Here is a 115,343-nt window from a genome sequence, read left to right on the forward strand (position 1 = left end):
GGTATTCCTGACACAACTACAAGCGCAGCTAAAACGCCTTTCAGAGCACTATGAAGTGAAAGTGGTCGCTTTACTTCGCTCTAAGCAAATGCTGTTTAGTGCTAGTGGTTTAAACACTGATATGTGGCAAGAGCAGTGGCAAAATGAAGCGCAAAACTACGAAAAAGAAGAGCTACTAACACGTATTAGTGAACTTGATTATGAGCACAAAGTGATCGTAGATATCACAGCTAGTGAAGCGTTTAGCCTCTTATACCCTGATTTTGTTGAGCTTAACTGCCATCTGATCAGTGCTAATAAATATGCTGGTACCGCAGCTAATAGTTGGTATCAAAACTTACGCACTAATTTAGCCGAGCGCAATTTATTATGGCGTTATAACACCAGCGTTGGTGCAGGTTTGCCTATCAACTTTGCACTTGCTGATCTGCAAAACAGTGGTGATAAAATTAACCGTATTGAAGGCGTTTTTTCGGGTACTCTGTCGTGGTTATGCAGCAGTTATGATGGCAGCGTGCCGTTTTCTGATTTAGTCCTACAAGCGCAGCAAATGGGTTATACAGAGCCTGATCCTCGTGAAGATTTATCGGGTCGAGATATGCAACGTAAGCTGCTTATTTTAGCACGTGATCTCGGTCTTGATTTAGAGCTTGATGATATCGCTTTAACTCCATTAATGCCTGAAGAGTTGGCTGCGGGTAGCTGGCAAGATTTCTTAGCAAATAAGCATTTACTTGATGAATTTATGACGGCAAAAGCTGAACAAGCACAAGTCGAAAATAAACTTGTTCGCTATACCGGTGCGATTACCATTACTAATGGTAAAGTGAAGGCTGAAGTTGGCCTAGTTAATGTCGCAAAAGACGATGTGCTGGCAAGCCTTAAGCCCGGTGACAATATCTTTGTTATTAACTCACAGTGGTATACCGATAACGCTTTGGTAATCCAAGGCCCTGGTGCAGGAAAAGAAGTGACTGCGGCAGGCGTTCATTCTGATTTGTATTGGTTGGTAAACAACCTAAAATAAACCTTGTTTATCGTGTAATAAAAAAACCGTCAAATGAAGTGACCCCCAATAGTTGGACATTCCAATTACTGGGGGTCTTTTTATTACACTCAATTAGCTAAAATAGCTCTTCTTCTGTTGAAAGATTTTCTTCGAATATATCCGTTGGCTGATCGAGTACATATTTTGTAGGTGCTGTGCCCTTAATAAAGTACTCAAAGCGGCTGGTATAATCATTTTTATGACTAAGCAAGCCCGTTGCTAAGTCAATACGAACAGACACCAGTCCTTCAGGTAACTCAATAGGTGCCTCAGGCATGCCATCGAGCGCGACACGCATAAAATCAACCCAAGCTGGTTGAGCCGTTTTAGCACCTGATTCTGCACCAGATATTTGTGATTTATCTAGATTATTATTGTAGGTTGAACGGCCGAGTGGGTTACCAGGGTTATCGAAGCCAACCCACACTGAGGTCATCACGTTACGGTTAAAGCCACTAAACCAAGTATCAACAGAGTCATTGGTTGTACCGGTTTTACCCGAAAGATCACGGCGCTCAAGTGCTTGAGCTCGCCAGCCAGTACCACTCCAGCCCGTTTTGTGGGTCCAACTACCGCCACCCCAAACTGCGCTATGCATCGCTTGTGAAATTAAGAAAGCATTTTGCTTTGAAATTATACGCGGTGCACAACGAGGCGCAGTATCCGATTGTACTGAATTTACTTGGTCACTGTCAGCTGTATAACTTGTAAATGATGTCGGCTCAGGCGTGTCACACGCAAGCTCTGGCTGTGTTTTAAATATCGTATTGCCAGAAGAGTCCTGTATTTCAGTAATAAAATACGGGGTGATAAGGTGTCCACCATTTGCAAAGCTACTCATCCCTCTTGCCAGTTCAAGCGGTGTGATTGAAGCACTACCTAATGCAAGGGATTCACTGCGATTAATATCGCTATTCAAAAAGCCAAATTTAAGTAGGTGGTCTGCGGTGCGTTGTAAGCCAACACCGCGTAGTAATCTTACAGAGATCACGTTTTTAGATTGTGCAAGGGCGCGGCGGATACGAATAGGACCGTTATACACAGCAGGGCTGTTTTTTGGACGCCATGCAACACCTTGACTTTTATCCCACTGATTTATTGGCGCATCATTTAAAATAGATGCCAATGTGTAGCCATTTTCTAGTGCCGCAGAATAGATAAACGGCTTAATATTTGAACCCACTTGACGTTTTGCTTGAACAGCACGGTTGTATTGACTTTGCTCAAAGCTGTAGCCCCCAACGATAGCCTTAATACGGCCATCTTGTGGGTCGAGCGATACGAGGGCACTTGATGCCTCTGGTATTTGGCTCAAAATGTAGCTGTCATCAGCGTTTTTACGAAGCCATATCTGTGCACCAGCTGTGAGGATTTCAGCAGCTGTTTTTGGCGGAAAGCTCTGTCTATAGCGGGTGATATATTTACGCGCCCACTTTAAGCCATCCCATTCAACCGTTACCTGTTCACCATTTTTAAGCAATACTTGAATTGATTGTTCTGCAACTTGTGTAACGACACCCGTTAATAGTGGACCAAACTCTTTGACGTCTTTTAGCTTTTCTAAAATCGCATCTTTATTAAGTGGACTTTCTGTTTCACTATCCCATAGTTGAGCTGTTGCACCTCGAAAGCCATGGCGCATATCATAGGCATGGAGGTTATTGACTAAAGCATCTTGTGCGGCTTGTTGTATCTCAGAGTCGATACTTGTAAATACCCTAAAGCCAGTATTGTAAGCGCGTTCATGACCAAAACGCGCGACCATTTCTGCACGTACCATTTCAGAAATATAGGGCGCGTATACATCAATTTCAGCGCCGTGAAACTTAGCTGTGATTGGTGCGCTGGTTGCTTCATCATACTGCGCTTGTGTAATGTATTTTTCTGTATACATACGACCAAGCACTACGTTTCGGCGTGCTTTAGCACGTACAGGGTTTCTGATAGGGTTTAAAGCAGAAGGGGCTTTTGGTAAGCCTGCAATCATCGCCATTTGCGCAAGGGTTAACTCGTTTAGGTCTTTGCCATAATAAACTTGAGCGGCGGCACCGATACCAAAAGCGCGATTTCCAAGCTCAATTTTATTTAAGTACAGCTCAAGAATTTCATCTTTACTAAGAATACTTTCAATATGCAGGGCGATAAAGATCTCTTTGACCTTACGAATATACGCTTTTTCTCGAGTTAAGAAAAAGTTACGAGCTAACTGCATAGTTATAGTGCTTGCGCCTTGTTTCTTTTCACCTGTGGAAATGAGTACAATGGCAGAACGAACAATACCAATAGGATCAATTCCTATATGTTCGTAAAAACGGTTGTCTTCAGTTGCTAAGATCGCATCAATGAGTGGTTGTGGTATTTGATCTATCGTGACGGGAATACGTCGTTTTTCACCAAATTGATTAATCAATAAGCCGTCCCGAGAAAAAACCTGCATAGGTGTCTGTAACTGAACGTCTTTTAATACCTGAACGCTAGGAATGTCAGGTTTAACGTAATAGTATAGACCGACTAATGTAATAAGGCCTAAAAACGAGCAGATGATAATAAATTGTAAAGTTCTCTTTAATAAAATCACTTATATTTTCCCTAAATAGACTCCCAATTAGAATCGGAGACTGCTAGTATATATTGATTAAAAAATGAATAATATTTTTTCAGACAAAAATTATAACTTGTTTATTATTAAAACAAAGGCCAAGTTGCAAACATGTTAAGTCAGCTATTTAAAAAGCCTTCATCTATGATGGTAGGGATCGACATTGGATCGCATTGTATCAAAGCGGTGTTGTTGCAGAAAACAGACGCAGGTTTGCGACTTGAGGCTTTAGCGATAGAACCTATGCCTAAAGGCGCAATATCTGAACGATCAATTCAAGATATTGAAGCAATTGGCAATGTGATTACTAAATTAAAAAAGAAACTACCCAAATCAGTTCAGTCCGCGGCCGTAGCCGTGTCTGGACAAACCGTGATCACGAAAGTCATTTTTATGGATGTATCATTAACTGATGCTGAATTAGAGTCACAAATAGCCATCGAAGCAGATAGCCTTATCCCTTACCCCCTTGATGAAGTGAATATTGATTTTGAAAAACTTTCAATCAATGAGGCTGATCCAAGCAAAGTGAATGTTTTACTTTCTGCTGCGCGAACTGAAAGTGTCGAGGCACGAGTGAGTGCGCTTGAAACAGCTAATCTGATAGCAAAAGTTGTTGATGTTGAAAGCTACGCATTGAGCCGCGCTATGGACATCTACTATCAGCAGCTACCAAGTGATGCTTTTAACAAGTGTGTAGCCGTCGTTGATATTGGCGCTGTCTTGATGTTGGTGAGTGTTGTTCAAGCCGGTGAAACGATATATACCCGTGACCAAGTATTTGGTGGCGACCAGTACACTAATAGTATAGTTGCCTATTATAATAAAAGCTTTGATGAAGCTGAAATTGGTAAAACAACCGGTGATTTACCCCCTAATTACACCTTTGAGGTACTTGCACCATTTCAAACATCGCTATTACAGCAAGTAAGGCGTGCAGTGCAAATGTTCTTAACAACCAGTGGTAAAGATCAGGTCGATTATATTGTTTTAACCGGTGGAACTGCCATGATAGACGGATTAGATCGTCTATTGATTGAAGAATTAGGGATCCATGCAGTGGTTGCAGAACCTTTTGCTAATATTGAGATAGCCCCAAAAATAGATCGTAACGTTTTACAACGTCATCGTACGCAATTTGCAATAGCGACAGGGTTAGCATTAAGGAGCTTTTCATCATGCCACATATAAATCTGCTACCTTGGCGTGAACAGCAACGAAAAGAGTCACAAAATAAATTCGTCACTATTTTGTTTGCTGTTGTGGTGATCTGCTTTTTGAGTATGTACATCCTGAGCTCTTTTTATAGCGGCCTGCGCGAAGGGCAAAATATTAAAAATGATTTTTTGAATACAGAAATAGCATTACTGAATCAACGTATTCGCGAAATTAACGAGTTGGATAAAAAGAAAGAAAGCTTACAACAACGTATGCGCTTAATCGAAGAGTTACAAAGCAGTCGTAACCTAGGTACGCAAATTATGGACGAAGTTGCGAAAATAGTGCCTGCGGGAGTGTACTTAACTAAATTAGAGCGCCGTGGTAATAGTATTCATGTTGTTGGTCGTAGCGAGTCAAATAACCGTTTATCAACCATGCTACGCCAAGTTCAAGGATCTTATTTACTTGAACGACCTATCATGCAAGGTATTGTTGCAGGTGAACAAACATCAAGACTACTGAGTGACTTTAATATGGAATTTTATGTTAAGCCATTTGATAAGATAGGCGAGGCGCGCAATGAACCTTGATATCAAATCGTTAACAGAAATAGATTGGAATGAAATAGAGCTCGAAAACATGGGCGATTGGCCTATCGCCGTTAAAGTTCTGTGTTGTAGCTTTGTTGCAGCTATTGTACTTTACTTTAGTTACAGCTTATTGGTGTCTGATGAAATAGCGAGTTATCAAGCCGCTGTTGAGAAAGAAACCCAATTGCGCACCACCTATAAGCAAAAGTACGCTATAGCGAGTAATTTAGAACTATATCGTCAACAAATGATTGATATGGAAGAAAAGTTCTCGCAGCTATTGAAGCGCTTACCGACCTCAAATGAAACCCCCGGATTACTCGATGACTTATCCTATGTGGGAACAACCAGCGGTCTTACATTCTTGAAAATTGGTTGGTTACCTGAAATAGAAAAAGAATTTTATACTGAGTTACCAATTAAAATAGAGGTTGTGGGTACTTATCATGAGTTTGGTGATTTTGTTGGTAAAGTCGCACAGCTTCCTCGTATTGTGAGCCTTCATGATTTTACAATTCAAACCTTAGGGAATGATGAGTTAACGTTTAGTGTTGTTGCTAAAACATACCGTTATGAAGGAGGAACTAAAAAGTGAAACAGTTCCCTTTAGTAATCATGATGAGTTTATTGCTCAGCGCATGTAACGATGATACCTCTGAGCAAAAAGAGTTTATTGATCAGGTTAAAGCAAGTACAACGCCGAAGGTCGAGCCGATTCCACAAATGGCAAATTTTGAGTATTTTGAATACAGTGCGGGTAAAATGCGCAGCCCCTTTGTGGCGCCTAAGCCTGAAATTATTCAAAATAATCTCGTGCAGGTAAAAAACTGCTTACATCCCGATCCTGACCGTGTTCGTCAGCCACTAGAAAAATACCCGCTTGATAACTTATCAATGAAAGGAACAATTGGCCGAAGTGGCCAAACATGGGCACTGATCAAAGCGGCTGATGAAACTCTTTATCGGGTTACTGTTGGTAATTATCTTGGTTTGTATCATGGCGAAATAAAAGAAGTGCATGACAATTATATACAATTATTAGAATTAATCCCTGATGGGGCTGGTTGTTGGAAAGAGCGTCTGACAAAACTAGAAATGTTAGAGGCAAATACAAATGGTGCAAGTTAATCGTATGAAAAGTAAAAACAAAATGCATAAAGCAACGACTTGGTTAAATGATATGCATAAATATATATTAGCTGCATTAGCGTTTTTTATGGCGCAAGCTGCTGTAGCCGCTCCACTATTATATGACATACGTTATAACCCATTAATGAAAGGCGAAACACAGTTACAACTCGTCTTTGATGAAGCACTCACCTTTGAGCCTAAAGTACAGGTGTATAACTCGCCAGCTCGTATTGAGATGCTATTCAGTGACGTAGGTGTTGATAACAATGTACGCGATGTGGCCGTTAACCAAGCGGGTATAAAGCATGTTACAAGCACAATGACTTCTGAAGGTCTAAAAGTGACGGTATCTTTAGAGCGTTTGAAAATTTATAAAACAACCGCTAAAGATAACATAGTCAGCTTGCACGTTTCGGACAATCCAATAACATCTGACGAAGCTGATCCTCTTTCTGCAAAAAACAATTATATCAATACAATTCAGTCGATAGATTTCCGCCGTGGTGAAAAGGGTGAAGGGCGTGTACTTGTATTTTTGCAAGATACACAAGCTGCTATTGATGTTCACGAAAGTGGTGGGAAAATTGTCGCGGAGTTTCACCACACAGATATTTTAGATGACCTTCTTTATCAATTAGATGTACTTGATTTTGGCACTGTGGTTAGCTCAATCGAAACCTTTAAAGAAGGTAATATGAGTCGTGTTGTCATTGAGCCCAATGCTGCGTTTAAATTTACTCACCAACAAATAGAAAATATTTTCACCCTCACTGTTGAGAAAGATGATTCACAGCGAGCTTACCTTGATGGTGGTATAGAGTATCAAGGTCGACCAATGACCTTAAATTTCCAAGATATTCCGGTTCGCGCCGTTTTGCAGATTATTGCTGGATATAATGAGTTTAACTTAGTGACCAGTGACTCTGTAACAGGAAACATTACATTACGCTTAGAAGGTGTGCCATGGGACCAAGCGCTAGATGTTGTGTTGAAAGTCAAAGGTCTAGACAAACGTATGGATGGCACTATTTTAATGGTTGCGCCATCTGAAGAACTTGCTGCCCGAGAAGCAAAAGAATTAAAAGCAAAACAACAAGTCGAAGACTTAGAGCCTCTATACAGCGAGTATATTCGCCTTAATTATGCAAAAGCCGAAGAGTTTGCAGACTTACTAAAAACCGACACCAATAGTATTATTTCTGCGCGCGGTAGTGTGTCGGTTGATAAACGTACTAACACACTGCTAATCAAAGATACCGCAAAGAGCATTGAAAGTGTTCGTCGTATGGTTGAAACCTTAGATATTCCGGTAAAACAAGTGGTGATTGAGTCACGTATGGTAACAGTACGAGACAATGTACAAGAGGACTTGGGCGTTCGTTGGGGCTTTAGTGATCAACAAGGGAGTGATGGGATTGCTGGCACATTACAAGGTGCAGAGACAATTTCGAATGGGGTTATTCCTAATTTGTCTGACCGACTCAATGTAAATTTACCAATATCAAACCCTGCGGGAAGCATTGGTATGCATGTAGCAAAACTTGCAAATGGCACCTTAATTGATTTGGAGCTGACAGCGCTTGAGGAAGAAAATAAAGGTGAAATTATTGCAAGTCCTCGTATTACAACAGCAAACCAGCAAAAAGCGCGCATAGAACAAGGTACTGAGATCCCTTATGTTGAAGCGGCATCAAGTGGTGCAACAACGGTGAGCTTTAAAAAAGCAGTATTAAGCTTAGAAGTAACACCGCACATCACGCCAGATAACAAAGTCATCTTAGATCTTGTGATTACACAAGATACACGTGGTGACACTGTTCAGACACCAACAGGACCTGCTGTAGCGATTGATACCCAACAGATTCAAACACAAGTGTTGGTTGAAAATGGACAGACGGTTGTGCTTGGCGGTATTTTCCAACAGCAAATCGTCAATTCAACAAAGAAAGTTCCCCTATTGGGTGATATTCCGTACTTAGGTGTTTTATTTAGAAGCACCAGTGAATTTAATGAAAAAAGAGAGTTGTTGATCTTCGTAACACCAAAAATTCAAATCGATTAGGTGATTTTTTCTTAATCAACGAGCAATTAACCTGTTTAATTGCTCGTTATATGGCTTTTTATGTTAATTGACTTGAAATACCCAATCAATTACTGAGATAATCCCCTCCTTAATTTTGGGGCCAGGTCGTTAGGCGGGGTTTTATTTCAAATTTTAGAGTTCGTTTGTACTAAAAAGATATGGCTGAGAAACGTAATATATTTCTAGTGGGCCCTATGGGGGCTGGCAAAAGCACAATTGGTCGTCACATTGCTGACCAATTACACCTTGAATTTTTCGATTCAGATCAAGAGATCGAGCGTCGTACTGGAGCAGATATTGCTTGGGTATTCGATCTTGAGGGTGAAGAGGGCTTTCGACTTCGTGAAGAAACTGTTATTTCAGACTTAACTGAGATGCAAGGTATCGTTCTTGCAACCGGTGGTGGTTCTGTGATCAGTAAAGAAGTACGTAATAAGCTTTCTGCTCGTGGTATTGTTGTATACCTTGAAACACCGATCGAAAAGCAAGTTGCACGCACGCAGCGCGACAAGCGTCGTCCATTATTGCAAACAGAAGAAGCACCGCGCGATGTATTAGAGCGCTTAGCTGAAGAACGCGAACCGCTATACAAAGAAGTCGCTGATTTTGTTGTCCGCACTGATGAACAAAGCGCAAAAGTTGTTGCTAATCAAATCATCGAGAAATTAGATTTTTAAAAACCAAGAATAAAAGGAAACTAGCGATGCTTGAATTAACTGTTAATTTGGACGAGCGAAGTTATCCTATTTATATTGGTCAATCTGCACTTCAATACGAAGGTCGACTCCGTGAACATATCGGTGATTGTCGACCTGTTATTATCACCAACGACACTATTGCACCTTTATATTTAGATGATGTAATGAGGTCGTTGGCTGATCTTAATCCGCTCTCTTTTATTATTCCTGATGGTGAACAATATAAGTCACTAGAGTGGTTTGAAAAGATTTCAGCATTTTTACTTGAGCATAACTGTGGCCGAGATACCTGCTTAATCGCTTTGGGTGGTGGTGTGGTTGGCGATTTAACAGGCTTTGTGGCTGCGTGTTATCAACGTGGCGTGCCGTTTATACAAGTACCAACAACTTTACTATCACAGGTCGATTCCTCGGTGGGTGGTAAAACAGCGGTAAATCATCCGTTAGGTAAGAACATGATTGGCGCTTTCTACCAGCCACAAGCGGTGTTCATTGATACTAAATCTTTGCATACGTTGCCTGAGCGTGAATTTGCAGCAGGTATGGCCGAAGTCATTAAGTACGGGCTGATCTACGATACAGAATTATTTGCTTACCTTGAGCAAAATATTGCCAACCTTAAATCACTCGATGAGCAAACATTACAACACGTGATTTACCGTTGCTGCGAAATAAAAGCGCTTATTGTTGCTGAAGATGAAAAAGAAGCGGGCTTGCGTGCATTATTGAACCTAGGTCATACGTTTGGTCATGCGATTGAAGCACAGATGGGTTATGGTAATTGGCTACACGGTGAAGCGGTTGCAGCTGGTATGGTATTGGCGGCAAGGCTAGCACACAAGCGTAATGATTTATCACAACAAGAGGTTGAACGTATTGAAGCGGTTATTGCTCAATACGATTTACCTGTGGAAGCGCCAGGTGATATGACTTGCGAGCAGTTTCTTGCTCATATGCGCAAAGACAAGAAAAATAAAAAAGGCACTATTCGTTTTATTCTTCCTACAAAATTTGGTCAATGTGCGCTGGTTAGTGATGTAACTGATCAGCAGGTTTGTGATTTACTTATACGCTGATGCAATCGCAAATATTGCCTAGCCGTGCTGCGCTAGTTGATCGAATCGCCCTGCAGTTTGAATATGGGCAAAACCTAATATGTTTATTAGGTCCTTCTGGTTTAGGGAAAAGTTATCTATTAGAAACTTTTATTACCGATAAGTACCTTGAGTTTAATAAAGCTTTTGTACAACTTAACGGTAAAATGACGGATCAGCAATTCGTTACTGATTTACTCGAACAGAATTTTCGCAACCCGCTTATCGATCACTCATTAACACTTTCAGAGAACTTTTATCAGCTCTATAAGCAGCAGCCATGTGGCGATTGTTTATGGGTTATCGATGGTGGTCGTCACTTATCAGAAGAGCTCGTTCAGCAGCTTGAACTTATCGCAAAGCAAAGCCCCAGTACCCTCTATATCCTAATTGCCTCGCAATCGGTAGGGCAGTTTACACAAGCCGTTGAAATTCATCTTGAAGCTCTCAATATAAGTGAGAGCAAACAATTGATGCGTTGGTTTTTTCCTAACTTGCCAGTTGAAGAAGATCCTGTTTTTCGCACTTTTGTTGAAGAAGCTAAGGGCAATCCGGCTCTTTTATTGGCTTGGCAGCCACAAGAACATACCGCTGATATTCGTGAACCAGAAAAAAGTTATAAATTACTCTACTTACTCTTATTACTGCTAACAACCATGTTGCTGATAATTGGCTTTTTATACAAGGCCGATATGACCGAGTGGTGGAAAGAACATTATCAACAAGATACAACAGCAAAGGTTGCCACTGCGCTACCAGCTGAAAAAATCATAGCACCAAGTGACAAAGCTCTTGAAAAAGCACCTATTGAAACCACTCAGCAACAAAGTAATGAGCAAGAACAACCCGTTGCTACGCTATCGCATGAAAATAACGTATCAGCAATTGTTGATAGTCTAGCTATTCCTGCACCTCAAGAAACGACTGAAAGTGATGATATCGCCACTGATTTAGTCGATGTATCTGCAGAGCAAGATAAGCTAACAGAGCCCACTGATGTCGCAACGTTAACAGGAAATGCCTGGTACTTAGCTGAACCTGATGGGCGCTTTGTTATTCAATTACTGGCAGTGACTAAACAAGAGATTACCGATAAGTTTATTACAGAAAATAACTTACAGGATACAGTTCATATATACCAAGCACTACGTAATGGTACACGTTGGTGGATTGTTACTTCCGGCAGTTATGAAACCTTAGGTGACGCAAAAAAGGCTGCTTTACAGCTTTCTGATAATGTGCGTAAAAATCAGCCTTTTTACAAAAAAATAAGTAAAATTAAGCAAGAAATCGCCTCACTAGATCAGTAAAATAAAACAGATTAGTGTAGAATCGCGCAACACTGAATTGAAGTTAAGAGCAGATGCAGCAAAAGACCAGAGCCTTCCTTAAGTGGGCAGGTGGAAAATACAGCTTAGTAGAAGATATTCATGCCCGTTTAAAAAAAGCGAGCGCGAGCGCTGATACCTTAGTTGAACCTTTTGTTGGTGCAGGTTCTGTTTTCTTAAATACAGATTTCAAGCATTACATTCTTAATGATATCAATGCAGACCTTATCAACCTATATACCGAACTAAAACGCACTCCGGATGAGTTTATTAGTGATGCGAAAAAACTATTCGTTGAATTAAATAATCATCCAGAAGCCTATTATGAGTACCGTGTTCAGTTTAATCAAAGTAATGATGTATATGAGCGTGCTATTTTATTCTTATACATGAACCGCCACGGCTACAATGGCTTATGTCGCTACAACCTCAAAGGCATTTTTAATGTGCCTTTTGGTAAATATAAGCGCCCATATTTTCCTGAAAAAGAAATGAACTTTTTTGCGCAAAAGGCACAGCAAGCAACCTTTACTTGCTTAGGTTATGACGAAGTATTTAAACTCATTCCTGAAAATGCGGTTGTTTATTGCGATCCACCTTATGTGCCTTTGAGTAAAACGGCCTCGTTTACCTCGTATGCGAAAGGGGGCTTTAATTTAGATGATCAAGCTAACCTTGCAAACCTGGCAGAGCAAACGGCATTTGAAAATAACACCCCTGTGCTTATCTCAAACCACGATACAGTGTGGACTCGGAAAATATACAGCCAAGCAGCACTTGATGAGATTCAGGTGAAACGCACAATTAGCCCAAAAGGTGGCTCGCGGAATAAGGTAAATGAGTTGATGGCTATGTATTTAGTACCAAAGAAACGGTGAAATAAATAGCCGCTACGAATAAGCTAAATAACACAAGAGCAATAGCAATGATCGTGCTTAATGAATGCTCTTTGAAATCGGCCTGACGTTTATTTTCTGATTGCACACCAAAAAAAGCAGCGAAAACACTTTGTAACGCGCTAAAAAACTTACTCATTGGGCTTAAAATTTTGAGCCTAAACTACTAACTTTCTTTGATTCTTCACTACTTGTTAGTAATTCTAGTAAATCTAAATAATGGAATTGTGCGCTGCGGCTATCGCCTGTAAGCCAAGAAAACCAACCTGTTTCTTGTTCGGCTTGCATACATTGATTCGCAGTTGAAGAAAGGCCTGTTGTGTTACATTGACAATTTGATGCAGTTAATAAAAAGTCATCATTCTCAGTTGAAAGCGAATGTGCAAAAGCAGCAACAGTCAGTGCGGACGCGATTAAGATCCCAGTTTTAAAAGCACGCATGGTAATAACCTTAGTTTATGTTATTTAGACAAGCATACCTAACAATTGCTCAAATAACAAACTTAATTAGTGCTGAATTTAAGGAAAAATTAATAAAATTAGTGTCTTGAGGTAAGCTTTATGTTTGGTTTTTGTGTGTCAAAACCTAACTATGCGAATAAATTAAATAATTTATTACTCATACTTAAGTTTAGTTAGCTTAATGGGCTCGTTCACAGTGTTTATTTACCTCACAAAGAGCGCGGTGTTTTAATCGGCTAGCTATTGGGTTACATTATGCGCTCTTCTTGCAGTCGCAAATTATGATGGAATTTCTCATGTTGGAAACATTACAAAAGTATTTAATAGCCCCGTCTATACTCTCGGCCGATTTTGCTCGCTTAGGTGAAGATGTTGATCGTGTACTCGCAAGTGGCGCTGATGTTGTACATTTTGATGTAATGGATAACCACTATGTGCCAAACCTAACTTTTGGCCCGATGATTTGTAAAGCACTGCGTGACTACGGCGTGACGGCACCGATTGATGTGCACCTCATGGTAAAACCAGTCGATCGTATTATCCCAGACTTTGCAGAAGCTGGCGCTTCAATTATTAGTTTTCACCCTGAAGCCAGTGAACATATTGATCGCACCTTGCAGCTCATAAAAGACAGTGGCTGCCAAGCTGGTTTGGTGTTCAACCCTGCAACCAGTCTTAGCTATCTTGAACATGTACTCGATAAAGTCGATGTGGTGTTATTAATGTCGGTTAACCCTGGCTTTGGTGGCCAAAGCTTTATTCCACATACTCTTGAGAAGCTTCGCCAAGCGCGTAAAATTATTGAGCAATCAGGCCGTAATATTCGTTTAGAAGTCGATGGTGGGGTTGGTGTTGATAACATTGCTGAAATTGCAAAAGCAGGCGCTGATATGTTTGTTTCAGGCTCTGCGATTTTCAATCAACCAGATTATAAAGCGGTAATCGATGCAATGCGTAACGAACTTGCGAAGGTTGATTCATGAAGTACGATGCAGCATTTTTTGATTTAGATGGCACCTTAGTCGACAGTGTTTATGATTTATACATAGCGATGAACCTGACTCTGACTGACCTAGCATTTCCGGTTGTTAGCCAAAAGTTGGTTGAAAGCTGGGTGGGAAATGGTATAGAAACGCTTGTAAAGCGTGGTTTGAGTGGCGATATGCAAGTCAGTGAACATTTAGATGAAGCCCTTGCTGAGCGCGCCATTAATTTGTTTTATCAGCATTACGACCAAGTTGTGGGTGACTATAGTGCGCTTTATCAGCATGTAGAAACGGGGCTTGCTGCGCTTGCTGGTATGCCTAAAGTGGTGATCACCAACAAAGCACGTCGTTTTACCGAGAAGTTACTTGATAAACTCTCACTGACCAGCCATTTTCAGCTGATTGTCTGTGGTGATGATATGGCAAAGAAGCCATCACCTGAGCCTTTACAGTTTGCATGTCAGAAACTTGATGTAAGCCCAGAAAAAGTAGTTATGATAGGCGATTCAAAAAGTGATATTTTGGCTGCCAAAGCGGCTAATATTGACGTTGTTGCGCTAGGCTACGGCTATAACCAAGGTGAAAACCTCGCTGATTTCAATCCAGAGTACCTCTGTGAGAATTTCTTAGATATAATACCTGTTCTTACCCAAAGGTAAGTGCATTTTAAATTCGTCTTTTTAAGTAAAAATATAAAGGAACATCATGAGTAAACCAGTAGTGTTAAGCGGCATTCAGCCAACCGGTGGTATGACAATAGGCAACTATGTTGGCGCTATTAACCAGTGGCTTAAGCTACAGGAAGACCACGAAAGTTTCTTTATGTTAGTAGATTTACACGCCATTACTGTACGTCAAGATCCTGAGCAACTACGCTCGCGCGTGCTTGACGGTATTGCGCTGTATGCAGCATGTGGTATCGACCCTGAGAAATCAGCACTATTTGTACAATCTCAAGTGCCAGAACATGCTCAGCTTAGCTGGGTATTAAATTGTTATGCGCAAATGGGTGAGCTTAACCGTATGACGCAGTTTAAAGATAAGTCGTCAAAGCATGCGAATAACGTAAATGTGGGCTTATTCTCTTACCCTGTGCTGCAAGCGGCTGATATCTTGTTATATCAGGCTGATCAAGTGCCAGTGGGTGAAGATCAAAAGCAACATCTTGAGTTAACACGGGATATCGCAACACGTTTCAATAACTTATACGGTGATGTTTTCAAACTACCTGAACCATACATCCCTGAGTTTGGTGCACGTGTAATGAGCTTGCAAGATCCACTGAAAAAAATGTCTAAGTCAGATGAAAATCCAAACGGTTACATCATGTTATTAGATGAGCCGAAGAAGATTGAAAAGAAACTGAAAAAAGCAGTAACCGATTCAGACGAGCAAGCGCGTATCTACTTTGACCGTGAAGAAAAACCAGGTGTATCTAACTTACTCACTTTATTATCAGTTGCAACTAAGCGCTCAATTGAAGACTTAGTACCTGAATATGAAGACAAAATGTATGGTCATCTGAAAAAAGACACAGCAGCAGCGGTTGTGAGTATGATTGAGCCAATCCAAGCGCGCTTTAAAGAAATTCGCGAAGATCAGTCACTACTTGATAGCATTATGAAATCAGGTGCTGAAAAGGCGAGTATCCGCGCTGAAAAAACATTAAAAGCTGTTTACGATGCGGTAGGTTTTATCCCTCGTCCGTAAGCTTTTCAACAAATTATTGAAATAAAAATACCGCTGAATAGCGGTATTTTTTTATTAAAAACTCAGCAAGATTAATACTGTAAACAAACAGATAAGTGCAGCAGCAGTTTTGTCTTTTTTTTCCATTTTTATTCCTCATCAGCGCTCAACTGTGTAATCACGTAGCCTTTACTTACCTGCCAAACGGCACTTTTTGCATTACAAATACTCGTTGTTAACAAGTAAGATACAGCAATTTTTGAGAGCAGTGATTGGGTTAGTTGTTTCATTCTTTTAGCCTGTTAATTGAGAAAAGCTTGCCCAATGTAATGGGCAAACAGGGCATTACTGGTTGAGTTTTAATTCAATTTTGTGGTCAATTTTTTGTTTATTTGCTCGGTTGAAACCTCGATAGATATCTTAAGATGTTGTTCTAATTCTTGAGTATCTTGGTTATTTAGTAAGAGGGTTGGCAGTGTAATAACAAGCGTGCTTACTGCGAGTATCGATATTATTTTTAAAGCAAAGTTGGTTGGTCGCCCGTTGATAAAAACTACTACAATAGCGAGGAAAGTTGCTAGAGTCGCTTACCTAGCTCTAGGCGATTTATATAGGTTTCAAAATGTTAATTAACGTAACTTCAATGGTTTAAATCTAATCTTTATAGGGAGAAATAAGCTTTTTAAATCATTTTATTTTTGTGGTTTTGCCTTTTGATGATAGTTTGAATACAGAAAATAGGAACTTGGAGGTTTTGATATGGGTTTTAAAGTAAAACATTATGCGGCTAAAACCGTGCCTGCGAATAGCTCATTAGAATGGGAGCTAATCTTAACTGAACTTATCATTGGTAGCCTTTGTGCTGCATTCGCAAAGATCGGCTATGATGCTGCTATGTTACTTATTTTTATACCCAACTTAGTAATCGCCTTAGTTTGCTTTGGCTTTATTGGGCTTTCGATATTTCATTTCATCAGAGAAAAACGCAGTAAGCCAAGTGAGTAGTATTGATTGCTGCGGTATTTTTTTGTCTGCTATTTAGTAACTGGCAAGATACCTGGTGAGTCACAAGCAATCACTTCAAAGCGGTAGCCATACTCCGCATTGTTATCTGGGGTTACTTGTACAATTTCGTAATCATTCAGTTCAACCGCTTTACTGTTTTCTGTTTTTACACAGCGGGAGTAACTATCCGCCTCAAAGCTGTAAGCAAACATAGCAATTAAGCGTTTACTGCGTTCAAAGTAGCCTTTAGTATCTAAAAACTGGCGTAGGTTTTCGGCTGTTTCGCCATCACCGTCAAGATTAATGTCAGGCTTTGGTGTGAGTGGTTTCTCTGAACTGTCTGGCAATTGTTGTTCTATTTTTTCACTGAGTTCTTCAACCGCTTTTTGTTGCTCTTCACCTGACTCTTTAGCAATGGCTTTACTATCTGCAAAGGTACTGACAATGTTGTCGAGTACTTCTTCAGGCGGCTGGTCGTCAATAAACGAAATCAGGTTGATCAATACCACTGACGCTAGTACGAAGCGTACTATGGCGGTTAATAGTGGCGAATAGCTTTGGCTTATAAACTTAATTCGCTCAGAGCCAAATGGTTTTATCAGTAATAAAGCAAAAATATAGAAAGGTAAAAAAAGTTGAAATAGTAATAGGGTCGCTAAGCTAATGCCCATCGCCCAAGGGGGTAAATATAAGAGAGTGGCAAAGTTATGTGTGTAGTTAAAGTGAGTTGATGAGACATGAGTTACATCGTTCACAATACCACTCGCACCTGCCAATACAAAGTTAGCGATACTGGCGTAGAAGATTAAAATCAACGCTTTGCCTGCAAGTGAATGCCAAAGCTGATTAAATTTGGGCCAAAATTCTATAACGAGAGCGATGATCGTAATGGTGGCACTTAACCAGCCCGATTGCAGAACAATCAGGCTGCTTAATGCTAACAGATAGAGCTTTTGTGCGGTACTTAAGTTAAACCAAATCGCTTGTATGCGCTCAACCAGCCTTGTTTTATGTGGCTGCCAGCTACGTTGCTGTTGTTGAAGCTGTTTATTCGCGCGCCATTTTGCAATTTTTAAATACCTACGCACGCATTATCCTTTTTATAACAGTGGTTTTAAGTATCTTCCTGTGTGTGAACGCTCACAATCAGCGACCTCTTCAGGTGTACCAGAAATTAAAATTTCACCGCCGCCTGAGCCACCTTCTGGACCTAAATCGACAATCCAGTCTGCGGTTTTAATCACATCAAGGTTATGCTCAATAACAACTATGGTATTACCGTGATCGCGTAAGCGGTGAAGTACTACTAATAATTGCTGAATATCAGCAAAGTGTAAACCCGTAGTTGGCTCATCAAGGATATATAAGGTTTTACCGGTATCGCGTTTTGACAGTTCACGAGCCAGTTTTACACGCTGCGCTTCACCACCTGAAAGAGTCGTTGCCGCTTGACCTAAGCGAATATACGATAAGCCGACATCCATTAAGGTTTGCAGTTTACGTGCAATAGCCGGAATTTTATCAAAGTAGTCACGGGCATCTTCTACGGTCATTTCGAGTACTTGGTGAATGTTTTTACCTTTGTACTGTACTTCGAGGGTTTCACGGTTGTAGCGCTGGCCTTTACATACATCACAAGGTACATATACATCAGGTAAAAAGTGCATTTCTACCTTGATCACACCATCGCCTTGGCACGCTTCACAACGACCACCTTTAACGTTAAAGCTAAAACGACCAACCTTATAGCCACGCGAGCGGGCTTCTTGAGTACCCGCAAATAGCTCACGAATACCAGTAAAAATGCCGGTGTAAGTTGCAGGGTTTGAGCGCGGAGTACGGCCAATCGGGCTTTGGTCAATATCAATCACTTTATCAAAATGATCTAGGCCCTTGATTGACTTGTACGGGGCCGCTTCGGCGGTCGTTGCGCCATTTAACTCGGTATGAGCCAGCTTAAATAAAGTGTCGTTGATAAGCGTTGATTTACCTGAGCCTGATACACCCGTGATACAGGTCATTAAGCCAAATGGAATACGTAAATCAACGTTCTTTAAGTTGTTACCTGTGGCACCAAATAACTCAAGCCATTTGTCGGTGGTTTGATGGCGAGCCGTTGGTACTTCGATTTTCTTTTCGCCAGAGAGGTACTGACCTGTGATTGAATCTTTACTCGCTAGAATATCGTCGTGGGTACCCTCGGCAATAACATGGCCACCATGAACACCCGCACCAGGACCAATATCGATAATATGGTCTGCAGCGCGAATGGCATCTTCGTCATGCTCAACCACAATCACTGTATTGCCTAAATCGCGCAAGTGAATAAGGGTTTTTAATAGGCGGTCGTTATCGCGCTGATGCAAACCAATGGATGGCTCATCCAATACGTACATTACACCAACAAGACCTGCACCGATTTGACTTGCTAAACGAATACGCTGCGCTTCACCGCCAGACAGGGTGTCGGCACTTCGCTCAAGCGATAAATAATTAAGGCCTACATTAATTAAAAAAGATAAACGGTCACGAATTTCTTTAAGGATTTTATCAGCAATTTGCGCGCGCTGGCCTGTTAGATTTAAACCATCAAAAAATGCCATGCTTTCACCAATACTCATTGTGGTGATTGCAGGTAGATTGGTTTGGCCTATAAATACATGGCGAGCTTCTTCGCGTAATCGAGAGCCATGACAGCTCGGGCACGCTTGGCTTGTTTGGTATTTTGCGAGCTCTTCACGCACTGAGTTTGACTCTGTTTCACGGTAGCGGCGATTCATATTATTTAAAACGCCTTCAAACTCATGGTTACGCGTAATTAAATCACCACGGTCGTTACGGTAATTAAAGGCGATTTTAGTTTTACCTGAACCTTCAAGAATCACCTTTTGCGCATCTTTACCAAGTTCTTGGAAAGGCACTTCTAGGTCAAACTTATAATGCTCTGCGACAGCTTGCAGCATTTGGAAGTAATAAAAGCTACGTTTGTCCCAACCTTTAATTGCACCACCCGATAGGCTTAGCTCAGGATTTTGCACAACACGGTTTGGATCAAAATACTGACGCACACCTAAACCATCACAGCTTTGACACGCACCCGCAGGGTTGTTAAACGAGAATAAACGCGGCTCAAGTTCACTCATTGCATAGCCACACGTTGGGCAGGCAAAATTAGCAGAAAACAGCATGTCTTCGCTGAGTGAATCGTCCATTGCCGCTACATGGGCAATACCAGCTGATAGCTCAAGGGCCGTTTCGAATGATTCAGCTAAACGCTGTTGTTGGCCATCTTTAACTTTAAAGCGGTCAACCACAACTTCAATCGTATGCTTTTTATGAAGCTCAAGGGTCGGTGGATCTGATAAGTCACAGACTTCGCCATCGATGCGTGCGCGAATAAAACCTTGGCTTGCGAGTTGCTCAAGCAGCTTAACATGCTCACCTTTTCGGTCTTTCACAACCGGTGCTAACAACATTAGCTTGCTCCCTTCTGGTAGGGCTAAAACTGTGTCGACCATTTGGCTGATCGTTTGTGCTGCAAGCGGTAAGTCGTGAGTAGGGCAGCGAGGCTCACCGACACGGGCAAATAATAAACGTAGGTAATCGTAAATCTCAGTGATTGTACCAACTGTTGAACGCGGGTTATGCGAGGTCGATTTTTGCTCGATAGAGATAGCTGGCGATAAACCTTCGATGTGATCGACATCGGGTTTTTCCATTAGCGATAAGAACTGTCTTGCATACGCTGACAGTGATTCAACATAACGACGTTGCCCTTCTGCATACAAAGTATCAAACGCTAAAGACGATTTCCCTGAACCAGATAGGCCAGTGATAACTATCAGCTTATCACGGGGAATGGTTAGGCTGATGTCTTTTAAGTTGTGCGTGCGGGCGCCTCGGACTTCAATGTTTTCCATGCTATCTCGTTTTATTACCTAATTATTTTTTCAGTATCTCATAATACGCGATAAGATTAATCCTTGATCAAAGAAAAAATCATCACTTACAGGTGATTATTTAGTTTTCGCTTGTGGTAGAATCCACGCTCACATTTTAATAGACAGCAAGATCAGTAATTCATGACAGCATCTTCACTCAACTCTCGAGAAAAACGCGCAGCCGTTTCGTTGGCGAGCGTATTTGCATTCCGTATGCTTGGCCTATTTATGCTGATGCCAGTATTGGCGATTTATGGTCAGCAATTAGAAGGGTTTTCGCCACTGTGGATTGGCTTTGCTATCGGTGCCTATGGTTTAACACAAGCCGTGCTGCAAATTCCGATGGGTTGGTTGTCTGATAAAATTGGTCGTAAAAAAGTGATTATTGGTGGCCTTTGTGTGTTTGCACTTGGCTCTGTTATTGCGGCAACCGCTGAGTCTGTGCAAATGGTGACACTAGGGCGTGCACTGCAAGGTATGGGTGCGATTGCCAGTGCCTTATTGGCGCTGGCTTCTGATTTAAGCCGTGATGAACAACGTCCGAAAGTTATGGCCGTGATTGGCATGTGCATTGGTATGAGCTTTGCTGTTGCTATGCTACTTGGGCCAATTGTTGCTGCCTCTTGGGGAGTTGCTGGAGTATTTTGGCTTACCGCAGGGCTTGCTATTTTAGGTATTTTTATTGTGTTATTTTTAGTGCCTAATGCGGTTAGTAAAGCCCCAAAAGGCGACACGCTCGCGACGCTTGATGACATTAAGCAACTGATTAAACACCCGCAATTAGCACGCCTTGATTTTGGTGTGATGTTGCTTCACCTGACATTAACCACCGTATTTGTCGCCTTACCAGGTCAGCTTATCAAAGATGGTTTAATTGCAGACCATCATTGGTATTTATACATCCCTGTGCTGTTTTTAGCGTTTTTCTTGATGGCTCCAATGATGATAGTGGCGATTCGAAAAGAAAAAGAGAAACAAGCCTTTATTGGCTCAATCGCGCTGCTTGTTTTAAGTATGCTCGCGATGTCGTTATGGGTTGATTCGGTGATTGGCATTGGTATTTGTATGCTGGTTTACTTTATTGCTTTTAACTTTTTAGAAGCAACCATGCCTGCACTTGTGTCGCGTATTGCCCCTGCAAATCAAAAAGGTTCTGCGATGGGGGTGTTCTCATCAACGCAGTTTTTTGGTGCCTTTTTAGGTGGTTTATTAGGGGGTTACGTTGCTCAAGTGTTAAGTGCGCAAGCAGTGTTTGCGGCGGCAGCACTTGTTGGGTTAATATGGCTTATCCTTGCTTGGAATATGCAAGTCCCACCAAGAAGTAAAATTATTAGCTTAATGACTGAATTAAGTTCAGAGCAGCAGGCACAAGTGCTTGCTTCTCGTCTAGTTGCTTTACCGGGCGTAATTGAAGCAACGGTTGTTTGTGATGAAAATCGCAGCTATTTAAAGATTAATGATAAAGAATTTGACCTAGACCAAGCACGTAAAGTGGCTGGTTTAATCTAACGTTTTATAGGAGAAGTTCCATGGCACGCGGTGTGAACAAAGTTATCTTGGTTGGTAATTTAGGCCAAGATCCAGAAGTACGTTATATGCCTAATGGCAATGGCGTAGCGAATATCAGCATTGCTACGACAGATAGCTGGAAAGATAAAAACACAGGGCAAATGCAAGAGCGTACTGAATGGCACCGTGTTGTGTTATTTGGCAAACTCGCTGAAGTAGCTGGTGAGTATCTTCGTAAAGGTTCACAAGTGTACATTGAAGGTCGTTTACAAACGCGTAAATGGACTGACCAATCAGGCCAAGAAAAATACACCACAGAGATCGTGGTAGACATGGGCGGCCAAATGCAAATGTTAGGTGGCCGTGGTGGCGATCAGCAAGGTGGTGGTTATCAAGGTGGCCAATCACAAGGCGGTTACCAAGGTGGCCAACAACAAGGTGGCGGCTACGGCGGTGGCTCACAACAAGCACAAAGCAATAATAGCTATGCGCCACAACAACAGTCTGCGCCAGCACAGCAGCAACAGCGCCCGCAACAGCAACCTGCACCACAACAACAAAGTAATAACCAGTATGGTGGCGGTTATGGTCAACAGCAGCAAAACAACGCGCCACAACAAGGCGGTGGCTTTGCGCCTAAACCTCAAAATGCACCACAAGGCGGCGCATCAAACCCGATGGAGCCACCAATCGATTTTGATGATGATATTCCGTTCTAATTCACACACATTGAGTGTTTGAGTTATTTAAACCCAGCCTAGTTGCTGGGTTTTTTATTGCTTTAAAATGGCTTTGTTATTTTGTGTAAGCATGCAGCTGTCGGTTACAAAATAATTATCATTAGCACTTTTTGCTAGGTGTTTAAAATTACATGACTTTTGACAGCGTTGGTCTTAGGATAATTCTGAAATTGCTTTTAATCGCTCTGTAGCCTTGTATTTATAGGGTTCTTGAACAACACTTTGTGTATGTTTGAGCAACAAAGCTGTGAAATGAGAAAAGATTTTACCGCACATATTAAGAAATCGGAGGCCATTTATATGGCGGCCGTTTTTTTGCTATTAGTTGTTTTTAATATTTTTTTAAGTGATGTACTACACGAAAAAGTACATAACTCAGGGACTGAGCTTGCCAAGCAAGTCTATGACTTAAGTCTCGATCCTGTTTCCTCACATGACATTATTGCAACTTTAGTTCAAAGCCAAGGGTTTGTGATGAATACGGCAGAGGTATCACCTAGTTTAGCTAAGTTTATTGATCTAGAGCAGGAAGTTTTTAGCTATAAAACGGTGAGCCTCCGGTTATTTCATTGGCCTTCTTGGTTAGTGGAAAGCCATTTGTTTTTGTTTCTAAATTTAATCTTGGTTGGAGCGTGTTATTGGGGGTTACGTCGCTGGCGAATGGCGCTTAAAACACCGATGCTGGAAGATACAAGGATTAAGAAGCAAGCTCAATTGAGTGAAGGTGAGCCAGAAAAGCCTCGTAAATCAATAACACCAAAGCTTTTGCCCCATCAAGATTTGAACATTCTGTATGGTGTTCCTACCAATTATAACCATTTATTTTCGTTATTTTTTTGGAAAACTCCTTTTCCTGAAAACTTGGATGTCGATAATTATTTTAAATTAGTGATTGCTAAAGGATTTGGTGAGCTGGTTAATCGCTCTGTTAAGTTGCTCCCTTCAGGGGGAATTGCAGTCACATTGAATAGCGTCCCTGCGACTGAGGTTGATAAATACACTAAGCGATTGCATCAAGTTATCTACCAAGCATGTCTTAATTATCGCAGTGACTTGTCCCGCAGTGATGTAAAAATCGGGGTATGTAATTACCGTACAGGCGCAGATCAAGCGGTTGTTTATCAATTGACTAAATCGGCTCTTGCGCTAGCAAAACAAAGTGCTTGGCAACATATTCATCGCTTGCCATTTGGGCACACGCAATCGAGTGTGCTCGCTGACAGCAAAGAACACTTATTTGAATATATAAAGAAAAAGCACTTTATGCTTTTTTTCCAACCGTTATTTGATTTGCAGACCGGCGATATCCTTCAGCATGAAGCGTTAATTCGCATTCGTCATAAAAGTCTCGGGCTTTTGGCTGCGCGTCATTTTATCCCGCAGATGAGCAGTAAAAAGGATGTACTTTTACTTGATCAAACGGTTGTTTTGCAGGTAAAAAAAATGCTGTTGAGTGAACGAGGGGCAATGGCTGTTAGCATCAACTTACATGCTCTGAATTGGTTTAACAAAGAGTTTTGGCAGTGGTTGAAAGATGAGATGCGAAGCTGTGATACGGTCAGTAAGCTGCAATTTGAATTAAATGAGGATGATTTTTTAAAGCAGCGCCATCGGTTAGCAGGGCAATTAGATTGTTTGGGAAAATTGTCGGCAGGTGTGGTGATTGATAATGTACGCAGCGCAGAGCATTTACCTCTTTACCGTGAACTTGCTAATTTTTGCGCCATAAAACTTGCGTTTGAGTTAATACACAATATTGATACTAACAAGCAACAGCAAAAGATCGTGAAGCAAATTATTGCAAAAGGGCATGAATTAAGTTGCCCTGTTTATGCCGTGGGTGTTGAGACACAAAATGAGTTAGCAACGCTGAAAAATTTAGGAGTGGTTGCTGCACAAGGGTTTTATTTTGCTGAACCACTGCAAAAGTTGGCGGATATTACCCCATATAGCTGACCGTCGCTAAATTAAGCCCCTGTACTTTAACCCATTTAGACCTTGTAACCCGCCTGTGTGGATGGCGGTTATTACACTTCCAGATGTAAAGTAACCTTGCTCAATTAACTGCCAAATAGCATACATCATTTTTCCACTATAAATAGGCTCAAGGGGAATGTTGTATTGGTGTGTAAAGGTTTGGCAAAAACGCCATAGCTCATCAGAAAACTTGCCATAACCGCCATCATGATAGTCACATAAAAGTTGCCAGTTGTGCTGTTCTTTTGCTTTTTTACTGAGTTGTTTTATTTCTTCGATTAAATAATCAGCTTGTTTAAGGACAGCAATACCTAAAAGGGTTGTTTGATTGCTCGTTCCTTCTATTAATCCTGCTAATGTGCCACCGCTACCAGTTGGGCAAATAATATAGTCACTGGGTGGTAAGCTTTGTGCCAATTCCATACAGCCTTTAATCGCAGCAAGGTTTGTTCCCCCTTCAGGCAAGATGTAAGCATTAGGAAACTGCTTTTGTAGTTCGTCTAAGTAATGGGGGTCATGACGCTGGCGGTAAGTAAGGCGATTGACCGGATGTAGCGTCATACCAAAGCGCTTTGCATTGTTTAGCGTCGGGTTAGCTTCATCAAGTAAGGGGCCACGGATAATACCATGAGTTTTGAAGGCAAATAGTTTTCCTGCGATTGCACTGGCATGGATATGATTTGAGAATGCGCCACCAAAGGTTAACAGCTCTGATTTACCCTGTTGCTGCATTATTTGTAAATTAAATTTAAGTTTTCGCCATTTATTGCCGCTTATTTTGGGGTGGATCAGGTCATCACGTTTGATAAATAACTGTAAGTTATGCGCTTCTAACAGAGGGTGGCAAATGGGTTGAATGGGTGACTCACAACTAATATTCACGATGCTACTTAGATAAAAAATGGGGCTCAATTATAGCAAAATCGTCATATAGATAGAAATTAGTCAATTAAACTAAAATGATTATGTTATTTACTGGCATCAACTAAGGTAATAGTTGTAAACTCAGATAATAATTGAACAAAGCTTGTGTTTTGCCTTGCAAGTACATAGCATAAGAGTTTAATTATAAAAAATAATAATGACCAAATAATTGCCGCTTTTTGGGAATGGAATATATGCGAATAGCTCCTTTATCTCTGTTAATTTCAGTTAGTTTGCTAGCAACGAGTGCATTTGCACAAGATACTGCTACGGTAACTGGGATTGAATCAGAGATCAGTAAAAAACAAGCCGAATACGATAACTCGACCGTAATCCTCGAAAAACACCTAAAAGAAGAAAGTCAGTTACAAAAACAACTCGAATTATTACGCGCACGCTCAACTGAGCTAGACAAAGAAAAAAACCAAGCGCTTGATGCAATGAACGAGATGTACCGTCGACTTATTGATGACCCAACATTAGATATCGGTAATGCGCAAGCACGTTATCAAAAAGCAGTGGTTGATCATAAACAGAACAAAGATGATATTTCGATGCAATTAGCGGCAATTGCTTCACACAGAAAAGATATCGAGCAAATTCGCGTAGCGAAACATACGCAACTAAACACATTAGAAAGCTTAAAAGAGCAGTTGGCTACAGCACGTGTCGAGCGTTTGCGCAATGAGTTTACTCGTGAAGGCACTTTAGAAGTTAATCACACAATTAACTGTAAGCGTACCGAAACACTTGCAGCGTGTGAGCAGCGCGGCCAACAAATGGGCTTACAAAAAGCCACTAAACGTTTTGTGGACCAAATTTTTGCTAATTTAACCGAAGAACGCCTTGTTGAACCAAAGCGTAATCTTGCTGGTGCACAAGTTAAAATTCTTAGCAGTCATGTTGTAAATAGTGCGTTTAGCGGCCAAGGCAATTACAACGTGAACTTAAGTGTAACAATGCGCGGTGACGTAAACAGTAGTCGCTTATGTAGCTTACTGAATTTGGATAATCGTTTTTGTGCTGATTATGGCACGCCGTTGGCTGGCAGCTATCAACCAAACTATACAACGACTTACTCCGATAGTCAGTTAACATTCAGTGACTCTCAGGATAATAGTAAGGTGGTATCGGTTTCTCGTATGAGTGAGGAGCCGGTAAGTGATTATTCTGTAAAAAAGCCAGTAAGGGTTGAACCATTACCTGATCTAAAAAAATCTAAAATGGTTGAATTAACGCTTCGTTCTAATGTCTATGATGATGAAGTATTTATAGATGGCGTCAGTTTTGGTTCTACTAAACTTACAACATCATTACCTGTTGGCTTTCATAATGTAGAAATTCGTAAGCGTGGCTACAAAAGCTATCAAGTTCGCCTAGAACTTAATAAGTCACAAACAATTCATGCCAAGCTAGTAAAAAAGCCTGAGCCAGTTGTTGCAGCTATTACAACCGCTGAGCAACCATCATCAGCACCAGCGGCAAGCATTGTGAATAAAACGAATACGGCGAGTCTCGTTGTCATTCCGGCAGGTAAATTTAAAATGGGCGATATCAACGGCAGTGGTCTTGCCAATGAGCGTCCAGTGGTAGAGAAAACCATTGCTAACTCCTTTGCGATGCAAAGTAAAGAAGTGAGCGTTGGTGAGTATGAACAGTTTGTTGCCAATACAGGTTATAAAACAGAAGCCGAGAAAAATCGTGGCTGTGCTTATTACCTAAATGGTGAACCGGTGTGGGAAGCAACCCTAAACTGGCGTAATCCAGGTTTTGATCAAGACAGTGATTTTCCGGCAGTGTGCTTAACCTACAACGATGCTAAAGCATATGCAGATTGGTTGTCGGGTCAAACTGGCCAGCTATTTCGTTTACCCAATGAGGTTGAATGGGAATACGCTGCACGTGCAGGTAAAGAAACTGAATACCCTTGGGGTAATGAAATTGGTAAAAACCTAGCGAATTGTGGTTGGTGTGGCAGTGAGTGGTCTAACAAAAGTGCTGCGCCAACAGGATCATTTTCTCCTAATGCATTTGGCCTATACGATACTGTAGGTAATGTATGGGAGTGGACAAATAAAAAATCGGAACAGTCTGATGTGGCTGTTCGTGGTGGGGCATGGAATTTCGCACCTAGCTTGGCTCGTGTATCTACGCGTTTAATTTTAGCGCCAGATTTTCGTGCAAACTATATTGGGTTTCGTCTAGTACGCGAACGATAAATTTAATAAGGAAGCAGTGGATGCTTCCTTTTTTAACAAATAAAGAAGGTAGCTGCGCTTTTTCATGGTGAGCATGATAGAGTGAAAGCAGCTAATATAAGAACGTATTTTCAAAGGTCATCCAGCCTCATGTTTAAAAAACTTCGTGGTATTTTTTCAAACGATCTATCGATCGACTTGGGTACAGCCAATACCCTAATCTATGTAAAAGAAGAAGGAATCGTATTAAACGAGCCTTCAGTTGTTGCTATTCGCCAAGAGCGCGCTGGTGGTCCTAAAAGCGTTGCCTCTGTGGGAACAGAAGCTAAGCAAATGCTTGGTCGTACTCCTGGAAATATTAAAGCGATTCGTCCAATGAAAGACGGTGTAATTGCCGATTTTTATGTGACCGAAAAAATGCTTCAGCACTTCATTAAACAAGTACATAACAACAACTTTATGCGTCCAAGCCCGCGTGTACTTATTTGTGTGCCATGCGGTGCAACACAAGTAGAAAAACGCGCCATTCGTGAGTCGGCAATGGGGGCAGGTGCTCGTGAAGTGTATTTAATTGAAGAACCAATGGCTGCGGCAATTGGAGCAGGTTTACCTGTATCTGAAGCAACAGGTTCAATGGTTGTTGATATCGGTGGTGGTACCACTGAAGTGGCTATTATTTCTTTGAATGGTGTGGTGTACTCATCATCTGTACGTATTGGTGGTGATAAGTTTGATGAGGCAATTATCAACTATGTGCGCCGTAACTTCGGTAGCTTAATTGGTGAAGCAACCGCTGAAAATATTAAGCATCAAATTGGCTCTGCATTTAAAACAGATGAACCTGTTGAGATTGAAGTACGAGGCCGTAACCTTGCCGAAGGTGTGCCGCGCTCATTCACGCTTAACTCACATGAAATCTTAGAAGCATTACAAGAACCACTGATGGGAATTGTAAGTGCTGTGATGGTTGCACTTGAGCAGTCTCCACCAGAGCTTGCATCAGATATTTCTGCACATGGCATGGTATTAACCGGCGGTGGTGCATTACTAAAAGATTTAGACCGCTTACTGATGGAAGAGACGGGTATTCCTGTTGTTGTTGCTGATGATCCTCTTACCTGTGTTGCACGTGGTGGCGGCAAGGCACTCGAAATGATTGATATGCACGGTGGTGACGTATTTAGTTACGACTAATGAAGTTAATGTTTGGTCGTACAATCTCTTTGCAACTGCGACTTTTTGTCGCAGTGCTTTTGAGTGTCGTTTTGATTGTGGGTGACCGCTATACACAAGGTGGTACAACTATTCGTACCAGCTTAAATACCCTTGTAAGCCCACTTATCTATCTTGCTAATCTGCCTTATGAACTATTTAGTATAGGTGCAAAAAACCTTCATACACGCGATCAACTTCTTACCGAAAATGAAGCACTTAAAAAGAAGCAGCTACTACAAAGCGAACAACTACAACAGCTAGCCTTTTTAAGTCGTGAAAATGATAAGTTACGTGCTTTATTAGGTTCATCGGCTAAGCAATCTAATCGGAAGATCATTGCGCAAGTATTGTCTGTTCATTCAAACCCATATAGTCACCAAGTTGTGATTAATCGTGGCACAACCGATGGCTTAAGTGAAGGCCAAGCTGTCATCGATGAAATGGGGGTTGTTGGGCAAATCACGCAAGTTGGATCGACAACTTCCCGCGTATTATTAATGACCGACACCACACACGCTACGCCAGTACGTATTTTACGTAACGATGTACGCACAGTGGTTGAAGGCATTGGTAAGATTAATGTCGTAAAGCTTTCACACGTGCCTCATAGCCTTGATGTACGCATAGGTGACATCTTAGTGACCTCTGGGTTAGGAGGAACTTTTCCTGAAGGTTACCCAGTGGCCGTTGTGACAGAAATCAATCGCGATGAAGGTCACCCATTCGCGCAAGTGTATGCTGAGCCTATTGCACAGTTGGACCGTATCCGCTTATTGGTTGTGCTGTGGCGTAACCAGCAGGAGAGCATAAGTAATGAATAGTCGCTATTCCTTGCTAATCGCAATTAGTATCTTCTTTGCACTGGTGATGGCATTGATGCCATTGCCTATTTCATTTGAACCTTATCGACCTGATTGGGTGTTAATGGTGTTGATGTACTGGTCGCTCGCTGTACCACATCGTCTTAATATCGGCACCGCTTGGGTGGTAGGGTTATTAATGGATTTGGCTTCGGGCTCGCCACTTGGCGTGAACTCATTAACTTACTCTGTGTGTATTTTTATCACGGCAAGTAACTTTCAAAAAATTAGAAACTTTTCTCTATGGCAGCAGAGCATATTAGTGGCTCTGTTTTTAACGCTTTACCACCTTATGCAATTTTGGCTTAATCATTTCTTGATGGGGGTCTATTTCAGCCCGCATTACTTATGGCCAGTGCTAACCGGCATGCTTTGTTGGTGGTGGATTTTCTTAATATTGCGTAAATACCGCCGTCATTTCAGGATTAGATAATGCAAACCGCAATTTATTTGGCGTCTGCATCACCGCGTCGAAAAGAGTTACTCAGCCAGCTTGGTATCGAGTTTTCTCAATTTAGCGTTGATGCAGATGAAAGCCAATTCCCGAACGAGTCTCCTCGTGATTATGTTGAGCGTTTAGCGAGACTCAAAGCACAATCCGGTGTCGCAATGGGTTACACAGACCGCCCTGTGCTTGGCAGCGATACCGTGGTAGTGATTGATGACACCGCACTTGGCAAACCGATTGATAAAGCTGACTTTATCGCAACAATGAAGCGCCTATCAGGGCGTACTCATCAAGTGATGACCGCCGTAGCTATTGCTGACAGCCAGCAAGTAAAAAGCTGTCTTGTTGTCACTGATGTGACTTTTAAACAATTAAGCGATGACGAAATCGATGCATATTGGCACTCACAAGAGCCACAGGATAAAGCCGGTGGTTATGGCATACAGGGTCTAGGCGGGCGATTTGTGAGTCATATTTCGGGTAGCTATTTTGCGGTTGTCGGCTTACCTTTATATGAGACAGAGCAGTTATTAAACGAATTTTTAAGAGGGTAACATGAGCACAGAATTACTGATCAACGTTACACCGAGTGAAAGCAGGGTTGCGCTTATTGAAAATGGCGTACTGCAAGAGATCCAATTAGAGCGAATTGGCAACCTTGGGATTGTTGGTAATATTTACCTCGGTAAAATTAGCCGTGTATTACCAGGCATGCAAGCCGCATTTGTAGATATTGGCTTAGACAAAGCGGCTTTTTTGCATGCGTCTGACATTGTTAACAGCGCCTCTATTGTTGAAGGTGTTGATGAGCAACCCATCAAGAAAGTACAAGATATTCGCGAGCTTGTTCGCCAAGGGCAGCACATCATGGTGCAGGTGGTCAAAGATCCTCTTGGTACAAAAGGGGCGCGTTTAACGACAGACATTACGATTCCATCTCGTTACTTAGTGTTTATGCCTGATGCGACACACGTAGGTGTAAGCCAGCGTATTGAAACCGAAGAAGAGCGTTTACGCTTGAAAAAAATTGTTGCTGAATACGGCGATGAAGATGGTAGTTTTATTGTTCGTACTGCTGCCGAAGGGGCAAGTGAAGCTGAACTTCGTCACGATGCTGAGTTTCTAAAAAAACTGTGGCAAAAAATTGTCACTAAGCGCAAAAAAGTAAGCAAAGAAAGTATTTTGCATGAAGACCTTACACTGGCGTTTCGAACTCTTCGTGATTATGTTGGCGAAGATATGGAGCGAATTCGTGTTGACTCTAAATTAACGTATCAAGAACTAAAAGAATTTACTGAAGAGTTTGTACCAATTCTATCCGGCGCGCTTGAATATTACCCTGGTGAGCGACCAATCTTCGACTTATTTGATGTTGAAACCGAAATTCAAAAAGCCCTGCATCGTAAAGTTGAGCTTAAATCGGGTGGTTATTTAATTATTGACCAAACTGAAGCGATGACCACCGTTGACGTAAATACCGGCGCGTTTGTAGGCCATCGTAATTTAGAAGAAACTATTTTTAATACTAATATTGAAGCAACATCAGCGATTGCCCGTCAGTTACGTTTACGCAACTTAGGCGGCATTATTATTATCGACTTTATCGATATGGTCAGCGACGAGCACAAACGCCGAGTGCTTCATTCACTTGAGTCAGCATTGGCAAAAGATCGCGCTAAAGCCAACATAAATGGCTTATCTGCACTAGGCTTAGTGGAGATGACTCGAAAGCGTACACGCGAGAGTTTAGAGCATATTTTATGTGATGTTTGCCCTGCGTGTTCTGGACGAGGCTCACAAAAAACGGTTGAAACAGTCTGCTACGAGATTCTGCGTGAAATTGTTCGTGTTAATCGCGCTTATGCTGCTGATAAATTTATGGTGTATGCTGCGCCATCGGTCTCTGAGGCACTTATCAATGATGAGTACCATAACCTTGCTGAACTTGAACTATTTATTGGCAAGCAAGTCAGTATTCAAACAGAGAGTTTATATAATCAAGAACAGTTTGATGTGGTAATGATGTAATGAACACAAAGACGGTCTGCTTTTATTGTATACGCAAGGTATGGCAAGTATTTGCTACTACCCTTGTGTTGCTGGCCGTTATTGTCTCTGTTTTAAAGTATACACTTCCCTATGCCAATGATTATAAAAGCAATATTGAAACGTTTTTATACGAGCAATTTGATGTCAACCTATCGATAGGTTCTATCTCTGCGAGCTGGCAAGGAAAGGGGCCTTTATTAGTTTTAGAAGATATCTCTTTTGAAGATAACCAAACATCGCCTATCGCTTTAAATATTGATAAGGCGAGCCTTGAAGTTAATCTTTGGGAATCACTTAAAACCCGTCAATTAAAGTCGAACTACTTTGTCATTAATGGTTTCCATGCCGATGTAGACTTACCTACAATGCTGGAATTAAGCAGTGAACAACAAAGTAATAGCTTTGAGCAAAAAGAACTTATCGAAAGCTTGTTTTTAGGGAAAACAGGTCACTTTGCTGTGCAAGATAGTAGCCTTAATTTTATGTTAGGTGATGGCAAAGCACGTAAACTCATTCTTGAAAACATTGTTTGGCAAAATACACCTGAGCAGCATCAAGGCGCTGGTTCATTAGCTTTACCTGGCATCTCCGTGGGGAGTTTTGATGCGCGAATGGCATTAAATGGTTCAACACTTGAAACCATGGCGGGTGATATATATGTAGAAGCAGCCAATGTAGATGTGTCTAAATGGCTTGCACAATTTATCAATACCGATAAACAGCAATTGCATTCAGATATGAACTTACAAACGTGGGTCAGCCTTGAAAAGGGTTTGATCAGTGATGTGAAAGTGCAATGGCAACCCAGCTTTGTAAATTGGCAACAAAACCAAGAGTCGCATCAAATCAACCTAAGTAAAGGCGGGTTCCACTTGTTTCCTTGGCAGCAAGGGTGGCGTCTGAAAAGTACCGGCCTGACCTTTGAAAGTGATTTAAAGCAATGGCCGACACTGCAATTTGAAGCCCAACTTGGTAAGCAAAATAAAATTTGGCTTAAGCAATTTGATTTTGCTTTATTAGCGAAACTGGCCCAATTAAGTAATTTTGAAGTGCTTACTCCATTTCTAGATCGCCAACCAAATGGGCAATTAAGCGATGCGTATGTTGAGTTTGGGCAAAATGAACAATGGCAACTCTGGTTTAAAGGTGATCAACTAAATTGGTTGTCACTAAACGGCATCCCTGGTGGTCAAGCAATTAGAGTAGATGGTTTCATTAACCAGTCAGCTGGTCGCATACAACTTCATGGAGAAAACAACCGCTTATTGACCAACGGCAGCTTTAGCCAAGATATTGCCTATAACCAACTCAATATTGAGCTCGATTTACATCATTACACCGACGGCTGGCGAATCAGTAGCGATAATTTATGGCTTGATAACGACGAGGTGACGTTTGCGGCAGAAATGATGTTAAGCCTAACAGATGAGCCTCGCTTAGATTTATATGCTGAAGCGTATGCACCTGATGCCACAGTAGCAGGGCATTACTTTCCTTTGCCTGTAATGAGTGAGAACTTAGTTAATTATTTAAATGGTGCCATCCAAGGTGGTGAAGTAAATAAAGCGCAAGTGCTCTTCTCAGGGCCTTTTGAAGGTTTTCCGTTTAGGGAGCAACAAGGTCAATTCGAAGTATTGGCGAACGTCAATAACGCACAATATCAATTTTCACCAAGTTGGCCTGCGGTTGAAGACGCTAACGTGACGCTGCATTTTGAAAATGAGCGCATGGATATCTACAGTAAGTCGGGCACGCTTGTTAATTTAGAGCTTGGCGACAGCGTACATGTCAGCATTGCTGATTTAATGAATGCCGAAATGCTTAAAGTTGCCATTAATAAACGCGCTCATGGCGAAAAGTTAACGCCTTTTTTTGCTGCGACGCCACTGGCAAAACCTTTAGCAGATGTTTTTGAAGTTGTGCAAGCTCAAGGAGAGGCGGCCGCAGAAATTGAGTTATTGGTTAACTTACGCTCAGGGCATGTTGATGCGATAGGTGAAGTAGAGCTTGCAAATATTCCAGTTTATCTTGCGCAGCCAGGTATAACCCTTAACCATATGACCGGCATTGTTAAATTTAATAATGACAAAATCGATTTAAATAATGCTAAAGCTGATTGGATGGGCATGCCGCTAACCGCTAACTTCAGTAGTGAGAATGTTGCTGATAATTATCGTGCAGAAATAGCGATAAAGCTTGCTCTTGAAGCTGAACCACTAATTGAACAAGCGCATGGTCTCTTAGCGGGCTATTTAACGGGTCAAAGTGATGTAGATATTAATGTGTTGCTTAACTTCTTGCCAAATGATTTTAACTACCGTGCGGACGTAGGTGGTAATTTGGTGGGGCTGAGTAGTCAATTACCTGCTCCCTATAATAAAAATAAGGAGCAAACATGGCCGCTTACGGCCGTTGTACAGGGTGACAGAATTTCAAACTTGATCACTGCAAACGTAAATGAGCAGGTTTTCTTTAATGCTATTTTAGATAATGGCGAACAAAAATTTAATAACGTACATTTAATTTTGGGTGAGCAAGACCTCGGCCTTAATCGTGACGGTTTTGCTGTATCAATTGATTTACCACAGACAGAACTTGCACCTTGGTTTGGTTTAATTGACCAAATTATTGCGCTCACAAAAGTAAAATCAGACTCACCAAGTGTGATGCCAGCGTTTAATAATGTAACAGGTAAATTTAATAAGCTTGCGTTACACAATATCGACTTTAATGATTTTGAATTTCGTTTAGCACCAAAGCAATCTGATTTAGAGTTGAAACTAAATGCCAAAGAGTTACGCGCCGATGCACTTATTCCAACCGGTGAAACGCGCAGGCCAATTCAAATTTTTACTGACTACTTACGTATTAATTTTAATGAAGCAGCGCCAGAGCAAAGCAAAGATGTTGGTGAACCAGAAGACTTAAGCTGGTTAACGCGCATTCCTGCTATCGAGTTTAACTGTGAAGATTGTAAAGTCGCAGATTATCAACTTGATAAAGTCAAAAGTAGTTTAGTCGGTGAGCAAGGCGCACTCTTATTTACCGAAGTGGTCATTGATAAAGGCGATCATGTACTTAGAGGTAAGGGGCAATTTGCCGAAGGCCAAACACGTTTTACTGGTAACTTACAAAGTGATGATATTGGTGAGTTATTTGATGAGTTTGATATAACAACCACCGTTAAGGACTCAGACGCTGATATTCAATTTGATTTAGCGTGGCAAGGTGCGCCGTATGACTTTGATGTACCAACCCTGATGGGAGAGCTAGATTGGCGCTTAGGTGAAGGCCACCTTGCTGAGATAAGTGATGGCGGTGCGCGAGTATTCTCATTGTTAAGTTTAGACTCCTTAGTGCGTAAGCTAAAACTGGATTTTAGAGATGTGTTTTCGAAGGGCTTTTTCTACAACAGTATGAAAGGGACTATGCAGCTCGATAAAGGCATTGCTTATACGCAAGATACCAAACTTGACGGTGTACCTGCTGACTTGACCATTAAAGGCCACACTAACCTAAATACCCTTGAGATAGACTATGATTTGGCAGTCGCACCCCAAGTGACTTCAAGTATTCCTGTTATAGTTGCATGGATGGTTAATCCTGTAAGTGGCTTAGCGGCACTTGCCATCGATAAGGTTATTCACTCTGCCCGGGTGATCTCAGAAATTAATTTTAAAGTCAGTGGCAGTATGAGCGATCCAGAGGTGACCGAAGTCGATCGTAAAAGTCGAGAAGTTACTTTACCACAAGCTGCACAGAGCCAACCGCAATCCTCCTCACGGTTAAAATTAAAAGACGCGGCATCATCTGCGAGTTTACAAACCAATGAAGGCTAATATGTCGGGTCAGGTTTTAGCATTACAAATGTGTTCTGGTATCAATGCAGAACAAAATATGGCGTCTTTGAGGCTGTCATTACAGCAGTTACCTAAAATGCGTCCTTTATTGGTATGCCTACCCGAAGCTTTTTTGATCTTTAGTAAAAGTAGCCAAGCGAGTTATCAATTAGGGCTTAAAATTGATGATTATAAAGCACAACTTGCAAAGCTGTGTAAGCAACATGATATTTGGTTAGCTGCTGGCACCGTGCCTGTTTCGCAAGATAATGGAAAATATTTAGCTGCCTCATTTTTATTTAATAGCCAAGGTAATGTAGTCGCGCAGTACAATAAAATTCACCTATTTGATGTCGATGTTGCGGACTCCACCCGGTGTTATCGTGAGTCAGATGCGACACAAGCGGGTAGCGATATTGTCGTGGTTGACTCACCCTTTGGTAAAATTGGTTTAGCAGTATGTTATGATCTGCGCTTTAGTGGCTTGTTTAGTGCTATGCAGCGACAGGGTGCTGAGCTAATTTTAGTTCCTAGTGCCTTTACTGTTGTTACCGGTGCAGCTCATTGGCATCACTTATTAGCTGCCAGAGCAATTGAAACACAGTCTTATGTAGTTGCAGCTGCGCAGTGGGGAGATCATGAAAATGGTCGGCAAACATATGGCCACAGCATTATAATTTCGCCATGGGGAGATACGCTCAGTGAGCTTCCAAGTGGCACAGGGTTTATCAGTCATACACTTGATTTAAACCGATTGAATAAGATACGCCAAGACATGCCTGTGCAGTCTCAGCAACGATTTAGAGAGCATTTATTATGAACACGGTTGAACAGCATTTATTACAAGACAGCCAGCTAACACGAGAAGAACTCGAAAAAACGCTCGCCTTTATTCACCAACATCAAGTGGACTACGCCGACTTGTATTTTCAATCAAGTCATCATGAATCGTGGGTACTTGAAGATGGCCTTGTGAAAGAAGGGTCATATAACGTTGAACGTGGGGTTGGTGTTCGTGCTGTCAGTGGTGAAAAAACAGGGTTTTCATACTCAGATGCAATCAACTTAGAAGCGTTAAATAAAGCGGCGACTGCTGCGCGTAGTATTGCAGATGCAGGTGAAAATAAAACAGTTCAAGTATTTAGTGATGTTGCTGCAAAACAACAATATGCACCGCATCAACCTATTCAAAGCATGAGTGATAGCGATAAAGTAAACTTACTACGTGAGCTTGAAAACTATATTCGTGAATTAGCGCCTGATGCAGAGCAAGTGATTAGCTCAATGTCGGCAGTGTATGAAGAAGTACTTATTGCCGCCAGCGATGGCACATTTGCAACCGATATTCGTCCGCTTATTCGTTTAAACTGCTCTGTATTACTTGAAAAGAACGGCCGCCGTGAACGCGGTGGTGCTGGTGGCGGCGCGCGTTTAGATTATGGTTATTTTAAAGAGTTAGTTGACGGTAAGCCTCGTTGGATGGGATACGCAGAAGAAGCGGTTCGCCAAGCAAAAGTAAACTTAGAAGCAATTGATGCCCCTGCAGGCAGTATGGAAGTTGTATTAGGTGCAGGTTGGCCTGGGGTATTACTTCATGAAGCCGTAGGACATGGCCTTGAAGGTGACTTTAACCGCAAAGGCGCATCAGCGTTTAGCGGCAAAGTAGGTGAAAAGGTAGCCTCTGAGCTGTGTACCGTAGTGGATGATGGCACCATTGCTGACCGCCGCGGTTCATTGAATGTAGATGACGAAGGGACTCCTGCTGCGTATAACGTACTTATTGAAAACGGTATTCTAAAAGGCTACATGCAAGATAAGCTCAATGCCCGTTTGATGGGTGTTAACCCTACAGGTAATGCGCGCCGCGAATCTTATGCTCACTTACCTATGCCGCGTATGACTAATACGTATATGTTAGGTGGCGAACATAGCCAAGCAGATATTATCAGTTCGGTGAAAAAAGGCATTTTTGCTCCGAACTTTGGTGGTGGCCAAGTAGATATTACTTCGGGTAAATTTGTGTTTAGCGCATCGGAAGCCTATTTAATTGAAAATGGTAAAATCACTCAACCAATTAAAGGGGCTACATTAATTGGTAACGGCCCTGAAGTGATGCAGCAAATCTCAATGGTGGGTAATGACCTTGCGCTCGACAAAGGTGTAGGAGTGTGTGGTAAAGACGGCCAAAGTGTACCAGTAGGCGTTGGTCAGCCAAGCCTTAAAATTGATAACTTAACTGTTGGTGGTACGGCATAAAAACTTAATTTAACGTGTGTTTACGCTAGTACGTAAACACACTGCAATCCCTTATTCTTGAGTTTCTATCAATAATCTTCCCTTTTTATAATTTGTGACCTAAAATAGGTACCTTGCTTATTTTATATCGGTTAGGTCACAGTGTTTCATCGGTTCATTTATTTATGTGTATTCTTATTGTTGCTATCTGGATGCAGCAGTTTGTCGCACGAAGAGTGTATGCAAGCTAGTTGGCAGGAATTGGGCTATGACCATGGTGTTCAGGGATATAGCTATGAACAGGGTAAAGACATTGTTTTTGCATGTAGAGAGTTTGGTATCACGCCTCAGTTAGAAGAGTACAAGAAAAGCTATCAACAAGGACTTGCTGTGTTTTGTGTACCAGAAAATGGCTTTACCCTCGGTATTCATGGGCAAGCCTACAATGGTGTATGCAATGATGAGCACTTTAGAAGAGCATGGGAAGAGGGGAATGATCGCTATCAAATTGAAGCAAGAAAAGCAGAAATAGATCAAAGAATAGACACCATAAATTGGCAGCTTCAATCTATTTCGAATGAATTGAGCAATAAAAATAACTCAAGCGAAAAACGTAAAGAGTTGAGATATCGACGGACACAGCTAGAAAGAGAGCGTAAAGATTTAAGAAGAGAAAGGTCACTTTTACCTTTACTCGACAAGCTTCCCTCATTTCATTTTAGATATGAGCTGTAATTAATTTAAGAGGATACTATGAAAAAAATATCAGTATTAATGGCTTTTTTGATGCTTGCCGGTTGTGCCTCAGAATCAAATTTGCAAGACCATGAGCAACGCGCTTTACTCGACCATCACTGTTTGGGCGGCGAAGTTGAAGCAAATTATAACTATACATTTTTTAGCACAGATGCTGATGAAATGAATAAAAGCACGGTAGACACAGTGTGTCACCCAGTGAAAACCCAATCTGAACTTGAAAAAGATATAAGAACAGGTGGTTATAATTGATCTATCAATAAAGCCTGCTGTAGCAGGCTTTACCTAGCCTATAAGTAAATAGTTTAAACAGTACTAAGCATCCAGATACCCGCCGCAATCATAAATAAGTTTTCGCTCAGAGAAATAAAACCGAGCGGCACATTACTATCTCCACCTACACAGGCACACTTGAGTTCTCGTTTATCAATGTATACAGCTTTAAACACAGATATAGCTCCAATGCTACCAATAAACAGCGAAAATGGCGCAACAGCTAAGGCGGGTAATTCAGCCACCATACCAATGGCAACATACGCCTCAATAAACGGGTAAATATAGGCATAGGGCACAACACGCATGGCGAGTAAATCATAAGTAATAAATGAATTTGAAAAACTGTATAGGTCTTGCAGTTTTTGAATCGCGAGCACAGCCATTGTCAGTGCAACAAATAGCATTATGTTCTGCATCGACAGTAAAGCGGTGCCACTAGTATAACTAAAACCACAACTCAGTAGCATGGTCACTGCGAAAATGGCTAACACGGGCGTGTAAGTTGTGCCTTGTTGCCCTGCTTCTGGCAGATTAAAAAAGTCGCGTAAATCATCGTAACCACCAATGCGTTTATCATTGATAAAGGTTTGCGGTGTGGTTTTTACATCATGCTGCTGTTTAAATTTATCGGTTTGCTCACGGTTTGTTAAATGACGGTCATCAACATCGTAGCCGTTACGCTCTAGTAAATCTTTTGATTTTAAACCGAATGGGCAAATATGCTCATCGGTCACCATGCGATATAAAATTGCAGACTTAGACACAGTGCCTCCTTGTAAAAAATGCCTTGTTTACTGCGTAATAATTGCTTAATTACACAGTAAACAAGGGCAAATTCTTGCTTAACTGATTACTTTATTAACAGTTACAAGGTTTGTGCCAGCACTGTTTATTGCTTAGTTATGGTTAAAACAGCATCCATCACTGGATCGACACCTGCAAAGTAATCTTTTAATACCCTAAATCCTTCCTTTGATTGTATTTTGAAATAGGCTGGTTAATGGCAATTTATGCCTGAATAAGTTAGAATTATCAGTATCACAGGAGGGTTTATGGCTACCAAAACTTCTAAGACTAGCAATCAGCAAAAGACCAAGTTTATGCCCGATATGGATAACTTTAAGGTCAGTTTAAGCTACGAAGGTCTAACGTTGAAAACGAGTAATGAAGGCAAAAGTATTGCTGAATTGAAGCGTAAATATGCACGATAAATATGGGGTAGCTCAAGATAAATATTGCTACCCTGACTCTGATGTATTAATTAATCTGTTAGATATTCGAGAACCGGATATATTAGATCAAGCCGAAGCTGAGTTTACCGCTGAACGTTATAGAACCTATGACTCCCCTCAACAGCCTCTATCTAAGTTTTCACTTGAGCATTTAAAATATCTTCATCATCACTTATTCCAAGATTTATATGTGTGGGCAGGTCAAATTAGGGATGTTGATATCTCCAAGGGTAGTACCCGCTTTTGTACGTGAACGCGTATCGAGCCTGAAGCTAACAAGTTATTTCGAGGCATTTCGGCAATATCGAATTGTCAGAATAATGATGAGCTAAATGAAAAAGTAGCAGACTTGTTTTGTGAACTTAATTTACTTCATCCATTCTGTGAAGGTAACGGCAGAGTGCTGCGCTTCTTTTTTGAAGAGATGTTATATACCATCGGTTATAAGGTTTCATGGCCTCCAATTTCTCAGCAAGAGTGGATTGATGCGAATATTGCAGGTGTTAATTTGAACCTAGATTTACTTAAACGTATTTTTAGCCAAGCTATTTCTGAACTTTGATAGTGTGCTAAAAACGCTGATAAGTTTATTTTATTAAAACCTTGTGGCAGCACCACAAGGTTTTAATATTGACTCACAACGTGAGTTTATCTCATAGTAACAAACTCTTCTGAGCCTGTTGGGTGAATCGCCACAACAGCATCAAAGTCTGCTTTGGTTGCGCCCATCTTCATGGCAACAGCAAAACCTTGAATCATTTCATCTACGGTAAAACCAATGCCGTGTAAGCCAACAACTTTTTCGTTATCACCTGCACATACTAGCATCATGTTGCATGCTTGGCGGTGTTGTGTAACTGCGGTATACATAGCCGCAAAGCTTGATTTATAAACTTTAACGTTTTCTTCGCCATATTGCGAAATAGCTTCTTGCTCCGTTAAACCAATCGTGCCGATTGGTGGGTGGCTAAATACCACAGTAGGCACTAGCTCGTAGTCCATCTTTAAATCATCAGGTAATTCTTTATTGAATAAACGCTCAGATAAAATACGGCCTGCTTTAACGGCTACAGGTGTAAGTTCGATACCGTTTTCGATGATATCACCCACTGCATAGACGTTCTTAGCAGTGGTGTTTTGGAATTCGTCTACTTTTACATAACCACCTTCATTGACTTCAACTCCCGCAGCTGCAAGATTGATCTTATCAGTTGTTGGTGTACGGCCAATGGCCCAAATTACTTCATCAACGTTTTGGCTGTGGCCATTTTCAAAATGAATCGTTAAGCTACCATCGCTTTCTTTAACGACTTCTTTTGGCGTGCAATCTGTATGAAGAGTTGGGCCTTCTTTTGCCATAATATCGACTAGGGTATCAACGATGTATGGGTCAAAAGTACGCAGTGGTTTGTTTTTACGAACAAACAGGTGGGTTTCTGTGCCAAGGCTGTGGAGTACGCCTGCGATTTCAACGGCAATATAACCCGCACCAATAACAGCTACACGTTTTGGCTGTTCGTTTAATTCAAAGAAGCCATTTGAGTCAATACCAAGCTCAGCGCCTGGGATATTAGGAATAGTAGGGCGGCCACCTACGGCAACAAGAATATGGTCAGCAGTGTATAGTTCACCATTAACTTCAACCGTTTTGCTATCAACAAATTTAGCAAAGCCATTGATTACAGTCACGCCATTGCTTGATAAATACTTATTGTAACCTTGGTGAATACGGCCTATGTACGCTTCGCGACTTTCTACTAATTTAGCCCAGCTAAAGCTTTTTAACTCAACATCAAAGCCATAATCAGGTGCGTAAGCATTAATAGCTTCAGCCACTTGTGCACCATGCCACATCACTTTTTTAGGAACGCAGCCCACGTTTACACACGTGCCGCCCATGTGTTTTGCTTCAATAAGTGCCACTTTTGCGCCACGCATTGCTGCTCTGTTAGCAGAAGCGATACCGCCGCTACCGCCACCAATTGCAATGTAATCAAAATGCTGAGCCATAGTTTGTCCTCAAAAATAGATAACTTTTCTTTAATTAATCGATAATAGCATAATAAAGACCAAGGTTAAGCCCCTTGTATTTCATCAATTTGCCCCAACCTCAGAATCATCTTCGCATTAAAAATTGAGAACGAAAATGACAATTGCAGAAAATAATCCACTTATTGGTTTAGAAGGGCTTCCGCCGTTTTCTAAGATTGAACCAGCGCATGTGGTGCCAGCATTAAAAGCGGCAATTAAAGAGTGTCGTTTAACTATCGATAAGGTCTTGGCAGCTAAGTCATATACGTGGAATGATTTGGTGCTTCCACTTGAAGAAGCCGACGATAAGCTATCACGACTATTTTCACCGGTATCTCATATGAACTCAGTCGTGAACAGCGATGAGCTACGAGAAGCTTATGAGCAATGTTTGCCGTTGTTATCGGAGTACTCAACGTTTGTGGGTCAGCATCAAGGTTTATACGATGCTTATAACGCACTTCACAACAGCGATGAATTTAAAGCACTTACCACCGCACAGCAAAAAACGATTACCAATGCACTGCGCGATTTTGAGTTATCAGGTATTGCGCTAAAACCAGAGCAACAAAAGCGTTATGGCGAAATTAGTGCGCGTTTATCTGAGCTGGCCTCTAAGTTTGGTAATAATGTAATGGATGCCACACTTGCTTGGCAAAAGCACATTACTGATGAAAGCGAGCTTGCTGGTTTGCCTGAATCTGCATTAGCTCTGGGTGCTGATACGGCAAAAAGTAAAGATCTAGATGGTTGGGTATTCACGTTAGATTTTCCATCTTATTTACCTATCATGACTTACGCAGATAACCGCGAATTACGTGAAGAAACATATACCGCGTTTGTTACTCGTGCGTCGGATCAAGGTCCGAATGCGGGTGAGTTTGATAACTCAGAAATTATGAGCGAAGAACTTGCGCTTCGTCATGAGCTTGCGCAGTTACTTGGTTTTAACAGTTATGCAGATATGTCATTGGCAACAAAAATGGCAGAATCACCTGCTCAGGTATTTTCATTCTTAGAAGATTTAGCAGCTAAGTCTAAGCCACAAGCTGAGCAAGAGCTGGCTGAGCTAACGGCTTATGCAAAAGATAAACATGGTGTGACGGAGCTTGCCGCGTGGGATTACGCTTATTACGCAGAAAAGCTTAAGCAAGAGAAATACGCGATTTCTGATGAAGTACTGCGCCCTTATTTCCCTGCAAATAAAGTATTAAATGGCTTATTTACCACAGTAAATCGCTTATTTGGTATTAACGTTAAAGAAGTGAGTGACTTTGATACTTACCATCCTGACGTACGTTTCTTTGAGATTTACGACAGTAGCAACACGCTACGAGGCCGTTTCTATTTAGATTTATATGCACGAGACCGCAAGCGTGGTGGCGCATGGATGGACGATTGCATGGGTCGTAAAGTACGTGCTAACGGCGAGCTACAAACACCCGTTGCTTACTTGGTGTGTAACTTTAATAAAGCGGTGGGTGATAAACCCGCACTGTTTACTCATAACGAAGTAACAACCTTATTCCATGAGTTTGGTCATGGTATCCATCATATGTTAACTCAAGTTGATGCAGCGCCAGTGGCGGGTATTAACGGTGTTGCATGGGATGCGGTTGAATTACCAAGCCAGTTCTTAGAAAACTGGTGTTATGAAGAAGAAGCGCTTAACTTCATCTCGGGTCACTATGAAACGGATGAGCCACTACCAAAAGAACTGCTTGATAAATTGCTCGCAGCAAAGAACTTCCAGTCTGGTATGCAAATGCTGCGTCAGCTAGAGTTTTCGCTGTTTGATTTTACGATTCATCATACTTATAAAGCGGGTGAGCCTTGTAATATTCAAGCTACACTTGATGATGTGCGCAGTAAAACTGCCGTTGTTAAAGCGCCAGCATTTAACCGTTTTCAGCATGGCTTTAGTCATATTTTTGCTGGTGGCTATAGTGCAGGCTATTACTCGTATAAATGGGCAGAGGTTCTTTCGGCTGACGCATTTTCTAAATTTGAGGAAGAAGGGATCTTTAATCAAGAGACAGGGCAGGCCTTCCTTAACAATATTTTAGAAAAAGGAGGCAGCGAGGAACCTATGGAACTATTCAAGAAGTTCCGAGGCCGCGAGCCACAAGTTGATGCATTGCTTAGGCACAGCGGAATTGCAGCCTAAGTAGTGAGTATTATTGGAAAGCGCCGAAAGGCGCTTTTTTTATTAAAAAATCTTAGCAAAATCAACCTTGCGTACTATGCTTTTTAAAAAGCTATTTACAGGATTAAAGCATGTCGAAACTGGTGTTAGCCATAGATGATGACAAATACGTACATCATGTAATTGAAGAGTCACTTTCAGGCTTTTGCACATTGATCCATGCTAAAAATGGTGATGAAGGGTTAAGACAAGCATTTAAATATAATCCAGATATTATTTTACTAGATGTTGAAATGCCTGGAAAAACAGGGTTTGAGGTATGCAGTGAATTAAAGGCTAATCCACAAACCAAAGATACACCCGTGATGTTTCTATCTGGGAAAAAGGAACTTCCTGATCGTGTTAAGGGTTACAATTCAGGGGCTTCTGACTATATTGTTAAACCCTTTAATGCTGAAGAGTTAATGGCGCGTATCCGTGTTTTGTATGAATACCGACAGCATTCTAAAAAGCTAAAAAGCGATGTGGAGCGCGCGCAAATAACCGCTGAAATAGCCATGACAGACTCGGGCGATATGGGACGTATTATGCGCTATGTGGGTCAAAGTTATCATGCACATGATATCCAATCGCTGTCAGAATACATGTTTGAGTTTTTTAACCCAATGGATCTCGATGTAGTGCTTGCTTTTTGGTATCAAGATATCGGGATTTTTTGTGGTGCAGAGGGGGCTGTTTGCCCACTAGAGCGTGAGTTACTTGAAAAACATCGCGATGCAAACCGATTTGTCGATTTCAGTCATCGCACTATTATCAATTACCCAAAAGTGTCCATGTTAATTAAAAACATGCCACTTGATGATGCTCAGTTGTATGGCCGATATAAAGACTTGTTTCCACATATTCTTGAAGTGACCAATGCGAAAGTTCAAGATATGGAAGTCAATGAGCGAGCACTCACACAGGCTAAGCAAATCGGCAATGCATTTAGCGAACTGTCGGAGCAAATGTACCAGCACAGTTACTCACGAGAACGGGCTGTCGAAAAGTTTGCTGTGCAACTAAGTGAGCTGAATAAATCAGTTGAACAAAGTAAGTTACTAAATAGCGATGAAATCGTTTTTCATTTACAACACTTACAACAAACCCAGTTACTTTTTGCCTCGCTGAATGATGATCTTGAATCGATTAAGTTTCAGTTACTCCACATTATTGAATCACGTAGTGAGCTATTGAGTAATTTACAAAAAATGGCAGAGCCTAGCCACACAGAAGATGTGACATCACAAACGGATATCGAGCTATTTTAAGCCATGATATACTCATGGCCATTAGTATAGCTCGGAGTTTTACGTGGTAATTCATTGTCCTTTTAAAGAAATGCGTCCTTATTTAGATGCTATAGAGCAGCGCTTTGGTTTAACTGAATGGGCGAACAGTAATGACGGCTTTTCATTGCATTATGATGAGCAAGGTCTGAGCTTAAAAAAGAAAGATGAGCCTAAACTAGGGGCTATTCACGTTGACTTTGTCACAGGTGCGGCGGCGCACCGCCGTAAATTCGGTGGTGGTAAAGGCCAAGCAATTGCCAAAGCTGTAGGGTTAAATAAAGGAGCCACACCCGTTGTACTTGATGCCACGGCAGGGCTTGGGCGTGACGGTTTTGTGCTGGCGTCGCTTGGTTGTAAAGTTATTTTGCATGAGCGCCATCCTGTGGTAGCTGCGCTATTATTTGATGGCCTTGAACGCGCTTATGGTGATGCTGAAATTGGTGCATGGATGAAAGAAAATATGAGCTTAGTATTCGGTTCGAGCCATACTCTACTTGCTCAGTGTAACGATATACCAGATGTCGTGTACTTGGATCCTATGTTTCCGCATCGTGAAAAATCAGCCCTAGTTAAAAAAGAAATGCGAGTATTCCAAGCGCTTGTTGGCGCTGATAGCGATGCAGATGATCTTTTAGATTTTGCCTACCCGCTTGCGAGTAAGCGAGTCGTGGTAAAGCGACCTGACTACGCGCCATTTTTAAATGATAAAACCCCCAGCATGCAGATCAAAACTAAAAAGAATCGTTTTGATGTATATGTGAAAGCAGCAATGACCTAACCTATCCTTTAGTATGACTTTTGATTGATAATTTCTGGTTATTAGGTTGGTTTACATCAAATTGTCATAAAAGGTTAATATTCTACGCGCGTAACGACTTTGGGGATTATAGTTTATGCGCGTGTCATCATTTACTCGGCTACTAGCCGTTTTACTCACACTTGCCAGTATCTTGTTAGCGGCGACCTTGTTTTGGGCAAGTCAAACTCTATTAAATTTAGAGCAACAAGATAACGCTTATAATAAACTCAAAAATACGCTCATTATTGATTTAAAAAGCCATCTCGATGACTATTTAGAGCAAGGTGATAGTCAATATCTTAATTTATCATCGGCACTGATTGCTGAGGTGATAAAGCAAGACTTAGCGCATCTACCACAAGATTTAAATTCACACCTATCAACTCAACTCTCAGCATTAGATAAAGATATCAATGGTAAATATCGTGCTCTAGGTAAGTTATCGGGTAACGAAATGGCTTTATTGGACAACTCGCTTAGGCAAATGGCTGGCTCTGCCTCCTCGCTGATAGGCTATGCTCGTAAAGCAAAGCCGCAAACAGATTTGGCGCTTGAATATTACCAACTTGGTGCCGATTATTATAATGAAGTGACATCACTTGCTTTATATACCTACAAGCTGGTTTTAAGCTTTGATCAAGACACCAAAGCAAGCCTTAATCAAAGCGTAGAAAATTTAAATGTATTAGCAAGCAAAATTGATACGCTTGAAAACCTAGGAGTGATGAGTGAAGTCGATGAAGATGCTTTATTTTTTGGTGAAGAAGCCGAAGATTTAGCCGGCGATATTAAATCGGAGTTAATAAGTTGGCCTAAGCGTTTTCCTCGTGATTTAGCCTCAACGCTAGAGCAAGCTGAGCAGCGTCAAACGGGTATGCAAGCACTGCGAGAACAAATTGCGGCCTTATCGGCAACGGTGCTTGGGGCTGAGCAAAAACTAAAAGACGAACAAAGCCAGCTTAAACAGCACGTATTTATTGTATTTTGTATTGCGATTGGCATGTTAGTGGTACTTGCAGGCGGTGTTTATTTTGTACAGCGTAATCAAGTTTTAAACCCGCTGCGTCAGTTACGAGATGGTTTCGCATTCTTAATTGAAAGTAATGAGCTTAAAAATATTGAAAGCAAAAATCCAAAAACTGAAATAGGGGAGATAGCTCATTATTTTAATCAGTTAATTGAGCGTCAACGAATTGAAGCGGAAGAGCGTGCGCAAATGCTCAAAGTGATTAATGACTTTATGCTGGAAATGAGTGAGCACTTACACACTATTGCTCAAAAGACCGATGCTAGCCACACTCAAGTTGAGCAAAATCAAGGGCTACTAAGCGATATTCAACATATTGGTGAACAAGTTAACACCATTAATAGTCAAGTGGCTGACAACGCAAAACAGACATTTGGTGCCATGGAGCAAAGCTTAGGTTTTGCCGATAGTATGCTAACAGCAAGTTCACATACTGAGCAGCGTGTTGAGCAAGGGCTAAATAGCTTAAAAGAGCTATTAAAGGGCGTGGATGATGTTGGTCAAGTTATTGAAGTAATTAAAAATATTGCTGAGCAAACTAACTTGCTAGCATTAAATGCCGCTATAGAATCTGCTCGTGCAGGGGAGCATGGCCGAGGTTTTGCGGTTGTAGCTGATGAAGTGAGAAAACTTGCTAGACAAACTCAAGGCTCACTTGATGATATTAACAATCAGCTTAATCGCCTAAGTGAAAACTCATCAATGGTATCGACACAAATAAGTGCCCTTGCGGACGATGCTGAGTTACAAACACAAAATGCCCAAGAGCTAAAACGTAACTCAGAAGGCGTTGCTGATAACGCGCAAGATGCTAACAAGGTCGCGTTTGACGCGATGGAGCTAGCTAAACAGCAAAATGCATTACTTGAAAACTTTAGTCAGTCTATGCAAAGCATGAAAGGCCAAGTGAGTGAATCGAATGTGCTAGTAAGTGATATTCAGCAGCGTTTACAACAGCAAATGCAGACAATTAAAACCAGCTTAGGATTATAAGTGCTTCAAGTAGACTGAAAAGCACAAAAAATAGCGACATTGCTGCTCTTTCTATTAATGGGGAATGTATTATTTAACTTCTTTAAACCAAGTACGGGGTGAGCGGACTTGGTTTGAACGGTATAATCTTTACCCTACCTTTTACTGCGTGGAACATCACTGGATTGATACATTGATATTTGATGATTATCTGGATCTGCGATTTCTGCTGACCAGCCACCTGGTGCATGGCTTACAGGGGTGACAATAGTTGCTCCCTTTGTTGCGAGTGTTTCGACTACGTCATCAATCCCACCATCAGCTAACTCAAAAACAATAATGGGTGAGTTTCCGGGCTTTGACTCCTGCTTAAAAAAGAGTAGTTCGATGTCATTTGCTGTTTTAGCGAGCAGCCAACCCTCTCCATCTTCTTCCATTCTTTGAATGTTTATTCCGAGCGTATCACGGTAAAACGCTTCTGTTTTATCTAGATCGCTAATGTAATAACAAATTGCGCCAATTTTACTTTTATCAAGCATGGTTCTTTTCCTGTTTTTTAATAGATATCACCCTATGTTGCCGTGCAAGGTTATTTTGTGAGGTCACCATAAAAAGATGTCCATCAGGGTCATGGCTTGCGAGTGTCGCTTCATCACGGCATGGCGCATTAAGAAGTGCTTTACGTATTTGCCCAAACGGCAAATCTTCAGCTAAACCTTCAAGTTCAAGTATTTGTCTTGCACCGGTTTGTCGCCAGCGGCGTTTAATCTCAGCTATCCGTTGCCTTAGAGCTGCGTCTGATACTCGCAGTAGCCAGATGATTTCTTTTTTACAATGTCCTGTTAAAACTAAAAGTGCTGTTGTTTTTAGGCTAGGCGGTAATGAGTCGATAAAATAGGTTGCTGTTTCGTCGTTGTATGTGTGTATATTGTTTGTATTAGTTAAAGTTGCTTCACGCTTTTTTCTTCTTGCGGCAGAGCGCGCATTAAATACAGATTGATTACGCAGCACACCCATGAGCCAGCGACGGTTCTTTACACATGTTAGATCTGAGCGCTTAGCTTCAACTGCAACAAGCAGGGCAGTTTGCAGTAAATCTTCAGCCTCTTCTTTGTGTAATGTCACCTTATGGGCATAGCGTAAAAGGTTTGCGTAATAACTTTTATTATTCATAGCGCTTAGTGATTAAAAGTAGAGTTAATAATTGATATATAGTTTAATTAAACCTTACTCTTTCATACTGCTAATGTATATTTTCTTTCAAGGAATCACGATGATCGAACAAGGCCAAACTTTACCTACTGCAACCCTTAGCGAATTAACCAGCGAAGGGTTGCAAACCTTATCAACAGACGCATTATTTGCTGGTAAAAAAGTAGTGCTATTTGCTGTACCTGGGGCATTTACGCCTACCTGTTCAAACGCTCACTTACCTGAGTTTATTACGCTGGCTGATAAAATTACCGCCAAAGGCGTTGATGCAATTTACTGTGTATCAGTGAATGATGCATTTGTAATGAAAGCATGGGGGGAGGCACATAATGCTGAGCATATTCGTATGTTAGCAGACGGTGATGCTAGTTTTACCAAGGCGCTCGGTTTAGATAAAGATACCGCTAGCTTTGGTGGTGTGCGTTCAAAACGCTATGCAATGATTGTCGACGACCAAACAGTAACAGGCTTGTTTGTTGAGCAAGATAAAGAATTTACAGTAAGCCGTGCAGAGGCTGTTTTAGCTAAATTATAAAACGAAAAAAGCCGGACGAGAGTCCGGCTAAAAGTCCCAAGGGTAATCGGGGGTTATCAATTAAGGTTGATATTGTGCATCAAGTGTGACACCTGAAAAGGTTTGAAATGCATTTAAGCTTAAGTGCCATGTACCTGCTTGCGGGTTGCTAAAAGTACATGTTTCAGCACTGCCGCTTTTGTAAGGACGACAGTCATAGCTGCTTGTTGTAGGTTGACTACCAAATTTAACAAATAAATCTGCATCACCTGTACCGCCTGAGCTAGTCACTGTAAAGCTAGACATATTAGCAGGTACATCAATAGTGTAGTGTTTCCATTGGCCAGCATTCGCTGAAATGTTGTCAACTGTACCGCCACCTGCTTGTGGTGAGCCCGTACCACCTGAAGCGGTTAAGTCGCCCACAAGACTCACGCCTGAATAGGCAGAATAAGCACTTAGCATTACGTGATATGTACCCGCAGTTGGGTTATCGATTGAACATACTTCGTTATTACCGCTTTCATAAGGGCGACAATCATACGTTGTTGTCGTTGGAGCACTACCTGCGCGGACATATAAGTCTGCATCGCCCGTACCACCACTCATAGTGAATGTTACATTTGTTGCGCCTGCAGGTACTTCCATTGTGTAGTAGGTTTTGCTGCTTGCTGCGCCACTTAAACTTGTTAATGCTTGACCATCTTGTAGTTCATTACCTGTTGTTGGCGGTTGAGTTGAACCAGATGCTGCTGCAACCGCAGCGGCTGCATCGACAATACCTGTACCACAGTTATTACATGTAGCAGGGAAAGAGCGAGTCGTTGATTTTAAAATGCTTTCAATCTCATCTGGCGTTGCAGAAGGCTTTGCTTGCTTGATAAGCGCTGCTACACCTGCAACATGCGGTGCTGCCATTGATGTACCTTGTGAGAAATGATAAGAATCATTGCTTGGGCCATTTGCGCCTGAGTTATGAGTTGATAACACACCCTCTGAATCATTCGCAAAGCTTTGCGCACCACCAGGAGCTGCAACATCAATATTACTACCGTAGTTTGAGTAATAAGCACGACCACCGTTACGGCCAACAGAGGCAACGTTTACAACGCCATTACAGTTACCTGGATTGTAGTTAGCCGAATTATCATTACTGTTACCAGCGGCGATAACTACAACTGCGCCGTTGTTGCGCGCTTGGTTTATAGCATTTTGTGTTGTTGAGCTACATGCACCCCCACCACCTAAACTCATGTTGATTACATCAGCAGGGTTAGTATTTGCAGGTGCACCAGACACTGAGCCACCTGACGCCCAGATAATACCGTCTGCAATATCAGATGTTAAACCACCACATTTACCAAGCACACGTACTGGTACAACTTTCGCATCATAAGCAACACCAGCAACGCCTTCACCATTATTCGTGACCGCAGCAACTGTACCTGCTACATGAGTACCATGCCAGCTGGAGTCTTGATCTGCCTTTGGTGAAGGATCGCCATTTTGATCTGTACCACATTCACCACGTACAACTGCATCGCCAGGGTCGCGAGCGTCGCTGTCACGGCCACCACCATCGTTGGCAACAGATAGGTTCGAAATCATATCGTAGCCAGGCAAGATGTTTGCGTTTAAATCAACATGCGGGCGGTAACCTGTATCAAGGACAGCAACAGTTACACCGCTACCAGTTGCGCTATCCCATGCTGTTGGTAGATTCAAGCCACCTGCTTGCTCGTAGTAGTGCCATTGGTCAGAATAACGCGGATCATTAGGTGTTGCGAAAGGTTGTAGCATTTGGTCAATTTCAATGTATTCAACGTTGCCAGTTGCCATAACTTCTTGCATAAATGCTTGCGCTTCATTGGCTGAAAGTTTTTTATCAGCGCGCATTACGTGGTGGTTGCTCATTGCCATTGCGCGTACATACTGAGCTTTTGCTAAGCCTTTTTTGCTACTGAAATTTTTTACAAAGCTTTGTGCTTTTTGGTTCATCATAGCAGGCGTTTGCTCAGCGGCAGACATCGTGGTCATATCTGCGTTGCTATTTTTGTATTTAATAATAAATTGCGTACCAAAACCGCTTTGACCTTGTAGTTTTGCTGCAGTATCTGCCATTGATGGTGGTAACATTTGGTTTGGTGCAGCCATTGCTGCTGTTGTGCCAAATAACGCTGTGAGGCTTAATGCAATTGCGCACTTTTTCAAGTTGTGAGTTGTCATAATGATCCCTAGATTGTTATAAGTTGCTTCGCACCACTTTCCGCGAAGGGGGACAAAGGTAAAATAAATGTAAATATAGTTAAAATATCGTTTTGTTATGTTTGTCTCTATTTTGGTTATAACTAAGTGTATAGATGGCTAAATATAACTTTTAATTAGGTTTTTCAGCTTTTTTCTAATTATAAAGTTCTAATTTACTGTTATAGAGTTTTTGCTTTATTTCGTTTTTCGGGTTTATCTTTTTTCAAAAAAATAACTAAGCTAACAACGAGCGCGTAATATCTTGTTATAATCAGCTAAATTTTTTTAGTGAGTATGAGTAATGACCCAAGTAGATGTAATTGTGATTGGCGCCGGCGCCGCAGGTTTGATGTGCGCTGCACAAGCAGGCTACCGTGGTCGCAATGTTACTGTGCTTGATATGGGCAAGAAGCCGGGCCGTAAAATATTAATCAGCGGCGGCGGGCGTTGTAACTTCACCAATGAAAACGCAAGCCCAGACAACTACTTATGTGGCAATCCTCACTTTGTAAAATCGTGTTTAAGCCGTTATACCCAACATGACTTTATAGAGCTGGTGGACCGTCACGGCTTGGCGTATCACCATAAAACGCTGGGTCAGCTATTTTGTGATAACAGCGCACAAGATATCGTTGACATTCTTTTAACTGAGTGTGAGTGGGCAGGTGTTAACATAGCGCTGCGTAACGAAGTACTCAGCGTGACAAAAACCGATGCGGGTTATGAAGTTATTACCGAGCAAGATAGCTATCAATGCGAGTCGTTAGTTGTCGCATCGGGCGGATTAACCATGCCTAAGCTCGGTGCATCACCAATTGGTTATAAAATTGCTGAGCAATTTGGTTTAACAGTGCTACCAACCATGGCGGCATTAGTGCCATTTACTTTGCACCAGCATGATAAAGATCGTTTTGATGGTTTATCGGGGATCAGTATCCCTTGTTTAGTGACGAGTGAAGATGGCACCCAGTTCAAAGAAAATATCCTCTTTACCCATCGCGGCTTGTCGGGGCCCGCTATTTTGCAAATTAGCTCGTTTTGGCGCGCAGGCCAGAGCGTTTACATCAACTTATTACCTGAGCTTGATTTAAAACAGCAACTTGAGCAGTGGCGTCAAAGCCAAGGTCAAAAGTCACTAAAAAATACCCTTGCAACCATTTTACCCAAACGCTTTGTTGAAATGTTGCACGACACCAAAGCAATACCTGATTGCAATGTAAACCAGTTAACCCATGCACAGGTCGACGCGCTACATAACTACATTCACAACTGGCAAATTAAACCCAACGGCACTGAGGGCTACAGAACAGCCGAAGTGACACTCGGTGGCGTAGATACCGATGAGTTAAGCTCAAAAACCTTCGAAGCAAAAAAATCAGCAGGTCTTTATTTTATTGGTGAAGTAACCGACGTCACTGGTTGGCTAGGCGGCTACAACTTCCAATATGCGTGGAGCTGCGGCTTTGCTGCAGGGCAGTATTGTTGATTGTAGTTGCTAGTTTTTGTCTACAGGCTCTAGGAGTTAGGCCCTAGACTGACACTTGCTTGTAGGTCGTGATTTAGCGCGTTTTTATGAAGTTATAAATGACGACCTACAAACCTATTACTCCTTCTAGGCTGCCACTTCAACACAATTGCGGCCGTTACTCTTCGCTTTATACAATGCTTTGTCGGCAATGGTGAGTGTTTCTTTTACGGTTGTTGAAGCATGAGCTACGCTGTGTACACCAATACTCACGGTGAACTGCACGGTTTGTACTTCATCAATCGTGATGTAGGTTTCTTGTGCCTTTTGACGAATACGCTCTGCAACTTGCTTTGCCTTAAGTAGGTTACAATTGAGTAGTAATACAAACTCTTCGCCGCCATACCGACAAGCTATATCAGCAGGGCCTTGCTCTGAGGTGAGTATATTAGCAAACGCAATGATGACTTTGTCGCCAACATTGTGGCCATATGTGTCGTTAATGTTTTTGAAGTGGTCGAGATCAGCAATTAGAAGGGTTAGCTCTTGCTGATTGGTTGCCATAGCGGCAATCAGTTCTTCACTTTTTCTGTCAAAGTAACGGCGATTGTACAGGCCTATCATAGGATCCGTGTCGACTAAGCGGTTGAGCTCAGTTTGCTGTGCTTTAATTTTTTCGAGGCTTTTAATTCGGTAGGAAAGAATAAACGCCATCATTAATGCTTCGAGCAAAATACCTATCCCAACGCCATGACTATTGATTACGTTTGCGTCACTGATCCCTTTGTAATAAAGCACCGCTAGCATATTGAAAATAACGAACATAGAGTGGCCGAGTAAAAAGTATTTTGCCAGCGTATTACCTTTGCGCCATAGCGAAATGGATACCCCAAATGTCACCGTCATCATTAATGCAGCCAAGCTGCTGGCTGGTTTTAATGCACCCACAATATCGAACAAGCTATAGATAAAGTCAGCCACTAGTAAGAACAAAATAATTGAAAGCGCGATATGCTCTTTAGGGTAGTGCTTCTTTGTTTCGAAAATAAGCATTACAAAGATTACTAAAAAGCTTGGCATGCTCAGTAAATTGGAATTGAGCTGTAACAGCTCGGCACTAAAAATACCGAAGAAATTAGCGGCAATACCATAAGATAGCGCCACCCAAACAGTGCCAGAAATAAGATACAGTGCGTAAACAATATTCTCGATTTTACGTGCCGATAAGTACAAAAAGAAGTTATAAATCATCAGCGCTAACATCATCCCAACAAGCAGCGCAATGTAATTACCATTCCCGACAAGGGCTCGCTTTGAGTGCTCTTCATCAAAAATAGCTAATGCAAACCACTGATGAGAAAAGGTGACGCTTTTAACATAAATTGTTTTTTGTTGGTTAGGTGCGACATAAAACGAAAACACAGCACTACCACCAAACATATTGGCTTTAGGGCCTGCCTTATCAAGCTGAATAACCAATTGGTTTATCAATTGTCCTGCTTGTGTTTCGTAAAAGCTGACTTCTTCTAAATGATAGGCATCTGGGTTATGCACAAATAAGCGTAGGGTATCGCTGTTGCTATTTTTTATAACTATTTTGGACCACGTCGTTTTGGCATTAGTGCCTAAAGTAAGTTCGTTTTGACTGTTGATAAAGTTTTGCTGCTGGACTTGTGCGAGGGACATAGAACCTGTTTCATCAACAAAATAGCTCATATCAAACTGAGTGAGCTCTACGCTACGTTGATTGATATTTACAATGGGGGAATTATCTGCGCGGCTTTGTGTAGCCGTACTGAGGCATAACGAGTAGATAACAAAAAGCAGTAAAAAGCGCGCAATCATCCCTAATACCTGTGTTCAAACAAATATGGTAGTAAAGACTTATTTTTAACTTAAACCGCTGTCTTGTCGAGGAAATTATCAACGAAAATAAAAAAGCCGCTAACTTAGCGGCTTTGTTGGTTGCGAAAATAAGTATTAACGTAGGTCGAATCTGTCTAGCGTCATTACTTTAGTCCACGCTGCTACGAAGTCATCAACGAACTTCTGTTTAGCATCGTCAGATGCATACACTTCAGCAATTGAACGTAGCTCTGAGTTTGAACCGAAGATTAAATCGACTGGAGTTGCTGTCCACTTAAGCTTGCCTGATTGACGGTCACGGCCTTCGTAAACACCTTCCTCAGAAGACTTAGACCACTTCGTTGACATATCTAATAGGTTAACGAAGAAGTCGTTGCTTAATGTGCCAGGTTTCTTCGTGAATACACCGTGTTTAGTTTGGTCAGTATTCGCGTTAAGGGCACGCATACCACCTAGTAGTGCAGTCATTTCTGGTACTGATAAGCTTAGTAAATCAGCGCGTTCAACGAGCATTTCAGCCGGTGACTTCCATGCTGAGCTGTAGTAGTTACGGAACGCATCTGCTGTTGGCTCAAGTACTTCGAATGATTCAACGTCAGTCATTTCTAATGACGCGTCCATACGGCCTGGCTTAAATGGTACTGAGATAGAGAAACCCGCATCGCTTGCTGCTTTTTCGATTGCAGCCGCACCACCAAGAACAATCATATCTGCGAGTGAAATTTCTTTACCACCCGATGCTTTTTTGTTGAACTTAGTTTGGATTTTCTCAAGTTTGCTCAGTACTTTAGCCACTTCTTTCGGATTGTTTACTGGCCAATCTTTTTGCGGAGCAAAACGAATACGTGCACCGTTTGCACCACCACGCATATCTGTGTCGCGGTAGCTTGCTGCTGATGCCCAAGCAACACGCACTAGTTCAGATACAGATAAACCTGAATCTAAGATGCTAGCTTTAAGTGACGCGATATCTTTGCTGTCTACTAGTTTGTGGTCAACCGCAGGGATGTAGTCTTGCCAAATTAATACTTCTTCTGGCACTAAGTCACCTAGGTAACGAGCACGTGGGCCCATATCACGGTGGTTTAGTTTGAACCATGCTTTAGCAAATGCCAGTTCGAACTCTTTCGGGTCGTTTAAGAAACGCTCTGAAATCTTACGGAACTCAGGATCTGCTTTTAACGCGATATCAGTTGTGAACATGATAGGCGCATGACGCTTACCTTTAATGTGCGCATCGGGTACTAGGTTAGACGCTTGACCATTTTCAGGGATCCACTGAGTCGCACCTGCAGGGCTCTTAGTTTTAACCCACTCAAAGTTGAATAGGTTTTGTAGATAATTAATTGACCAACGTGTTGGTGTCACTGTCCATGCACCTTCAAGACCTGAAGTGATGGTATCTTCTGAGTGACCTTTACCACATTTGTTTTTCCAACCTAAACCTTGCTCTTCGATACCCGCTGCTGCTGGCTCTTTGTCTAAACACGTCGCTTTTTTCGCACCGTGTGCTTTACCAAAGCTGTGACCACCGGCGATTAGCGCAACGATTTCTTCATTGTTCATTGCCATGCGGCCGAATGATAAACGAATGTCTTCTGCTGCTAGAAGTGGATCAGGGTTACCGTGAGGGCCTTCAGGGTTTACATAGATTAAGCCCATCTCAACGGCCGCTAATGGGCCTTTAAGTTTGCCTTTTTTGTCACGACGTTCGTCAGTGAGCATTTTGCCTTCAGGGCCCCAGTATACGTAATCTGGTTCCCAATCGTCTTCACGACCACCGGCATAACCGAAGGTTTTGAAGCCCATTGATTCAAGTGCAACGTTACCTGTTAACGCCATTAAGTCAGCCCAAGAAATGCTGCGACCGTATTTTTGTTTTATAGGCCAAAGTAAGCGACGTGCCTTATCAAGGTTCGCGTTATCAGGCCAGCTGTTTAGCGGGTCGAAACGTTGTTGACCACCGCCTGCGCCACCACGACCATCAAACGTACGGTACGTACCTGATGCGTGCCACGCCATACGGATGAAGAATGGACCATAGTGACCGTAGTCAGCAGGCCACCAGTCTTGAGAGTCAGTCAATACTTTCTCAATATCTGCTTTCACTGCGTTTAGGTCTAACTTTAAGAATTCTTTTTTATAATCAAAGTAAGGACCCATAGGATCAGACTCTGCGCCATGGGCACGAAGTTGGCTAAGATCTAGTTGTTCTGGCCACCAGAATTGGTTTGATTTGATGTCGTTAGTAGCTTGTACGCCCGTTGCCACCAACAGTGATACTGCAACAGCTACTTTAGACAAGGCTGAGGTCGATTTTTTAAACATTGTGTAGTCTCCAGTTAGAAGTTGCGTGAAATATAGTTATGTTCTGATTAACTTTCCACTTACAAACTGGGGTTTAAATCGATTGATAAAATCGAAAAAACAGATGATATGATTGATTTTATAGAACAAAGCCAGCAAAAATGCTGGCTTTGGAGGAGGTGTTCAGTAAGCTTAAATTTAGCTTATTGTTTATTCTTCAATAAAAGGGATGCCATTTTTGATCCACTCAGCAGCAGGTTTGCCTTTTAAGTAGTGATCAAAATATTCCATCATGCGTACCGAGAAATCCACTTGGTTAGGAAATTTCTTCAAGTGATGTGGTTCACCTTCGTATTGTAAAAAGGTGGCATCTTTACCCGCACGACGTAGTGCTAGGTAGTATTGAACCCCTTCGTGCCATGGCACCGCATCATCTTTGTCACCAAACATAATCAGAATAGGGGTATTCACTTTATCGGCGAAAAACACTGGCGAGTTTTCGATGTATAGCTCTGGCGCTTCGAATAAGGTTTTACCAATTCGGCTTTGTCCTGTTTCGTATTGGAACTGACGCGCAAGGCCTGATTTTAAACGAATACCGCTATACGCACTGGTCATGTTAGATACTGGCGCACCCGAAACAACCGCTTTAAACATATCTGTTTGGGTGATCATAAAGGCGCTTTGATAGCCAGCCCATGAGTGACCTTGTAAGCCAATTTTATCGGGATCAGCAATGCCTAAATCAATTAGCTTTTGAGTGGCGTTGATCATGGTTTGTGTTGATGATTTACCAGGGTGACCAATTTCAAAGCGGATATCAGGTAAGAAAATCGCATAGCCATTTGAAGTAAACATCGGGAAGTTAGGGCGATGATTTAATTCCATTTTCGGGAAGTCATACATGCGTTGGCTCATATAGCGGTAGAAGTACACAACCACAGGAACCTTTTCGCCTTTTTTGTAGCCCGCAGGTTTGATCAATACGCCTTGCAAGTCTTCACCATCAAACCCTTTGTAGCTAATAAGCTCAGGTTTTTCACCCCATGCAAAATTACTAACTTGCGGGTTTAGGTTGGTAACACGCTGTGGCTTTTTGAAGCTAAAGTCAGTTTGGTAGTAATCAGGAAATTGCTGATATGTTTGCGCAGTAAATAGATATTTATCGGCATTTTTAGCCTTTTTCACCACATCATAGCGCTTTTTACCCGAAAGTACTTTGCTTACTTTATTGCTTGATAAGTCAAGTTTGGCGATTTCGGTTTGTTTATCTTGCACGTTGGTTGCGCTGAGTAATAATGTTTCGTCTTTGGCAAAACCAACTTGCTCTTTATCAAGTTTAATAACACGATACTGGGTATTCGTTTCTTTTCCTTGGGTTAAACGCGTTGCCTTTTGTGTTGCGACATCAAAAGCCCAAATATCAAATTTACTGTAAACCAGTACTTGGCTGCTGTCGTTTAACCAGCCAGCAAAGCCATAACCTGGCTGAGGTGATGGGTAGTCATGCTTATCATCGGCAAAAATCGCGTTAATTGCTTTAGATAAGGTCGAAACCTTGTTATTTCCTAAATCTTTAAGCTGCACTTGGCTGTCTTGAAAAAATGCCGCATATTGACCATTTGGCGCAAGGCTGGGTCTAAATGGATAATCGTTGACGATAGCGGTTTGTTTACCTGTTTTAACGTCAACACTGAAATAATCTGCGTAAAAACCACCGTACATTATGCGTTCTAGGTAAGGCAGGTCTGAATAGCTTAATAGCGCTTCGCGGTTAGTGTTAAGTGAAACCTCAGGCATACTTGGTGTACTTAGCTGCACAACCTGCTGACCGTTTACATGATACACCGCTTTATAATGACGAAGCTTGTTATTTTCATTCCACTGTTGCTCTTCACGTGGCTTAATTTCAGTGTCTTTATTGTGCCAAACATTAAGACCTTTATGGTCGCGAATGGTATCGAAATCATATAATGAGGCTTCGTCTGTGTATTCTTTTGCTTCGATCTTTGCCGTTAACTTCGGATGATTTTCAAAGTATAAACGAGCACCATCTTCAGACCATGTTAGTGAGGCTGTTTTGCCAATAGTCCAGCTATTATCAGCTGAGTTTATGGTCGATAGGGCACCGTTTTGTAAAAGTTGTAAGGTATGGTCGCGACGTCGTGTATCATCATTAACGTAGTTACCAATTAACAGCGCTGCGGTATTACTATTTGGTTGCCAGGCAATTTTATTGGCAACCACACCAGGCTCATCAATCAGTACGCTGGTAGCAAAGTCATTGTTAAGCGTAACTAATACAACTTGGTTGTCGGCACCATCACTAAAGCTTTGGCTTGCAAGTAATTGCTCGCCGGTGCTGCTCATTGCATAGCTAAACACATTGTTTAGGGTGTGAGTGGTTTTGTCTTGAAGGTTAACAAGCACTAAATCAAAGCTTTTATCTTTTTTATCTGGTTTGATTTCGCTGCTGTTTTCGTCTTTTTCTTGGTCGTCTTTTTTATCTGCTTTCTTATCGAGTCGGTAAGCAAGCCAAACACCGTCATCTGATAACGCATAGTCTTTTACATCATTAAATGTCTGTTGCTCACCGTTTTTAGTATTGACTAAAACAAGGTTGTTTTTTAGTTCGTCTTTTTTCTTGGTGGTTTCTTTTTCAAGTAGGGTCGGTACCTGAGTAAACGCCACCCAATTTGCCGCTTTATTAATTGTAGGGCGAGTACCGCGCTCAACGCTTGCAAGGAGGGTGTTATTGTCTAATGCATAAACCTGACCTTGTGCATTGCCGCGATAAGGGTCGGCACTGAAAGTAAGAATTTGGCCATCTTCAGACAGTTGGGTGCCTTTTGCGTATTTAAAATCAAACACGTCTTTAAATTGCAGAGCTTCTTTTGCACTGAGCTGTGCACTACCAAGGCTTGCCACTAAGGCTAAGCTCAAAAGTGATAATTGCGCTTTCATTTATCTTCTCGTTGTTTTTAAATTTACGCGTTCAGTGTAGCGTTTTTAGTAAACAATTCGAGTAGATACGATAAGTTGCTTATTTAGGAAGTTGAGCTGTAAGCCTAAAAACTTTTCGGTAGGTTTTTTAATAAGAGGGCACAGCGGGGTTACCCGCGTACTTTTGATTAGACTGTTGCGCGATATTAAATCGCGCCTACAGCTAACTTACAACCAAATCTTTTTCAGTTCAGGCCATTGTTTTTCAAATTGCGCACTCGGTTTCGCTTTAAAGTCGCTGCGCACGAATTGATTCATCTTACCTTCAACATAAGCCAGTAAGAAGTTGGCTAACGTTGTTTCGTCAGATTGGAATGCTTTACCTTCACGAAGCTTACGTTCACGAAGAACTTGCTTAAATTGCGTTTCTAGCTTTTCGAATAAGCCTTGCACACGTTCACGCAAGCGCTCTTGCTCACCTTGCAAGGCATCACCAGTTAAAATACGGGTAATACCTGGATTTTTTTCGGCGAATGCTAATAGTAAAAGCAATATATTGTATACGCGTGTTTGACTCTCTTTTTCATTTTCTAGAATGAGGTTAATACGCGATAGCAGAGTATCTTCAATAAACTCAATCAAGCCCTCAAACATCCGCGCTTTACTCGGAAAATGACGATAAAGCGCAGCTTCAGATACGCCCACTTCAGCCGCTAGTTTGGCAGTAGTGATACGTTGACCTGGGCTGGTTTCTAACATTTGTGCGAGTGCTTGCAGAATCTGCTCTTTGCGATTACTTCTTTTTGTCGCAGGCATGACCATTCCTTTCTTATAATTTATTACTTGCGCTGTATAGACTCAGACAAGCCATTTTTTGTGCAAATGAGAGGCTTATGTTAATGTTTTATTCAGCTTCTTTCCAGCATTTTTACAAACGCTTGGCAAGCTCTCTCATAACACTCATCGCTAAATCTTTTTTGCTACCAACCGCTAAATCTTGCTGCTCATTGTGCCAGAACAGTGTTAAAGCATTATGATCAGAATTAAAGCCAAGGCCTTCTTTTGACACATCATTTGCACAGATCATGTCGAGATTTTTATTTTTTAATTTACCTTGAGCATAGCTTGCAACATCTTGTGTTTCGGCGGCAAAGCCAACCGTGTATGGGCGGTTTTCGTTAAGTGCAGCAACGTTAGCGATGACATCTGGGTTTTTAACTAAGGTGAGTGTGAGTTCATCACCTTGTTTTTTCATTTTTTGATCTTCAATTGCGGCTGCGCGGTAATCGGCAACGGCAGCACAGCCAATAAAAGCATCAGACTGTACAGCAAGTTCCATTGATGCGATTAAAAGCTGCTCAGCGCTTTCAATGTGAGTGAGTTTTGCATTCGCTGGTGCTTTAATTGTCACCGGCCCTGAAATCAGGTTTACCTTTGCACCTAAAGCAAGTGCCGCCTCGGCAAGGGCATAACCCATTTTTCCTGAGCTGTGATTAGAAATATAACGCACCGGATCGAGAGCTTCTCTGGTTGGCCCTGCTGTAATTGTAATGGTTTTGCCAGTAAGTAATGGCTCAATGTCTGGCTGTGTACACAGTGCTACCAGTTCATGAGGCTCTAGCATACGCCCCGCACCTACATCACCACAGGCTTGCGAGCCTTTACCAGGCCCCCAAATTGCTACCCCGCGCTCGGCGAGAGTATTAAGGTTAGCCTGCGTTGCTGGATGTGCGTACATTTGTTGGTTCATCGCCGGTGCGACAGCCACTTTGGCTGGCGTTGCTAATAAAAGCGTGGTGAGTAGGTCATCAGCTATACCCATCGCCATTTTTGCTAATACATTGCTGGTTGCAGGCGCCACTAAAATCAAATCTGCCCACTTGGCAAATTCAATGTGTCCCATTGCGGCTTCAGCTGCAGGGTCAAGTAATGAATCAGACACAATCTCTCCACTGACGGCTTGCATCGTCAAAGGGGTAATAAAGTGCTTGGCTGACTCTGTCATAACCACTTTTACTTCGCAGCCAGTGTCTTTTAAGCGTCGCACTAGCTCTGCACATTTATAAGCTGCAATGCCGCCACTTATACCTAGTAAGATTTTTTTATTTGCTGATTTTGTCATTACATAAAGTTTAACTTTGCTCGATATGCGCTAACGATAGCAAATCTTTGCCAATTTCATGAAGTTTTCTTTTTTAAAGGAAGGAAAAAAGAAACTTTTGTTGTACAGTTTAATCTGTTTGTTTCTTTTTGAGGTACTTTGATGTCGTTAAAGGATTTACCATTGTCAGCTCGACCTCGTGAAAAGCTGCTTTCACAAGGCGCTAAAGCGCTCTCAGATGCAGAATTGTTAGCTATCTTTTTACGCACAGGTGTTGCAGGTATGAATGCGATTGAATTGGCTGAACACTTATTACGTATTAATAGTACATTGCAGAATTTATTTAATGCCAGTGAGCAAGCGTTTTGTTCTCAAAGAGGGTTAGGGACTGCAAAGTATGTACAGTTACAAGCGGTATTAGAGTTAAGCCGACGTTACTTACTTGAGCAATGCCAGCGAGAAGAGGTATTTAACTCTCCTCAAGCAGTGTATGACTACCTGACTATTCAATTACGGGGCTTGCAACAAGAAGTATTCATGGTGCTTTATTTAGATAGCCAAAATCGATTAATAAAAGATGAAGTGCTTTTTTATGGCACTATAAATGCTGCTTCTGTGTATCCCCGTGAGGTGGTTAAGGCAGCCTTAAAGCAGAATGCGGCGGCACTTATCTTTGCTCATAATCACCCAAGTGGAGTAGCGGAGCCTAGTGAAGCAGACAAGTTAATTACTCATAAATTGCAGCAAGCACTTTCGTTAGTCGATATTAATGTGCTTGATCACATCATTGTGGGCGGTAAAAACTGTGTTTCGTTTGCTGAACGAGGATTAATTTAAGCGAAGCTAAGACAGGAGTGTGTTAAAAATGAGCAGTTTAGCGGTTTTTTAGAAATTAGTTTAATTTAAATGCAGTTTTTACTTTCCCTAAGGGCTTTCGATCATTATAATTGGCCGCTATCAAATTTACACATGAGCTGATTGGATAAGATCTGTTACTTGATCTTTGCCTGCATAAGCTGTATAAAGAGCGCCCTTCGATTTATCCCGGGGCACAAATACATGGCCTAAGGGAAAATTAAGCTCGAGCGAAGTTATTGGAGATATATAGACATGTCTAAAGTATGTCAAGTTACAGGTAAGCGTCCAGCGGTTGGTAACCACCGTTCACACGCGAGAAACGCGACTAAACGTCGTTTCCTACCTAACCTACAAACGCACCGTTTTTGGGTTGAAAGTGAAAAACGTTTTGTAACATTACGCACTACGACTAAAGGTATGCGTATTATCGATAAAAAAGGCATCGACGCGGTTCTTACAGAAATCCGTGCTCGTGGCGAAAAAGTTTAAGGAACTGAATCATGCGCGATAAGATCCGTTTAGTTTCAACTGCTGGTACTGGTTTTTTCTACACTACCGACAAGAACAAGCGTAACATGCCTGAAAAAATGGAAATCAAAAAATACGATCCTAAAGCTCGTAAACACGTGATTTTCAAAGAAGCTAAAATCAAGTAATTTTAGTTTTTCAGAATCTCAAAAACCCAGCTTCGGCTGGGTTTTTTGTTTTTATAGCGTAGAAAGCAATAATTCAGTACAAGAATCTAACTTGGCTTGCTGTTTTATCTTGCTTAATTATCAATCTAAGCGTAAAATGCGCGCTCATTTCGGCTTATTAAATTTAATTCCTTGCCTTAAACCGACTGGCCGAAACGGTAGAAGGCTCTATTAACCGTAAGGAATATCCATGCGTCATTACGAAATCGTATTCATGGTTCACCCTGATCAGAGTGAGCAAGTACCTGGTATGATCGAACGTTATACTGGTTCTATCACTGAAGCTGGTGGTACTATCCACCGTCTTGAAGACTGGGGCCGTCGTCAATTGGCTTACCCAATCGACAAGCTTCACAAAGCTCATTATGTTCTTATGAACGTTGAAGCACCTACTGAAGTAATCAGCGAGCTAGAAACTACTTTCCGCTACAACGATGCAGTGCTTCGTAACTTAGTTATGCGTACTAAAGACGCTGTAACTGAAGCATCTCCTCTTGCAAAAGAAGAGAAGAAAGAAGCACCAGCTGCTTAATCGTTTTGAGTCCAAGCATGGCGCTTGCAGTTGAGACAAAAAGATGAGCCAACCGCTTAATCCTTATATGAATCAGCTGACACTATCTGGGGTTGTTTGTAAAACCCCCAAGTATAGTCAAAGCCCTGCTGGTGTTCCGCATTGTATTTTTGTTCTTGAACATAAATCAATGCAAGTTGAAGCAGACCTTAACCGTAATAGTTATGTCAGGCTTCAAGTGGTTGCCAGCGGTGCGTCAATGCAGCAACAGACTCAACAATTGCACGTTGGGCAACAAGTGCAAGTGACGGGGTTTTTAAACCGTCATGAAGGCCGAAATGGCTTAAGCCAATTGGTCTTGCATGCTCAACATATAGAAAGAATTTTTTGAGGAATTTTACTCATGGCACGTTATTTCAGACGTCGTAAGTTCTGCCGCTTTAAAGCGGAAGGCGTACAACAAATCGATTATAAAGATCTAGCTACTCTTAGAAACTATGTTACAGAAAGTGGCAAAATCGTACCTAGCCGTATCACAGGTACTAGCGCTAAATATCAGCGTCAGCTAGCAACAGCTATCAAGCGTGCTCGCTACTTAGCCCTTCTTCCATACACTGACTTACATAAGTAAGCAGCGGATTAACAGTTTTTAAAAGGTGTAGAGACATGCAAGTTATTCTACTAGACAAGATCGCAAACCTAGGTGGCCTAGGTGACCAGGTTGTAGTTAAATCTGGCTTCGCACGTAACTTCCTTTTCCCACAAGGTAAGGCAGTTCCTGCAACTAAAGCTAACATCGAAACTTTCGAAGCACGTCGTGCTGAGTTAGAAGCTAAGATCGCTGAAGATCTAGCTGCTGCTCAAGCTCGTGCTGACAAGCTAGAAGCATTAGCTGAAGTAACACTAGTTTCTAAAGCTGGTGACGAAGGCAAATTATTCGGTTCAATCGGTACTCGTGACATCGCTGACGCTATCTCAGCTGTTGGTGTTGAAGTTGCTAAATCAGAAGTTCGTTTACCTCTAGGTACTATCCGTGAGACTGGCGAATTTGACGTTGCAATCGCAGTACACTCAGACGTAACAGCTACTATTAAAGTAATCGTTATCGCTGAAGCTTAATAGCAATATTAAGTAATAAAAGCCGTGCTTTGAAGCACGGCTTTTTTGTACCCGCTTCTTTTCAATTGGTACAAAAGCAGCTTTATAGTCTTACCTATATTTTAAACATTAGTGCTTTTATCTTAATTCCTTCTTCTTGATTAGTATAATTGGTGTACTCAATATGAAATTGCTTAAATTGACACCGACAACGCTGTCATTTATATTTGATTCGTAAAAAAGTGGTAAGGATTTAAGGTTGAAAAGTAAATTATCATCAAATAATAATTATAAACAACGTGGATTTACGCTCATAGAAGTTCTCATTGTCATCGCTATTTTAGGTATTTTATACAGTGTGGCATTACCTGCTTATACCGAGCATATGCAGCATAGTAGACGTGCTGATACCCAACAAGTTTTATTACAGTATGGTGCCAGCCTCGAACGCATATATTCGAGAAATGGTGGCTATCCTAATGCATTTACAACACAAAATACTGATTACTACACCTTTACGTATACGCCAACGAAAAAGGCTCCTGGAGCCGTTGTTGATTTTAAAAACCGTGGTTTCAATTTAAAGGCAACGCCTAAGTCTGGCTCAGCTCAGGCTGGAGATCGCTGTGGTGAACTCATGATTAAACATGACGGTAGTAACAGTGCTGCTGTAAATGATTGTTGGGAGTAGCTGTTGTGCATAAAGCGGCTGGGTTTACTTTAATTGAGTTAATGGTTGTGCTTGCGATCATTGGTATTTTAGTCAGTCTTGCTTTTCCGTCATTTAGTCAGCAAATCCTACAAGACCGTATTGTAACAACAGCTAATCAACTCAACAGTGTTTATAAATATGCTCGTAGTGAAGCTGTAAAGCAAGAGCGTCAAATTAAATTGGTGGTCAATAATAATCTCTGGCAAGTTACTTTAAACGAAGCGGGATCAGATACTGTATTAAAAGAGTTTGCAATTACTAAGGCTGGCGTAACAGTAAACCTAATTGCGCTAACCGTTAGTGCAAGTGGTGAAGTAGACCAGCAAGCCCAAATTGATATTAAAGATAATCACACCAATACCACAGATTATGTAATGTGTGTCCTTAAAAGTGGTCAAAACTGGTTAGCTGAATCATCAAAGGGATGCGCATGAAAAAGCAAGCTGGCTTTTCTTTATTAGAGGTAATGATTTCGGTTGTGATTGCTGGTATCGCTTTACTTGGTTTAGCAGCTGCTCAGTTAAAGTCGCTACAATATGCAACAAATAGCTTTCACTACACGGTGTCTTTAATCCAAGGTCAAAATAGTATTGAGCGGATATGGCCTCGCATTTGTGAAATTCAAAAAACTAACCCCGCACTTTTCCAAGATGCTGATTTTAGAGCCAGTTTGGCCCCCCAAGTAGCTGATTATCAAATTACGATTCCTGCGACTTATAATGATGATATGCAAATTAATGTTGCGTGGGTTGATGAGCGCATGACCGATAATGCAGAAAATCAAATAAGTCTTAATGCCAGTTTTCCTGACTTGTCGGCAGTGTGTCTATGAATAAATTAGCACGCGGGTTTAGCCTTATTGAGTTGATGGTTGCCTTAGCCGCAGGGGCATTTTTACTTGCTGGTGTGAGTTTGTCATACGCAGCAATTAAAGGCACGATTGAAGTTAGTAAAGAGCTTGAAAATGCGCAAGAAGTTATTCGCTATACCAGTAAAGTATTCAACCGCAGCATTAAGCAAACACAGCTTGTACCCTCCATTAGTGCGGATAAATCAACCATAACAATCACACAACCAGAGGGCGTGATTGCATGTAATGGCACTTTAACCACGGGCGTTATGACTGAAGTGTATAGCCTAGATAATAGTAGTTTAATGTGTTCACTCAATGGTGCTGCCGCTGAGCGTTTATTAACGGGCTTAGAAAGCGTGTCGTTTAGCTTATCTGGAGAGCTGGTTAGTATTGTTGTAAAACCTCAAAAACTACCTGCTCAATTTGGTGCAGGAATTAATATTGATGTTGCTCTAACAAACACTATTTTAGTAAACGCATATGGTGGAAATAGTGTCTAAAAAACAACAGGGTTTTACGCTTATAACAGTATTAATTTTAACCGGAATGGCCAGTGTTGTTGTGCTTAGTTCATTACGAGAAAATATTGTTCAAGAGCGATTAAGTGGTAATTTCCAGAAAAAGCTCAATAGCCGCCTATTGGCAGAAAAAGGGGTGTTCGAGCAAGCTAAACTACTACAGCAAACATTGAACCGTGAAGGTGTGCTGGCCATAGATGAACTAATTGATAAAACGGGTAATGCCAGTGGTGTAGGGGTGATTGGCGATGATGCAAAATTTACCGCTTTACTAAGCAAAAACCTTGATGGTGAACTGGAAATTGCAAGTTTAGGTCAACGTTATGCAGGTGATGCTCAAAGCAATTTAGTCGCTCGTTTTAGTGTGCAAGGGGGCAAAGGGAGTTCGGCATTTACCAATGCAATGGTGGGTTGTAAAGGTGTGAATTTGTCAGGTAGCGGCACCATCGATAGTTACGACTCAAGCAAAGGAAGCTACGAAGAGACAAAATCGAGTGATGGTGATGTATCGACAATTGATGGCGATTCAGATGTTGTTCTTTCAGGGCATTCACCTATTAAAGGTGACGTAAAAGCAACGGGTGTTATTTATTTAAATGGCTCATCTCCGATAATTGGTAATATACGCTCAAATACGGGAGTTAATATTTCATCAGGCAGTGGTTTACGTATTGATGGTAACGTATACACGCGAGGTTTTTATATCCATAAAGGTGGTCGGGTATCTGGGGTTGTTAGAGCCAACGGCGATGCTTCTATGCAGTGGTCAACTTATATTGATAATACACAAGGCGAAAGCTTAGACATTATGTATGGTGGAACGGGTAATTTTAAAGATACCTATAATAATCAGCAAGATGGTGTGCACTATAGTAATCGTAAGTTTAACGTGAACCCAAATGTAGAGCCCATCACAGTCGCAGATCCAAGTGCTCCAGATTATGACCCTACAAACCCTGATACAAGCTGTGATCCTTTAATCATCCCCGAGAAAATGGCACAGCTGCACAGCGACACCGACAGTTATCATTCGCTATCAATTGGGGCTACCCAACAGTTTAAACTAACCAATGAAAAGGGCTTTTTTAGCCAGAATGGTAGCCAAGTGATACTCCCAAGTTTAAGTGATGTATTTTTATTTGATACCAAGATTCAAAACCAACCACATGGTTCGACAAGTAAGGAATATGTGTTTGCTCTAGACAAGTTAAAATTGACCAGTGATGGAAAAATGGAAGTTTCAGGGGGCGATGTTATTTTATTTATTGATGGTGACTTTTCGATGGAAGGGGACACGCGTTTAACGATAAAAAAAGATAGCAGCTTAACGATACTTATCACTGGCAAAATTAATATAGGGGCCGGTGCGAGTGTGATCACAGAGCAAGAGGGCTTAACGACAAGTGGTCATCCATCGTTGTCATTCTATTCATCATTTACTGGTGTGAATGGGGTGCAATTTAGTGGTGCTGCAAATCTATATGCGGCAATTTACGCACCTTTAACAACAGTAAAATTATCGGGCAGTGGTGAACTGTTTGGTAGTGTTCGTGGTTCAACGATTACTGCCTCAGGGGGCAGTGGCGCTCACTATGATGCTGGCCTTTTAAAAGTGCAAAATGGTGGAAAACCATCAACGCCTGCTCGAATCGTGTTTTTAGGTTGGCGTTATAAAACTGAAGAAACTATTCAACAAAACAGTGAAGGCACGTCTACTAACTAGCTATAAATAGTGTCAGGTCAACTAGTTGCCCTGACACGTTAAAAAAATTTAATTTCATTTAAACCTTTTGAATCTCCCCTTACGTCTAATACACTAAATTCACAATAATAATCATAAAGGACGACATCCAGGATGTTGATAGATGCAGAACAAGCGTTCGTCCAGCAAAGTGAGCATGCCTTAATTGAACGCGTTAAAAGCGGTGATCAAGGTGCTTATGCAACACTTTATGAGTTGCATGTGAAGCGGGTTTATAGCCTTTGTTTGCGATTACTTGCAGATAAAGAGCACGCCGAAGATGCAACACAAGAAGTGTTTGTGCAGTTATGGCACAAAATAGCGAACTTTGATGGGCGTTCACAGTTTTCAACATGGTTACACAGTGTCACCAGTAATATTGCGATTAGCTATATTCGCAAACACAAAAGCTGGTTTCAGAAAGTAGTGAGTTTTGAGCAAAGCGGTATGGATGAGCAAAGTGCAGCTGATTGCAACGGTTTTAATGGTCTCGATAAATTAGTGCTGAGACTACCTGAGCGAGCACGTATGGTTTTTGTGCTCCATGCTATTGAAGGCTATCGCCATGAAGAAATAGCAAGCATGCTTGATATGGCAGTCGGTTCAAGTAAATCGCAATTTCACCGTGCAAGGCAGTTATTAAAAGAGTGGTATGAAAATGAGTAAGCCAGAATTTGAACAATTTTTAAATGACTCGCTTAATCAAAAGCAAGATATTGGTCCAGAAAAAGATCTCTGGCAGGGTATTGAGCGAGCAATTGCAAGGCCGCAAACGCAGCAATCAGATAAGCCAACGCATGGCTGGAATAAGCTCGCTGCTGTTGCCGCTTGTTGTATTGCAGCACTTTTAACTGTGCAGCTTTTTGTAGGCCAACACGGTGAGTCAAACAGCATGATGGCAATGAGCAATTATTTTACTAAGCAAAAGCAAGGTTTATTAGTGCAGTATCAAAACCAACCTGCATTAACAGATAACTGGCAGCAACAGTTAAAAGAGTTAGAAGAAGCTGAGAGTGCCATCAAGCAGGCTCTCGAGAATGAACCAGAAAACCCTGCTTTATTACAAATGCTATCGCAGGTTTATCAGCAACAATTAGATTTAATTAACAAGGTGCATGCACCGAAGTGGCAAACGATTTAGGAGTAACAATTATGAAATTACTAGTCTTAACATTAGGATTACTGCCACTGATGGCAATGGCAGGACAAACCATTAATGAACAAATTGATGTACCTGCAAATAAACGCATTTTTATTGAAAACCAACGTGGTGATGTGCGCATTGAAGGGTGGGATAAACCACAACTTAAAATCGAAGGTGAGCTTGACGATAAAGCACAAGGTTATCGTTTAGAGGTTGAAGGCAGCCGTGTTGAATTTATCGTAAAAATGCCGCGTAACTTAAGTGGTTGGAATAGCGGCGATGGCTCTCGTTTAACTATTTACATGCCAAAAAGCAGTGAGCTTGAGTTTGCTGGGGTGAATGTAACGGTCAGTGCCAAAGAGCTTGAAGCGGGCGCTGAGATCGATACCGTCAATGGCGATATTACAGTGCACAATATAAGTGGCAACATGAGCTTTGAAACGGTCAATGGGGATGTAAATGCTCATGACCTGAACGGAGATATTCGCTTTGAAACCGTCAATGGCGAAATTAACGATAAAAACTCGCTAGGTGCTTTACGTTTTACCGCGGTGAATGGCGACATTAAGTCAAAGACCAAAGCGCAAGATGTGCGTCTTGAAAACGTAAACGGTGATATCGACTTTGCTTTTGATGCAATTAAAAAGCTGCGTATCAATACCGTAAACGGTGAAGCAGAAGTTCACATCAATAAGCTGCTTGAAGATGCTAATATTCGTTTTGAATCAGTTAGTGGTGATGCGGAGTTTTACTTCCCAACTGATGTATCGGCAAAGTTTGAAATTGAAGCGCATGCTAACGGTAAAATTGTAAATGAGCTCAGTAGTGACAAAGCGACTAAAGCGAAATACGGCCCATCTAGCGATTTAGAATTTAGTATTAACGGTGGGGATGCTGATATTGAAATGGATACCATTAGCGGGCGTATTGAACTTCGTAAACAGAAATAACGATTACAGTTCACTCAATTACAATATTTCACTCAATTACAATAAAGCGGGAAGTTTTCCCGCTTTACTATTTGCACAGCCTTTGCAAGTCGATAGAATAGAGCCATTCAATTTTAGTTTTGTGATGTTATGGCCAAACCAGATAAGCAAGTCGATACCTTAAAAGTCCCTCCCCATTCAATAGAAGCTGAGCAATCTGTTTTAGGTGGTTTAATGCTTGATAATCAAGCGTTTGACCGTGTTGCTGAGTTAGTGGTTGCACAGGATTTTTATACCCGCACCCATAAGCTGATTTTTGAAGCTATGGTGAGCCTTGCTGAAGGTGGTGATCCGATTGACTTAATCACTATTTCTGAAAATTTAGAAAAAAACAATCAGTTAAGCAGTATAGGTGGTTTCGCCTACCTTGCTGAAATAGCGAAGAACACACCAAGTGCGGCAAACATTGATGCTTACGCGAATATCGTGCGTGAGCGTGCTGTTATCCGTGAAATGATTGGTGTTGCAAACGAAATTGCCGAAGCCGGTTTTAGCCCAGAAGGGCGTACCAGCCATGACTTACTCGACTTCGCTGAAAGTAAAGTATTCAAAATTGCCGAGCAGCGTACAAAAAGCACTGAAGGCCCACAGAGCTTACACAGCATTCTAGAAAAAACTGTTGATAAGATTGAAGAGCTTTACCAGTCGCCGCAAGATGGTGTAACGGGTGTTAGTACGGGGTATGCCGATCTAGATAAAATGACGGCGGGTATGCAGCCTTCAGACCTTATTATCGTGGCGGCACGTCCATCGATGGGTAAAACCACCTTTGCGATGAACTTAGCGGAACACGCTGCAATGACACAAGATAAGCCAGTACTTATTTACTCACTAGAGATGCCGTCAGAGCAAATCATGATGAGGATGCTGGCATCGCTAGGCCGAATTAATCAAACTAAGGTTCGTACCGGTCAGCTTGATGACGACGATTGGGCGCGTCTGTCGTCAACCATGGGCTTGTTAATGGAAAAAGGTAAGATGTATGTTGATGATGCATCGGGCCTAACTCCAACGGATGTGCGCTCGCGTGCGCGCCGTATTGCTCGAGACCATGGCGGTATTAGTATGATCATGGTCGATTACTTGCAGTTAATGCGTGTGCCAAGCTTGTCGGATAACCGTACCTTAGAGATTGCTGAAATCTCACGTTCATTAAAAGCACTGGCAAAAGAACTGCAATGTCCGGTTATTGCACTATCGCAGCTTAACCGTACCCTAGAGCAACGTGCCGATAAACGCCCAATCAACTCCGACTTACGTGAATCGGGCTCAATCGAGCAGGATGCCGACTTAATCATGTTTATTTACCGTGATGAAGTATATAACGAAGACAGTACAGAAAAAGGCGTGGCCGAAATCATCATAGGTAAGCAACGTAACGGCCCGATCGGTAAAGTACGTTTAACCTTCCAAGGTCAATTCTCGCGTTTTGATAACTACGCGGGTCCTGCAATGGATGATGAATATTAATGCGTTTAGCCATTGCTGAAATTAACCTAAAAGCGCTTGCTCACAATTTAGCACAGGTGAAGCGCTTTGCACCTGATTGCAAAGTAATGGCTGTATTAAAAGCGAATGCTTATGGTCATGGCTTAGTTAAAATCGCCCAATACTTAAATGATGCGGATGCATTTGCGGTTGCACGCATTGACGAAGCGCTAGCGCTTCGTGCCGGTGGATTGACAAAACCTATAGTGTTGCTTGAAGGCTTTTTTCATAAAGATGATTTACCCATTCTTTTAGCGAATAATTTTCAAACCATTATTCATGATGAAAATCAGCTAAAAGTGCTTGAAGAAGCACAGTTAGATGCGCCTATTGCTTGTTGGTTAAAAGTGAATACCGGCATGCATCGTTTAGGTATTTCACCGTCACAGTTTGAAGGGTTTTATAGCCGCCTAAAAGCCAGTAAAAATGCGCACAATAACATTAAGTTGATGACTCATTTTTCATGTGCTGATGATATTAACGATGATAAAACTGCGCAGCAGATTGCTTTGTTTGATGGCTTGGTTGCAGGAAAAGGTCAGCGTCATTGCTTGGCAAACTCCGCAGGCATTATCGCATGGCCTAACGGACATGGTGACTGGGTTCGACCAGGGCTGATGCTGTATGGGGTGTCGCCTATGCTAAATAGTATTGGTCAACAACATGGCTTAGAACCTGTGATGCGTTTAAAAACCCGTGTTATTGCGATTCGTGATGTTGACGCGAATCAGTGTGTTGGTTATGGCGGTCGTTGGCACAGCGATAAACCAACCAAGCTTGCTGTGGTCGCGATGGGGTATGGTGATGGTTATCCACGACACGCAGAGCAGGGCACACCGGTCGTTATTAAATCACAACGTTACGGCATTGTTGGCAGTGTGGCGATGGATATGATCACGGTTGATATTGGTGATAACCTCGACAATATCAAAGTGGGTGATGAAGTGATCATGTGGGGGCCTGAGCTTCCCGTTGAAGAAGTTGCCCAGTGCGCGACAACCATTCCTTATGAGTTACTCTGTAATATTACCCCACGCGTAAGCTACGAGTATCAAGAGTAACCTTGTAGTTACTCTTTAATGAAATACACGTCGGTAAACCCCATTCGTGCAAACTCTTGATCACGAAAGTTACGCACTGCTGAGGAGCCTTTTGAAGTCATTTCGACTTGCTGCTCCATTTTTAAATAACTTGTTAAATCAATACCTTCAGCCGCTGCAATCGCATGGTACATATCGCGGTATTTATCTTTAGCAAAATTGATTTCGCGAGGTTGGTTTTTAAATTTGTAAGTGATGCGGCGTGCCATTATGAATCCTCAAAGTTTATCGGGGCTGATTTTACACTAAAAACTAGCCATAGCCATGACTTGTTAGTATAAGCGGGTTACAATGCCATACTTTTCAAAGACTCGGTAACTCATAATGAAACTTTCAGTAGAGATCAGTAAGTACCCACTACATCAAGACTACATTCCATTTATCAAAGGTTTTATTGACCGTGTAAACAGTTATGAAGGGCTTAAAGTAATCACCAATACCTTGTCTACCCAGATTTTCGGTGATTATGATTTAGTGATGTCTGTATTGAATACTGAAATCAAACGTTCTTATGAAGAGTTTGGTAAAGCGATTTTTGTGTGTAAGTTTTTACATGGCGATTTATCGCCTAGCGATGATTAATACCACAAGGTTACAGTAAAGCATGGATTTTTTGACAGACACGTTTGCAGGATTTACTGCGATGTCTCTTTGGGAATATATTGCAGTTGCACTGTCAATGGCGTATTTACTACTTGCGATTAAAGAAAGCCTGTGGTGCTGGCCCGCCGCTTTTATAAGTACCTTTATTTATACCGTAATGTATTGGAATGGCGCTCTTTTGATGGAGTCGCTACTTAATTTTTATTACATGTATATGGCGGTATATGGGTGGATGGTCTGGCGTCGAGGGATGAATAATAAAGATCATCTTCCGATTATTTCATGGTCGTTAAAAAAACATGCTGTTATCTTGCTTTTAACCTCATTAATTTCAGTGATTATTGGCTTTGTAATGGCTAATTATACCCATGCTGATTTTGCCTACCTTGATAGTTTTACAACCTGTTTTGCTGTTGTTACGACTTATTTGGTTGCTAAAAAGGTGCTCGAAAATTGGTTATACTGGATTGTGATTGATGCTGCATCAATGTACCTGTACTTTGAAAAAGGGTATTACCCAACACTCGTTTTATTTGTTTTTTATACGGTTATGGCGGCGTGGGGCTTTAAAACTTGGTATGAAGAATACGAGCAACATCAAGCTAAGCCACTTGCACAGCTATAATGAAAACAGAGCAACAAATTCATGCGCTATTTACGCGCTTTAACTCACGTTTAGTTATTACTTCAATCAGCCCGCTGGTTGAGGGGCTAAGCAATGATAACTACCTAGTTAAAACAGCAAGCCAAGATTTTTTGGTTAAGCACTATCGCGACCACTGGCCGGCGATAGGCCTTGCAGCGCAAGGGCATTTTGCAAAGCAAAGCTGCTGCCCAGCCCCACTTTGGTTAGAGCAAGCAACCGATACGGCTATTTTCGAATACGTGGCAGGCAGCATTGCCAGCGGTGATTTTTGTAGTAGCTTATTGCCCGACTTAGTTAATTTACATCGTTATCCTGTGCTAACCGAGCCGATGGATATTGCCTACGAAATTAATTACTACCAGCAAACAGCGCGTTATCAGCAACATGCTGAGTTAATTAAGCAGTCTCTGGCTTATATTGCTTCAGCGCCTAAAGACATGGGTTTTTGTCATAATGATTTAGTGAAAGAAAATATCATTGTGAATGAGACGGGTATGTTTTTAATCGACTTTGAATATGCCAAAAGTAATGATGTTTATTTTGACTTGGCTGCGCTGGTGGTGAGTTTTGGACTCAATGATTCGCAGCAACTGCAGTTACTTAAAAACTACCAATCACTTGTGTGCGAACACCGTGAATTCAGCTTATCGCTTGAAAAGCTCGCTGCGTTTCATGCTGTATTTTTACTATTGTGTATTTGTTGGTATGAACAACGCGGTGCAATGGATAAAGTGGCGCCACTGCTTACACAGCTTAACCACTTTATTAAGGAAGTAAAAAATTAAAGGCCGCCAATTCGCTCGGCGAGTTCTTTATACTTTTTTACATCTTCTGGTTCAAATAAAGGCTCACCTTTGTCATCTTGTGATTTCGAGATTAGTAAATGCTCGCGAGCAAGTCGTTTAACACGTTCGACTTTTACACCTAAAAATTCTGCAACTTGCTCTGTAGACATTAAACTCATATTCAAATTCCCCTTACACGGCAATGAGTGCCATTTGTTATTTAATTTATTAAGTATACGTTAATACCGTGGTTCTGCCCGAATGTGAAGTGTTTTAATGCAATTTGCTGAATTTATAAGCATATAGGGCTTTAGATGCTAGCATTTAAGGCAAGATGCCATTATCATTGCCGAGTTGTCATACTGATATCGCGAGTCAGTATTGATGACGACAAATGTGCTCTCGTGGTGAAATGGATATCACGTGGCCCTCCGGAGGCTAAGTTGCAGGTTCGATCCCTGCCGAGAGCGCCATTTGCTCCGCTATTTATTTCCTTTTTAAACTTATCATTCCTCCATCAAACTACTTACTTACGATAGTAAAGCTGCATATTTAAGCCTGTTCAAACATCATCCCTTATAAGTAATTCATTAAACTTATTTGTATTTTATGTTCCTGCGTTTAAGTCTGTTACTTAAAATACTTTAAATTTCCTTTTTAATTGCAAGTTTAATTGATAATCATTATTGTTAACCTTGTTTCGGCATAGCTATACGCAAGTGTACTTAGTTTCTCTTGTACTGTTGATTTCAAACTGCGTTTTATGTTGATAGACACACCATTAAAGCTTAAAAGGAAACTTAATGAACTGCTTAAAGAATTTACTTTTTATTACTGCACTTATCGGCAGTAGTTTTGCAAATGCACATGAAGTTTGGTTGGTAAAGTCTGCAAAAGGCGATGATATAAAACTGTATTTAGGAGAGCCAGGTGAACCTGAATCTGGCGATATTATTGCAAGGCTAAAAAATGCACAGGTATTTGTTAATGATAGTCAGTCGACTTTAGCGCTTACTCAACACCAAAACTATTGGTTAGCTGAGGTAAAAGAGCAAGGTGATGTAAGAGCTTTCATAGATGATTTATGGGAACCTTGGAAAATGGAGAAAACCTCAGAACAAGAGGCGGATAAGCTCCAAGCGGCTAAGCTTTTTGCTAAGGCTGGCCGTCAAGATACCAAAGCTAAACAAGAGCTTGAGTTCGTGCCAAGCAAAGCAAACGGGAACACCTTTACACTTGTTTATAAAAATAACCCTGTTGCTGATCATGCTGTATTAGTGCAAACACCTAGCCAGCAATTAAAAATAACAACCGATAAAAAAGGGCAATTAACTGTTACCAATAAAGAGAAAGGAACCTATATTATTTCCAGTGATTACCCTGTTGAAGGAAAGGCTGTCGTTGCCGGTAATCAGGTTGATAGCACGTATAATATTGTAACGATTAGTTTTCGAGTTGATTAACTTTAAAATGTGATACGCATTTTAAACTTACTAGTTAGCTCTTTAATTTTGGCTACCTAAGTCAAATAGTCGGCTAGCTTGTGAGTGAGAATGTGGTTTGCTGATACTGTTATTATTTTCTACACTAGTCGAACTTGTATTCTTTTAAAGATAAAAATATGACTTATAGTCCAATACCTTGTGCTGACTACGATCAATATGAGCTTTGGTGTATGCAAAACGCTGAGTTGTTGATCACATTAGATTCTGGTGAGCAGCTTCAGGGCAAAGCAGTAAATTTGAAAATAATACACCCCGATGGTGAACACTTAATTATTACAACTGCAAAAGGCGAACATAACGTTCGCCTTGATTTAATTACTTCAGTAGTTGTTGTTTAACCCTAGTTAGAGCCACTTTTTATTTTTAAAGTAAATGCCAATACCGACAGTAAGCACGACTAAAAATATTAAAAATACGCTGAATGCATAGGGGTTTTCAGTACCTGGTATACCGCCAACATTCACACCTAATAAGCCTGTTAAAAAGCCCAGTGGCAAGAAAAGTGCCGCGACAACCGACATCACATACATACGTTGATTAAGTTGCTCAGACACTTGATTAGCAATAGTTTGTTGAATGATTTGCGCGCGCTCAATTGAGCTGTCTAGCTCTTCTAAAAAGCGAATTAACATGTTGGTTGTTTCGTTTAAACGTGCTTTATCATCTTCATCTAACCACTTGTACTTATTGTTTAATAAAGTGATAAGGGCTTCTTTTTGTGGCCTTAAATAGCGTTTTAGAGCAATGGTTTGGCGACGCATTTGCGCTAACGCTTGGTTATCAAAGCCTTTATTTGGTTCGTCAATTTCATCTTCAAAAATATCTAACGTGTCATCAAGACTATCAATCACACCTTGCATGCGTGATGTTAAATTTTGTGCCAAATCACACACTAATTCAGAGATTGAACAGGGGCCGTTACTATCATTAAATGACGCAACAACATCTTGTACAGAGAGCAAACGACGTTTGCGAGTTGTCACTATGATGTTTTCATTAATGAATAAACGTAAAGACACCATGTCTTCAGGGCTTTGCGCAGGATTTAGATTAACGCCACGCAAAAATAGCATAGTGCCATTGGTAACTTTAGTCAGGCGCGGGCGTGTCTCATCTGCTGTCAATGATGCTAATTCGTAATCAGTTAATAGATTACTGCTTTCAAGCCACTGAATCGCCTCAGGCTGACTATAATCCATATGAACCCAAAGTTTTCCGTGTTCGGGTTGCCAATTTTGCAGCTCAGTACTATTGTCAATAGCACGCGCACCGCCTTGCTCGTCTAAAATTAAGACATGAAGTAACCCATTGATCATATTGAACTCTCGTTTTACAAATAGTGCGATATAGTTGATTATAGTTTAGCCTACGTCAATTAAATCGATTTATCGAGGGGATAAATATATTTCGTTGGTGTTTCTAGCTCTGTAGCGTATAAGACACTTTTTTATAGAGGGCACATTAATGACTGCAAAAATTATTGTTGGCTGGCGCGAATGGTTGAGCTTACCTGAACTGGGAATTGATAAGATCAAAGCGAAAGTGGACACTGGTGCGCGTACTTCGTGTATTCATGCTTTTGATGTTGAAGAGTTTTCAGAAAATGGTGAGAACTGGGTGAAATTTTCAACCCACCCTTTACAAGACGATGAAGAAACAATAGTAGAGTGCCGCGCAAAAGTTGTTGAGCGTAAGTATGTGACCAGCTCAAGTGGTCAGCGCGAACTTCGCTACTTTATCGAAACAAAATTAGTCGCAGGAAACCAAAGCTGGCCTGTAAGGGTGACTTTAAGTAACCGTTCAACAATGAAGTTTAGAATGTTGTTAGGGCGTACAGCAATGGAAAACCGCATAGTCGTTGATCCGGCTTTATCTCATTTATTATAGAAAAGGACTTATCACACGTTTTTACGTGTATGAGTTTATCAGTTAAGGTTTTTAACTATGAAACTTGGTATTTTATCACGCAACCAAAATTTATATTCAACACGTCGCTTGATTGAAGCTGCTGAGCAGCGTGGTCATGAAGTAAAAGTGATTGATGCACTACGTTGTTATATGAACATCAATTCAGAGCAACCTGAAATACATTACCGCGGTGAAAATTTAAAAGATTTTGATGCAATTGTACCGCGCATTGGTTCATCAGTGACTTTTTATGGCTGCGCAGTATTACGCCAATTTGAAATGATGGGTGTATTCCCTGTGAACGAATCAGTCGCAATTACTCGCTCACGAGATAAGTTACGTTCATTACAACTATTGTCACGTAAAGGCGTAGGCATGCCAGTAACAGGGTTTGCGAGTAAACCTGATGATGTAAAAGACTTACTAAGCATGGTAGGTGGTACGCCTGTTGTAATCAAGTTACTTGAAGGTACACAAGGTATCGGCGTGGTATTAGCTGAAACACGTAAAGCGGCAGAAAGTGTAATCGAAGCGTTTATGGGTTTAAAAGCCAATATCATGGTGCAAGAGTACATCAAAGAAGCGGGCGGTGCGGATATTCGCTGTTTTGTATTAGGTGATAAAGTGATTGCGGCGATGAAACGTCAAGCCCAAGAAGGTGAATTCCGTTCTAACTTACACCGTGGTGGTAGCGCGACTTTGGTTCGTATTACCCCAGAAGAAAGAAAAACCGCTGTTGCAGCAGCTAAAGCAATGGGCTTGAATGTAGCGGGCGTTGATTTACTTCGCTCAGCACGTGGTCCATTGGTGATGGAAGTAAACTCGTCACCAGGCCTTGAAGGCATTGAAGTTGCAACAGGTAAAGACATTGCTGGCATGATTGTCGAGTTTATTGAAAAAACAGCGGCATCAAAAAGAACAGCAACGCGTGGTAAAGGCTAGGCCTTTACCTGCTATTGATATAAGCGCTCTATTAAAAGGAACAGTGCGTGGCAAAGGTTAAGAAAAATACACCGTTTTCAATTTTGGGTGATACTGTTGGGGTTGGAGAACGCAAAGCGTTTTCGATTGAGGCTGCAAAGCTTTATACCCACTCACCGTTGAATATTCCGATTGAAGTTGTAAATGGAGTGCAGCAAGGGCCTGTGCTAATGGTGTGTGCTGCAATTCATGGTGACGAGTTAAACGGGGTTGAAGTTGTAAGACAGTTACTTGCTAAAATCGACCCAGAGCAATTGCGTGGAACCATTATTGCTGTACCGATTGTGAATGTATTTGGCTTTATCCATAAGTCGCGTTATTTACCTGACCGCCGTGATATGAATCGTAGTTTTCCTGGTTCAACACGAGGCTCGTTAGCAGGGCGTATGGCGAATGCGTTTTTTACTCAAGTAGCAGTGCATTGTACGCATATTATTGATTTACATACTGGCGCAATCCATCGTACTAACTTGCCACAGATCAGAGCCAACTTAAGTGACCCCGAGACTGCAGCTATGGCTAAAGCATTTGGTACGCCGGCAGTGATTGACGCCTCATTGCGTAATGGCTCATTGCGTAGTGAAGCGGCCAATTTAGGCATTCCTGTTATCACTTATGAAGCGGGAGAGGCACTGCGCTTTGACCCAATTGCCATTGCCGCAGGCGTGCAAGGGGTTGATTATGTTATGCGCCATTTAAAAATGGTGCGTGGCAAGCGTGCTAAAAAGCTTCCTGAGCCAGTGATTGCAAGTTCGACGAGCTGGATACGTGCCGAAGTGGATGGTATTGTCCGTGCGCAAGTATCCCTTGGTGAGCGAGTGATGAAAGGGCAGGTGCTCGCTTATATAAGTAGTCCATTAGGCGATGCTGAGCTTGAGCTACTGGCACCCCGCAGTGGTATTGTTATTGGCCAGCAAACGATGCCACTTGTAAACGAAGGGGATGCAGTGTTTCATTTAGCCTACTTTGCCCATGCGAATAGCCTTGTAGAGCAACAGCTCGAAACCTTTATTGATGAAATAAGCGATATTGAAGACGAGCTAAAAACGGCTGAACTTAATAACTAATAGCTGTTAATCTTTTACTTTAAAAGCCGCAATTTGCGGCTTTTATTATTTGAGATAAGCGTTAATTACAGACATTTCTGATTAACCAAACATTGAATTAACTTCTTTAGTGTTTAAAATAGAGACGAATGGAATTAGTCAATTTATAAGGAAATTACTATGTCTGCACATGCTCGTCGCGCAATTGCTCAAAGGCAGCGCCAACAACAAATTCAAAACATACTCGCCAGTAATAATCATACAATGTTAATCATGAACTCAGCGGAGTTTGTTGACTACATTATTTCCGTAAAAATGAAACAGGGGTATTCTCGTGCACAAGCTGTTGATTGGATTGATGCGCAGTTAAAAGAATATAACTCTGTATCTAATAAATGGGAAAGAATTAAAGGTGATTTAAAGTTCGGTGTAGGCTTATATCCTTTGTTTGATGATGTAAGATCGCTTACTGTACTAGCTGCAGCACTTAAACAGCAGGGAAATGTGTTCGGCAAGTTTAAAATCAAAGTGTATAACGGCTCGCCAGCCATAATTATAGACTCATACCCACGAATCCGTGAACACTTAACAGGGACCCGATACTTAGCAAGTAATCCAAAGTTATTTACAGTTGGTGTGGGCAGGTTAGAAGCGGCAAAGTCAATGAAGGGTGGGTTTATTGTTACTTTGATCGTCTCCGTCTCTTTTCATGCATTGGATCTTGTTTTGAGGGATGAAACAACATGGCATGACTTCGTTGCAGGTGTTGCTGTTGATATGGCAGTTGTGGGGGCGACAATAGCTACAACATTACTGATAACTACCTTAGCAAAATATTTTTTAGGTGCGGTAGTCATAACTTCAGCTTCTATCCCTTTAATTATAGTTGTCGCAGTAGGAACTGGATTTACCGTTTTGTCGATGATATTTAAAAATGAAATTGATAACTTAGTAAGGTATTTGGCCGAAGAACTTAGAGTTATAGAGGTTAAAATCGCGGAAGGAATTATAAAACTTACACCCAAAAAGCCTGTTTTGGAGGAGGTTCATTGTGATGGCCTGTCAAACTACTTTTACTCTTTGTTTGGTGTACCAAAACTAAATATCAAAGGTGGCTCATGTCGTTATTGAAGTGGGAAAAGTCAGAAGAGAGGTTTTCTGACCTCAAACTTAAAAATAAAATAATATTTTTTTTAGCCTTTATTTTTTTTCTTGGTATGGGCTGGGGTTACATATATGGGTCATATTATGGTTTAGTTAATCATATACTTATTGATGACAGTTTGTTTTATATTAGTGAGTTTGGCTATGCGGCACCTTTGATATTTTTTATTCCATTTCCACTTTTTATTATTATAGCAGGAATCCAAAAAGCATTAGATTATAAGAATGATAAAACAAGTATTCTTATGCTGAAATCAATGTGTTTTGCTATTCCTCTATATTTTATTTTTTCCATTATCTGTAGCTTTTACATTGAAGCAAATTTAAAAAACCATGGCTACACTTATTGTTCATGGTATAAGTATTCGCCAACACGCTCACCTGATGTATGGCTGAAAAATAGTGAGCTTTGTTTAAAAGTTCATCATTATGTTGTGTCAGATGTTGAAGAGTGGTTTGAGTGGCATAATGAACAAGGTATTGAACCTCAACTTGATGAGCTAAAAGCCTTTATTGCTAAAAAAAACAAAGAGCAGGGACGATAAAATAGCCTAATATAATATATTTTAAAAAGGAACTTCATGCTAATTTTAAAGTGGGAAAAATCAGATGAAAAGTTTCAAGAACTTACTTTAAAAGCTAAGTTTTTACATTTGTTTAGTTTCTTACTCTTTTCAATATTTACAGCCACTTTATTGTATTTATCATACATAGGTGTTTTTAAGCATTTACTTCTGGACTCAAGACGTTTTTATATTAGCGAGACTGGCCTGCTAGCACCCGCGATATTCTTTTTACCTTTTCCATTTTTTATGGTTGTCGCAATTATTCAGAAAGTTTTTAATTATAAAATCGATCAAACATTTAAATTTATGATAAAAACTTCAACTATTGGTATAGCCTTGTTTTTTGTTTCTATATTTGTTTGTAGTTTTTACATAGAAGCAAACTTAAAAAAGCATGGTTATACTTACTGCTCTTGGTATAAATTTTCCCCGACGCGCTCACCTGATGTGTGGTTAAAAGATAGCCGTTTTTGTTTGAAAGAGGGTGCAATTGTTGCTTTAGACGTTGAGAAATGGTTTGAATATCATGACAATAAAGGTATTGAACCTCAACTTGATGAACTTAAAGTATTCATTACTAAAGCGCGTAAAGAGCAAGGTCGTTAAAATATAAGAATATAATTCTATCTAAAAAGGAACTTCATGCTGTTTTTTAGGGGAAAAGAATCTGAAGGAAATTTTTCAGATTTTGAACTCAATAAAAAAGTGATTATTTGTCTGACATTTATATTATTGCTGCTTTTGGCTTATGGATACATGTATGGTACTTACGTAGGTGTGAAAAATCATTTAATTATTAATGATGAGCTATATTACATTAGTGAGGTAGGTTACCTAGCTCCAGCTGTTTTTTTAGTACCATTTCCTATTATTGCTATTATAGGCGGTGTTCAAAAGTTGTTAGGGAAAGAAAATAATAAAACTGCTAAACATCTAATAAAGTCATTGCTTTATGGTGTTCCCTTGTATGTGGCTTTTTCAATTATTTGTAGCTTTTATATCGAAGCAAACTTAAAAAACCATGGTTACACTTACTGTTCGTGGTATAAATTTTCCCCGACACGCTCCCCTGATGTATGGCTAAAAAATGGTGAACTTTGCTTGAAAGTTCATCATTATGTTGTGTTAGATGTTGAAGAGTGGTTTGAATGGCATAATGAACAAGGTATTGAACCTCAACTTGATGAGCTAAAAGCCTTTATTGCTAAAAAAAATAAAGAGCAAGGTCGCTAAAATAAACGAATGTAATTAGATATCAGAAAAGGAATTTCATGCCATTTTTTAAATGGGAGAGATCAGATGAAAAGTTTTCTGATCTTAATTTTACTACTAAATGTTGGCTACTGTTTGGCTTGATATTTATGACTTGTATTGCGATTTTATTGCTTTATGGGGCAAATAAAGGAATGAATGAGCATGTGTTTTTTGATAAAGGTGATTATTATGTAAGTGAGGTTAGTATTCAGGCTCCTGCTTTCTTTTTATTACCATTCCCAGTATTAATGATGATTGGGATAATTCAAAAGATCTTTAATTATAAAAATGAAAAAACATTTTTGCTGATGATAAAGTCAACATTAGCTGGCATAGTTTTATACTTTATTTCGTCGATTGTGTTGAGTTTTTACATTGAAGCAAACTTAAAAAACCATGGCTACACTTACTGCTCTTGGTATAAATTTTCCCCAACACGCTCCCCCGATGTATGGCTAAAAAATGATGAACTTTGTTTGAAAGTTCATCATTACGTTGTGTCTGATGTTAAAGAGTGGTTTGAGTGGCATAATGAGCAAGGTATCGAACCGCAACTTGATGAACTAAAAGCCTTTATTGCTAAAGTAAATAAAGAGCAAGGTCGCTAAGTTAAATCGTGGCTGTTTGAAATTAGACAGTTTTAGTGTGATTCAAAGCCGCAGATGCGGCTTTATTTTTTGGGGCCTAGAATACGTTTTGTCGATGCTGTTTTCGTTGGGGCAGGGGCTTTGTTGAGCACCATCACAGGGCGGGTAACAAAGATGTTATTAGGGTAAATAACTTTATGCCCATCAACGTGTTCAAGCACAACATTCATTAATCCCATTTCAGTAATGCGACCTTCAAGAAAGTTTGCGCCATCAATCACTCTTACCCAATAGCCAACACGGCAGTCGTTTTGAATGAACATGAGTAAAAAGGCTGTTAAGTTACTAAGAAGTGACCATGCAGCAAACAGTGCAACGCCGAGCATGGCAAAAATTGAGGAGCCAAGCACTAACAAACCACGCAACTCGATCCCCCAAAAAACTAATACTAAGCACAGCATAACAATGGCTAGAATAATATTTAGTAGGAGCTCTGCGCGGTATTCACGATGAGGATCGGCTTTTCCTTTGATTGCTTTAAGCAACAGCTTTTTTGTGGTTTTACGAAGCAACGGGTAAAGCAAAATCGCGATGATTGTGACGATTAAATGGTATTGCTCATTAAAAAGTTCGACGAAGTCCAAATGGGTTCCTAAGTTAAAGATTTACGCACCAATTTTAGCGTTTTAGGCTGTGAAAAACAGTACTTTAAAAAGTATTTTTAACGGTGACGAGCCACTGCACAGAGTCAATATCATCATCTTGTTTGTTAATTGGCGCAGCAATATCGAGGTGAATAACCGTGCCTGCATTTGCGCGACTTGGGGCTAAGCGAAGCCCAACTCCGACGTTTTGTAATACGTTGCCGTTGGAGCCATTGTCTTTATCGTTATACCAAGCACGGCCTATATCGTAAAAGGCTGCACCGCCGACTTTAAATAATTGTAGTAAGTCATATTCCCAATAATAGCGTTTTTCTAATGTTACTAGAAAGCTGCGATCACCTACTTGGTAATCCAAAGGGTAACCGCGTAAACCATTCTCGCCCCCTAAGGTTAGTTGCTTATCTGCGGTCAGGTTTTTTGCATATTGCAGACGCACTTTTGCATACCAAGTTTGTTGTATGCTGGTGTTTAAGTAGTACTGAACTTGTGAACTGGTTATTAAGTTTTCAACATCGTCTTGCTCTTCATTCCAATAGCCATCAATGTCTGCTTTGAAACGCCATAGTTGATTATCACCAGTGTAATGCGCTTTAGATAAAGAGAGCGAGTAAATGGTGCGGCTGGCATCATCACTTATATCTTTACTTGAATAGCCCAGTAAGGCACTAATATTCCAGCCTAAATTAAGATCCTCGGTGCGGTAGATACTGTCAAAATTTCTCACTTTAACAAAATGGTCTTCAAACCACTGGCCACGAATATAGGGGTAACTTACGTTACGATCATTGGCGATCGGTAAATGTGTTTCAGGAATGGCTGCAAAGGTATCTTCCCGGTTTTCAAACCCGATGCTAAGGCGCTGAGTCCAATTATTTGCAAAATGACGTGAGTGGCCAAAGTAGGCCCTATTTAAAATCGTTTTTTGTTCAAATTCGCTAACAACATCACCGCGGTAATATAGCGACTCACGACGCTGGTCAGAGTAACTCGTAAAACCATAGCTGTAAGGAGTATCTATTGAGAAAAAGGGATAACTTAAATCTATGTAGTGGCGTTTACCATCATCGTTGTCTGAGTATTCAATACGCCCTCGATAACGGCTAGATAGAATATTAGGATCATCATATACGAATAGATAACCGGTACGATCAGCATCACGCGTGCGCGAGAAAGAAACGCGTTTACCCCATCCTAAAAAGTTAGATTCACGAAAACCAATACTCGATTCGTTTTCACCGCCACTGCGGCTAAAGCTTATTTCAGGAAGCAAAGTCCATAAATCACGCGTCACGACCTTCACACGAACATTACCATCGCAATCAAGGTTAGCGTGAATGCGTGCGTCATATAGGTAGCCTTGCTTACGTAGGAGCCGCTCTGATTCTAGTAGCTTACGAGGGTTATAAGTATCGCCTTCACTGAACAGTAAAACGCTATGAATAACCTCAGGCTCCGTTGTCATGTGCGCGCGGTTTGCAAAGCGAAATAGAAAGTTATCTTCTTCTTCAAGTTTAGTGTTGAAGACATTAAGTTGCTCAAGCTCGACAGCAACAATTTTGCGATTTTCGGCGGCTTCGGGGAGTGGGTTGTCGGTATCAAGTTGGCGACGTAGGTTGTTATCTTGTGATTTAAGCGTACGTTGGTTTTGACAATAATTGTTATCATCACTAGGTAGCTGCTGCGCATATGCACTTGCTGCCATGCTTACTGTCAGTAATGTCGTTAACCGAGCAACAAAGTGCGACTGCTTAAATCCCATTTACACCCTTAGTTGTTTATGTCTTATACAGATACTACATACTAAGCGCAGAAAAAAGTCTAGCTTATTATTGTAACTGCATAACTAAATACTGATAAAGGTCAGCTAATAAGGCTGCTGCTTCAACGCCTTCGGCGTTAATCCAAATACTTTCACTGTAATGTTCAAAGTTTAGATTAAAACTATGATCTGTAAAGTGAAACCTTACTCTATGTCGATCAGCTCCTGCATCAAAGTCAGCGGTTTGAATAGCTGGAGCGTGCAGGAAAAGTGTAGCCCATAACGCAAAGTCTTCATCGGTGGGATGTTCGCTTGGCGTGATGATAATAACTTGATGTTCAGCATCGTATAAAAGTTCAGTCATACTTACCCTAGTTGGCTGCGAGGTAATCGCGAATGGTATTTAAAAACGGTGCCCCGTACTTGTTAAGCTTTGTAAAACCAACACCCGATACTTTCAAGAACTCACTGTCATTGGTTGGCATTAGCTGCGCCATTTCAGCAAGGGTTTTATCATTGAACACCACATAAGGCGGCACATCGTCCGCATCTGCAAGCTCCTTACGTAGAGCACGCAGCCGCGCAAACAGCTTTTTATCATAATTAAATTGAGCGAGTTTATCTTGGTATACGTGTTTCGCTTGAAGGCGGGGTTCTGCCAGCTGTAGGGCGTATTCACTTTTAAGCACTGCACGTGCAGCTTCGGTTAAACGAAGCGAAGAACCTTGTGTGATGTCTTGGCTCAATAAACCCTGATGAATAAGCTGCCTTAAAATACTCAGCCAAAACTCCACACTGTGATCTTTACCTATCCCATAGGTGCTTAGCTGGTGGTGATTATTATCACGGATACGACTGGTGTTAGCGCCGCGCAACAGCTCAACAATATAACCAATACCAAAGCGTTGCTCAGCACGGTAAACACAGGATAGTGCTTGCTGGGCAACCAGTGTACCGTCAAAGCTTTTTGGTGGATTTAGGCAGATATCGCAGTTGCCACACGTTTCGCGTTTGTATTCACTAAAGTAATTGAGCAAGATTTGTCTGCGACAGGTTTGTGCTTCGGCAAAGCTGGCCATAGCGTTAAAGCGCTGCTCTTCAACACGGCGACGTTGCTCGTCCTCAATATCTTCAAAAAAGCGGCGTACGCGGCCGATATCAGCCGGATCAAAATACATAATCGCTTCTGCTGCAAGGCCATCACGACCAGCACGGCCTGTTTCTTGGTAATAGGCTTCAATGCTTTTTGGAATATCGTAATGCACTACAAATCGCACGTTTGGTTTGTTGATGCCCATGCCAAACGCAACGGTGGCGACCACAATTTGAATATCGTCACGAGCAAAGCCCGATTGTACAAATTGGCGTTGCTCGTTACTCATACCTGCATGATAAGCCGCGGCATTAAATCCTGCGTCAGCGAGCTTTTCAGCCACATCATCAACCCGTTTTCGGCTGGTACAGTAAATTATACCGCTTTGATTTTGCTGCTCTTTTAAATAACGAAGTAGTTGCACCATCGGTTTGAACTTTTCTTCAATGGTGTAACGAATATTGGGTCTGTCGAAGCTGCCAGTGTGCACGTATGGGTGATTAAGCTGGAGCTGTTCAATAATATCGTAGCGCGTTGCTTTGTCTGCTGTGGCAGTTAAGGCCATCATGGGCACATGCATAAAACGCTGTTTTAATTCATTGAGCCTACAGTAATGTGGCCTAAAATCGTGCCCCCAATGCGATACACAATGGGCTTCATCAATCGCAAATAAGGCTAGCTTAAGATGGCTCAAACGCTCTAAAAAATCATGCTGTAAGACTTTTTCTGGTGCAACATATAAAAGCTTAATTTGACCATAATGCAGTTGCTGATACACCGCTTGTTGTTCTTCAAATGGCAAGCTGTTGTTAATATAAGCGGCTTGAACACCAAGGGCACGAAGTTGCGCAACCTGATCTTGCATGAGGGAAATAAGTGGCGAAATGACCACTGTGACGCCATCAAGGATCAAAGCAGGTACTTGATAGCACAATGACTTACCACCGCCAGTAGGAAGCAGCACGAGCGAATCTTGTCCGTCTAGCGCGGCGGCTATAATAGCGTGTTGGCCATCACGAAACTCACTGTAACCAAATACTTGTTTGAGTACGGCTTGTGGTGAGCGAATGGGTGTGTTGGTTGTTGCGGTATTGGTATTCATCGCGAGCATTTTAGTGTTTTTTTATAGCGATGTCTTTAGCAATATACTTAAACAACCTCAAGATGCAGAATTCAACGTTTCACAGGGGCTTAATATCAAGGCGTTACTTTGCAACAATCAGTCCCTTTTAAGAAGTAACAACGATGAGAGTAAGTGCCTGTGGAGCGCCCAAAGGGTTTATTTAACCCGTTTTAGTTGCGCAGTTAGAAAGGGGGCGTAAAATAGTGTTTTTAATCAATAAAGCCTAACTTATGCCTACCAATACCGAACAGCGAAAAGGGGTCATTTTCGCATGTTTAGCCTTTTTTATGTGGGGCTTAGCACCCATTTATTTTAAGCTTCTACAAGATATTTCTGCTTTTGAAATATTGATGCACCGTGTTATTTGGTCGGTGTTATTTTTACTTCTTATTATTGCTGTTCGTCATCAGTGGCAGCGAATTCGAGTTGCTTTAAGTCAGCCTAAACTGCTGTTTATGCTGGTGGTTACCGCTACCTTGTTGGGTTTTAATTGGGGGTTGTTTATTTGGGCGGTGAATAATAACCACATGCTGGATGCAAGCTTAGGTTATTACATAAACCCGCTTTTAAATGTATTACTAGGGATGCTTTTTTTAGGTGAGCGTTTACGTAAGTGGCAAGGTGTTGCAGTAGGTTTAGCCTTGTGCGGGGTACTGTTACAGTTGGTAAATTTTGGCTCTTTCCCTGTGGTTGCGTTCTCATTGGCGGGCTCGTTTGCTATTTATGGTTTACTACGTAAAAAGCTGCCTATTGAGTCATTACCAGGTTTGTTGCTCGAAGCGCTAATTTTACTGCCTGTTGCATTGATTTACTGGTGGTTAATGGTGCCGACTACAAGTTCAGATTTTACTGCTAATAATTGGCATATTAACTTATTGCTGATCAGTGCTGGTGTTGTGACAACTTTACCTCTTTTATGTTTTACAGGTGCAGCTAAGCGCTTGCAATACAGTACCTTAGGTTTTTTCCAGTATATAGGTCCGAGTTTAATGTTTGTGCTTGCTGTGGCGTTTTATGGTGAAGTATTTGATGCTGAGCGGGTGGTCACATTTGCGTGTATTTGGAGTGCGTTGGCATTATTTAGTTGGGACTCTTATCGCCAAAGCCGTAAGCAGCGAAAAGCACAGCTAGCCGCCGTAACTAAGCCAGTATAAAGCTTAACTCACTAGTTTGTTACGGCCACTTTCTTTGGCTTGATAAAGTTTTAAGTCGGCCTGTTTTATAAGTTCATCAAGGCTATAAACAGGCCCATTATGAAAGCCTATCGATAAGGTGAAGGCGATTTTATCTTTACTAAATTCAGTACTGTGCTTTTGGACAAAGAGACGAAATTTTTCTAATCGTTGGTATGCTTTTTCAGCGTCTTGATCTGCAAAGTACACCGCAAACTCTTCACCACCAAAACGACCAACAAGGTTATCTTTGAAGTAGGTTTGCATACATTGCGCTAGCCCTTTTAAAACTTCATCCCCTGCATCGTGGCCGTATTTATCGTTAATTGCTTTAAAATGATCTATATCGATCATTCCTAAAGAGACTTGATTGTTGGCAAGTTTAGCGGCTTTTAAGTGGCTATTTGCTTCACCAAAAAAGTAGCGGCGGTTAGGGAGTTTTGTAAGATAGTCAGTGTTTGCCTGTAAACGAATCGTTTTAATATTCTCAAGCATGTCGACGTTCTGGCTAAGCCGACAATAAAACTCTTCGCTATTAAATGGTTTACGCAGGTAGTCATCTGCACCTGATTTTAAAAAGCGTGTTGAAAGATGCAATGTATCAAGTGCTGATATACCAATAATTGCTTTTTCATCGTTTGAGTATAAACGGCGAATCTCGACACAGAGCTCATCACCGTTCATATTCGGCATTTCGTTGTCGGTGATAATAACGGAAATGGTTGGATTCTCAGCGAGGACTTTTAATGCTTGCACACCATCTTCAGCCTCTAATACTTGGTATTTATGCCGTGTGAGCAGGTTACAAATATGATGGCGAGTGGATGCAGAATCATCAACCACGAGTACTTGAACTTGCTCATTACGAGGCAGGCGAGCAAGTTGCTTTTCTAGGTATTGATATGCTTGTTTATTTTCTTTAGTGATGTAATCAATAATAGGGTGTTTTTCAACAATATTGCGTGTGGTTTCATCAAGGTTACCAGTCATTACGATGGTAGGGATGTCGGCTGCAATGGTACAAGGTACAGCTTCACCGGTTGGCGCATCAGGAAGAATAAAATCAACAACAGCGCAAAAGTAACTGTGTTGGCTAATGAGCTCTTTTGCCTCAGCTAAAGAACTGGCAATATCCGCTTCATAGCCAACTTTTTGCGCGATATGCTTTTGCACTCGCGCAATGGTTGGCGTATCTTCAATTATTAATAGTCTTCGAGTCACAACTTGCCTTGTAATAACTTATTGGTGAAACAAAAGTTATTACAAGTTTTAACCCTAAAAGGGTAAAAAAGCAAATTGTTATAAGCTGTCTGACTCAGAATAATATTCAACACTCTGCGATGTTGGACTTGCAATTCGAGAGCGACCAAATAAAGTGTGAAACTTAGTTTTGCAGGTTGTCTGTTTAAGGTATTTTATCCAAGCGCGCTCAATCGGATTAGTGGCTTCTAAATTACCTGTAACAACTTGTACAAATTGAGTTTGAAATTCATTTTGTGGTTCTAGGGTTTTGTTGTATAAACCCTTTAATATAACACCATGCTGTTCGAGAATGTCGGCTTCTAGCAAAGTGAAGTGACCACTACGACCAAAACCGCGTGGGAAATTTTGATCATCATAAAATTGACGTTGGCTTGCAAATGCCTGACGAAGTGATGAAATGTCAATGCTCATGGCTTTATCCTCATGCCCTAATTTCTTGCAGGAGTATGGATCAAGTTGTCGATTTTATTAAACAAGTTATTTTTATCGTAAGGGTAAAAAATGGATATCGATTTATTGAAGACTTTTGTTGAAGTCGTGCGCACGCGCCATTTCGGCAAAGCAGCTGAGAATTTATATATTACGCAGTCTGCGGTGAGTTTTCGGATCCGACAATTAGAGCAAGGTCTAGGTGTTAACTTATTTATTCGTCAGCGTAATAATATTCAATTAACAGCACCAGGCGAGCGATTATTGCCTCATGCACAAATGATCATAACTGGCATGCAAAGGGCAAAAGTCGATGTAGCTCTGGCAGATAATATGCACAAGCAAATTAGCCTAGCAGGCACCCCAAATGTTTGGGATGCATTTTTGCAGTTCGGTATTACTAATATAGTCTCTGCAATGCCTGGTGTGTCACTTGTGGCTGAAGTTAAGGCTCAACAAGAAAGCACTCGTTTATTACTAGAGCGTACATTAGATCTTGCTGTGCTGTTCGATCCTCCGAAGGTGGATGAACTTGTTGTTAAGCGAATATGTGAACTACCAATCATTCCTGTTAGTGCCTTTGAAGCTGCAAATAGTGAAAACTTTTTCGATAATCAGTATGTGTATGTTGATTGGGGAACGTCCTTTTCGTTATGGCATGCACGTGAGTTTAATGGCCATGCACCTCCTTATTTTAGAACCAGTACAGGACGTATAGCACTCGATTTAATTTTAAAATGTGGCGGCAGTGCATTTATTCCTCAACTACTGGTTGAGGAGCAATTAAAGGCGGGTGAGCTTTATCATGTTGAAGATGTGGCCCACACGTCCCGTGATGTGTTTGTTGCGTATCATAAAGACAATGAACAAACCCCACTACTGGAAAAATTGGTCAACCTCTTGATGGAGTTAAAAATAAGTTATAAGTAGTTCCTGTTAGGCGAAATTTCTAATATGATATATTATATCAATATTGCTTAGGGATGAATGTCTAATGGGATTCGATAAACGGACGTTTTGTATTTATGAGGTGTCTCAAAAAAACTCTCTGCTTGCGGGTGTGTTGACTGAATTTGACTTGTCAGACTTGAATAGCCATGTGTTATTACCTCATGAGTCTGTTAGTGTTTCACATGCGATGAAACTAAAAAAATACGTTACCCAAAAGCAGTTTGTTTTGCCTCCTAGTCTCTTAATTGGCCCGCTTGACATAAATTTATTTGCTTGGCGCACTGCGAGTGAAAAAGTAGCTAGTTGGGAAAATGAGAGCGATAAAAGCGAACACAGTATTTATTTAATTAAATGTGACTCCATAAACCAGCAACTTTATAATTTATTATCTAACAAGCAAGATTGGTTGATTGCAGATGGCCACCATCGGGTATTTGCAGCCAAACAGTTACACTCATCTCAAAGAAAGTTAATGGTTTGGCTTACAGCAAAAGAAGATGTTGTCGTGAAAAGTTTTACGCTTCAAGTCAAAATTTCAACCCCCCTGCACATGCAAACCCTTGTAAAGCATCTAGCGCAATTTGGTATTGTTGAATGTGATAAAAAGCTAGCAGATTACGCGCTTGTGAATAAAGACAAGACGAGGTACTTTTCTTTACACGGAAATAATGCTGACTCTTATCGTATTCAAACTCAGCTGCGTCAGGCTTTGTGCAAGCTACCGCAGTTTGTGAGCCTTGTTCCGTCATCTATTAGTACGACTAGCGAGGACGCATTAACGATCACTGTGTCATGCCGAGATCCATACATTGAAGATATATTTGCTGCCGCCAAAGCGGGCAAATACTTTCCTGAAAAGTCGACCTTATTTACGCATAAGGCCGACAGTCGAGTGCTTGATTATTTAAATCAACAGGCAGTTTGTGCTTAAAGCCCTCGCAGAGGGCGATACTTATAATTGTTTAAATGCTTCAAGCACTCTAAGGTTTTGCTCTGGAAGCCCGATAGTTACTCTGACAAAATGATCAAAACCAGATTCTAGCCAAGGTTTTATCATTATTCCTTGTTGCAGAAACAAAGATGCAACATGCGCAGACGGCTGCTTTACATCAATAAATAAAAAGTTGGCTAGACTTGGCGCGACAAAATACCCAAGCTCAGTGAGTGCGGTGCTGAGTTTTTCTCTTTCGCGGTTTGTTTGCGTGACTGTGTCTGCCAAATAAGCGGGATCTTGCAGTACAGCAATCGCCGCCAGTTGTGCCAGTCGATTTACATTGTAAGGTGTACGTATGCGATGTAGATAATCTGCTAATTGTGCATTTGCTATTACGCCGTAACCCACTCTAAGTCCTGCAAGACCATAAGCTTTAGAAAAAGTCCGTAATACCGCATAGGGACGAGGTTGAACTTGAAGTAGTGCTAAACTGTCGACAAACTCTTTATGGCCTTGGGCATATTCGCAATATGCTTCATCGATGACGATAACCGTATTGAGTGGACAGGCATCGATTATACGCTGTAGGTTTTTGGCATCAAACGTACAACCAACCGGGTTGGACGGATTGGCAAGCATCAGCATTTTTAAGTCTGGATGGTGTGCGATAGTATTGAGCCAATCATCAATTCGGTAGGATAGATCGCTTTGCATCGGCACTTCTAGGACCTTTGCCCCCATCATATTGGCGTAAATTCCATGCAGTGCAAAGGTAGGCTTGGCCACTAACACTTTATCGCCTTGATTAAGAAACGCCTTGCAGAGCATCGAGAGTACATCCTCAGAGCCATTACCGATCACAATTTGTTCTTTAGCAACGTTAAGTTTTGTAGCTAGGCGCTCGCTTAGCTCTGTGCATTGACTGTCTGGATAGCAGCTAGCGGTATGCAACTGTGCTTTAAATGCATTAAGTGCTGTTGGGCTCGACCCTAAAGGGTTTTCATTGACCGACAGGTTTATCATATTGGGGTGCAGATTGTGCGCTGTTGCTTGCTCAATGGTTTGCCCTGCCCCGTAGGGAGGCAGCGCAATCACTTCTTTGCGGGCGGGGTTTAGCATTGTCCTTGTCATGCGTTTTGCTCCTTGAGTGATGTGGGATTAAGTAAGCGATTAACTCTGTGATTAAAAAGCCAAATCTCAGATAGTGCTGTGACCGCAAGCCCTAATGTTATGGCGTACCAAACGCCTAAAATACCCAAACCAAAAAATTGTTGAAATAACCAGGCACCAGGAAGGCCAATGCACCAATAGCCGATTAAAGACAGCATGAGAGTGCTTTTAACATCGCCAAGTCCGCGCAAAATACCAAGCCCGATATTTTGCCACGCGTCAAAAAACTGCAAAAAGGCGGCAATAACAAGTAACTCTATGGCGATAACCACTACATCGGAGTTTTGTAATTCTTCAGCACTTAAAAATGGCAGCAGCACAAGTTCGGGGACAAATAAATAGATTAAGGCGAAGACCGTCATGACTGCTGCACCGCAAACAATGCCCAAATTGCCGATGCGTTTGGCATGATGAAAGTTTCCCGCAGCATTGGCTTCGCTAATGTAGATAGAGCAAGCGGATGAAATCCCAGCCGACACCATAAATACGATGTACACCATTTGGCTTACCACGTTATGAGCGGCTAAGGCATTCACTCCGAGTGTTGCTACAAATAACGCAAGCACGGTGAAAAATCCGGCTTCAAGCCCATATGTTGCGCCAATTGGCACGCCCATTTTCCATGTTTTGCTAAGCGCTTCGCGGTCGGTTTGCCAAAACTTCAAAGTGAGGTAAGGGCTTAGTACGTCATCACGTTTGGCAAATAGCACAAACAATAAAAATGATAAATACAGCACGATGCATGTTGCAGCCGCAACTCCCACAAAGCCAAGTTGTGGTAGACCAAACTTACCAAAAATAAGGCCGTAATTGAGCACAACCGTAAGAACAACAGACACACCTGTTATTAACATCAGAGGTCCTGGTCTTTTTAGCCCCACACTAAAGTGGCGTATACTTTGAAACCAAAAACAGGGTAATAATCCCAACGCGACAACAGCTAAATATTGTGTCGTCAAATTGGCAATAGACTCGGATGTACCAATAAACCTTAAGAAAGGTCCCATGGCAAACATTATAGCGGCGAATACTAGGCCTAAAAATGTCCCGATAAGCATGCTGGCGTTAAAAAGAGAGGTGATCTGATCTTGCTTATCCTTGCCGATTGCATCAGACACCAAGTTGCCTGTTGCCGTGACCACGCCCGTCCCCATGGTTCTAAATTGATTAAAAATACCAATGGCGAGACCGCCAGCAGCCAGCTCTAGTGGGCTCAACATGCCGAGCATGATGAGATCAATCGTTGCAATTGCCACGTAGAGCAGGTTAGTCAGAATAAGCGGCCCTGCGAGTTGGCTTACTTTAAAAATATCGGCGCGGGCTGAAGCTACCATAGCGTTACTTCCTCCACGTTTTCTTGTGTGATAGCAAAGTCGGCAACGGCTCGTCCGAGTGCCACGTCAGTAATAATCATGCCGCTGTTATAGACAAAGATAATTTCATCAGGGTGAGTTCGTGCCGGCTTCTCACCATTGAGTATTTCAGTCAATGTTGCATCAACAGCGGGTAGTTTACCGTTCTCGTCTAATAAATCGTCTCCGGTGACCTTCATTTGTTCTGCATCTGTTGTGAGCAATCTATCCGCTCGATGTAGCACCGATTTTTCGATTCCATAGCCAACTAAAATCACCACCGCGCCGGGTTTTAACCATTCATATTTAATGTTCTCTTTGGCGGATAATCCAGTAACGGCAAGGATCACGTCGGCTTGTCTTACTGAAGCTTCTAAGTCTTGTGATACCGCAACGTGTCGCTGTGGGTGATGAGCTTTTAGTTTTTGTTGAACTGATTCTAAACCTGCTTGGTAGCTGCCATGAACGGTTAGGTGTGTGAGTTGTGGTAATGCAGTAACGAGCATAGGTAAAGCGATTTGCCCTTGAACACCTGTGCCCACAACTAATGCATGCTTAGCATCTGAATGAACGGCATATTTTGCAAACAAGGCGGAGGTGGCTGATGTGCGCATAGGGCCTAGTTCTTTTACATCCATTAAAGCCACAGGATGGCCTGTGGCATCATCGCAAAGAAAGATAAAAGAATAGAACTGGTATTGGTTACGGCTTCTATCTGGGTCATATTCGTAGACCACTTTAAATCCTACGGTATTACTGGCAGCATCGCGACCGGCCATACTATAGGCAATGGAGCGGCCATCTTGTGGTGTCATAATGACTTTAAGTGGGTTGGCAGAGTCGGGATGATGCAGTGAGCGAAAGGCGTTTTCCACTACCTCAATAACTTTGCTATAGGGGAAATTAAGTTGCGCTAGTCGGGCTTCATTCAGTATCGGTAGCGTTGTTTGTTGGGTCATGGTTAGGCTCTCGCGGCAGGTTTATATTGCGTTAATAGGTCATCGAGTTCTTGCTCGATGTTAATGTCGATGAGGTCGTGTTTTGCCATCCAATCATCATTGAAGAGCGTGTCGAGATACTTCTCACCACCATCACAAACGAGCACCACAAATACGCTATCGGCGGGAGCAGTTTTTAATGCTTGTAGTGCTTCATAAATAACACCACCAGCCGAGCCACCGACCATCAGGGCGTAGTGTTTAGCAAGGTATCTGGCGGTATTAAACGCTTGTTTGTCAGATACCTTTACGCCTTTGTCGATAAGCTCGTATTCAATGACAGGCCCTATCTCTGCACCTTCTGGCGTACCCGTTCCAGATTGATGATAATTCAGCCCAGGCCCGCCAAAAATCACAGAACCCACAGGTTCTACACCAATCGTTGTTAGTTGATGACAACCTAAGTCGCGCAGAGCCCTTGTTGTGCCGCATAGCGAACCACCCGTGCCAACTGCACCGACAAGGTGAGTAATGTGCTCACCTAGTTCATGAAACACTTCTTGTGCGAGCCCATTATAGCCGCGGCTATTGGCAAAATTATTGTGTTGTGCTGTCCAAAAAGCCCCTTGTTCTTTTGCTAGTGTGGCAGCCATTGCGTCGCGAATATCGGTCGATAAGCTGTCATCTCCGGCTTCGCTAACGCAGATCACTTCTGCGCCAAAGGCTTTCATATTGCTAATTTTTTCTTTTGCCGCATGGTTATCTACAAGCGCGGTGAAGCGATAACCGCGCTCTGCTGCAAGCAGTGCAAGACCAACACCGGTATTGCCAGAGGTTGATTCAACAACCCAGCCTCCAGGCTTTAGTTGGCCACTGGCTTCTGCTTCATCTAACATGGATTTCGCCATGCGAATTTTAGCACTGCCAGTGGGATTAAATTGCTCAAGCTTAAGGTACAGCTTGCTGCCGTTCGGCAGGCTTAAAAACTGCATTAGCGGCGTGTTACCTATACTTTGCGATACCCTTAAATACGGGGTTAAATGCAATGTCGAGGCGAGCGGATGCTGCGCATTTATGTTCATAAATAGGCTCCTTTATGTTATGTCGTTGGGTATTTTTAGCTAAGTAGTTGCCAAGAAAGCATATTGCTCTCCCACGTTACGGCGATTTTTCGAGGTAATGGCATAGAGTGAAACTCGGATTCATTCGAGTCCATTTGATATCCTGCGGTGTTGAGATAAACCATAAGGTCATCGCGCTGTGGTAGTTGCGATAAGGGAATAAACCGCCAACTCAACATGTCACTATCTAGGCATGTTGCGCCGCCAAAGGCTACCCGATACTCTCCTAGTATGCCGTTTGAGTGTTGTGAGAGTAGTAATGGACTCGGTAAATATTCACTTTCAAACCATTGCTCTGACAATGATAAACTTGAGCCTGAAAGTGTCGCGATATAACAGTCGGATGTGCCAAGGTGGGGCTTAATCCCTTGTACTTTAAATAAGCTAATACCGGCTTGATCGAGCAGTGCGCGCCCAGGTTCAAGCATCAATGTAAGGTCTTTTAGCTGTAATGCTTCTAATGCACTTTGTCCATGCTCGTTCTTCACCGCCAAAATAGCGAGCAAGGTATCCTCAAGGCTTTGCTTGGTATAATAGGGGTAAAACCCTGCAAAGGTTTTACCTGCAAAAAAGCATTCAAAGTCCAAGGCGTGTTGCCAGTGTTCGTCCTCTAAGTAGGAAATTGGGAGGCCGCCACCAATATTAATTTTTGATGGCGAGAGTCCCATTTGCTGGGCCTCATCTATTGCGCTGACTAAAGTATGAATGCTGTTGCCACGTGCATGTGGGCAATAACCACTTAGATGACAGCTAAATCCTTCTAAGCCCACCCATTCTTTGTATTCTCTGCATTGGGTTAATAATGACGAAAGCTGGCACAGTGAACTGCCAAATCGTGAGGTTTTAGTCGATTGTGTTTGCAAACGTAGCAGCACTCGAGCGGGGATTTTTCGCTGCTTGGCTATGGCAATGACACAGTCTAATTCAGCATATGAATCAATGGCGATAAGCGCTTGATGAACAAGTGCTAAGTTAATAAGTGTATCTGACTTATGTGGGCCAGATACGCCAATTTTTACACCTTTAATACCCCCGCTTAAGGCAAGTTCAAACTCCTGTACACTCGCAACATCTACTCCAATATCGTATTCAGACGCAGCTTGGGTAAAGCACTGGGCTTTGTTAGCTTTTTTCGCGAAGTAAACCTCATGCTTGAGTCCCTGCTTAGTTAAAGCATCTTGCAGTGTTTCGATATTTTCAGTAAAGCGCTGTGGAAACACTAAGTGTAGCGGCGCGCCCAACGCCGCTATCCATTCAAATAGTTTAGCTTTACTTTCTATTAGTAAGCTTTGTGTTTGTGAATGAAGTTTTGCAGCGAGGGCGTTATTCATACAACTAACACCTCTTTGTTATTCGCACTGTCTAGTTTGTTAACGCGACGTTTTGCTATAAGGAGAAGGCCAACGGCTAGTAGCAGCAACCAGATTAATGGCGTGTAGCTGTTCACAGGTGTAGCAAATTCGCTGCTAAATTGAGGAATATCCGCAAGATTCGTGAGCGTTGGCTTTGCGCTACAACCATCACACGGTGCAAAGTCTCCTCTTTGATTGGCTTTAGCAATCTCGTTGGCAAAGAAACGTTGTAGTGCTTGATGATGAGCTTCAACTTCGCTCATAAAAGCGTAGTGACGCGTTAAACCGTTTCCAGCTAAATCAACCAATAGTGTTTGGACAATGAGCGCAGGGGAAAGATACTGTAGTTTTTGAGCGCTTTGTTGTTGTGCTTGCTGCGCGTTTAAAAAGCGTGCATCTTGAACTTCCATTGCGCGTTCAACAGAGTTTATTGTCGCAATTTTTTTTGTGGCGTAATCACTGGCGCCACTGCCATTTTTTGCAAGCTCTGGGTGGTCTTGAAAATACTGAGCTAAGGTTTTTTCACTCGCTTTTTGAGCATCATCGCTGGCTGCTCGAAGACTATCTATATAGTGAATACGTGAAGGCGTTGGGTCGAGTAAAGCAATGCTTGTATTGACCAAAGCTGGAACAACAATCACCAAGGCGAGCCAACAGGTAACGAGAGTCGCAGCATTGTTTGCGGCACTTTTGGCCCGACTATTAACCCAAGCTGTTAAAGCAATCCAAAACCCAGAATAACACAGTACAATAAGGTTATAGCTAAGTAGTTCAGTAACACCCATCTGGTCTCTTATGATAACCAAAAGCAGGCTACTTATGAGTAAAAATGGCATTACAATCAACGCACTTCGTAGTAGTAATTGGTAGGTGAGTAGATGCGTGGCACTGCCACCTTGAAGCATTAGTAGCCTTAATTGCCCGCCTTGGCGCTCACTGGCCAAGGCATTAAAACAAATGCTAATAATGAGTAGTGGCAGTAAATAGATCACCACAAAGCTTAAGTCGAACTGACCAAGTAACAGTGAAAGCGGGTGGACATAATCATATTGATGAACAATATGCTGCTTTTCTTTAATCAGCATTTTAAAGTAATACGGTAATACATCCGCTTGTCCCGTAGCGATAGGAGCCGTTGCGAGCGGAGTTTTAGTAGCATAATTTTGCATCAAGTAAAAAGCTTGTCCGCGCAGGTCGTACGGGTCTTCCCACCATTTATGATTTTCGGTACTCGCGAGCCTTTCGGGTAATCCTGCTTTAGCATTTTGAATTGTTTGTTGCTGCATTTGTTGAGCAGCAAGTACTACGTCGCGTTGCTTATTGGCAAAATAATGGGCGTTAAAGAATGCCACGATTGCGAGCACGCTGGTGGTAAGAAAAAGTGTGAGTACGAGTTTCTCTCGCCATAGGTTTTTAAGCTCAGTGGCTAATATTAGGCGCTTCATCTTTGTTCCTCTAAACGTAGCTTTTTAATTGCAAATAAACTAAGTAGCACCAGTACAATCAGCCAAAAGGCAAAGCTTATAAGGCTAATAACGTAGTGAGGCAGGTAGTGAGCAAAACGTGGATATTGGTATGAAAACTCAGGGATCTGCTGCCATAACTCTTTTCCAGCGGTGTAATGTCCCTGGGCCTTATGACCATGATCTCTTTGATTAAAGTTAAGGACTTCTTGCATTAGGCGACGATGTTGCTCTGCTGCATTTTCAAAAGATTGCTGGTGGCTAAAATCAGTGGCTGCGGTCGCCATCGAAAGTGTTTGTACTGCGATAAAGGGGGTTAGCAACCCTGCCAACTGGTAGCTTTGTGACTGTGCTTCAAGCTGTTCTAAACGGGCTTCAAATAAGCGATCAAAGATTTTGTCGGCGTACTGTTCACCAAATTGGAGTTGTGCTCCGGCATAATCGAAGGGTAAGTCTGCTACTTGGCTGACGCCATACTGGGCGAGTGTTTGCTGCTTAAATTTTTCAATCGCATCGAGGCGTGCATTGGTATAAACCTCGCTTTCAAGTTTTGCTTGAAACGCTTGACCAGACCCTTGTGGATGCAAGGTGGTTGCAATATTCATTGCAAGTTTTGGCAGTAATAATGTTGCGAATGCCCAAATAGTAAGTAATGTAATTAATGCGCGTCGTGCCGTAGGAAGTAGGCTTGAGAGTGTCGTAGTGATTAATGCCCAAAGCAATAGGTAAATTAAATAAGAGAGTAAAAATAGAGCACTTCTTAGCGTATAAGGTGCCTCGTTCGCAGTTTGGCTATAAAGTAAAAAAAGTGCAACGGGTAGCAAGAACAGGCATGAAAGTGTGAAAAGCACAGCACATTTAGCAAAAAACAACTTTGCTGGGCTTGCACCTGCTGCAAGTAGTTGTTTTAAAGTGCCTTGCTCGCGTTCCCGTGCAAGTAATGGGTAGCCAATTAAAATGATCAATAAGGGTAATAACACTTGCAACACGAAGGCGGGTGATAAGCTCCCAAAGCGCGACAACGGCACGTTATCTTGTGCGCTTCTAAATAAGCTATCGTTACGAATGTGCGCCTCTAACCTCAATACATTTCCTTGATAGGCTTGTAATCCATCATCGAGTGCTGCCAGCGGCGTGGTGGGCTTAACGACATAAATGCCGTAATGAGCGGCAGAGTGGGGGCCTTTCTCACCTTGGTTTAGCCAGCGTAATTGCTCTGATTGAGATACCTCGTTTACGGCTTGTTGATAGCTTTGATGGCTTTTAAAACCAGTCACACAGGCCAGTAATAATAACAAAATAGCAATGCCACTTAGCCAGAGTGCTTGACCTTGCCGCTTAGTATCGAGCCATTCTTTTTTAAAAGTACTTTGTAACATTAGGCGCCCACCTTGATATGCTTAAGGTATACAGATTCAAGTTGGACTTCTTTTAATTGTTCGAAAAGTAACGTGTCGACTAGTTGCCCTTGATTAATAATTGCAACACGATGCGCATCCTCTTGAGCACGGTATAAGTCGTGGGTCGCCATTAAGATTGCGACCCCTTGTTTCGCTAGCGATTGTATGAGTTGACTAAACTCATGGCTAGCTGATGGATCAAGGCCTGAAGTTGGTTCATCTAAAATCAATGCTTTAGCTTGTTTTGCAAGCGCTATAGCAATTCCTACTTTTTGTCTCATCCCTTTTGAATAGGTTGCAACGGGTTTATCTACAGCATGGCTTGGTAGTTTTACTTCAGCGAGTAGGGCACGAAATTCGTCATCGCTTTTGTCGATACTTGCCACTTTGCTGAAATAGGCGAGATTTTCAAGTCCAGTTAGACGAGGATAGAGAGCCACTTGCTCGGGAATATACGCTAAATGCTGCCTCGCTGTTACAACATTGAGTTGTGGGTTTACCCCTGCAATAGTGATTTCACCTGCATCAGGTTGTAAAAAACCTAACAGGCAATTAATGGTGGTTGTTTTTCCTGCGCCGTTAGGACCAAGCAGCGCTAAAATCTCTCCTTGATGTACGGCCAAGCTTAAACCTTGAAGGGCTTGATATTCGCCAAAGCGCTTTTGTAAGTTATTAATTTGAATAATGGGTGTGGTCATGATTTATCCTTAAAAGCTGACGCTTAATGATGCAATAAGTGTCCGGCCGCGACCTGGCGCGACGCCCCAATCTATGCCTTTAGCACCGCCAGACAGCCAGTACTCTTTATCAAATAGGTTTTCGGCCTTAATTCGCAGTGTGGTGTTAAAATCACTAAAGTGATATTTGGCACCTAAATCAAAGCGTGTATAAGACGGAAGGTTCAAATTGTTATTAACATTTTGCTCCCGTTCACCCACATGAAACATGCCTGCATTTACACTTAGGTTTTCTAAGAAAGGGAGTTGATAATCTAAAAATAAATTTGCTTGGAATTTAGGAACATTTGCAGGGCGGTTACCATTGAGTGCAGGTTCACCATCAAGCTCATCCAAACTAGGGTCCATAAATGTTATCGAAGCAACAGTTGATAGGCCCTCAATAAACGAGCCGCTGGCATTAAGTTCGATGCCTTTATGAGATTGGGTCCCGTCTTGTACAAAGTAATTGGTGATGTGGTTATGGTATTCCAGCATTTTTTCAATTTCGAATACGGCAACGGAATAGTTCATTGAGTCAGTTTGGTATTTTATACCGGCTTCTATTTGTTCACTTTCTTGTGGCCCTAACGATTCGCCCTCGTTAATTGCTCCACTGCCAATTACTGCTACGCCACCTTCTCCAGCACCTTCAGAGTAACTGGCATAAAAAGCGAGTTGATCGTTTGGGTTATAATTTAAGCCAATAATAGGTGTGTTGAAGGTGCGATCATCTAATGTTGATTTAGCTTGGTTTGGTGCGGTTTGATCTTTTTTATATTGAATATGACGCAGCCCTAGAGTCGCATAAAATACATCATTAAAATGCAGGGTATCGGTAATGAAAAATGAGCTTTCGGTTGTGTCGGTTGTTGTTGGGTCGGGGTATTCTGGGAAGACAGGTTTACTTACATGTATAGGGTCAAATATGTTACCAACAGGATTGTCTAACTCAAACCAGCGACCATCTTTAGATTGGTAGTCACGAATACTTGCGCCAACAACGAGTTCATGTTCAATACCTGCAGTAACAAGTTGCCCTGTAAAGAAGCTGTGTGCAGAAACCGTATCATAGGTTTCATCTGGCGTTACTTGAATACTTGCTGATAGAACACTTCCTTCTAAATCAACTGAATATATATCAGGAAAAATAGTGAACCGGTCATTCCCAGAAAGTGCGACTTGGTTAACCCACTGCCAGTTATCATTGAGCCAAAAATCCACTCGCGCCGCTATATTGAAGGACTCGGTTTTATATTTTGCCCAAGGTTGGCCAAGTAGTACTTCACTGGTATCTACATAAGGTGGGAGCACGGAACGGCTATCATCATTTGGGTCACGCGCTAAGCCAATAAGAGGTTGTGATACAGTACTTTTGTCTTGATAGTCGCCATCTAAGCGAATAAAAATACGGTCAGACAGTTGCCAGTCTAGAGCTGCGCTGAAAAAGTACCTTTCTAGGTCGTCACCACCAGTAAAGTCGCCATTTTTTTCTGCTGCGGCGTTGATACGATAACCAAACGTTTGCTCACTATCTAAAGGACCACCAAAATCTACATGAATATAACGGCCCGCACGACTACGAAATTCTGTCGTGATATCTAAAAAGGAGTCCATTGTTGGGCGCTTCGTTACATAGTTAATCGTGCCGCCAGGGTTGTTAAAACCCGAGACTAAGCTTGATGGACCTTTAATAATATCGATTCGTTGAATATTCTCCAGTGGAACATCCTGATAAGGAGCAAGAGCAAGGCCATCTCGTCTTAGACCGTTTGTCCAATCGAGTTGAAAGCCCCTCAGGCTGACAAAATCAAATACTGTGCCGATAGCCGTATTTTGTACAGATGCATCATTGGCAAGCACTTCGCTCAACGTTTTTACTCTTTGATTTGTTATTAACTCTTCAGAAAAAGATTGAATAGAAATAGGTAAAAACTGAGGATCTTTAATTCCTAGTGCCGAGGCATTTACATCTCGGGTACTATAAAGTGGTGTACGCGTACCTTGAACTTCAAGTTTTTCAATAGATTGAGTTGCAAATGATTGCATTGAAAATAAACCAGTAAGAGCACTTACTGTTAGAACAGACCTTTTCATTTTTTTCCAACCAGAATTTAAGTAGTGTAAGTAATTATTGTTTTGTTAAATGTTATAACGTAGCTAATAAAGCATGTTTAAATTTTAATTGGAAGTGATAATAGTTATCATTTTATTGTGTTTGTTTTTTTGTTTTGGGAATGGGGATAATAAAAAATGAGCGCTTATTGTGGCCCGTGGAGATCACCTTTACTAGCAAGTATTAAGTGAACAAAGGCATATTATTAGCCAGCTTATGCGTTGTTATATTATTACGTTTTTAGATATAAAGTTATTGTAAATGACTGTAAATGACTGTAAATGACTGTAAATGAATTTGTGATATAGCAAAGCAATTGTCTTTGTTTAAATTACTCGTATTGCTTCTAACATGAACTGAGCTTGTGTTTAGAGGTTGTGATGAAGTACCTTTTTTTAGAAAAAGCCCAACACATGCTACAGATTCTCTCATTTTATAACTAACTGATGTTGTTAAAAATATATTTTAATTACAAAAATAATTACCTTTTATGAATATTAATTGACGTTTTTATTTCAACTGTCATCTTTCTGTCATTTTTTGCTGGCACACTGCGCTCAATCAAACACGAGTATGTGTTTTTTGTTGCGATTATTGAGGAAACGACATGAAATTTGCAAAGTCTAGCTTATTCCTAGCTTTATTTGGTGGTTTATCTTTTTCTGCATTAGCTGATGTAGATTTATATGGTAAAGCCAACGTGACTGTTCAATCATCAGATGATGGCGAAGGGTCTTTTACTGAAATTAAAAGCAATAACTCACGTTTTGGCTTAAAAGGTTCTGAGAAGCTAACTGAAGGCTTAGAAGCTGTATACAAATTTGAGTTTGGTGTTGATGTCTCTGATGCTGATTCGAAAGGCGATAACGATGACAACATTACTGCACGTAACCAATATGTAGGTGTTAAAGGTGGCTTTGGTCAAGTTGTAATTGGTCGTAATGACACTGCAATGAAGCAATCTCAAGGTAAAATTGATTTATTTAATGACCTTGAAGGTGATATTAAAAACGTATTCAAAGGTGAGAATCGTTTAGGTGATTCTATCTCTTATGCATCAAACGATTTTAGCGGTTTCAAAGTATTAGCGACTTACATCGCGGAAGATGATGTAGATGCTGATGATGGTTACTCAGTAGCACTGACGTATGGTGACGCTAAACTTAAAGAAAGCAAAATATACGCTTCTGTTGCAGCAGACAGCGAAGTGAAAGGCTACGATATTGTTCGTGCGACAGTGCAAGGTAAAGTTGGCGACTTCAAACTAGGCGCAATGTACCAAACACAAGAAAAAGTAGATGGCAGTGCAGAGGCTGACGGCTATTTAGTGAATGCGGCTTATCAAATGAATAGCAATACATTTAAAGTTCAATATCAAGTAATTGACTTTGATGAAGGCGACAAGAAAACAGCTATTTCAGCAGGTGTTGATCACAAGCTAAGCAAAAACACCAAGGTATTTGGTTTCTACTCAACATTTGATACTGACAACCAAGTTGATCAAGACTACTTAGGTGTTGGTATTGAGTACAAGTTTTAATCCTCTAAAGGAATAACTCCCTTACTTGTTAGCCCAGCATCTGCTGGGCTTTTTTGTATGATCTGTCTTACGCTAAGGCGTAGTCGGACTTGCCAGCAAGCCAACGTTGAATAAGCTTTTCACTTTGTGTGGGGAATTGCTCAAGCATTTTAAATGCGATTGGGCGTACTTGTGTTAAGGTTTGTTTATCACGGCTCAAGTCAGCGATTTTAAAATCAGCTAAGCCTGTTTGTTTTGTTCCAAGTACTTCACCTGGACCGCGAATTTCGAGGTCTCTTTCGGCGATAACAAAGCCGTCATTGCTTTCTCGTAGCACTCCTAAACGTTTTTGAGCAGTTGCAGAGAGCGGAGCATGATAAAGTAATACACAGTGTGATGCAGTTGCACCACGACCAACACGGCCACGTAATTGGTGTAACTGAGCAAGCCCTAATCGTTCTGGATTTTCAATTATAATCAGGCTCGCATTGGGCACATCAACCCCCACTTCAATTACTGTTGTTGCAACTAATACGTGAATATTTCCCGCCTTAAACTCGCTCATAATGGCTTGTTTTTCAGCGGCTTTCATACGGCCATGTACTAAGCCCACCTGCAATTCAGGAAGTGCATTTTTTAATTGTTCGGCGCTATCTTCAGCTGCTTGGCATTGCAGTACTTCCGATTCATCGATTAAGGTGCAAACCCAATATACTTGACGGCCCTGCTCTTGGCAGGCTGTTTTGACCCGTTGAATAATTTCATCACGGCGAGTATCGGGGATTGCGACTGTCGTAATAGGCGTTCGGCCAGGGGGAAGTTCGTCTATGATAGAAGTTTCTAAGTCTGCATAAGCTGTCATCGCTAAAGTGCGGGGAATAGGTGTTGCGGTCATAACGAGTTGATGTGGGTAGCAATCACCAAAACGCCCTTTTTCACGCAGCGATAAGCGCTGATGCACACCAAAGCGGTGTTGCTCATCAATAATAATTAAAACAAGGTTATTAAACTCAACCTGATCTTGAAATAGCGCGTGCGTACCCACAATCATTTGTGCTTCGCCAGAGGCTATTTTTTCGAGTGTGACGGTGCGCTCTTTACCTTTGCTTTTACCTCCAAGCCATGCGACTTCAATACCGAGTTCTTTAAACCATTGGCTAAAATTGATGCCATGTTGTTCTGACAAAATTTCGGTAGGTGCCATAAGTGCCACTTGGTAACCTTCACTAATCGCTGTTAAAGCGCTCAATGCTGCGACTAACGTTTTACCTGAACCAACATCTCCTTGTACTAACCTCATCATTGGGAAGGGATGTTGTAAGTCTCCTTTGATTTCTGCAACCACCCGACTCTGCGCATTAGTTGGGCTAAAAGGGAGTTGTGTTAAAAACTGTTGTTCAAGTTGATTATGCGGTGTTAAAGCGACCGCTTTGACACTTTGACCTTTTTGACGAAGTTTTAATAAGCTGATGTTTTGTGCCAGTAACTCTTCAAATACAAGCCGTTGCTGTGCAGGGTGAAAGCCTTGCTCCAGTGCCGTTAAATCAACATCATTTTGTGGGCGGTGCAGAGTTAAAAGTGCATCACTTAAACGCATGCCAGTTGGTTGAAATCGTTCTGGCAATAATTCTTCTACAGGGTATTTTGCAAGTAAGTTGAGCGCCTGATCACTTAAAGCACGAATAGATAGCTGCTTCAGCCCTTCTGTGACAGGATAAACCGGTGTTAGGGTTGTGTTTGTTGGTTGCTCTGACGGAGTATCTGACAAACTATATTCAGGGTGAGTCATTTCAAAGCCAACCCGCCCACGGCGTATTTCGCCAAAGCAGCGTATGATTTTACCTGTACTCAGTGCATTTTTTTGTGCCGCATTAAAGTTAAAAAAACGCAGCGTTAAGCGACCCGTGCCATCATTCACTTGGCATACCAACATACGGCGCTTGCCAAATGTGATTTGGCTTGTTTCGACAGTGGCTTCAATGCTGACATGACTGTGAGGTTGTAAGTCACATATGGCATGTATACGAGTGCGGTCTTCGTAGCGATGAGGCAAATGAAACAGCATATCTTGCACTGTGTTTATTCCCAGCTTAGCAAGACGCTCGGCCATTTTAGGGCCAACGCCTTTTAATTCAGTAATGGGATAGTGTGCTAAGCTAGGGTGACTCAAAGGTGACTCAAATTATTAATTAGTAGACTTTTTTCAGTTTACTTGCACTCGTCAGTGGCTTCAAGCGTTTGCGTGTGCTTTAACGTGTGCCAAAAGATGTCATCAGCAACGATTTCGCCATTTTCATCAAGGGCAGGGTAGGGAAGCGCTTTTTCGCGGCATTGCTCAGCAATAATGGGATGGCAACCTTCAAACAAAATACGGTGCTTCACTTTTTCATCGAGCATATTACGGTTATACAAGCCAGCTTCTTCGCGTTGGCGTTGTGCTTCAAACAAAATAAGTGCCGCTGCGACAGAAACATTCAGCGATTGCACCATACCTTGCATAGGGATGATGATGTTCTTATCTGCATGTTCAAGCGCACGAGGTGAAATGCCATCACGTTCTTGCCCAACAATCACAGCGGTTGGTTTGGTGTAATCTATTTCACGAAAATCAACGGCATCATCAGTTAAATTGGTTGCCAAAATTTGCACATCGGGGTTGTGGGCTCTCATCATAGCAACAGCATCATCAATATTGCGGTGTAAGTGAGTTTCGAGCCAATTCTTACTCCCACCAGAGGTATTATTGGTGAGCCACTTTTGATTATCAGGCCACACAGCATGTACGTGATGACAGCCAGTGGCGTCTGCTGTGCGGGCAATGGCCGACAAATTATGATGCTTGTGTACTTCTTCTAAGCAAACGGTTAGGTCTGTTTGACGGCGATCTAACACGCGCTTCACACGCTCAAAGCGAGTTGTATCCATAGTTATGTGCTCGTTGGCAGATTCTAATTGGTGCTGATTATACGCAGTATAGTGCTAAGGCACTACCGCTCTACTAATTGGATTTTGTAAGGAGATCAGTGTCTCGGTGGATTGAATAGCCTCGATTGCTTGAATCTTATTAATTAACACATCTTGTAGATGATCAATAGAGCGTGCCATCACTTTGATAAATATACTGTAGTTGCCTGTGGTGTAGTAGGCTTCAACCACTTCTTCTAACTCTTTTAAATGTAATAAAGTTTGCGGGTAATCGCGGGCATTATTCAAGTTAATACCTATAAAACAGCATACATCGTAACCGAGTTGCTTTGCATTAATGCTTACCTGAGTGCCCGTAATGATGCCAGCTTGTTTCATCTTTTCGACTCTGACATGAATCGTGCCAGCACTTACAGCAAAGCGTTTAGCTAATTCTGCATACGCTGTGCGCGCATTTTCCATTAAGGCATTAAGGATGTTTTTATCGAGATTGTCGATTTGATAATTTTCCATCGTATTTCTTAGTGTTAATTGTTGAATCAATAAATTTTATAGCATTATTTTTATGAAAATTTCAATGTTAAGTTCTTTTTATTAACGGTTATTGAAAATAACCTTTATTTAGTTGAGGATTGTTTTAACGAAGAGATTTCAGTTCTCTATTAAGCAAGTAACAATAACTGGGAATGAGGCCAATTATTATGAGTTCACACTACCTAAAGCAACAGCAGCAAATAAGCAAAGTAAAACAGTTCTTTTCAAGCCAACTAGAACAACAATTAGGGCTTGTTGAAGTGCAAGCGCCAATTTTGGCTAAAGTCGGTGATGGTATACAAGATAACTTAAGCGGTACTGAAAATGCTGTGTCGGTAGCGGTGAAAACGATTCCTAGCAGTCAATTTGAAGTGGTGCACTCACTTGCGAAGTGGAAAAGAAAAACACTTGCAGATCATGGCTTCTCTGTAGGTGAAGGCCTTTATACGCATATGAAAGCACTTCGTCCTGATGAAGAATCATTAAGCCCAATTCATTCAGTGTATGTAGATCAGTGGGATTGGGAGAAAGTTATCTGTGAGAGCACTGAGCGCACTTTAGATAAGCTCAAAGAAACCGTCACATCGATTTATCAAGCAATAAAATCAACAGAGCGCTTTGTTGCCAGTGAGTTTGGTTTAACGCCGTTCTTACCAGAGCAAATTACTTTTGTGCACAGTGAACAATTACGACAAATGTATCCCGATTTCACCGCAAAACAGCGTGAAAAGGCCGTCGCTCAAGAATATGGTGCAGTCTTTCTAATTGGTATCGGTGGCGCACTTGCCGATGGGAAAATTCATGATGTGCGTGCCCCTGATTATGACGACTGGTCTACTAAAACCTGTAGTAAATTTGCCGGTTTAAATGGCGACATTCTAGTTTGGAACCCAGTGCTTGAAGATGCATTTGAAATATCATCAATGGGTATTCGTGTAAGCCCTGATGCACTTGCCACACAGTTGGCAATTACAGGTGACCAAGCACGCCTTGAGTTTGATTGGCATAAAGCATTGTTAGCGAAAAAATTTCCACAAACAATTGGTGGTGGGATTGGTCAATCACGTTTAGCGATGTTGTTGTTACAAAAACAGCATATTGGTCAGGTGCAAGTGGGTGTATGGCCAGAGCAATTGAAGCAGCAGGTTGACGGTATTCTTTAAGTTAACGCTTTTAGTTAAAAAGAGGCTTTAAACCTCTTTTTAACTTGTTTTGAACTCAACTTCGATTTTATTTTCTTCCAGCTTCACTTTACAAGGCGGGTATTGGCGATTAGTTCGTAATACTTTGTCAAAAATATGAATTTCGACTCCTGAGTGAAGCGCTTTATTCACGACCAATTCGGCATCTTCGAGTAAGTCATGCAGATGGTGTTCTAAGCTTGATAGCTTTTTCTCTAATTGTTCGGCTTGTTGACAATAATGGTTTTGTGTCGCGCCTATTTTTGCGAGTAAAAGCTTTTTCTTTTCAGCATCTTTGACTTGATCTGCTTTTTCAATGGCTTCTTGCAATGTATCAAGCTGAGAGTCTGTTTGTGCGAGGTCTTTTAAACATTGGTCGGTTTCTGCTGTCACATCGGCGCCTGATGCGGCAAGGTTTACAACCATTTTAGCCCCTGATTCGTTGCCAATTTCACCAGCAAGAATTATTTGCGCATCGAGGATTTCTCCGCCAAATAACTTACCTTGCGGGTTATCTTCTTGGCCAACTTGCAACAGCTTTTTGGCTTTCATGATACAGTGGCTCGATTGGCGCTCTATAATAATATTATTGGCTTCTAAGTAACTATATTGGCCGTGTGATAGGTGAATATCACCTTGGCTAATAATATTACATGATAGCGTTTTATCATCGAGCTGATGACCAATCACACCTTGCTTAATGGTTATATCGCCAATAGCTGATAGATGACCAGATTCAACTGTTCCCATCACTGTAATATCACCTTTGGCATTTATACGCATGCCAGGTTCGACATTGTGAGTGACAATAACACTTCCTTCAAAATCAACATGACCACTTTTAACGTTTACGTCAGCAATAGTGAAAATATCATCGACACGCATGCCATTAGCAATATCCACTGGCACGCCTGAAATTGCCGAAACTAATTCTAGTGGGTTATTTTTTGAAATCTCTGTGCCTTCGCCTGCAACAAGTGCGCTGCTTTCACCTGCTTTTGCGGGTAGCACATCGCCAGTGACGGTAAATCCCTCTTTACCAGGGGTCGCGGGAATTTGTTTTACCAATAATACACCCGGTTCAACACTGGCTAATTTACCAAAGTCGCGCATATCAACGGTGCCATCTTCGCGCAGTGTTGGCTTTTTCAATCGGTCTTTTAATGTTTCAACTTGTGGTACTAGCTTAGATGGCTGCCCATCAACAGGTAAACGGCCTTTTGCTACGACACCTTTTACCTTTTCTCCCGCAGGAAGCTCAAGTTGTTGTTGCAATAGCTTTTCTAAGTAGGCTTGTTTATAACCACGTGCGACACCTGCTTTGATTAGCTCTTTTTTGGCGTTTTCTAGGCTCATGATTGTGCCACCTTCGGCAAGGGTTAACTCGCCTGTAGCCAGCATTTTGTCATCACTGAGTGTTATTTCGAGGCTTGCATCATGCTTTGAAGCAACAACAAGCGTACGCTCTTTCATATCGGTTTTGAA

At 41.6% G+C, this 115,343-nt stretch carries 111 protein-coding genes and 1 tRNA gene (2 of these 112 only partly in view); 73 read left to right on the forward strand and 39 right to left on the reverse strand.

Annotated elements, in window-relative coordinates:
* Positions 1–1,027, forward strand: partial view of a bifunctional aspartate kinase/homoserine dehydrogenase II gene (gene metL / locus LY624_RS02030; RefSeq protein WP_341803756.1) — the final stretch only. The gene continues 1,319 nt to the left of window position 1, outside the view; 1,027 of the gene's 2,346 nt are visible here — the last part of the coding sequence; its start codon lies beyond the left edge, outside the window; its stop codon occupies positions 1,025–1,027.
* 97 nt (positions 1,028–1,124) lie between these two features.
* Here the strand turns inward: metL and LY624_RS02035 are convergent, their stop codons facing one another.
* The gene (locus LY624_RS02035) at positions 1,125–3,626 is read right to left on the reverse strand and encodes a penicillin-binding protein 1A (RefSeq protein WP_130151663.1); all 2,502 of its coding nucleotides are present in this window, start codon (positions 3,624–3,626) and stop codon (positions 1,125–1,127) included.
* 132 nt (positions 3,627–3,758) lie between these two features.
* Between LY624_RS02035 and LY624_RS02040 the strand changes: the two genes are divergently transcribed.
* From LY624_RS02040 to LY624_RS02080, 9 genes are all read left to right on the forward strand, one after another.
* Positions 3,759–4,838, forward strand: coding sequence for a pilus assembly protein PilM (locus LY624_RS02040; RefSeq protein WP_341803757.1), 1,080 nt, complete (start codon positions 3,759–3,761; stop codon positions 4,836–4,838).
* A complete protein-coding gene (locus LY624_RS02045) occupies positions 4,826–5,398 on the forward strand; it encodes a PilN domain-containing protein (protein WP_130151665.1) in 573 nt (190 codons plus the stop codon). Before LY624_RS02040 ends, LY624_RS02045 begins: the two co-directional genes overlap by 13 nt.
* The gene (locus tag LY624_RS02050; protein WP_062567301.1) at positions 5,388–5,993 is read left to right on the forward strand and encodes a type 4a pilus biogenesis protein PilO; all 606 of its coding nucleotides are present in this window, start codon (positions 5,388–5,390) and stop codon (positions 5,991–5,993) included. Before LY624_RS02045 ends, LY624_RS02050 begins: the two co-directional genes overlap by 11 nt.
* A 20-nt stretch (positions 5,994–6,013) precedes the next feature.
* Complete coding sequence (locus LY624_RS02055) at positions 6,014–6,526, forward strand: pilus assembly protein PilP (protein ID WP_062567302.1); 513 nt, start codon at positions 6,014–6,016, stop codon at positions 6,524–6,526.
* A gap of 52 nt (positions 6,527–6,578) precedes the next feature.
* Complete coding sequence (locus LY624_RS02060) at positions 6,579–8,591, forward strand: type IV pilus secretin PilQ (protein WP_445936730.1); 2,013 nt, start codon at positions 6,579–6,581, stop codon at positions 8,589–8,591.
* 179 nt (positions 8,592–8,770) lie between these two features.
* Entirely contained in the window at positions 8,771–9,289 is a 519-nt protein-coding gene (aroK, locus tag LY624_RS02065; protein WP_036973192.1) for a shikimate kinase AroK, read from the forward strand.
* Positions 9,290–9,315: 26 nt separating this feature from the next.
* Complete coding sequence (gene aroB, locus LY624_RS02070) at positions 9,316–10,386, forward strand: 3-dehydroquinate synthase (protein WP_341803759.1); 1,071 nt, start codon at positions 9,316–9,318, stop codon at positions 10,384–10,386.
* Positions 10,386–11,714 carry an AAA family ATPase gene (locus tag LY624_RS02075; protein WP_341803760.1) on the forward strand — a complete coding sequence of 443 codons (1,329 nt, stop codon included), beginning with the start codon at positions 10,386–10,388 and terminating at the stop codon, positions 11,712–11,714. Before aroB ends, LY624_RS02075 begins: the two co-directional genes overlap by 1 nt.
* A 53-nt stretch (positions 11,715–11,767) precedes the next feature.
* Positions 11,768–12,610, forward strand: a complete 843-nt coding sequence (locus LY624_RS02080) for a Dam family site-specific DNA-(adenine-N6)-methyltransferase (protein ID WP_341803761.1) — start codon at positions 11,768–11,770, stop codon at positions 12,608–12,610.
* On the opposite strand, the gene LY624_RS02085 is transcribed toward LY624_RS02080, so the two are convergent.
* Positions 12,582–12,767, reverse strand: a complete 186-nt coding sequence (locus LY624_RS02085) for a DUF2970 domain-containing protein (protein WP_237119770.1) — start codon at positions 12,765–12,767, stop codon at positions 12,582–12,584. The genes LY624_RS02080 and LY624_RS02085 overlap by 29 nt on opposite strands.
* 5 nt (positions 12,768–12,772) lie before the next feature.
* Positions 12,773–13,069, reverse strand: a complete 297-nt coding sequence (locus tag LY624_RS02090) for a hypothetical protein (protein ID WP_341803762.1) — start codon at positions 13,067–13,069, stop codon at positions 12,773–12,775.
* 317 nt (positions 13,070–13,386) lie between these two features.
* On the opposite strand from LY624_RS02090, the gene rpe reads away from it, so the two are divergent.
* From rpe to trpS, 3 genes are read left to right on the forward strand one after another with little or no spacing between them, the layout of a single operon-like run.
* Complete coding sequence (gene rpe / locus LY624_RS02095; protein WP_237119768.1) at positions 13,387–14,073, forward strand: ribulose-phosphate 3-epimerase; 687 nt, start codon at positions 13,387–13,389, stop codon at positions 14,071–14,073.
* The gene (locus LY624_RS02100) at positions 14,070–14,735 is read left to right on the forward strand and encodes a phosphoglycolate phosphatase (protein ID WP_341803763.1); all 666 of its coding nucleotides are present in this window, start codon (positions 14,070–14,072) and stop codon (positions 14,733–14,735) included. Before rpe ends, LY624_RS02100 begins: the two co-directional genes overlap by 4 nt.
* 46 nt (positions 14,736–14,781) lie before the next feature.
* Positions 14,782–15,786, forward strand: coding sequence for a tryptophan--tRNA ligase (trpS, locus tag LY624_RS02105; protein WP_130151674.1), 1,005 nt, complete (start codon positions 14,782–14,784; stop codon positions 15,784–15,786).
* Between the two features lie 128 nt (positions 15,787–15,914).
* Here the strand turns inward: trpS and LY624_RS02110 are convergent, their stop codons facing one another.
* On the reverse strand, positions 15,915–16,055 hold the full coding sequence (locus tag LY624_RS02110; protein ID WP_341803764.1) for a hypothetical protein: 141 nt from the start codon (positions 16,053–16,055) through the stop codon (positions 15,915–15,917).
* Positions 16,056–16,524: 469 nt separating this feature from the next.
* On the opposite strand from LY624_RS02110, the gene LY624_RS02115 reads away from it, so the two are divergent.
* On the forward strand, positions 16,525–16,770 hold the full coding sequence (locus tag LY624_RS02115) for a hypothetical protein (protein WP_130151675.1): 246 nt from the start codon (positions 16,525–16,527) through the stop codon (positions 16,768–16,770).
* A 29-nt stretch (positions 16,771–16,799) separates the two neighbouring features.
* On the opposite strand, the gene LY624_RS02120 is transcribed toward LY624_RS02115, so the two are convergent.
* Both LY624_RS02120 and uvrA read right to left on the reverse strand, forming a co-directional pair.
* Positions 16,800–17,858, reverse strand: coding sequence for a hypothetical protein (locus LY624_RS02120; protein WP_130151676.1), 1,059 nt, complete (start codon positions 17,856–17,858; stop codon positions 16,800–16,802).
* A 12-nt stretch (positions 17,859–17,870) separates the two neighbouring features.
* Positions 17,871–20,690, reverse strand: a complete 2,820-nt coding sequence (gene uvrA, locus LY624_RS02125; protein ID WP_341803765.1) for an excinuclease ABC subunit UvrA — start codon at positions 20,688–20,690, stop codon at positions 17,871–17,873.
* A 162-nt stretch (positions 20,691–20,852) separates the two neighbouring features.
* Between uvrA and LY624_RS02130 the strand changes: the two genes are divergently transcribed.
* The 3 genes from LY624_RS02130 to LY624_RS02140 all read left to right on the forward strand — a co-directional run bounded on the left by LY624_RS02130 (position 20,853) and on the right by LY624_RS02140 (position 24,916).
* Positions 20,853–22,220 carry an MFS transporter gene (locus LY624_RS02130; RefSeq protein ID WP_341803767.1) on the forward strand — a complete coding sequence of 456 codons (1,368 nt, stop codon included), beginning with the start codon at positions 20,853–20,855 and terminating at the stop codon, positions 22,218–22,220.
* Positions 22,221–22,240: 20 nt separating this feature from the next.
* Positions 22,241–22,939 carry a single-stranded DNA-binding protein gene (ssb, locus tag LY624_RS02135; RefSeq protein WP_130151679.1) on the forward strand — a complete coding sequence of 233 codons (699 nt, stop codon included), beginning with the start codon at positions 22,241–22,243 and terminating at the stop codon, positions 22,937–22,939.
* 321 nt (positions 22,940–23,260) lie between these two features.
* Positions 23,261–24,916, forward strand: coding sequence for an EAL domain-containing protein (locus LY624_RS02140; protein WP_165381501.1), 1,656 nt, complete (start codon positions 23,261–23,263; stop codon positions 24,914–24,916).
* Positions 24,917–24,922: 6 nt separating this feature from the next.
* Here the strand turns inward: LY624_RS02140 and LY624_RS02145 are convergent, their stop codons facing one another.
* Positions 24,923–25,819 carry a 1-aminocyclopropane-1-carboxylate deaminase/D-cysteine desulfhydrase gene (locus tag LY624_RS02145; RefSeq protein ID WP_341803768.1) on the reverse strand — a complete coding sequence of 299 codons (897 nt, stop codon included), beginning with the start codon at positions 25,817–25,819 and terminating at the stop codon, positions 24,923–24,925.
* Positions 25,820–26,055: 236 nt separating this feature from the next.
* Between LY624_RS02145 and LY624_RS02150 the strand changes: the two genes are divergently transcribed.
* The 11 genes from LY624_RS02150 (at position 26,056) to LY624_RS02200 (ending at position 39,713) form a co-directional block, all read left to right on the forward strand.
* A complete protein-coding gene (locus LY624_RS02150) occupies positions 26,056–28,080 on the forward strand; it encodes an SUMF1/EgtB/PvdO family nonheme iron enzyme (protein ID WP_341803769.1) in 2,025 nt (674 codons plus the stop codon).
* A gap of 129 nt (positions 28,081–28,209) precedes the next feature.
* Positions 28,210–29,253, forward strand: coding sequence for a rod shape-determining protein (locus tag LY624_RS02155; protein WP_036973172.1), 1,044 nt, complete (start codon positions 28,210–28,212; stop codon positions 29,251–29,253).
* Positions 29,253–30,095: a rod shape-determining protein MreC gene (mreC, locus tag LY624_RS02160; protein WP_193988248.1), complete on the forward strand. Its 843-nt coding sequence runs from the start codon at positions 29,253–29,255 to the stop codon at positions 30,093–30,095. The genes LY624_RS02155 and mreC overlap by 1 nt, the downstream gene beginning before the upstream one ends.
* The gene (gene mreD / locus LY624_RS02165) at positions 30,088–30,567 is read left to right on the forward strand and encodes a rod shape-determining protein MreD (protein ID WP_062567319.1); all 480 of its coding nucleotides are present in this window, start codon (positions 30,088–30,090) and stop codon (positions 30,565–30,567) included. Before mreC ends, mreD begins: the two co-directional genes overlap by 8 nt.
* Positions 30,567–31,136 (forward strand): Maf family protein, encoded by a 570-nt coding sequence (locus tag LY624_RS02170; protein ID WP_130151682.1) that lies wholly within the window; start codon positions 30,567–30,569, stop codon positions 31,134–31,136. Before mreD ends, LY624_RS02170 begins: the two co-directional genes overlap by 1 nt.
* 1 nt (position 31,137) lies before the next feature.
* On the forward strand, positions 31,138–32,610 hold the full coding sequence (gene rng / locus LY624_RS02175) for a ribonuclease G (RefSeq protein WP_062567321.1): 1,473 nt from the start codon (positions 31,138–31,140) through the stop codon (positions 32,608–32,610).
* Positions 32,610–36,470: a YhdP family protein gene (locus LY624_RS02180; RefSeq protein ID WP_341803771.1), complete on the forward strand. Its 3,861-nt coding sequence runs from the start codon at positions 32,610–32,612 to the stop codon at positions 36,468–36,470. Before rng ends, LY624_RS02180 begins: the two co-directional genes overlap by 1 nt.
* A gap of 1 nt (position 36,471) precedes the next feature.
* Positions 36,472–37,290 (forward strand): carbon-nitrogen hydrolase family protein, encoded by an 819-nt coding sequence (locus LY624_RS02185; protein WP_237119762.1) that lies wholly within the window; start codon positions 36,472–36,474, stop codon positions 37,288–37,290.
* Entirely contained in the window at positions 37,287–38,726 is a 1,440-nt protein-coding gene (gene tldD / locus LY624_RS02190; RefSeq protein WP_062567324.1) for a metalloprotease TldD, read from the forward strand. Before LY624_RS02185 ends, tldD begins: the two co-directional genes overlap by 4 nt.
* 219 nt (positions 38,727–38,945) lie before the next feature.
* Positions 38,946–39,440: a DUF2799 domain-containing protein gene (locus tag LY624_RS02195; RefSeq protein WP_341803772.1), complete on the forward strand. Its 495-nt coding sequence runs from the start codon at positions 38,946–38,948 to the stop codon at positions 39,438–39,440.
* Between the two features lie 18 nt (positions 39,441–39,458).
* The gene (locus tag LY624_RS02200) at positions 39,459–39,713 is read left to right on the forward strand and encodes a hypothetical protein (RefSeq protein WP_228074395.1); all 255 of its coding nucleotides are present in this window, start codon (positions 39,459–39,461) and stop codon (positions 39,711–39,713) included.
* Between the two features lie 53 nt (positions 39,714–39,766).
* Here the strand turns inward: LY624_RS02200 and LY624_RS02205 are convergent, their stop codons facing one another.
* Complete coding sequence (locus LY624_RS02205) at positions 39,767–40,501, reverse strand: glutaredoxin family protein (RefSeq protein WP_341803773.1); 735 nt, start codon at positions 40,499–40,501, stop codon at positions 39,767–39,769.
* A gap of 288 nt (positions 40,502–40,789) precedes the next feature.
* On the opposite strand from LY624_RS02205, the gene LY624_RS02210 reads away from it, so the two are divergent.
* The 3 genes from LY624_RS02210 to LY624_RS02220 are packed head-to-tail and all read left to right on the forward strand — an operon-like array spanning position 40,790 to position 41,531.
* Positions 40,790–40,948 (forward strand): hypothetical protein, encoded by a 159-nt coding sequence (locus LY624_RS02210; protein ID WP_237119760.1) that lies wholly within the window; start codon positions 40,790–40,792, stop codon positions 40,946–40,948.
* Positions 40,938–41,222 carry a Fic/DOC family protein gene (locus LY624_RS02215; protein WP_341803774.1) on the forward strand — a complete coding sequence of 95 codons (285 nt, stop codon included), beginning with the start codon at positions 40,938–40,940 and terminating at the stop codon, positions 41,220–41,222. The genes LY624_RS02210 and LY624_RS02215 overlap by 11 nt, the downstream gene beginning before the upstream one ends.
* 48 nt (positions 41,223–41,270) lie before the next feature.
* On the forward strand, positions 41,271–41,531 hold the full coding sequence (locus tag LY624_RS02220; RefSeq protein WP_445936731.1) for a Fic family protein: 261 nt from the start codon (positions 41,271–41,273) through the stop codon (positions 41,529–41,531).
* Positions 41,532–41,617: 86 nt separating this feature from the next.
* On the opposite strand, the gene gorA is transcribed toward LY624_RS02220, so the two are convergent.
* On the reverse strand, positions 41,618–42,979 hold the full coding sequence (gene gorA, locus LY624_RS02225; protein WP_062567330.1) for a glutathione-disulfide reductase: 1,362 nt from the start codon (positions 42,977–42,979) through the stop codon (positions 41,618–41,620).
* 136 nt (positions 42,980–43,115) lie between these two features.
* Here gorA and prlC point away from each other — a divergent pair, with 136 nt between their 5' ends.
* The 4 genes from prlC to LY624_RS02245 all read left to right on the forward strand — a co-directional run bounded on the left by prlC (position 43,116) and on the right by LY624_RS02245 (position 49,296).
* Positions 43,116–45,167, forward strand: a complete 2,052-nt coding sequence (gene prlC, locus LY624_RS02230) for an oligopeptidase A (RefSeq protein WP_341803775.1) — start codon at positions 43,116–43,118, stop codon at positions 45,165–45,167.
* A 110-nt stretch (positions 45,168–45,277) separates the two neighbouring features.
* Positions 45,278–46,456, forward strand: a complete 1,179-nt coding sequence (locus LY624_RS02235) for a response regulator (protein ID WP_130151688.1) — start codon at positions 45,278–45,280, stop codon at positions 46,454–46,456.
* Between the two features lie 43 nt (positions 46,457–46,499).
* On the forward strand, positions 46,500–47,255 hold the full coding sequence (locus LY624_RS02240) for a class I SAM-dependent methyltransferase (RefSeq protein WP_130151689.1): 756 nt from the start codon (positions 46,500–46,502) through the stop codon (positions 47,253–47,255).
* Between the two features lie 115 nt (positions 47,256–47,370).
* Positions 47,371–49,296 (forward strand): methyl-accepting chemotaxis protein, encoded by a 1,926-nt coding sequence (locus LY624_RS02245; RefSeq protein ID WP_341803776.1) that lies wholly within the window; start codon positions 47,371–47,373, stop codon positions 49,294–49,296.
* 134 nt (positions 49,297–49,430) lie between these two features.
* Here LY624_RS02245 and LY624_RS02250 read toward each other — a convergent pair whose 3' ends face one another.
* Both LY624_RS02250 and LY624_RS02255 read right to left on the reverse strand, forming a co-directional pair.
* Positions 49,431–49,814: a VOC family protein gene (locus tag LY624_RS02250; RefSeq protein WP_237119756.1), complete on the reverse strand. Its 384-nt coding sequence runs from the start codon at positions 49,812–49,814 to the stop codon at positions 49,431–49,433.
* Positions 49,807–50,448: an RNA polymerase sigma factor gene (locus LY624_RS02255; protein WP_341803777.1), complete on the reverse strand. Its 642-nt coding sequence runs from the start codon at positions 50,446–50,448 to the stop codon at positions 49,807–49,809. The genes LY624_RS02250 and LY624_RS02255 overlap by 8 nt, the downstream gene beginning before the upstream one ends.
* A gap of 100 nt (positions 50,449–50,548) precedes the next feature.
* On the opposite strand from LY624_RS02255, the gene LY624_RS02260 reads away from it, so the two are divergent.
* On the forward strand, positions 50,549–51,022 hold the full coding sequence (locus tag LY624_RS02260) for a peroxiredoxin (protein ID WP_341803778.1): 474 nt from the start codon (positions 50,549–50,551) through the stop codon (positions 51,020–51,022).
* 60 nt (positions 51,023–51,082) lie between these two features.
* On the opposite strand, the gene LY624_RS02265 is transcribed toward LY624_RS02260, so the two are convergent.
* On the reverse strand, positions 51,083–53,227 hold the full coding sequence (locus tag LY624_RS02265) for a S8 family peptidase (RefSeq protein WP_341803779.1): 2,145 nt from the start codon (positions 53,225–53,227) through the stop codon (positions 51,083–51,085).
* A 322-nt stretch (positions 53,228–53,549) separates the two neighbouring features.
* On the opposite strand from LY624_RS02265, the gene LY624_RS02270 reads away from it, so the two are divergent.
* A complete protein-coding gene (locus LY624_RS02270; RefSeq protein WP_341803780.1) occupies positions 53,550–54,734 on the forward strand; it encodes an NAD(P)/FAD-dependent oxidoreductase in 1,185 nt (394 codons plus the stop codon).
* Between the two features lie 126 nt (positions 54,735–54,860).
* Here the strand turns inward: LY624_RS02270 and LY624_RS02275 are convergent, their stop codons facing one another.
* The 5 genes from LY624_RS02275 to coaBC all read right to left on the reverse strand — a co-directional run bounded on the left by LY624_RS02275 (position 54,861) and on the right by coaBC (position 63,951).
* Positions 54,861–56,558, reverse strand: a complete 1,698-nt coding sequence (locus LY624_RS02275; protein WP_341803781.1) for a diguanylate cyclase — start codon at positions 56,556–56,558, stop codon at positions 54,861–54,863.
* A 135-nt stretch (positions 56,559–56,693) separates the two neighbouring features.
* The gene (katG, locus tag LY624_RS02280) at positions 56,694–58,907 is read right to left on the reverse strand and encodes a catalase/peroxidase HPI (RefSeq protein WP_341803782.1); all 2,214 of its coding nucleotides are present in this window, start codon (positions 58,905–58,907) and stop codon (positions 56,694–56,696) included.
* Positions 58,908–59,096: 189 nt separating this feature from the next.
* Positions 59,097–61,850: a S9 family peptidase gene (locus LY624_RS02285; RefSeq protein WP_341803783.1), complete on the reverse strand. Its 2,754-nt coding sequence runs from the start codon at positions 61,848–61,850 to the stop codon at positions 59,097–59,099.
* Between the two features lie 207 nt (positions 61,851–62,057).
* A complete protein-coding gene (gene slmA / locus LY624_RS02290) occupies positions 62,058–62,645 on the reverse strand; it encodes a nucleoid occlusion factor SlmA (RefSeq protein WP_062567343.1) in 588 nt (195 codons plus the stop codon).
* A gap of 112 nt (positions 62,646–62,757) precedes the next feature.
* Positions 62,758–63,951 (reverse strand): bifunctional phosphopantothenoylcysteine decarboxylase/phosphopantothenate--cysteine ligase CoaBC, encoded by a 1,194-nt coding sequence (gene coaBC / locus LY624_RS02295; RefSeq protein WP_341803784.1) that lies wholly within the window; start codon positions 63,949–63,951, stop codon positions 62,758–62,760.
* A gap of 141 nt (positions 63,952–64,092) precedes the next feature.
* Here coaBC and radC point away from each other — a divergent pair, with 141 nt between their 5' ends.
* The 17 genes from radC (at position 64,093) to alr (ending at position 75,598) form a co-directional block, all read left to right on the forward strand.
* On the forward strand, positions 64,093–64,767 hold the full coding sequence (gene radC, locus LY624_RS02300; protein ID WP_237119748.1) for a RadC family protein: 675 nt from the start codon (positions 64,093–64,095) through the stop codon (positions 64,765–64,767).
* 273 nt (positions 64,768–65,040) lie between these two features.
* Positions 65,041–65,277: a 50S ribosomal protein L28 gene (gene rpmB / locus LY624_RS02305; protein ID WP_036973115.1), complete on the forward strand. Its 237-nt coding sequence runs from the start codon at positions 65,041–65,043 to the stop codon at positions 65,275–65,277.
* An 11-nt stretch (positions 65,278–65,288) separates the two neighbouring features.
* A complete protein-coding gene (gene rpmG, locus LY624_RS02310; protein ID WP_022946036.1) occupies positions 65,289–65,444 on the forward strand; it encodes a 50S ribosomal protein L33 in 156 nt (51 codons plus the stop codon).
* A 229-nt stretch (positions 65,445–65,673) separates the two neighbouring features.
* On the forward strand, positions 65,674–66,015 hold the full coding sequence (gene rpsF, locus LY624_RS02315) for a 30S ribosomal protein S6 (protein ID WP_036973113.1): 342 nt from the start codon (positions 65,674–65,676) through the stop codon (positions 66,013–66,015).
* 67 nt (positions 66,016–66,082) lie between these two features.
* On the forward strand, positions 66,083–66,385 hold the full coding sequence (priB, locus tag LY624_RS02320; RefSeq protein WP_062567440.1) for a primosomal replication protein N: 303 nt from the start codon (positions 66,083–66,085) through the stop codon (positions 66,383–66,385).
* 12 nt (positions 66,386–66,397) lie between these two features.
* Entirely contained in the window at positions 66,398–66,625 is a 228-nt protein-coding gene (gene rpsR, locus LY624_RS02325) for a 30S ribosomal protein S18 (protein ID WP_002962753.1), read from the forward strand.
* Between the two features lie 35 nt (positions 66,626–66,660).
* Positions 66,661–67,113, forward strand: a complete 453-nt coding sequence (rplI, locus tag LY624_RS02330; RefSeq protein ID WP_062567345.1) for a 50S ribosomal protein L9 — start codon at positions 66,661–66,663, stop codon at positions 67,111–67,113.
* Between the two features lie 238 nt (positions 67,114–67,351).
* Positions 67,352–67,783: a type IV pilin protein gene (locus LY624_RS02335; protein ID WP_130151701.1), complete on the forward strand. Its 432-nt coding sequence runs from the start codon at positions 67,352–67,354 to the stop codon at positions 67,781–67,783.
* 5 nt (positions 67,784–67,788) lie between these two features.
* The gene (locus tag LY624_RS02340; RefSeq protein ID WP_341803785.1) at positions 67,789–68,238 is read left to right on the forward strand and encodes a GspH/FimT family pseudopilin; all 450 of its coding nucleotides are present in this window, start codon (positions 67,789–67,791) and stop codon (positions 68,236–68,238) included.
* A complete protein-coding gene (locus LY624_RS02345; RefSeq protein WP_130151703.1) occupies positions 68,235–68,636 on the forward strand; it encodes a type IV pilus modification PilV family protein in 402 nt (133 codons plus the stop codon). The genes LY624_RS02340 and LY624_RS02345 overlap by 4 nt, the downstream gene beginning before the upstream one ends.
* The gene (locus tag LY624_RS02350) at positions 68,633–69,157 is read left to right on the forward strand and encodes a prepilin-type N-terminal cleavage/methylation domain-containing protein (protein WP_237119746.1); all 525 of its coding nucleotides are present in this window, start codon (positions 68,633–68,635) and stop codon (positions 69,155–69,157) included. The genes LY624_RS02345 and LY624_RS02350 overlap by 4 nt, the downstream gene beginning before the upstream one ends.
* Positions 69,150–70,898, forward strand: coding sequence for a DUF7305 domain-containing protein (locus tag LY624_RS02355; protein WP_341803786.1), 1,749 nt, complete (start codon positions 69,150–69,152; stop codon positions 70,896–70,898). The genes LY624_RS02350 and LY624_RS02355 overlap by 8 nt, the downstream gene beginning before the upstream one ends.
* 132 nt (positions 70,899–71,030) lie before the next feature.
* Positions 71,031–71,582 (forward strand): RNA polymerase sigma factor, encoded by a 552-nt coding sequence (locus LY624_RS02360; protein WP_130151706.1) that lies wholly within the window; start codon positions 71,031–71,033, stop codon positions 71,580–71,582.
* Positions 71,569–72,057 (forward strand): hypothetical protein, encoded by a 489-nt coding sequence (locus LY624_RS02365; RefSeq protein ID WP_205989574.1) that lies wholly within the window; start codon positions 71,569–71,571, stop codon positions 72,055–72,057. The genes LY624_RS02360 and LY624_RS02365 overlap by 14 nt, the downstream gene beginning before the upstream one ends.
* A gap of 11 nt (positions 72,058–72,068) precedes the next feature.
* Positions 72,069–73,010, forward strand: a complete 942-nt coding sequence (locus tag LY624_RS02370) for a DUF4097 family beta strand repeat-containing protein (protein WP_341803787.1) — start codon at positions 72,069–72,071, stop codon at positions 73,008–73,010.
* 129 nt (positions 73,011–73,139) lie between these two features.
* Entirely contained in the window at positions 73,140–74,519 is a 1,380-nt protein-coding gene (gene dnaB, locus LY624_RS02375) for a replicative DNA helicase (protein WP_062567352.1), read from the forward strand.
* Entirely contained in the window at positions 74,519–75,598 is a 1,080-nt protein-coding gene (gene alr / locus LY624_RS02380; RefSeq protein WP_130151709.1) for an alanine racemase, read from the forward strand. Before dnaB ends, alr begins: the two co-directional genes overlap by 1 nt.
* Before the next feature lie 8 nt (positions 75,599–75,606).
* Here alr and LY624_RS02385 read toward each other — a convergent pair whose 3' ends face one another.
* On the reverse strand, positions 75,607–75,846 hold the full coding sequence (locus LY624_RS02385; RefSeq protein ID WP_341803788.1) for a DUF2960 domain-containing protein: 240 nt from the start codon (positions 75,844–75,846) through the stop codon (positions 75,607–75,609).
* A 115-nt stretch (positions 75,847–75,961) separates the two neighbouring features.
* Here LY624_RS02385 and LY624_RS02390 point away from each other — a divergent pair, with 115 nt between their 5' ends.
* Genes LY624_RS02390 through LY624_RS02400 form a run of 3 tightly spaced genes read left to right on the forward strand, consistent with a single transcriptional unit; the run spans position 75,962 to position 77,671 of the window.
* Positions 75,962–76,219 (forward strand): YkoF family thiamine/hydroxymethylpyrimidine-binding protein, encoded by a 258-nt coding sequence (locus LY624_RS02390; protein WP_130151711.1) that lies wholly within the window; start codon positions 75,962–75,964, stop codon positions 76,217–76,219.
* Positions 76,220–76,241: 22 nt separating this feature from the next.
* A complete protein-coding gene (gene pnuC / locus LY624_RS02395; protein WP_341803789.1) occupies positions 76,242–76,865 on the forward strand; it encodes a nicotinamide riboside transporter PnuC in 624 nt (207 codons plus the stop codon).
* Entirely contained in the window at positions 76,865–77,671 is an 807-nt protein-coding gene (locus LY624_RS02400; protein ID WP_341803790.1) for a phosphotransferase, read from the forward strand. The genes pnuC and LY624_RS02400 overlap by 1 nt, the downstream gene beginning before the upstream one ends.
* On the opposite strand, the gene LY624_RS02405 is transcribed toward LY624_RS02400, so the two are convergent.
* Positions 77,668–77,850: a hypothetical protein gene (locus tag LY624_RS02405; RefSeq protein WP_062567358.1), complete on the reverse strand. Its 183-nt coding sequence runs from the start codon at positions 77,848–77,850 to the stop codon at positions 77,668–77,670. The two genes, LY624_RS02400 and LY624_RS02405, sit on opposite strands and share 4 nt — an antisense overlap.
* A gap of 219 nt (positions 77,851–78,069) precedes the next feature.
* On the opposite strand from LY624_RS02405, the gene LY624_RS02410 reads away from it, so the two are divergent.
* The 3 genes from LY624_RS02410 to LY624_RS02420 all read left to right on the forward strand — a co-directional run bounded on the left by LY624_RS02410 (position 78,070) and on the right by LY624_RS02420 (position 79,514).
* Positions 78,070–78,144, forward strand: a tRNA-Arg gene (locus LY624_RS02410).
* Between the two features lie 330 nt (positions 78,145–78,474).
* Positions 78,475–79,134: a DUF4198 domain-containing protein gene (locus tag LY624_RS02415; RefSeq protein WP_341803791.1), complete on the forward strand. Its 660-nt coding sequence runs from the start codon at positions 78,475–78,477 to the stop codon at positions 79,132–79,134.
* Positions 79,135–79,292: 158 nt separating this feature from the next.
* The gene (locus LY624_RS02420) at positions 79,293–79,514 is read left to right on the forward strand and encodes a Rho-binding antiterminator (protein ID WP_130151715.1); all 222 of its coding nucleotides are present in this window, start codon (positions 79,293–79,295) and stop codon (positions 79,512–79,514) included.
* 6 nt (positions 79,515–79,520) lie between these two features.
* On the opposite strand, the gene zntB is transcribed toward LY624_RS02420, so the two are convergent.
* A complete protein-coding gene (gene zntB / locus LY624_RS02425) occupies positions 79,521–80,492 on the reverse strand; it encodes a zinc transporter ZntB (protein WP_062567361.1) in 972 nt (323 codons plus the stop codon).
* A gap of 148 nt (positions 80,493–80,640) precedes the next feature.
* Between zntB and LY624_RS02430 the strand changes: the two genes are divergently transcribed.
* The 8 genes from LY624_RS02430 (at position 80,641) to LY624_RS02465 (ending at position 86,703) form a co-directional block, all read left to right on the forward strand.
* Positions 80,641–81,063, forward strand: coding sequence for an ATP-dependent zinc protease family protein (locus LY624_RS02430; RefSeq protein WP_062567362.1), 423 nt, complete (start codon positions 80,641–80,643; stop codon positions 81,061–81,063).
* A 57-nt stretch (positions 81,064–81,120) separates the two neighbouring features.
* Positions 81,121–82,026 (forward strand): 30S ribosomal protein S6--L-glutamate ligase, encoded by a 906-nt coding sequence (rimK, locus tag LY624_RS02435; protein ID WP_062567363.1) that lies wholly within the window; start codon positions 81,121–81,123, stop codon positions 82,024–82,026.
* Between the two features lie 47 nt (positions 82,027–82,073).
* A complete protein-coding gene (locus LY624_RS02440) occupies positions 82,074–83,132 on the forward strand; it encodes a succinylglutamate desuccinylase/aspartoacylase family protein (protein WP_062567364.1) in 1,059 nt (352 codons plus the stop codon).
* A 159-nt stretch (positions 83,133–83,291) separates the two neighbouring features.
* Complete coding sequence (locus LY624_RS02445; protein WP_341803792.1) at positions 83,292–84,242, forward strand: hypothetical protein; 951 nt, start codon at positions 83,292–83,294, stop codon at positions 84,240–84,242.
* The gene (locus LY624_RS02450) at positions 84,230–84,820 is read left to right on the forward strand and encodes a DUF1240 domain-containing protein (RefSeq protein ID WP_341803793.1); all 591 of its coding nucleotides are present in this window, start codon (positions 84,230–84,232) and stop codon (positions 84,818–84,820) included. The genes LY624_RS02445 and LY624_RS02450 overlap by 13 nt, the downstream gene beginning before the upstream one ends.
* A 36-nt stretch (positions 84,821–84,856) precedes the next feature.
* Positions 84,857–85,447 carry a DUF1240 domain-containing protein gene (locus LY624_RS02455; protein ID WP_237119739.1) on the forward strand — a complete coding sequence of 197 codons (591 nt, stop codon included), beginning with the start codon at positions 84,857–84,859 and terminating at the stop codon, positions 85,445–85,447.
* A gap of 36 nt (positions 85,448–85,483) precedes the next feature.
* Positions 85,484–86,074: a DUF1240 domain-containing protein gene (locus LY624_RS02460; RefSeq protein WP_341803794.1), complete on the forward strand. Its 591-nt coding sequence runs from the start codon at positions 85,484–85,486 to the stop codon at positions 86,072–86,074.
* A 38-nt stretch (positions 86,075–86,112) separates the two neighbouring features.
* Positions 86,113–86,703: a DUF1240 domain-containing protein gene (locus LY624_RS02465; RefSeq protein WP_341803795.1), complete on the forward strand. Its 591-nt coding sequence runs from the start codon at positions 86,113–86,115 to the stop codon at positions 86,701–86,703.
* A 62-nt stretch (positions 86,704–86,765) separates the two neighbouring features.
* Here LY624_RS02465 and LY624_RS02470 read toward each other — a convergent pair whose 3' ends face one another.
* From LY624_RS02470 to recQ, 4 genes are all read right to left on the reverse strand, one after another.
* Positions 86,766–87,326 carry a mechanosensitive ion channel domain-containing protein gene (locus tag LY624_RS02470; protein ID WP_062567371.1) on the reverse strand — a complete coding sequence of 187 codons (561 nt, stop codon included), beginning with the start codon at positions 87,324–87,326 and terminating at the stop codon, positions 86,766–86,768.
* Between the two features lie 64 nt (positions 87,327–87,390).
* The gene (locus tag LY624_RS02475) at positions 87,391–89,049 is read right to left on the reverse strand and encodes a BamA/TamA family outer membrane protein (RefSeq protein ID WP_341804376.1); all 1,659 of its coding nucleotides are present in this window, start codon (positions 89,047–89,049) and stop codon (positions 87,391–87,393) included.
* A 124-nt stretch (positions 89,050–89,173) separates the two neighbouring features.
* Positions 89,174–89,470 carry a DUF3630 family protein gene (locus LY624_RS02480; protein WP_130151720.1) on the reverse strand — a complete coding sequence of 99 codons (297 nt, stop codon included), beginning with the start codon at positions 89,468–89,470 and terminating at the stop codon, positions 89,174–89,176.
* A 7-nt stretch (positions 89,471–89,477) separates the two neighbouring features.
* The gene (recQ, locus tag LY624_RS02485; protein WP_237128017.1) at positions 89,478–91,301 is read right to left on the reverse strand and encodes a DNA helicase RecQ; all 1,824 of its coding nucleotides are present in this window, start codon (positions 91,299–91,301) and stop codon (positions 89,478–89,480) included.
* 251 nt (positions 91,302–91,552) lie between these two features.
* Between recQ and rarD the strand changes: the two genes are divergently transcribed.
* The gene (rarD, locus tag LY624_RS02490; RefSeq protein WP_341803797.1) at positions 91,553–92,476 is read left to right on the forward strand and encodes an EamA family transporter RarD; all 924 of its coding nucleotides are present in this window, start codon (positions 91,553–91,555) and stop codon (positions 92,474–92,476) included.
* Between the two features lie 3 nt (positions 92,477–92,479).
* Here the strand turns inward: rarD and LY624_RS02495 are convergent, their stop codons facing one another.
* Together LY624_RS02495 and LY624_RS02500 are read right to left on the reverse strand one after the other, a co-directional pair.
* Complete coding sequence (locus LY624_RS02495) at positions 92,480–93,715, reverse strand: diguanylate cyclase (protein ID WP_341803798.1); 1,236 nt, start codon at positions 93,713–93,715, stop codon at positions 92,480–92,482.
* A 78-nt stretch (positions 93,716–93,793) separates the two neighbouring features.
* The gene (locus tag LY624_RS02500; protein WP_130151724.1) at positions 93,794–94,168 is read right to left on the reverse strand and encodes a DUF413 domain-containing protein; all 375 of its coding nucleotides are present in this window, start codon (positions 94,166–94,168) and stop codon (positions 93,794–93,796) included.
* 90 nt (positions 94,169–94,258) lie between these two features.
* On the opposite strand from LY624_RS02500, the gene LY624_RS02505 reads away from it, so the two are divergent.
* Together LY624_RS02505 and LY624_RS02510 are read left to right on the forward strand one after the other, a co-directional pair.
* Positions 94,259–95,116 carry a LysR family transcriptional regulator gene (locus LY624_RS02505; protein ID WP_341803799.1) on the forward strand — a complete coding sequence of 286 codons (858 nt, stop codon included), beginning with the start codon at positions 94,259–94,261 and terminating at the stop codon, positions 95,114–95,116.
* Positions 95,117–95,180: 64 nt separating this feature from the next.
* Positions 95,181–96,068 carry a DUF1015 family protein gene (locus tag LY624_RS02510; protein WP_445936718.1) on the forward strand — a complete coding sequence of 296 codons (888 nt, stop codon included), beginning with the start codon at positions 95,181–95,183 and terminating at the stop codon, positions 96,066–96,068.
* Between the two features lie 21 nt (positions 96,069–96,089).
* On the opposite strand, the gene hisC is transcribed toward LY624_RS02510, so the two are convergent.
* The 9 genes from hisC to LY624_RS02555 are packed head-to-tail and all read right to left on the reverse strand — an operon-like array spanning position 96,090 to position 107,680.
* Positions 96,090–97,202 carry a histidinol-phosphate transaminase gene (gene hisC, locus LY624_RS02515; RefSeq protein WP_341803801.1) on the reverse strand — a complete coding sequence of 371 codons (1,113 nt, stop codon included), beginning with the start codon at positions 97,200–97,202 and terminating at the stop codon, positions 96,090–96,092.
* On the reverse strand, positions 97,199–98,575 hold the full coding sequence (locus LY624_RS02520) for an MATE family efflux transporter (RefSeq protein WP_341803802.1): 1,377 nt from the start codon (positions 98,573–98,575) through the stop codon (positions 97,199–97,201). Before LY624_RS02520 ends, hisC begins: the two co-directional genes overlap by 4 nt.
* Positions 98,569–99,552: an ornithine cyclodeaminase gene (locus tag LY624_RS02525; RefSeq protein WP_341803803.1), complete on the reverse strand. Its 984-nt coding sequence runs from the start codon at positions 99,550–99,552 to the stop codon at positions 98,569–98,571. The genes LY624_RS02520 and LY624_RS02525 overlap by 7 nt, the downstream gene beginning before the upstream one ends.
* A 2-nt stretch (positions 99,553–99,554) precedes the next feature.
* Entirely contained in the window at positions 99,555–100,613 is a 1,059-nt protein-coding gene (locus LY624_RS02530; RefSeq protein ID WP_130151730.1) for a cysteine synthase family protein, read from the reverse strand.
* A 35-nt stretch (positions 100,614–100,648) separates the two neighbouring features.
* Entirely contained in the window at positions 100,649–101,983 is a 1,335-nt protein-coding gene (locus LY624_RS02535) for an alanine racemase (protein WP_341803804.1), read from the reverse strand.
* Positions 101,980–103,449, reverse strand: a complete 1,470-nt coding sequence (locus LY624_RS02540; RefSeq protein ID WP_341803805.1) for a DUF3526 domain-containing protein — start codon at positions 103,447–103,449, stop codon at positions 101,980–101,982. Before LY624_RS02540 ends, LY624_RS02535 begins: the two co-directional genes overlap by 4 nt.
* Positions 103,446–104,846 (reverse strand): DUF3526 domain-containing protein, encoded by a 1,401-nt coding sequence (locus tag LY624_RS02545; RefSeq protein WP_130151733.1) that lies wholly within the window; start codon positions 104,844–104,846, stop codon positions 103,446–103,448. Before LY624_RS02545 ends, LY624_RS02540 begins: the two co-directional genes overlap by 4 nt.
* On the reverse strand, positions 104,846–105,565 hold the full coding sequence (locus LY624_RS02550) for an ABC transporter ATP-binding protein (protein ID WP_130151734.1): 720 nt from the start codon (positions 105,563–105,565) through the stop codon (positions 104,846–104,848). Before LY624_RS02550 ends, LY624_RS02545 begins: the two co-directional genes overlap by 1 nt.
* Positions 105,566–105,574: 9 nt before the next feature.
* Positions 105,575–107,680, reverse strand: coding sequence for a TonB-dependent siderophore receptor (locus tag LY624_RS02555; RefSeq protein WP_341803806.1), 2,106 nt, complete (start codon positions 107,678–107,680; stop codon positions 105,575–105,577).
* Positions 107,681–108,306: 626 nt separating this feature from the next.
* Here LY624_RS02555 and LY624_RS02560 point away from each other — a divergent pair.
* Complete coding sequence (locus LY624_RS02560; RefSeq protein WP_062567382.1) at positions 108,307–109,239, forward strand: porin; 933 nt, start codon at positions 108,307–108,309, stop codon at positions 109,237–109,239.
* A 67-nt stretch (positions 109,240–109,306) separates the two neighbouring features.
* Here the strand turns inward: LY624_RS02560 and recG are convergent, their stop codons facing one another.
* From recG to asnC, 3 genes are read right to left on the reverse strand one after another with little or no spacing between them, the layout of a single operon-like run.
* A complete protein-coding gene (gene recG / locus LY624_RS02565; protein WP_237119727.1) occupies positions 109,307–111,388 on the reverse strand; it encodes an ATP-dependent DNA helicase RecG in 2,082 nt (693 codons plus the stop codon).
* A 38-nt stretch (positions 111,389–111,426) separates the two neighbouring features.
* Positions 111,427–112,143: a tRNA (guanosine(18)-2'-O)-methyltransferase TrmH gene (gene trmH, locus LY624_RS02570; RefSeq protein WP_237119726.1), complete on the reverse strand. Its 717-nt coding sequence runs from the start codon at positions 112,141–112,143 to the stop codon at positions 111,427–111,429.
* Between the two features lie 54 nt (positions 112,144–112,197).
* A complete protein-coding gene (gene asnC / locus LY624_RS02575; RefSeq protein WP_062567385.1) occupies positions 112,198–112,656 on the reverse strand; it encodes a transcriptional regulator AsnC in 459 nt (152 codons plus the stop codon).
* A gap of 188 nt (positions 112,657–112,844) precedes the next feature.
* Between asnC and asnA the strand changes: the two genes are divergently transcribed.
* A complete protein-coding gene (gene asnA / locus LY624_RS02580; RefSeq protein ID WP_130151739.1) occupies positions 112,845–113,840 on the forward strand; it encodes an aspartate--ammonia ligase in 996 nt (331 codons plus the stop codon).
* A gap of 39 nt (positions 113,841–113,879) precedes the next feature.
* Here asnA and LY624_RS02585 read toward each other — a convergent pair whose 3' ends face one another.
* Positions 113,880–115,343 carry the 3' portion of a DUF342 domain-containing protein gene (locus LY624_RS02585; protein WP_341803807.1) on the reverse strand. It continues 141 nt past the right edge of the window, so 1,464 of the gene's 1,605 nt are visible here — the last part of the coding sequence; the start codon falls outside the window, past its right edge; it ends in the stop codon at positions 113,880–113,882.

Origin of the sequence: Pseudoalteromonas sp. N1230-9 (assembly GCF_032716425.1) — a bacterium.
Taxonomy (GTDB): Bacteria; Pseudomonadota; Gammaproteobacteria; order Enterobacterales; family Alteromonadaceae; genus Pseudoalteromonas.

Excerpts from the sequence above, each read along its gene's own strand:
- LY624_RS02040 (WP_341803757.1), top strand. The coding sequence starts at position 3,759 with ATGTTAAGTCAGCTATTTAAAAAGCCTTCATCTATGATGGTAGGGATC.
- LY624_RS02045 (WP_130151665.1), top strand. The coding sequence starts at position 4,826 with ATGCCACATATAAATCTGCTACCTTGGCGTGAACAGCAACGAAAAGAG.
- LY624_RS02050 (WP_062567301.1), top strand. The coding sequence starts at position 5,388 with ATGAACCTTGATATCAAATCGTTAACAGAAATAGATTGGAATGAAATA.
- LY624_RS02055 (WP_062567302.1), top strand. The coding sequence starts at position 6,014 with ATGATGAGTTTATTGCTCAGCGCATGTAACGATGATACCTCTGAGCAA.
- LY624_RS02060 (WP_445936730.1), top strand. The coding sequence starts at position 6,579 with ATGCATAAATATATATTAGCTGCATTAGCGTTTTTTATGGCGCAAGCT.
- aroK (WP_036973192.1), top strand. The coding sequence starts at position 8,771 with ATGGCTGAGAAACGTAATATATTTCTAGTGGGCCCTATGGGGGCTGGC.
- aroB (WP_341803759.1), top strand. The coding sequence starts at position 9,316 with ATGCTTGAATTAACTGTTAATTTGGACGAGCGAAGTTATCCTATTTAT.
- LY624_RS02075 (WP_341803760.1), top strand. The coding sequence starts at position 10,386 with ATGCAATCGCAAATATTGCCTAGCCGTGCTGCGCTAGTTGATCGAATC.
- LY624_RS02080 (WP_341803761.1), top strand. The coding sequence starts at position 11,768 with ATGCAGCAAAAGACCAGAGCCTTCCTTAAGTGGGCAGGTGGAAAATAC.
- LY624_RS02085 (WP_237119770.1), bottom strand. The coding sequence starts at position 12,767 with ATGAGTAAGTTTTTTAGCGCGTTACAAAGTGTTTTCGCTGCTTTTTTT.
- LY624_RS02090 (WP_341803762.1), bottom strand. The coding sequence starts at position 13,069 with ATGCGTGCTTTTAAAACTGGGATCTTAATCGCGTCCGCACTGACTGTT.
- rpe (WP_237119768.1), top strand. The coding sequence starts at position 13,387 with ATGTTGGAAACATTACAAAAGTATTTAATAGCCCCGTCTATACTCTCG.
- LY624_RS02100 (WP_341803763.1), top strand. The coding sequence starts at position 14,070 with ATGAAGTACGATGCAGCATTTTTTGATTTAGATGGCACCTTAGTCGAC.
- trpS (WP_130151674.1), top strand. The coding sequence starts at position 14,782 with ATGAGTAAACCAGTAGTGTTAAGCGGCATTCAGCCAACCGGTGGTATG.
- LY624_RS02110 (WP_341803764.1), bottom strand. The coding sequence starts at position 16,055 with ATGAAACAACTAACCCAATCACTGCTCTCAAAAATTGCTGTATCTTAC.
- LY624_RS02115 (WP_130151675.1), top strand. The coding sequence starts at position 16,525 with ATGGGTTTTAAAGTAAAACATTATGCGGCTAAAACCGTGCCTGCGAAT.
- uvrA (WP_341803765.1), bottom strand. The coding sequence starts at position 20,690 with ATGGAAAACATTGAAGTCCGAGGCGCCCGCACGCACAACTTAAAAGAC.
- LY624_RS02130 (WP_341803767.1), top strand. The coding sequence starts at position 20,853 with ATGACAGCATCTTCACTCAACTCTCGAGAAAAACGCGCAGCCGTTTCG.
- ssb (WP_130151679.1), top strand. The coding sequence starts at position 22,241 with ATGGCACGCGGTGTGAACAAAGTTATCTTGGTTGGTAATTTAGGCCAA.
- LY624_RS02140 (WP_165381501.1), top strand. The coding sequence starts at position 23,261 with ATGGCGGCCGTTTTTTTGCTATTAGTTGTTTTTAATATTTTTTTAAGT.
- LY624_RS02150 (WP_341803769.1), top strand. The coding sequence starts at position 26,056 with ATGCGAATAGCTCCTTTATCTCTGTTAATTTCAGTTAGTTTGCTAGCA.
- LY624_RS02155 (WP_036973172.1), top strand. The coding sequence starts at position 28,210 with ATGTTTAAAAAACTTCGTGGTATTTTTTCAAACGATCTATCGATCGAC.
- mreC (WP_193988248.1), top strand. The coding sequence starts at position 29,253 with ATGAAGTTAATGTTTGGTCGTACAATCTCTTTGCAACTGCGACTTTTT.
- mreD (WP_062567319.1), top strand. The coding sequence starts at position 30,088 with ATGAATAGTCGCTATTCCTTGCTAATCGCAATTAGTATCTTCTTTGCA.
- LY624_RS02170 (WP_130151682.1), top strand. The coding sequence starts at position 30,567 with ATGCAAACCGCAATTTATTTGGCGTCTGCATCACCGCGTCGAAAAGAG.
- rng (WP_062567321.1), top strand. The coding sequence starts at position 31,138 with ATGAGCACAGAATTACTGATCAACGTTACACCGAGTGAAAGCAGGGTT.
- LY624_RS02180 (WP_341803771.1), top strand. The coding sequence starts at position 32,610 with ATGAACACAAAGACGGTCTGCTTTTATTGTATACGCAAGGTATGGCAA.
- LY624_RS02185 (WP_237119762.1), top strand. The coding sequence starts at position 36,472 with ATGTCGGGTCAGGTTTTAGCATTACAAATGTGTTCTGGTATCAATGCA.
- tldD (WP_062567324.1), top strand. The coding sequence starts at position 37,287 with ATGAACACGGTTGAACAGCATTTATTACAAGACAGCCAGCTAACACGA.
- LY624_RS02195 (WP_341803772.1), top strand. The coding sequence starts at position 38,946 with ATGCAAGCTAGTTGGCAGGAATTGGGCTATGACCATGGTGTTCAGGGA.
- LY624_RS02200 (WP_228074395.1), top strand. The coding sequence starts at position 39,459 with ATGAAAAAAATATCAGTATTAATGGCTTTTTTGATGCTTGCCGGTTGT.
- LY624_RS02210 (WP_237119760.1), top strand. The coding sequence starts at position 40,790 with ATGGCTACCAAAACTTCTAAGACTAGCAATCAGCAAAAGACCAAGTTT.
- LY624_RS02215 (WP_341803774.1), top strand. The coding sequence starts at position 40,938 with ATGCACGATAAATATGGGGTAGCTCAAGATAAATATTGCTACCCTGAC.
- gorA (WP_062567330.1), bottom strand. The coding sequence starts at position 42,979 with ATGGCTCAGCATTTTGATTACATTGCAATTGGTGGCGGTAGCGGCGGT.
- prlC (WP_341803775.1), top strand. The coding sequence starts at position 43,116 with ATGACAATTGCAGAAAATAATCCACTTATTGGTTTAGAAGGGCTTCCG.
- LY624_RS02235 (WP_130151688.1), top strand. The coding sequence starts at position 45,278 with ATGTCGAAACTGGTGTTAGCCATAGATGATGACAAATACGTACATCAT.
- LY624_RS02245 (WP_341803776.1), top strand. The coding sequence starts at position 47,371 with ATGCGCGTGTCATCATTTACTCGGCTACTAGCCGTTTTACTCACACTT.
- LY624_RS02250 (WP_237119756.1), bottom strand. The coding sequence starts at position 49,814 with ATGCTTGATAAAAGTAAAATTGGCGCAATTTGTTATTACATTAGCGAT.
- LY624_RS02255 (WP_341803777.1), bottom strand. The coding sequence starts at position 50,448 with ATGAATAATAAAAGTTATTACGCAAACCTTTTACGCTATGCCCATAAG.
- LY624_RS02260 (WP_341803778.1), top strand. The coding sequence starts at position 50,549 with ATGATCGAACAAGGCCAAACTTTACCTACTGCAACCCTTAGCGAATTA.
- LY624_RS02265 (WP_341803779.1), bottom strand. The coding sequence starts at position 53,227 with ATGACAACTCACAACTTGAAAAAGTGCGCAATTGCATTAAGCCTCACA.
- LY624_RS02270 (WP_341803780.1), top strand. The coding sequence starts at position 53,550 with ATGACCCAAGTAGATGTAATTGTGATTGGCGCCGGCGCCGCAGGTTTG.
- LY624_RS02275 (WP_341803781.1), bottom strand. The coding sequence starts at position 56,558 with ATGATTGCGCGCTTTTTACTGCTTTTTGTTATCTACTCGTTATGCCTC.
- katG (WP_341803782.1), bottom strand. The coding sequence starts at position 58,907 with ATGTTTAAAAAATCGACCTCAGCCTTGTCTAAAGTAGCTGTTGCAGTA.
- LY624_RS02285 (WP_341803783.1), bottom strand. The coding sequence starts at position 61,850 with ATGAAAGCGCAATTATCACTTTTGAGCTTAGCCTTAGTGGCAAGCCTT.
- slmA (WP_062567343.1), bottom strand. The coding sequence starts at position 62,645 with ATGCCTGCGACAAAAAGAAGTAATCGCAAAGAGCAGATTCTGCAAGCA.
- coaBC (WP_341803784.1), bottom strand. The coding sequence starts at position 63,951 with ATGACAAAATCAGCAAATAAAAAAATCTTACTAGGTATAAGTGGCGGC.
- radC (WP_237119748.1), top strand. The coding sequence starts at position 64,093 with ATGTCGTTAAAGGATTTACCATTGTCAGCTCGACCTCGTGAAAAGCTG.
- rpmB (WP_036973115.1), top strand. The coding sequence starts at position 65,041 with ATGTCTAAAGTATGTCAAGTTACAGGTAAGCGTCCAGCGGTTGGTAAC.
- rpmG (WP_022946036.1), top strand. The coding sequence starts at position 65,289 with ATGCGCGATAAGATCCGTTTAGTTTCAACTGCTGGTACTGGTTTTTTC.
- rpsF (WP_036973113.1), top strand. The coding sequence starts at position 65,674 with ATGCGTCATTACGAAATCGTATTCATGGTTCACCCTGATCAGAGTGAG.
- priB (WP_062567440.1), top strand. The coding sequence starts at position 66,083 with ATGAATCAGCTGACACTATCTGGGGTTGTTTGTAAAACCCCCAAGTAT.
- rpsR (WP_002962753.1), top strand. The coding sequence starts at position 66,398 with ATGGCACGTTATTTCAGACGTCGTAAGTTCTGCCGCTTTAAAGCGGAA.
- rplI (WP_062567345.1), top strand. The coding sequence starts at position 66,661 with ATGCAAGTTATTCTACTAGACAAGATCGCAAACCTAGGTGGCCTAGGT.
- LY624_RS02345 (WP_130151703.1), top strand. The coding sequence starts at position 68,235 with ATGAAAAAGCAAGCTGGCTTTTCTTTATTAGAGGTAATGATTTCGGTT.
- LY624_RS02350 (WP_237119746.1), top strand. The coding sequence starts at position 68,633 with ATGAATAAATTAGCACGCGGGTTTAGCCTTATTGAGTTGATGGTTGCC.
- LY624_RS02360 (WP_130151706.1), top strand. The coding sequence starts at position 71,031 with ATGTTGATAGATGCAGAACAAGCGTTCGTCCAGCAAAGTGAGCATGCC.
- LY624_RS02365 (WP_205989574.1), top strand. The coding sequence starts at position 71,569 with ATGAAAATGAGTAAGCCAGAATTTGAACAATTTTTAAATGACTCGCTT.
- LY624_RS02370 (WP_341803787.1), top strand. The coding sequence starts at position 72,069 with ATGAAATTACTAGTCTTAACATTAGGATTACTGCCACTGATGGCAATG.
- dnaB (WP_062567352.1), top strand. The coding sequence starts at position 73,140 with ATGGCCAAACCAGATAAGCAAGTCGATACCTTAAAAGTCCCTCCCCAT.
- alr (WP_130151709.1), top strand. The coding sequence starts at position 74,519 with ATGCGTTTAGCCATTGCTGAAATTAACCTAAAAGCGCTTGCTCACAAT.
- LY624_RS02385 (WP_341803788.1), bottom strand. The coding sequence starts at position 75,846 with ATGGCACGCCGCATCACTTACAAATTTAAAAACCAACCTCGCGAAATC.
- LY624_RS02390 (WP_130151711.1), top strand. The coding sequence starts at position 75,962 with ATGAAACTTTCAGTAGAGATCAGTAAGTACCCACTACATCAAGACTAC.
- pnuC (WP_341803789.1), top strand. The coding sequence starts at position 76,242 with ATGGATTTTTTGACAGACACGTTTGCAGGATTTACTGCGATGTCTCTT.
- LY624_RS02400 (WP_341803790.1), top strand. The coding sequence starts at position 76,865 with ATGAAAACAGAGCAACAAATTCATGCGCTATTTACGCGCTTTAACTCA.
- LY624_RS02405 (WP_062567358.1), bottom strand. The coding sequence starts at position 77,850 with ATGAGTTTAATGTCTACAGAGCAAGTTGCAGAATTTTTAGGTGTAAAA.
- LY624_RS02415 (WP_341803791.1), top strand. The coding sequence starts at position 78,475 with ATGAACTGCTTAAAGAATTTACTTTTTATTACTGCACTTATCGGCAGT.
- LY624_RS02420 (WP_130151715.1), top strand. The coding sequence starts at position 79,293 with ATGACTTATAGTCCAATACCTTGTGCTGACTACGATCAATATGAGCTT.
- zntB (WP_062567361.1), bottom strand. The coding sequence starts at position 80,492 with ATGATCAATGGGTTACTTCATGTCTTAATTTTAGACGAGCAAGGCGGT.
- LY624_RS02430 (WP_062567362.1), top strand. The coding sequence starts at position 80,641 with ATGACTGCAAAAATTATTGTTGGCTGGCGCGAATGGTTGAGCTTACCT.
- rimK (WP_062567363.1), top strand. The coding sequence starts at position 81,121 with ATGAAACTTGGTATTTTATCACGCAACCAAAATTTATATTCAACACGT.
- LY624_RS02445 (WP_341803792.1), top strand. The coding sequence starts at position 83,292 with ATGTCTGCACATGCTCGTCGCGCAATTGCTCAAAGGCAGCGCCAACAA.
- LY624_RS02450 (WP_341803793.1), top strand. The coding sequence starts at position 84,230 with ATGTCGTTATTGAAGTGGGAAAAGTCAGAAGAGAGGTTTTCTGACCTC.
- LY624_RS02455 (WP_237119739.1), top strand. The coding sequence starts at position 84,857 with ATGCTAATTTTAAAGTGGGAAAAATCAGATGAAAAGTTTCAAGAACTT.
- LY624_RS02460 (WP_341803794.1), top strand. The coding sequence starts at position 85,484 with ATGCTGTTTTTTAGGGGAAAAGAATCTGAAGGAAATTTTTCAGATTTT.
- LY624_RS02465 (WP_341803795.1), top strand. The coding sequence starts at position 86,113 with ATGCCATTTTTTAAATGGGAGAGATCAGATGAAAAGTTTTCTGATCTT.
- LY624_RS02475 (WP_341804376.1), bottom strand. The coding sequence starts at position 89,049 with ATGGCAGCAAGTGCATATGCGCAGCAGCTACCTAGTGATGATAACAAT.
- LY624_RS02480 (WP_130151720.1), bottom strand. The coding sequence starts at position 89,470 with ATGACTGAACTTTTATACGATGCTGAACATCAAGTTATTATCATCACG.
- recQ (WP_237128017.1), bottom strand. The coding sequence starts at position 91,301 with ATGAATACCAATACCGCAACAACCAACACACCCATTCGCTCACCACAA.
- rarD (WP_341803797.1), top strand. The coding sequence starts at position 91,553 with ATGCCTACCAATACCGAACAGCGAAAAGGGGTCATTTTCGCATGTTTA.
- LY624_RS02500 (WP_130151724.1), bottom strand. The coding sequence starts at position 94,168 with ATGAGCATTGACATTTCATCACTTCGTCAGGCATTTGCAAGCCAACGT.
- LY624_RS02505 (WP_341803799.1), top strand. The coding sequence starts at position 94,259 with ATGGATATCGATTTATTGAAGACTTTTGTTGAAGTCGTGCGCACGCGC.
- LY624_RS02510 (WP_445936718.1), top strand. The coding sequence starts at position 95,181 with ATGGGATTCGATAAACGGACGTTTTGTATTTATGAGGTGTCTCAAAAA.
- hisC (WP_341803801.1), bottom strand. The coding sequence starts at position 97,202 with ATGACAAGGACAATGCTAAACCCCGCCCGCAAAGAAGTGATTGCGCTG.
- LY624_RS02520 (WP_341803802.1), bottom strand. The coding sequence starts at position 98,575 with ATGGTAGCTTCAGCCCGCGCCGATATTTTTAAAGTAAGCCAACTCGCA.
- LY624_RS02525 (WP_341803803.1), bottom strand. The coding sequence starts at position 99,552 with ATGACCCAACAAACAACGCTACCGATACTGAATGAAGCCCGACTAGCG.
- LY624_RS02530 (WP_130151730.1), bottom strand. The coding sequence starts at position 100,613 with ATGAACATAAATGCGCAGCATCCGCTCGCCTCGACATTGCATTTAACC.
- LY624_RS02535 (WP_341803804.1), bottom strand. The coding sequence starts at position 101,983 with ATGAATAACGCCCTCGCTGCAAAACTTCATTCACAAACACAAAGCTTA.
- LY624_RS02540 (WP_341803805.1), bottom strand. The coding sequence starts at position 103,449 with ATGAAGCGCCTAATATTAGCCACTGAGCTTAAAAACCTATGGCGAGAG.
- LY624_RS02545 (WP_130151733.1), bottom strand. The coding sequence starts at position 104,846 with ATGTTACAAAGTACTTTTAAAAAAGAATGGCTCGATACTAAGCGGCAA.
- LY624_RS02550 (WP_130151734.1), bottom strand. The coding sequence starts at position 105,565 with ATGACCACACCCATTATTCAAATTAATAACTTACAAAAGCGCTTTGGC.
- LY624_RS02555 (WP_341803806.1), bottom strand. The coding sequence starts at position 107,680 with ATGAAAAGGTCTGTTCTAACAGTAAGTGCTCTTACTGGTTTATTTTCA.
- LY624_RS02560 (WP_062567382.1), top strand. The coding sequence starts at position 108,307 with ATGAAATTTGCAAAGTCTAGCTTATTCCTAGCTTTATTTGGTGGTTTA.
- trmH (WP_237119726.1), bottom strand. The coding sequence starts at position 112,143 with ATGGATACAACTCGCTTTGAGCGTGTGAAGCGCGTGTTAGATCGCCGT.
- asnC (WP_062567385.1), bottom strand. The coding sequence starts at position 112,656 with ATGGAAAATTATCAAATCGACAATCTCGATAAAAACATCCTTAATGCC.
- asnA (WP_130151739.1), top strand. The coding sequence starts at position 112,845 with ATGAGTTCACACTACCTAAAGCAACAGCAGCAAATAAGCAAAGTAAAA.